Raw genomic sequence first — 115343 nt, 5'->3', positions numbered from 1 at the left:
ATCTGCTCCCAGATCATGATGGCCCAGTTTTGCCTGCGCCAGTGATAACGCGAGCATCTCAGCATGCGCAGCGGAACACCGGCTTGGTACAACCCGGTTGGCGCCGGCTGCAATCAGCAAACCACTGTCGCGCTCGAATACTGCTGCGGCAAAGGGCCCCCCTTCCGTCGCCATGTTGATGCGCATTAATTCCAGCACATAATCCATGCGTGCTTCCGGTTCAATCAGCGTGCGCGGTTCAGTATTGGCCTGTATGAGGAAAGCAGGTAATTTGATGTGCAATTCCATTTCTAATCAAAACTGGCTTTATCGGCTTTGCCTTGCCATATTATTTATACTGTCGGCGGCTCGCCTTCGTGTCATCTTTAATTTGGGAATGGAATAATAGGCGGGATTCATACGCGTGGATCGATTCTATTCTTATCCAGTCATCCTATAAAAAGATCGTCTGTATAAAAAAAGGGGCAGATAACTCTGCCCCTTTTTTCTGCAACTTTGATATCTGATCGTTACCGATTAGAAATCGTGACGTACCCCTACTGTGTAAACGTTGCGATCAGCATCTACACCAGCTGCAAGATTTCTGTCTTTCACCCAAACGCGCTGATAACCACCAAACAGGCTGGAACGGCGGCTCAGATTATGAACCACCCCGAGGGTGATATTTTCAACATTACGTTTTGCATATGCTCCAAATGGCTCAAGAGCACCACCAGTGCTATTAGCTTGCGCCATACCGCCTTGTGCAACCAGCATAGTGTTGCCAATGGTGTAATCGACCCCCGCAATCCACAAACTACCATTGCCATTCGGGTTCATCGCAGAGTTACACTGGCCGCGGCCACCATCCATGCTAACGCTTCCAGCAGCATCACCGAATGCAGCAGCATGGGTACAGCTTGCCGCTCCACCAAACGGATTGGCATCAATCACGTACTCATACTGACCACGCAGACGGAAATCAGCTACGCTGAAAATGGCACCACCACGCCAGATTTGTTCATCTTTAACCCCGAATGTTTTCTGAAATTTGCTGGCATTGTCTCTGGAATAGCCTCCGAACACATCTACACCAATAGCATCAAACTGGCCGCTGTACTTGGCGCCAACCTGGAAATCCCATTCACCGTTTTCACCACCTGCGTATCCATCCCCCAAAGCAAGAGCGCTCGCTACATTGGTACCGTTATAACGAGTAGCACCTGTTGGGTCGTTTTTATCCGCATCGCCCGGCATCAGCAAACCAGCTACAGAAAAACCTTCCACCACCGGTGAATCAAAGCGCACTGCACTGTTGACAAACCCATGATCACCTGAGCCATAACCATTGTTGGATGACACCATCAAGCCACCACTCCCGTTTGCGTGCAGACTGGTATAGGCAAATGGATCGATTTCATGACCTCCGACAAAATCCTTGAAAGGAGATTGAACACGACCAAATTTCAGTTCACCCCATTGATCACCACCTAATCCAACCCATTGTTCACGAGCAAGGTGTTTATCTTCACCACCACCCGGATTGAGTGAGTACTCGATACGGCCCAGAGCGCGTAACCCCATGCCCAGATCTTCAGCAATCTGCAGCCCCCAGCGGGATTGCAATGCATCATCCGAAACAGCGGTCTGTGCATTAAATCCGTCGATGTCAACGGTTGCGTACTCAGCCTGCAAGCGGCCGAAAATGGTGACATGTGTACCATCTGCAGAAGCAACCAGCGGGGCTGCCAACACGCCGGCAACTGCCAGTGCCATCAGTTTTTTATTCATTTGAAGCTCTCCTTAAGAAAAATACCTGGATCAAATCTGGATCTTGATGCCATACATCTACATTCTTTGCTACTTCTATTCCTGCCTGATCAAAGGTGTTGCATACCGCACACTTTTCCGATCAGAAGGGTTGGACGGATTGTGCCCAAGCAGAATCTGTTGTGCAACACCAATCCCGATTTTTATGCTTTTTTCGCCAAATTATGTTGTGTTATTGCAACACTCTTGACGCCATTTACAAAAATTCTTTCAATTTTCTTGTGTGTGCAGGGCATCAATCAGGACAGAACAAAGTTGAAATCAATGAAATCAACAGAACCGGCGCACTGCCCGCAGCCCCATCAAACCAGCAACAAACAGCCACAGACCGGCAGGCTCCGGAACAGGTTGCGGCTGTGTGGCCTGATTAGCCACGGCGCTGACAAAGATCCGGCTCTCGACCAGAGCGCGGTAATCACCGTTGAACAGATCCACCATCAGATCATTCTGGCCGGTCAAGCTTACCGTCTGGCCAGGGGCAAGTATAAAATCGAACAGGATACTATTCTCATCCAGTAACGCAGCACCGGCGGTTCCCAGGTCTGCGAGGATTATGTCGTACGAGGGATTACCAAAGGATAATCCACCGGCACCATCTCCAATAAGCGTGTCAGAAATCAGATTACTGAAGAAGATTTTCGTCCCCTCTTCTTCCAAAATGATTTCCCCCTCGCTTCCAACATCCTGGCCGCTGGCATCCACGCTATTGACGAATTCGAGGCCAAGGGTAATTTTAAAAGTATCCGTCACCGAAGTATTGGCCAGTGAGATGCGATAGTCTCCGAAAAGCTCGAAGGAATCAGTGGCGTCAGAGGAATTTCCGCTGCTCTGGAAGCGCATGCCCACACCGTCATCAATGTCGGTCAGTGTGCCGCCGAGAGGCAGTGTTCCGGTAATATTGAGCGTGTTATCCACGGTGGAAGCGATCATCGCCCCTCCGATCACCTGAGAAAAAGTCCCGGACTGGGTAAGTCCGGCCGGTGCCTCGCTACTGAAAACATTCAAATTAACCGATGCCGTGATGGACACGCTGGTATCAAAGGGAGTGGCCGATGCCTCCGCAGCGACCAGCAATATTGCAGAAAAAATCACCCCAGCCAATGCGGATGGCTTTGTCAGCCTGAACTGCGTACTGAAATTATTGAACATACCTCTGCCTCCATTTTTGGATATGCGTATGAAAACAAGGAAGCGCTGATTGAATCGTAAGTTGTTATTGCGAGAGAAGCGAAGTCATCATTTTTTAACGCCTTATGGACCGCCGTGTCACGTCTCTCCTCGCAATGACAGAATAAATCAGCGCTTCCCTGACGCAAATGGCAGTGCAGGTGGTCTTGCAGAGATCCCCTAAATTCCTGATCGAGTTTCACGTGAATCCGGCATGGACGATGCAGATAAATCAGTAGAAATCGGTTGATGTGAAATAGCATAATGGCAGGGCGACAAGCGCAGTTTTATACGGATTTCTCCGCGCAACACGCTCCTGGCCGCCGGTGCAAGCTGCAGGGTAAACCGCTCTTCGCCAGTGGTGAAATAGCCCAGTGCCAGCAGGTGTCTGAACACAATACGCCAGCCTTCAACGCTGAGTTCACGGCCGATACCAAAAGTGCTGACGTGATCATGCCCCCATTGCCTGATCCGATCGGTCCGTTTCCCAATTAGTACATCAATCAGATACTCCATGCCAAAATTCTGGCCTGTGCGGTAAACGCAGGACAAAGCTTTCTGGGCAGCAATCGTGGCATCCTGAACCGGTGTGGTTGTCAGGCAGGCATCGCAGTTGCCGCATGCCGATATAGCCGAGTCGGACGGTTCGTCAAAATATTCAAGTAACTGTATTCTGCGGCAGGCTGTTGTTTCACACAGCGCCAGCAAGGCATTCAGCCGGGCAGCTGCCGCCTGTCTGATTGGAATGGACACGGGTTCTGTGTCGGATTCAACCTGATAGCGCAACCGGATGATATCGCTCGGCCCGTACACCATCCATGCATCAGCTGGCAAGCCATCCCGTCCGGCACGGCCGGTTTCCTGATAATAGCTTTCAATACTTTTGGGCAAATCCAGATGAGCGACAAAACGAATATCAGGTTTATCAATACCAAGTCCGAATGCGGAGGTGGCCACCATTACGATGTCCTCTTGCTGCAGAAATTTTTTCTGGTGCCGGGTACGAACAACCGTTTCCATACCGGCATGGTAAGCAAGCGCCGGAACATGGTTAGCATTGAGCCACGTTGCTGTTTCTTCGACTTTTTTACGGGATTGGCAATAGATGATGCCCGCCTCTCCTGGATGCTGATTGCGAATGAAATCAAGCAACTGCATCCGGCCATTTGATCTGGCTGTAATACGATAGCAAAGATTGGGACGATCGAAACTGCTGGTAAATGTTCGTGCCCGATGCAAATCAAGGCATCGCAGGATATCCGCCCGGGTTTTCGCATCTGCGCTGGCAGTCAGAGCAATACGCGGTATTTGCGGGAATTTCCGCGGCAAAATCGAAAGCTTGCCATATTCCGGGCGGAAATCATGCCCCCACTGGGAAACACAATGTGCTTCATCAATAGCAAACAAGGCAATGGGAATACGCTGCAGTAATATATGAAACCGGGGGGTCAGTAATCTTTCCGGTGCCACATAAACCAGATCATAGTCTCCCGCCAGCATCCCCTGTTCAATCGCTGCGGTCGCCCCGGGTGTGAGCGTGGAATTGAGGTAGGCCGCCCGAACACTCCGTTCACGCAGCACAGCCACCTGATTTTCCATCAACGCAATCAGCGGCGAAACGACAATGCCCACGCCTTTTCGCAATAATGCCGGAATCTGATAACACAATGATTTGCCACCACCGGTGGGCATCAGCACCAGACAACTGTTTCCGTTCACTACATGAGAAATGATTTCGGCCTGCTGGCCACGAAATTCGTTGTAGCCGAAAATTTCCTTCAGCAACGTTTGTGCCTGCGCGGTCATTTCTCGCTCATGAAACGATCCAGATCACGCCGTGTACGTTTGGTGGGCCTGCCTTTACCGGCATAATGCGGAGCAGGTTGTGATTTGATATTTTCCGCCAATACCGCACGCGCCAGCCGGCTTTCTTCTGTTTCCTGGTAAAGCAGGCGGGCTTCCGTCGCAGGCCTACGCTGATTGGACAGCGCCAGCACTTTCACCAGATGATGATAAGGCCCGATACGAATTTCCAGCATGTCGCCCGCAGTCAAAATTCTGGAGGGTTTGGCGCGCATGCCGTTGATTTGCACCTGACCGCGTTCGACCGCATCTGCTGCCTGTGAACGTGTTTTGTAAAACCGTGCAGCAAACAGCCACTTATCGATGCGGAATTTCTCGCCTGTGGCCTGCATGCCCTTTTCAGTCATGGCAAATCAGTATTGTCAGGAAAAAACATCAGTAAAACGCATAAGCTGCCTTGATTAGCATTCCGAGTGCAATACACCCGGCCAGAATGGCAAAGCTGCGTTGCAATTTTGTTTCATCGAAACGGTGGGTATAACGTTTGCCGATCAATGTCCCGGCAATTGTTCCTGCAGTGAAAGGCAGCGCAAGCGCCCAGTTCATGAATCCCATGGAGGTTGCTGAAACAACACCTGCCAGGGAAATGAGTGCTGTGATGGAAAGCGAGGTGGCAATCAGGGTTTTCATGGGTAAATCAGATACTTTTCTCAATGCGGGGATGATGATGAATCCGCCGCCCACACCCAGCAAGCCAGATAAAAATCCGGTTATAGCGCCTGAAACCAATAATCCCCTGGCGCACGGAACAGTCCATATCAAACGACCGTTCTCCAGATCGAGCTGACAGGGTGGAGAAACAACCCTTTCCGACTGCGAGGTAAATTCATGACTCTTGCGATACATGTACAAAGCGACATAAATCAGTACCGCGGAGAACACGATTGTCAGCAACGCATCTGAAAGCTGCTGCGCCACCCATACGCCGACAGGTGTCATCAGCATACCGATCCCTGCGATGAGGCCGGCTGCCCGGTAACGAACTATTTTTTGCCTGAAGGATGAATAAGTGGCAACTGCCGCCGATACACCCACGGACAGCAAGGCAACCGGTGCAGCTTCTGCTACGGTGGCATGCAGACCAAAAATCAGTAAGGGAACAGCAATAATGGCGCCTCCCGAACCGGTCAATCCCAGTACAAATCCGGTAAAAACACCAGGAAAAATTCCCAACCACTGAATTTCCATGCAGAACCTATTTTGATTCAGTCGATCCGGCCAGCCATTCACGCCCTTTCAGCAGACAATCCCAGTATACCCACGGAAAAAGATTGACTTTCATCCACCAGTACAATTTTCTGGGAATAACCGGGCTGAGCGGGAAGGTTGGCAGCAATTTTCCACCATAACCAAACTCGGCCAGAACCACCTTGCCGTTTTCAACTGTCAATGGGCAGGCACCATAGCCATCATAAACGGCGCGCATCTCACGGCCCTCTTTCGCAGCCAGCAAATTCTCAGCTACGATAACTACCTGCTTTCTAACAGCTGCCGCCGTTTTGGAATTCGGTGCGGAACAGGCATCCCCCAGCGAGAAGACGTTGGAAAAGCAAGTGCTTTGTAGCGTTTTCGGGTCAACCTCACAAAATCCGGCAGCATTTGCCAGCGCACTGTTACGCAGAAAATCAGGCGCGACTTGTGGCGGTGTGATGTGCAACATATCAAATGATTTATCAACACGGGTAACTTCTCCCGCCTCATTCTTGACTTCAAAGGTAGCAACTTTTTCCGGGCCGTTAACCTTGACCAGATCGGAATTGAATACCAAGCTGGCGTGGTATTTATCAACATACTTCATCAGGGGTGGTACAAATTCGGGAACCCCGAACAATACCGCTCCCGCCAGATCAAACTCAACTTCAATTTTATCCAGCACCCCCTGACGCTGCCAGTAGTCACACGATAAATACATCGCCTTCTGTGGCGCCCCAGCGCATTTGATTGGCATGGGAGGTTGCGTAAACAGCGCCTTGCCACTCTTAAGCTGTTGTACCAGTGACCAGGTATAAGGGGCGAGATCAAACAGATAATTAGAGGTAACGCCGTTTTTACCCAGGGTTTCATGAGCACCTTCTATTTTTTCCCAGGCCAGACGAATACCCGGACATACCACTAACTGACGATAGCCAATGGAACGACCATCCGCCAGATGAACCAGATTTTTTTCAGGGGAAAATCCCGAAGCTGCTGCCTTGATCCATTCTGCACCCGGTGGTATGACATCAGCGGTATTACGAGCAGTCTGGTCAATCGCATACGCTCCTCCTCCGACCAAGGTCCAGGCGGGCTGGTAATAATGTTTTTCACTCGGTTCAATCACAGCAATGCGCAGAGATGAACGCCGGCGCAACAGACTTGCAGTCACCCCTAAGCCACCTGATCCGCCACCTACCACTACAACATCAAACATATTGTCCCAGTTGCAGGCAGCAACTGTTTCAGCCTCACGCTTATCCACTGGTTCACAATAAACTTCAGCAGAATTTTCTCCTTTCTCTTGCGTGCCAGTACCAGCAGATGCAGCAGCACCTGTATCATGGGTGTACAGTGCTTGAGCACGATTACCTGAGCCGCAAAAAGCCAGTACAGGGCCAGGTAATGTTTGCATCAACTGGTGAAAAGCAGAACATTTATCATCTGAAACCTGACCAATTTCAACCGGCATGTAAGCAAACTGCAATCCTGCCGCCTTTGCTGCGCTTTCTAATGCCGCGCTGGCCGGCTGACTTTCTCCGCCTTCTCCATCCGGTCGATTACAAATAATCGACTTGTAACCTGCAGCCGCAATGCCGGCAATATCGTCCACACTGATCTGGCCAGTGACCGCTATTTTTTTATCCAGTTCTTTCCATTTTGTTTCAGGGGCGACACTCATAGTGGTTTCTCCTTACTTTGGTTTTTTGTTGTTACCGGCTTGCCCGGTCATGTATCGATGTGCGTTAATCCTGCTGTTCCAAATGTCATCCATTAGCGTGATCGTTGCTGACGATGCCACACGGTTCATCAGAATCATTTGTGCTGTCCGAAGTCCGTTCATTTTCACTTGCACAGTATAAGTCAAACAATGTGCCAATGATTTGCACGGCTTCCCGGCTGGCCAAGCTGTAATAAATATACTTCCCCTTCCGTTCGGTGGAAACAAGTTTTTCTTCGCGCAGCACCGTAAGTTGTTGCGATAGGGTCGGCTGGCGAATACCCAGCAACTGCTCCAGCTCACCCACATTCCTTTTTCCCTGTATCAATTGACACAGAATCATCAATCGATCTTCATTGGCCAGAGTTTTCAGTATGGAGCAAGCTTTGATTGCAGCCGCCTTTTTTTCCACCATAGCTGACAGATCTGCTTGCACGTATGAATCTGTCATTGTCTGCCAATCTTTTCCTGATGTCGATCATCCGGCTTCGAATCAGCCCGACGATACCTTTCCAGCCCGTCGAAAACAGCCATGCCCAGCAACATGGCCGTCACGAAAACAATTCCCGCAGAATGACCCGATGCCGCCAGTACCAACCCTGGTCCCGGACAAAGGCCTGCCAATCCCCAGCCAGCTCCAAACAGCAGACTGCCCAAGATCAGCCGATGATCAATCACATGGGAAACTGGCAAACGCAGCGGCGCGGATAACAATGTCTGCCCACGTTGTTTTGCTGCCCGAAACGCAAAAAATCCAATACTGATCGCACCCAGCATAACCAGGGCCAGTGAAGGATCCCAATATCCGGTAACATCCAGAAACGCCAGTACTTTTGCAGGATCCGTCATACCAGACAAAATTAATCCCAAGCCAAAAATCAATCCGGAAAGCAATGCGGTAATTAAGATAAACATATGTTTTCCTTTAAAAATCAGTTTTAATCTATGTTGTGACGAATGAGATAAACCACGCTCATTCCCATGGCCATAAACAAAATTGTTGCTACTAATGAACGCGGTGAAAGGCGTGATAAACCGCAGACGCCGTGACCACTCGTACAACCAGAGCCGTAGCGCGTTCCGATCCCGACTGCCAGTCCGGCCAGCACCAGAACCGCATCGCTGGTTTCAACATGAACCGGGGGTAATTCACCCAACCAGCGCCACAGCCATGGAGCGAGCAATAATCCGGTAATGAATGCAACTCGCCAGGCAAGATCTCCCTTTCGCAATTCGATTAATCCGCCAACGATTCCCGATATACCTGCAATCCGGCCTGCAACGAGCAATAGCAGTGTCACTGCCAGCCCGATGATCATGCCGCCTGTAAATGCGCTGATCGGGGTAAATGCTTGCCAGTCAATCATAAATTTTCCTCCTTGACATACAAATTATGCTAGAACATTATACATTTTAATGATTTAATATTTAATATATTAATTTGTATGAATATAATTAACACAAGGAGATCGTAATGCAACCTGATATTCAAGCTTTCTTTGATCCTGTTACCTGGACAGTCAGCTATGTTGTGTTTGACCAACCGGGAGGGCATTGCGCCATTATCGATCCGGTATTGGATTACGATCCCAAATCCGGCAGAACCAAGCATCATTCCGCTGATGTGCTGATTAAATTTGTGCGTTCAAAGAGGTTGACGACGGATTGGATCCTTGAAACCCATGCGCATGCGGACCATCTTTCTTCTGCACACTATCTCAAGCAGGAGCTGGGTGGAAAAACAGCCATAGGCAGCCGGATTCCCGGTGTACAGCAGGTATTCAAAAAATTATTCAATATGGGTGCGGATTTCCAGCCTGATGGCTCGCAATTCGATCATCTGTTTGATGATGGTGATACTTTCCAGCTGGGTGAACTGGAAGGCAAGGCGATTTTAGTGCCTGGGCACACCCCGGCTGATCTGGCTTACCAGTTCGGCGATGCAATTTTTATCGGTGATACGATGTTTATGCCGGATGTGGGAACGGCCCGCGCTGATTTTCCTGGAGGAGATGCGCGGCAGCTCTACCATTCCATCCGCAAACTACTGGATAACTATCCGCCGGAAACACGATTGTTCATGTGTCACGATTATCCGCCCGGTGATCGCCCGGTACAGTGGGAAAGCACCGTTGCTGATCAGCGTGCCGACAATATTCACGTGCATGACGGCATCAGCGAAGACGCATTTGTTACAATGCGTACCGCGCGTGATGCCACACTGGATGTACCGATGCTGATTCTGCCGTCTGTTCAGGTTAATGTCCGTGCGGGCCAGATGCCGCCTGCCGAAGATAACGGAACCGTATATTTAAAAATACCGATCAATCAATTGTAAAGAAACCTCTGAAAAACGTCAGCGAGGCGGTTAGTTCAAGGAAAAAGTCGGCGAAAACAGAGTTTATACGCAATAAATGAGCGTTTTGAGTCGACTTTTAACGCAAAAATAACAATGCGGGTAGTTTTTCAGAGGCTCCTAAGAGAATTCAAGCTGGTCAGAAAACTAGCAGGGAAAAATCATCGTTATTGTAAAAATCCGCTGATTAATCAAAAACCCGATATTTACCAGTAACGAACATTACCGGTATCCACGTGAATGAAGTCCGATTCGGGATAATAACCAACCCCTCCGACACGCATGGATGTAGCTACACGTCTCAGTGTATTCAATGGTATCCCGGGCAGACGGATATCGATTGCCTTGCCTTGCATATGCAGGCTCTTTTTGGCGACACCGTGACTCCTTGCGGCAAGCGTGGCATTGGTAGCGGGTGATCGATATCCGGAGATCACCTGAAATTCTTTTGAGCTGCCCGTTTTATAGTGTAAATGCTGAATCAGATCAAGTAATCCCAGGTCGATTGGGTGACGTTCACCGGAGCGATGATCACGCAAAACCTTGGCTATCGCTTGCAATGCTTCTGGAATATATTTCCCTTTTTCCCAGTAAGCTGTCCGGATTCTTTCTCCGGTATGCAGATTCAGTAGAGACAGCCGTTTTTCATAAATGCGGGAATAAGCAGCATTGGCTGCCGGCATGGCAAACAATGCACACGCACCCAGACCAGCCTGTAACAGGCGGCGGCGAGTGTTGCCATGATCGGTAAGTATTCCCGGACTGTCTGTAATGATACGTTTGGACATATTGGTCTCCATGATCGTGCCGGATAAAAAGACTGTAACAGGCGCTTTTCCGGCGATTATTCCATTGCCAAATCAAGAATGACACGAAGGTGAGCCGCAGACAGTATAAATAATACGGCAAGGCAAACCGACAAAGTCAGTCTCGATTTAGAAATGGAATTACCAGCGGGCATAAGCCAGTGCCCGCCGATCGCGCCCGTAAACATCAGATGAAAAATAAACCTCGCCCTGCCCGTTACTCCAGGCTGTCAAATACAACAAGTAAACCGGTACGCGTTCGGATAAATTCACGGTTTGCGTTTTACCGCTGCGGATCCTTTCAGCAATGTCAGCTCGTTCAAATGATTTCCCCAAGACAAACTCCGCCAGCTGCAATGGTTTTTCCAGACGGATACAACCCGAACTGAAAGCACGAATATCTTTCTGGAACAAATATTTAGAGGGTGTATCGTGCAGATAGATACTGAAGGGATTGGGAAACATGAACTTGATGGTGCCAAGTGCATTCTTTCTGCCGGGATCCTGTCGCAGAACGTAAGGAAAATGGTTGACTGAATACCAGTCAATTGAATCGGGATCCAGCTCGGATTCATACTGATAATCGGAAAATACCCGGATGCCCTCGGAAGCGAAATAACCCGGGTTATTTCGCTGTTTTGGCAGTAAATCCTTACGTGCAATGCTGGTGGGTATATTCCAGTACGGGTTGAGTACCAGATGCGAAATACGACTGTTGAAACTTGGTGTTGATCGGTAATCACGGCCCACCACGATACGCATGCCGAATACGCGCGCGTTATCCTGAACTGCTACCAGATAGAATCCGGCAATATTGACCAGAATATACCGATTACCGAGCTTTCTCGGCAACCAGCGCAAGCGCTCAAGCGAGATACGCAGTTGCCGGATATGCTCGTCTGGAGTCATATCCAGTGCCTGCCGCGTATTTTTACCGATGATGCCATCTGCATTCAATCCATATTGACGCTGAAAGACCTTGACCGCGCCTTCCAGCTGATCATCATAAAACTCGCTGTCACTGTCAGCAACGTCATATTCCGGTCTTTCAAAAATACGGTATGCCTCCTGGATACGCTGACGAATCAACGGAATGAAGGCGTGGCTGGTACGTGGATGAATCGATGAAGCTCCTTCCGGTATCCGGGCCCATACTATACCTGTAGCCATTAGCGCTCGAAACTTGAGCAGCAGTTGCTTGAGCGAACGATACTGCGGGATACCGGGCGGTAAATCGGCAAAGGCTTCTTCCAGCTTTCCCGAAGTAACGGCTTGTTGCAGAAACATGACCGGATCGAATTGCTGTTGCGGGATATGCCAGTCAGGATCCGCCAGGGAAGCTACCAACCGGCCACTACGTAAATCATGGGCAAGTGCCAGTAATGATCGGGTCAGATCCAGTTCAAACGCAAGGGAAACCTGATCAGGTGTCTCGTCACGACGTTGTCGCAAGGACTCAATACGATAATCATTACTGGACAGTCCTTCTTCATCGGCCCGCTTGATAAGCATCAATGCAGTATCTTGCAAGGTAGCATGATCAGCCAGAGTCCAGACCGGTTGATAATTACGCTGTGCGTAAAATCGTCGCAAGTTTGTTTGTGCCACATTATCCTGGCTGCCCTGAACACTTTTTGCCAGCTGCTCCTGTATCGATTCTGCACTGACAACCCTATTTTCAGCAACAACCGGCAGAACCATGAATACCAACGCAAAAAAGGTTAAGTAGCATGCTGTTGCCAAAGAGCTGATCCAGAATTTTCTAGTATCCTGAATGAATAATAAGAAAATATTTCTGTATTCTTGATTTGCAAAAGTCATTGTCAGAAGGCTTTTCCTCTGTACTCAGAAAGTTTTTTAAAAATTTTTGTGGAGGTTGCTTTTTACCACACCTTTCCGAGTCGATAAAACAAAAGCAAGGGGATAAATCCGAGTGCTGTCGGCCAGCTCCTGGAACAACATACCTGGTCAGATGAAACCGGAATGGCTGTAACCAAGACCTGGCAAGGTTATGCGTAATAAAGCAACCTTTACGGGAAAATTTCATTATACTAACCCGTCGGCAGATCAACGGGATTTACGCATATTTACAACTCCCAGTTTGCTTTTATACCGCAGTTAACTGTTTGTTTTTCCTCTCTGGTTTTTTCAAGTTTTACCGGAACACTTTTCCAAATCCGGATTAATTTCTTCCATCTGTCATGCAGAAAATAGAGACTTTCTGGCATTCCTGTCTTAAACATTTCAAACAAGAATTAAATGGGCAGCAGTTTAATACCTGGATCAAGCCACTCAGGCTGGAAGTCTGTCCGGATGTGGAAAACACCCTGATTTTAATTGCGCCCAACCGTTTCGTACTGCAATGGATCAAGGACAACTTTGTCGATCGTATCGATAATATGGCACAAGATCATTTCAACGAAAAGATCCATTTCAAACTGGAGCTGAAAGACCCGACCGAAACTGAAACAGCAACCAGGGCACCCGAGGCAGAAAGCAGGGAAGATAAAAAACTGTCTGCAAATAAAACACACAGCGCTACCAGAAGAGCCAACTCCAGCCGAATCAACCCTGCCTTTACCTTTGATGCCTTTGTTACCGGAAAAGCCAATCAGCTGGCGCGTGCCGGTGCCATTCAAGTAGCGGAGCGACCTGGTATTGCTTATAACCCTTTATTCATATACGGAGGAGTAGGGCTGGGTAAGACGCACCTAATGCACGCGGTTGGCAATTATGTTATGGAGCTGGACGCCGAAGCCAAAATCCGTTACGTCCATGCTGAAAAATATGTATCGGATGTTGTCAGCGCTTATCAGCATAAATCATTCGACAAGTTCAAACTTTACTATCATTCGCTTGATCTGCTACTGGTAGACGATGTTCAGTTTTTCAGCGGTAAAAACCGGACACAGGAAGAGTTTTTCTACGCCTTCAACGCATTGATCGAGGCACACAAGCAGGTCATCATTACGTCCGACTGCTATCCGAAAGAAATTTCCGGGCTGGAAGAACGGCTGGTATCAAGGTTCGGCTGGGGATTAACCGTAGCAATCGAACCGCCCGAGCTTGAGATGCGCGTGGCTATTCTGCTGAAAAAAGCTTTCGCCGAGAAAATTGAACTGGATGAAAGTACGGCTTTTTTCATCGCCAAATATATCCGCTCCAATGTACGGGAACTGGAAGGAGCGCTGAAGCGGGTTCTGGCATATTCACGCTTCACCGGTCATCCGATTTCCCTTGATCTGGCCAAAGAAGCGCTGAAGGATCTGCTGGCAATACAGAATCGACAGATTTCAATTGAAAATATCCAGAAAACCGTCGCGGATTACTACAAGATAAAAGTGGCCGACATGTATTCAAAGAAACGCGTCCGGGCGATCGCTCGGCCCAGACAGGTTGCAATGGCCATCGCTAAAGAATTGACCCAGCTGAGTCTGCCTGATATTGGTGAGGCTTTCGGTGGAAGAGATCATACAACCGTACTGCACGCTCATCGCAAAATTGTGGAATTACGTGCTTCCGATCCTGGAATAAACCGGGATTACAGCACGTTGATACATATTCTGCGGGGATAACATCATACCCTGACAATCATTGTATATTTTGTGGATAACTTGAATAAAATTTCAATCGTAAAATTTCGTTCACAATTCATCCACAAGCTATACTTAAATCATACAGAATTTCTGATGTACGCAAGTATATAATATGTAAGTAATTTTATGAGTTTTACCAATTTCTTTCGCTGATTAATTATTATTATTTAGTTTTTAAATAAAATGAAACTAACACTTTCCGACCGGGATTTGCTATTCAAACCGCTGCAGATAGTGAGCGGTATTGTGGAACGCAGGCATACGCTTCCCATACTTCTAAACACCCTGATTGAAATCAGTGATGGAAAGCTGGTACTGGTTACGACAGATCTGGAAATAGAAATTGAGGCAACCTCTACTATTCCAGAACTGGAAAATCAAGATTCGCTGCAAACGACTGTTTCTGTCAGAAAACTGCAAGACATATTGCGCGCTTTGCCATCCGGTTCCCCGGTTGAGTTAATCCGGTCAGAAAGCCGTTTACAGATCACTTCCGGGAAAAGCCGCTTCAGCTTGCAACTGCTTCCAGCTAAAGATTTTCCGAGGATGGCCAAGGATGATGAGCCTTGCAGCGCTGCGTTCACACTGACACAACAGGTATTGAAAAAACATCTGCAGCGGGTAGCACATGCCATGGCACAACAGGATTTGCGTTATTACCTGAACGGGATGCTGCTGCTGATCGAAGCAGACAGACTCACTATGGTTGCCACTGACACCCACCGACTGGGAATTACTTCCGTTGGTTTGAATGAGCCGCTTGAAAAACTGGAGACGATTGTTCCTCGCAAAACCGTACTGGAATTAATCAGACAATTGGAAGACAGCGACAAACCGGTAACTATTGAGATCTATCCCAAAAAAATCTGTTTCCGTTTCTCGGAAGCCGTGCTGGTGTCGAAGGTTATTTCAGGAAAATTTATCGATTTCAGACGCGCAGTTCCGCAAGCCAGTGTTTTTCAATTTGATATCAACCGTCTTGATTTTTTCCATGCACTTCAGCGTACTGCGATTATTTCCAGCAGCAATGATTTGTTTCGCAACGTCCACCTGAATATTACAAATGGAAAATTAAACATATCAGCCAAAAACAAGGAACAGGAAGAAGCGCAGGAAGAAATCGAGATTGTTTACTCAAATGAAACTATCGATACCAGTTTCAATATTGTTTACCTGATGGAAGTACTGAACAATCTGGATAGCGAGCATGTCAAGTGCTCATTCGAGAGTATGCAAAGCGCTATATTGATCACATTACCGGACGACGACTGGTTCAAACATATCCTGATGCCAATGCGCGAATAGTACAAATCTGTCCATCCGATCAAAAACTAAAAAACAGATAACTCAAATATGAATACAAACCAGCCAGAATTCACCCCGAATACCAAGAGCAATCAACGTGACTATGACTCGGACAGCATCAAAATCCTGAAAGGACTGGATGCCGTTCGCAAGCGTCCCGGTATGTATATTGGTGATACCAGTGATGGCACCGGGCTGCATCACATGGTGTTTGAAGTTCTCGATAACGCCATCGACGAAGCTCTGGCAGGTCATTGCGATGAAATATCCGTCATTATCCATGCGGACAACTCCGTTAGCGTTCACGACAATGGCAGAGGAATTCCCACCAATATCAAGCAGGATGATGAACAGAAACGTTCTGCTGCGGAAATCGTCATGACGGAATTGCATGCCGGTGGTAAGTTTGATGACAATTCCTACAAGGTATCCGGCGGGTTGCACGGTGTCGGAGTGTCTGTAGTGAACGCGCTGTCGGAATGGTTACGATTGACGATCTATCGCAAGGGAAACATTCACCAGATAGAGTTCCGAGATGGTGTGGCGGTTGCTCCGCTGGCAATTACCGGTCAAACTGAAAAACAAGGGACAGAAGTTCATTTCCTCGCGAGCAAGTTGATATTTGGCGATATAACCTACCATTACGACATCTTCGCCAGACGATTACGCGAGCTTTCCTTTCTCAATTACGGAATCAAGATCAGACTGGCTGACCGGCGTGACAACCGCGAGGAGATCTTTGCATTTTCCGGCGGTATCCGAAATTTCGTCGAATACATCAACCGTACCAAAACTGTGCTGCATCCGAACATTTTTTATGCAAAGGGGATGAAAGACGATATTACCGTCGAAATTGCGATGCAATGGAATGACAGTTATGCTGAACAGGTACTGTGTTTCACCAATAACATTCCGCAGAAGGATGGCGGTACTCATCTGACCGGATTGCGGGCAGCCATGACACGCACGCTCAACAACTACATAGAAAAAAACGAACTGGCCAAAAAGGCCAAGGTGGATACCACCGGTGATGACATGCGCGAAGGAATGACCTGTGTGCTGTCGATCAAGCTGTTCGAACCCAAATTTTCCTCTCAGACCAAGGAGAAGCTGGTTTCATCCGAAGTGCGTCCGGTTGTAGAGGAAGTGGTTTCACACAAACTTTCCGATTTTTTGCTGGAAAATCCAAATGAAGCAAAGATAATCTGCAACAAAATCATTGAAGCAGCCAGGGCACGAGAAGCGGCCAGAAAAGCCCGCGAACTGACACGTAGAAAAGGTGTGCTGGACAGTATGGGTTTACCTGGAAAGCTGGCAGACTGCCAGGAAAAAGACCCGAAACTATGTGAGCTTTATCTGGTGGAAGGAGATTCTGCCGGTGGTTCTGCCAAACAAGGACGCGATCGCAAATTTCAGGCGATCATGCCGCTCAAAGGCAAAATTCTGAATGTCGAAAAATCCCGTTTTGACAAACTGATTTCTTCCCAGGAAATCGTGGCACTCATAACCGCCCTGGGAACGGGCATCGGCAAGGATGAATATAACCTGGACAAACTGCGTTACCACCGCATTATCATCATGACTGACGCGGATGTGGATGGATCGCATATCCGTACCTTGCTGCTGACCTTTTTCTACCGGCAGATGCCTGAACTGATCGAGCGTGGTCACATTTATATCGCACAACCGCCTTTGTATAAAATCAAACATGGCAAGCAGGAACGTTACCTTAAGGATGATTACGAGCTCAAGCGCTACATTCTCAGTTTGGCGCTGATTGATGCAGAACTGCATCCTGGAATGGATAATCCACCGATTATGGGTGAAGCACTGGCAAAGATTGCAGATGAATACCTGCTGGCTGAGGCGGTAATTGAGCGTATGAGTCAGTTGATCGACCGGGCAGTGATGTATGCGTTACTTAAACAACCGGATATCGATCTGAGTTCGGAAGTCAGCGCGCAGGACAGCGCCGCCAGACTGGCGCCGTTACTGGATGATGTGGAAATTACTGCAGAATACGATGAAGATTCAGAGAACTATCGTCTCAAAATCAGTCGTAAACAATACGGTAATCTTCGAATCAGCTATCTGGATGCTGATTTTTTGAAAAGCGGTGACTTTGCCAAGATCAGGCAAACTGCGCAGGTATTACAGGGTCTGATCAGTGAAGATGCAAAAGTTAAACGGGGTGAACAGGAAATTTCCATTCTGGAATTCAAGGAAGCCCTGGAATGGTTGCTGGAGGAAGCTAAAAAAGGCATTACTATCCAGCGTTACAAAGGACTGGGAGAAATGAATCCTGAGCAGCTATGGGAAACAACCATGGATCCGAGTAATCGTCGTCTGTTACGTGCACAGATTGAGGACAGCATTCTGACCGATGAAATTTTTACTACCTTAATGGGCGACGTGGTCGAACCTCGCCGGGCATTTATTGAAAATAATGCCCTTCGTGCAAGGAATATCGACATTTAGGTAAATTTATGGGGATGTTTTATGTCGACAGAACTGAATAAATCAATGGATCAGTCACAAGCGAATATTCACCTGCTTCAGCTGCATGATTCACCTGTCATACGTTGGCTATACCTGTGTATCGGCGTAACCGCCCTGTTTGTAGGCATACTTGGCATATTTCTACCCATATTGCCAACAACTCCCTTTATTTTACTGGCTGCAGGCTGTTTTGCACGCAGCTCCGAACGATTCCACAATTATCTGCTGGGTCATCGCATCGCCGGGCCAATTATCCGTGAATGGTGCGAATATCGCAGTGTGAAGCGTCAGGTCAAACGTTGGGCATATCTGGTGATGTTGTTGTCCTTCGGAAGCTCAATTCTGATTGTTTCCTCCTGGAAATTGAAAGGCATGCTGGTCTTGCTGGCCACAATCTTATTTACATTTATCTGGCGCTTGCCTGTGCGAGATGAAAACAAATAAATCATGCCTGTTCTTCGTTTCCTGACAGCAAAGCAACTTGTTCATTGATGGAAAAAGTTCGTTTGTCCAAGCTAATGTCCGCACAGGGAATGTGTTCGCGCAGAGAAGCAGATGTTTACATTGAACAAGGCTGGGTTTATGTGGACGGACAGCCAGTTCGCGAACTGGGAACCAAGATTTTTCCCTGCCAGGAAATCACGCTTGCTCAAACAGCGCAGATCAAACAGAACCAGCGGGTAACAATTTTACTGAACAAACCCGTCGGTTACGTATCCGGTCAACCGGAGCCCGGCTACAAACCGGCTGTCAGCCTTATCTGTCACGATTCCCGCTTTCTTCAGGATCGTTCTTCTCTTGGATTTATCTTGCAACACCTTAAAAATCTTGCTCCCGCCGGTCGGCTCGATATTGACTCACAGGGATTACTGGTATTTACCCAGGATGGACGTATTGCCAGGCAGTTGATTGGAGAATACTCGGAAGTTGAAAAGGAGTATCTGGTACGGGTAACCGGTAATCTGACGCGTGCGGGATTGGCGCTGCTTAACCATGGTTTGAAACTTGATGGTCAGGTATTGAAACCCGCCCAGGTGAGTCGTTTGAATCAGGATCAGCTTCGTTTTATCTTACAGGAAGGTAAAAAAAGACAGATCCGACGAATGTGTGAACTGGTTGGTTTAAACGTGGTTGGATTAAAACGTGTCCGGGTTGGCCGGATCAAATTAGCCGATCTGCCGGAAGGAAAATGGCGTTATCTTGGCAGGAATGAATCATTTTGAATGTACCGGAGCCAGAGTCTGCTTAAAACCATAATTCTTGACAAAATTGAAGGGGGCTCTATAATCACCCGTCTGTCGAGAGGCAAATTCTGGTTCATTTGTTTGAGCCCGGAGTAGTGTGCGGGAATAGCTCAGTTGGTAGAGCACGACCTTGCCAAGGTCGGGGTCGCGAGTTCGAGTCTCGTTTCCCGCTCCAGTTTATTGTTTTAGCTGTGTCCAGAATTCACCAGCAATTTTTTAGGTTACGTCAAATTTTCATGTTTTGATGTTGTAAAGCAGACGACATCATTAAAAACAGCTCACGGCGGGGTGGCAGAGTGGTTATGCAGCGGCCTGCAAAGCCGTCTACGCCGGTTCGATTCCGACCCCCGCCTCCATATATCAGAAGTTCTTCGTAATTGCCCGGGTGGTGAAATTGGTAGACACAAGGGACTTAAAATCCCTCGGACATAACCGTCCGTGCCGGTTCGATTCCGGCTCCGGGCACCATTCATCGCATCAAGATCACGTAAATAGCTGTTTCGTTTCTCTTTGTCCAGCATTCTGTGCAGTGCATCACGGATAACTTCACTTGCCAAGTCATGTCGCCCACGTAGTAAAATTTATTTTTCTGTATCAATAAGTTACAGTATGTCCTACCGATCATCGTAAAATACTTCGTGGAAATAGCGTATGCATCATGATCATTGGGATAATCGGTAATTTTGCTGTGTGTAGTGGAACTCATCCGTATTCTGATAAAATTACGGGTTTGTTATAGAAAGCGCCGCTCGAGGAATACCATCATGACTTATGTAGTGACTGAAAGTTGTATCAAATGCAAATATACCGATTGTGTTGACGTCTGCCCTGTGGATTGTTTCCGCGAGGGCCCTAATTTCCTGGTAATTGATCCGGATGAATGCATTGATTGTACGCTGTGTGTGGCAGAGTGCCCGGTAGAAGCGATTTATGCGGAAGACGATGTCGCTGAGGATCAGCGACAATTTATTGCACTCAATGCGGAGTTATCCAAAATCTGGGAACCGATTATCGAGAAAAAGGACGCATTGCCGGATGCAGATGAATGGGCGTCCGTTACAGATAAACTGGATAAACTGGAGCGCTGAATCAAGTCACTGTTGCGAAAATGGGATTAAGGAGATACCAATAATGAAAACTGTAATTATACGGGCTCTTTTTCTGATGGCGTTCTGTGTACTTCCGCAGACGGTCATCGCGCAACGTGGTGTAGCTCAAAGCTATCCCGCTGCAGCAAGTGAAAAGCTGGTCAACGGAATTGTCAATGTAGCAACCGGTTTTGTTGAACTTCCTAAAAATGTAATTCTTACTAGTCAACAGGATGGAGCTGGGTACGGGCTGACCATCGGCTTGGTGACCGGCATTATGCATACAATTGGGCGTACTGTGTTCGGTGCGTTGGATGCCATAACCTTTTTAATTCCGACTCAGCCGACAGTTCGTCCACCTTATATCTGGCAGGATTTCAACAAAGAAACCACGTACGGATAATTGGTGTGTCTCGTCCGTTTCAGTTTTTTAGCAATGCCAGCAACTCCCTGACTTTTTTTACTCGCTTGCTCACATCCGGTATCTGCAGCCGGATATTCAGGCGATCAGGTCCCGAGAGGCTGTATTCCTTGCCACTCTGGATAAGCTGAATGATCTTGACAGCTTCTACCGGGGGATCGGGTTCAAACTGCAGCTGAATGTTGTCCGGGCTTGCATCAAGACGCATAATACCCAATTTTCTGGCTTCAATACGTAGTCGGTGGCTGTCCAGTAATGCGCGGGCCGGATCAGGCAACAGACCAAAGCGATCGATCAGCTCTTGGTAAATCTCATCCAGTTCTGTCTCGTTACTGCAACCCGCCATGCGTTTGTACAGAACGAGCCGTTCGTGAATATTGCTGCAGTAATTTTCCGGCAGCAGCGCAGGGACGTGCAATCTAACTTCTGTTGAAATGCCGAGAGGTTGCTGCATATCCGGCTCATGACCTGCTTTTAATGATTTGATCGCTACGTCCAGTAGCGAATTGTAAAGGCTGAATCCTACTTCCTGCATCTCGCCACTTTGCGAATCACCCAGCACAGCACCTGCACCACGTATTTCCAGGTCATGCATAGCCAGATAAAATCCGGAGCCAAGCTCTTCCATTGCCTGAATCGCTTCCAGTCGTCTGACTGCCTGCGTTGTCAGGGCTGCTTTTTCCGGTGTCAGCAGATAAGCATACGCCTGATGGTGCGAACGTCCCACTCTGCCACGCAACTGGTGTAGCTGTGCCAGACCGAACTTATCGGCACGATGGATAATAATTGTGTTGGCAGTGGGAACATCGATTCCCGTTTCAATGATAGTGGTACATAACAGCAGATTGAAACGTTGCTGGTAGAAATCGCGCATCACCTGTTCCAGCTCGCTTTCCCGCATTTGCCCGTGGGCAATGTTTATTTTCGCTTCCGGCAGCAGTTTGCTCAGCCTGGTGTAGATGTTCTGAATGGTGCTGACTTCATTGTAGAGAAAATAGATCTGTCCACCACGTTTCAGTTCGCGTAAACAGGCTTCGCGGATAATTCCTTCTGTATAAGGATGTACGAATGTCCGGATTGCCAGTCTTCGCTGGGGTGCGGTGGCAATCACCGAAAAATCTCTGAGACCTTCGAGCGACATTGCCAGCGTACGTGGAATCGGCGTTGCAGTCAGCGTCAGTACATCTACTTCAGCACGAAGTTTTTTGAGCTGCTCCTTCTGGCGTACTCCGAAACGATGTTCTTCATCGATGATAACCAATCCCAGATTCTTGAATTTAACTTTGTCCTGAATCAGTTTGTGCGTGCCGATAATAATATCAGTTGTTCCCTGCGCCAGACCTTGCAGTGCTTCAGACTGTTCTTTAGCTGAACGGAAACGTGAAAGTTCGGCAATTTTTACCGGCCACTGATCGGCAATCAATCCAAAACGATCGGAGAAATTCTGATAATGCTGTTCTGCCAGCAGCGTGGTCGGAACCAGTACTGCCACTTGTTTCCCGTTGGCAATCGCAATAAAGGTAGCACGCAGGGCGACTTCCGTTTTGCCGAAGCCGACATCTCCACAAATCAGCCGATCCATTGGCTTGCCGGAAACCATATCCTGAATGACTGCATGAATGGCTGCAGCTTGATCCGGCGTTTCCTCAAAACCGAAACCATCTGCAAAGATGTTGTAATCATGCTGATCAAGCTGGAACGGATGGCCTGTGCGAGCAGCGCGTTGAGCATACAGATTTAGCAGTTCGGCAGCGGTATCACGTACCTGCTGCATGGCTTTGCGCTTGGCTTTTTCCCATTGACCGCTTCCCAGCTTGTGCAAGGGAGCTGCTTCTGGCGCTGCACCGCTGTAGCGACTGATGAGATGAAGCTGTGTAACCGGCACATAGAGTTTGTCTCCTCCCAGGTATTCCAGCGCGAGGAATTCACTGGACTGGCCTGAATCGTCCCCACTGGTATCCATGTTGACCAGGCCGAGATAACGTCCGATACCATGCTGTTCGTGTACCACTGGACTGCCGGGTTTGATTTCGGACAGATCGCGCAGAATAGAATCAGCCGAAGTGGTTTTGCGTGCATCCCGCGTGCGCTGTCCGCGTACGTATGTCGCATACAGTTCGTTTTCGGTGATCAGTGCCAGTTTTTCCGTGGCCAGGATAAAACCACTGTGCAACGGTGCCACACCGAGCATGCAAGACGCGCTATCGGATTGAAATGCAGCATAGTCTTCGCAGAGTTTCAGTTGCAGACCATACTCGCGCAGGTATTCTGCCATCAGCTCGCGTCGTCCCAGGCTTTCTGCCAGCAGTAAAATCCGGCCGCCGTCCTGGGTGAATGTGCTGACAAAAGCGGTCAGCTGCTCGATCGGATTGGAAGCACGACGATCCACCCGTACGGGTGGAAGAGGGTGAGAAAACGGCTTGTCAATCGCCTGTTGATCACCGGTTTGCATTTCTATCCGGCCGTATGATTTGAGGTAACCGTAAAACTGATCTTCTGGTAAAAACAGATCAACCGGAGAAAGTAAAGGACGATCGATGTCGTTGCGCATCAACTGAAAGCGCGACCGGGTATCTTGCCAGAAATTTTCAATAGCGGGAGCAATTTCCCCATGCAGACATAATGTGGAATTCTGCGGTAAATAATCGAATAGCGTAGCGGTCTGTTCGAAAAAAAGGGGCAAATAATACTCTATTCCAGCAGGAATATTCCCTTTGCTGATTTCCTGATACAGCCAGCTGCGAGTCGGATCTCCTTCAAATTTTTCCCGGAAACTGGTACGAAAACGACTGCGACCGGTATCGTCGAGTGGAAATTCTCGTGCCGGTAACAGCCGGATTTCATTGACTGGATAAATACTGCGCTGGGTATCCGCATCGAATGTACGGATTGATTCAATTTCATCATCGAACAGATCAATGCGATAAGGTAGTGGGCTGCCCATGGGAAACAGATCAATCAGTCCACCGCGAATACTGTATTCTCCTGGTGAAATAACTTGTGAAACATGAGAATAGCCGGCGAGCGACATCTGGCTGCGAAATGCCTGCAAATCCAGTGTACTGTCTTGTTTGATGAAGAATGAGTATGCAGCTAAAAACGCTTGCGGTGGCATTCTGTACAGCGCGGTTGTAACCGGTACGATCAATACATCGCAGGCATTGTTTGCAATCTGGTAAAAAGTGGCCAGACGCTCTGAAATCAGATCCTGGTGCGGGGAGAAAATATCGTAGGGCAAGGTTTCCCAGTCCGGCAGCAAACTCGCGCGCAGGCCGGGTGCAAAAAAGGAAATTTCTTCAAGCAATCTTCGTGCATCCTGCGCATTGGCAGTGACAATCGCCAATAGCTGATTATTCTGATCTTGCGCCAGCTGTGCCAAGGCATAGGCATCACTGGATCCTGTAAAACCGGAGTAACGTTGCAGCTGTCCCGGACGGATTTGGGTTGGTTTGAATGACATTGTTTTACCAACGGCGTTTGATTGTTCAGAAATATGCCAGATACGAAGCCAGGAAAAATGCGCCACCCATGCCTGCGATGATCGCTACCATCCCCGGGACACATCGCCTGGCCAGCGAAGCATTACCGATAAAAAACACCAGTCCCAGCTTGAAAATGAGACTGGCAATCACCGCCAGTGTTATCGCAGTGACTACCTCCACGACCTCCAGCTTGCCCAGTCCATACAAACGCAGACTGCTCAGCGTAATGGCATCAACGTCGGTAAACCCGGAAATGAGCGCCACAGCGTACAATCCGCTGCTGCCGGCAATGTCCGACAACCATGCACTGAGAAGCAATACAATTGTATAAAGCAGGCCAAAACTCATTGCCGTCTGAAGTTCTGCCGGGTTGCGAGTATCCGGCATGGGAACTGCTGTTTGTTGCTGGCTGAATTCGCGCCACCAGAATACCGAAGCAGCCAATCCCAGAACAAAACCACCCGCCAGGATGGGCAAGAGATAGGGGAAAATTTCCGGAGAAACCACAGCACTAATCAATGCCAGCCTGATCAGCAGAGTTAAGTTGGCCAGCAATATCACGATGACAGCAAAGCTGCTAAAGTCGGGGTTATTGTTACTACGGCGCGAAAATACTATGGTGGTAGCGGTACTCGAAACCAGTCCACCCAGCAGACCGAGCAGAACCGCACCATAGCGCTGTCCGGTAAAACGCAATGCAATATAGCCTGTCAGACTCACGCCCGATATCAACACCATCATCAACCATATCTGGTATGGATTGAGTGCATCGAAAGGGCCGTAATTTTTATTCGGCAGGATCGGCAGTATGATGAAACTGAGTACTGCAAATTGCAGTATCGAAATCAGATCCTTTCGGCTCAGATTTTGCGAGATTCCCCGAAGCTCGGTTTTAAAATAAAGCAGAATGGTTGTGATAATGGCCAGCATGACTGCCAAGATTGATTCTTCGTACCATACTAATGCGCCAATCCCGTAACAGATCAGTATTGCGGCAATTGTGGTAGTCCCCGGATCCTCCCGTTTATCCCGTTTGTCCCGGTAGGACGAGATCATCATGATGCCAGTCAGCAATAATCCGCTGATCAGCAGCCAGGGTGTTTGTGCCTTATGCGACAGCATAGCGGCCAGTGTACCGAACATGGCCATCAGAGCAAAGGTACGCAGCCCGGCCTTGGCTGCCGGATGGCGTTCGCGTTCCAGGCCGATAAGCAATCCAATCGCCATGCTGGTGGCAAATTTGGCCAGATAAATCTGCTCACGTTCGGGAAAAAACAGATCATCCATTTTGTGTACATCCGGATTCGAACCAGTGTTCCAGTAGTAATTGCATACGGGTATTGCCGTTATATTCGTTCAGCTGTACTCGGTAGACAGCGTCAATTTCGACGGGTAGTCGTTCAGTATGGAAAAACAAAATGCCGTCGTGTATTTGTCTGGCACCTGCTTTGCGCAGCTTCAGTTTCAAATGTCTTTCCCCGACAATGCGTTGATTTTCAACGCGGAAATGGTCATTGAAACTCGGCTCGGGAAAACCTTGTCCCCAGACTTGATCCGCTAAATATTGTGCCAGTGCCAAAGTTAGATCCGCTTCTTCCAGTTCGCCATCCGTTTCGATGACTTGTATCAGATCAGCAGGTGTCAGCAGTGACTGTGCAACCTCCTCGAATACCGTGCGAAACTGCTCAAAATACTGCTCGTGTACTGTCAGACCGGCTGCCATGGCATGGCCACCAAATCTGATGATTAATCCCGGGTGACGCTTGGTAACCAGATCCAGCGCATCACGCAGATGCAAGCCGGGAATGGATCTCCCGGAACCCTTGATTTCTCCATTCTTTCCCTGTGCGAACACAATAACTGGTCGATGCAGCTTATCCTTGACGCGCGATGCAATCAGGCCGATGACGCCCTGGTGCCAACCCGGATCATACAGGCACAGGCTGTTATAAACAGGATGTGTATTGCTATTGGTGGGCATGTCGATCTGGTTCAGAATATTGATCGTCCCTTCCAGCTTGTTCATTGCTTCATCCCGCATGCCTGATTCGATTTCACGACGCTGGCGATTCAGTTCATCCAACTCGCTGGCCAGATGCAGGGCATGGGCTGCTTCTTCAGCCAACAGGCATTCAATTCCCAGCGACATATCATCCAGCCGTCCGGCAGCATTTAATCTGGGAGCAAGAATAAATCCCAGTTCATACGTTGTGGCGCGTTCGAAATCACGCCCGGCTACCTTGAACAACGCGTGCATACCCGTGCAGAAATGGCCGTTGCGAATGCGCTGCAATCCCTGTTGTACCAGGATGCGGTTGGTTCCTTCCAGCCTGACGACATCGGCAACGGTGCCCAGTGCGACCAGATCAAGCAGACTGGCCAGGTTGGGTTCACTGCTTCCGGCAGTAAAAACGCCCCGTTCGCGCAATTCTGCCCGCAATGCCAGCATTACGTAAAAAATCACGCCGACTCCGGCAATATGCTTGTCGGGAAAATCACACCCTGGCTGATTGGGATTAACAATAACGGCTGCATCCGGGAGTTGATCTCCCGGTAAGTGATGATCAGTGATGAACACCTGCATACCCAGCCGGTTGGCTTCTGCAACGCCTTCCACGCTGGCAATACCGTTATCCACTGTGATCAGGATTTCAGGAGGAGGATTACAGTTTGCTGCCAGCCGTACGATTTCCGGCGTCAGCCCATAACCGTATTCAAAACGGTTGGGTACAAGATATTCCACCATTGCACCCAACCGGCGTAATGCGCGCAAGGCAACGGCACAGGACGTCGCACCGTCCGTGTCATAGTCTGCAATCACAAGTAAACGTTTTTTTGCTGCGATGGCATCCGCCAGTAAAACTGCAATCTGACCGATATTTTTCAGTTGCCGAAAGGGTGCCATGCGGGAAAATGTTGTATCGAGCTGGCTCGGATCTTCTATGCCACGTGCAGCAAAAATACGTGCGAGTACCGGCGGCAAGCCATGTGCAGCGAGTGCTGCGTATGCATGGGAAGAAAATTTGCGGGTAGTAATATTGGTCATAACCAATATTTTATCACCGGGTTGCAATCAGCCGGTTTGAAGAAACGGTCTGCAAGTTGAAGGTGACGGACTTTGTTACAACAGCGGACATCAAATGAAGAAGACAGGAGTATTTTATCCGCGACCCAAATACTCCTGTTTTTCTATGTCAGATTGGTATCAGATTATTTCGGTGCCACCACGCCGGATTCACCGGTTGCCTTGGCTGCGCGTAGTACGGGGTAAAATTGCGTGAAAACCATGTCTGTCTTGGCATTTTCCTTGTGACAGGCAGCGCACTCAGCTGTAGGCAGATTTTTAGCTGCGGTAACGAGTGGCATATCGGGTACATAGAAAATATAGAAAGCCCAGTTTCCCGGCTCATCTGCAAAACGTTTTGAATCCTTGACTGACGCTTCCAGGCCGATGTAGTCGCCCATGAAATAGCCGTTACCACTGCCCGGACCTTTGCGATCACCCACGCTGACCAGCTCTTTTACCGTCATGGTGCCATCCCTGAATTCTCCGGTTTTTTTCCAGTGAGCATAGCTTTCAGGATCGACGTACACTGTTCTGATTTCAGTAAAAGGTGCTTTGCCATCATTCAGTTCGTCGGGCGTCACCTGGGTGCCGACCATGACCCATTCACGATAATCCTTTGGTAACAGCAGCTCCCCCTTGTCATTAAACTCGGCCACACCTGCTGCCAACGCGCAGTTAGTCATCACAGCAGAAAGAATCAGACCACTCAAACTACCTATCAGTTGTTGCTTGAAGTTCATAAACATCTCCTTTTAATTGATGGACAGCAAAATTGTCATCCTCCGGCTTGTCCGGCGGCGGCGCGGCGTAGTTTACGCCAGGTTTGTTGTGAACAGGTCTGCCAGCGCAATGCCGGGATCCGGCGCACGCATGAAGGTTTCCCCGATCAGAAAAGTATGAATGTCGTGAGATCGCATCATCTCTACGTCAGCAGGTGTGCGGATGCCACTTTCTGTCACGGTAATTCGCCCGGACGGAATACGCCTGACCAGCTGCACACTGGTATCCAGTGTGGTTTCAAATGTTTTCAGATTACGGTTATTGATGCCGATCAACGGGGTAGACAACTGCGATGCAAGATCAAGTTCATCGGCATCATGTACTTCCACCAGCACCGCCATGCCCAGTGTTTGTGCAACATTTTCCAGTTTGTGCATGCGTTCGAGTGCACTGTCACCCTGATTGACCGCGGGATCATGCTGGAAAACCGGTGAAAAAAAGGCTGCGACGATCAGCAGGATACAGTCTGCTCCCATCGCACGTGCCTCGTAGATCTGATATTCGTCTAGCATGAAATCCTTGCGTAATACCGGTAAATCACAAACGGCGCGTGCCTGTTGCAAAAAATTGGCACTGCCTGAGAAGAACTGTTCATCCGTCAGCACGGATAGACAGGCCGCACCATTCCTGGCGTAACTGGCTGCAATATCTGCCGGGATGAAATCTTCCGGGATCGGATGCTGTGCGGCTAAATTTTTCATGTGCCCCGATCCGGAAATGTTTTGTGATTCTGCCCGGCCACGCAATAACCCTTTGCTTGGGCTGGCTCGTTTGATTTCTGCAATGACAGCGGCGTGGTTTTGATTAATACGGTTGCGTATGGCTTGCAGAAAATCACGTGGAGCGGGTGTTGCCTGCGCTTCACTGCGGATTTTATCCAGTGATTTTTGTGTTCGGGCGGTTGCGATCTCCTGCTTTTTTACAGCGAGAATACGATCAAGAATATCTGACATGCGAACTAATGGTTTATCTGGTTGGAGAATTCGATCAGTGCCTGCATTTTTTCTCTGGCAGAGCCACTGGCCAGCGTGTCGCGCGCGATTTCAACCCCCTGAGTCCAGGAGTCTGCTTTTCCGGCGACATAAATCGCTGCGCCTGCATTCAGCAGAACGATATCCCTGGCAGGCCCCGGTTGATTATCCAGTACAGACAGCAACATTACCCGCGCCTCTTCCGTGCCGCTTACCCGCAGAGCCTCTATTGAAGTGCGTTCCAATCCAAAATCTTCCGGTTGCACCGTATATTCCCGGGTTTCTCCCGCTTTGAGTTCTGCGATCCGGGTTGGGCCGGAAATGGTGATTTCATCCAGCCCATCGCTGCCGTGCACGATCATCGCGTGCCGGCTTCCCAGGCGATGCAAGGCCTGTGCCAGCAGACCGGTCAGATCTTCACTGAATACACCCAGCAGTTGATTCCTGGCACCTGCAGGATTGGTCAGCGGCCCCAGGATATTGAACAGCGTGCGTACACCCAGTTCCCGGCGAACGGGGGTTGCATGTTTCATGGCGTGATGAAAATTGGGGGCGAACATGAAGCCGATGCCTACTTCGGTGATGGATCGGGCGATCTGATCAGGGGTCTGATCGAGATTGATACCGATTGCCTCCAGTACATCCGCGCTGCCTGCCTTGCTCGAAACGGAACGTCCGCCGTGTTTGGCTACCTGCGCACCCGCAGCAGCTGCTACAAAAGCGGAAGCCGTTGAAATATTAAAGGTATTACACCCATCGCCGCCGGTACCGCAGGTATCGACCAGATTGGTTGAATCGGCCACTTCGATATGCAAAGCCAGTTCGCGCATGACTTGAGCTGCTGCCGTAATTTCGCCGATGCTCTCGCGTTTCATGCGTAATCCCATAACCAGAGCAGCAGTCATCGCTGGCGAAACGTTTCCTGACATGATTGCACGCATCAGCTCAACCATTTCCTCATAAGGTGTTTCGCGCTGCTCAAGGATACGAGCAAGAATGGCTTGTGGTTTCACACTTTGCACGGTTTGGATGATTAATTTTGAATATGATGAGCATGCAGAAAATTGCTGAGCAGCTGATGACCATGTTCACTTAAAACGGATTCCGGATGAAATTGCATGCCTTCCACTGGTAACGTGCGGTGCCGCACACCCATGATTTCACCTTCTTCGGTCCAGGCAGAGACAACAAGACAGTCAGGTATACTGGAGGGTTCGATAACCAGGGAATGGTAGCGGGTTGCCATGAACGGGCTGGCGATTCCCTGGAAAACACCCTGACCATCATGAAAAACCGGCGAGGTTTTACCATGCATGACTTTTCCGGCGCGCACAATTCGTCCGCCGAAAGCCTGGCCAATACTCTGGTGACCAAGACATACACCCAGTATAGGAATTTTTCCACTGAACCGGTTGATCAACTCCATGGAAATACCTGCTTCATCAGGCGTGCATGGACCAGGCGAAATGACAATACCGGCCGGCTTTAATTGCTGAACCACATCCAGCGTAATCTCATCGTTACGCACAACTGTGATTTCCTCGCCGAGCTCACCTAGGTATTGCACCAGGTTATAGGTAAAGGAATCGTAATTATCAATCATCAGCAACATGGCGAGTACAATCGTTATTCGATATCCGGGGAAAAATAGCTGTACAGAGAGTGAATGCGGGAAAATGGCCAGAATCTTTCTATCCGGGTATTTTCGCCCAGGTCGCACGAAAGGTAAACCTGATATATGAAATTTTCTACTGATGTTTCACCTTCAGAGCGAATGAGTCGGAAAAACAGATCCAGATACAAACCGAAATCGTTTCTGGCTTTAATCCTGATCGGATTTTCGATTGTTGGCCTGCCACTGATCAGCGCACTGATATACAGTGCCATACGCATTGATCAATTATCCGAACAAAGCCGTTACAACGTCTATCATGCTACCCAGATTACCAATGGTACCAGTGTTATCATTGGCGAAATCATGGCGATGGAGCGCAGTGTGCAACATGCACTGGTACTGGATGACGCAACTTTGCTGGAAGGTTATTTCATTGCGCATACCAAGTTTGAAAGCATTACGAATCATCTGTCCATTATTTCCACGTATCCGGAACAGCAGCTTTCGCTGGAAAAATTGCGGTTACTGGAAACCGGAATTTTTCGGGAAATACTGGATCTGAAAACACATCCGCAGGATTTACAATATCTGCTCGATCGTTTTGCTGCTCTGCTCAACCTTGCCCGTGAATTTTCAACTGACAGTTTCCGCATGATCGGACAAAGTGTCGGCAATGTAAGTGAAATTGCCACACAAACCCGTTCACTGGTCGAATGGGAGCTGTTGATTCTGGTTCCGCTGGTTATTTTTCTTGCGCTGATTTTCTCTGTATTTATCGCTCGTCCTGTCCGTCAGATTGATGAAGCGATTGCTCAAATGGGTCGTGGCAACCTTTCCCGGCCGATCCATGTTAACGGGCCACAAAACCTTACCTACATCGGGGAGCGTCTGGACTGGCTGAGGCTGCGTCTGCTCAGGCTGGAAAACCAGAAAATACAGTTTTTCCGTCATATTTCCCATGAACTAAAAACACCGCTGACAGCAATTCGGGAAGGTGCTGATCTTCTAGCCGAAGGCGTTACAGGCACGCTCAACCGGAAACAACAAGTTATTGCCGGGATTCTTCACACCAGCAGCATGCAGCTGCAAAAACGCATAGAAGATTTGCTTAATTTCAGCGCATTGCAGGCAGAGATCATCACGCTTGTCAAACAGCGTGTTAATCTGAAAAAACTGATAAATTCAGTCATCCGGGCGCAGAATCTTTCCATTTTGAGCAAAAGTCTTACAATCAACCTGAATTGTCCGGAGTTGTTTCTGGAATGTGACATCCAGAAACTGGATGTCATGCTTGATAATCTGCTTTCCAATGCAGTCAAATTTTCTCCGGAATATAGTCATATTGAAATTACTGTCTTATATGATGAAGACAAGGTGCAAATCGATATTATGGATTCAGGCCCGGGGGTTGCCAGTATTGATGAAGATCGGGTGTTCGAGCCGTTCTACCAGGGGCGCAATACACCTGAAAATCATGCCAAGGGTACAGGCCTGGGTCTGGCGATTGCGAAGGAATACGCTGTTGCACATGGTGGAAATATCGAACTTGTCCGGAACACCGGAAAATGTGGTGCACATTTTCGCTTGATGCTACCCATCAACCGTTCTGAATCTACATGATGAAAACAGTTTGTAAATTATTGACAGGGCTGGCTTTAATTACGCTGCTTCCCGGATGTATGCATACCTCCGTTCAGCCGGCACATTCGCCGCCCGATCCTGAGGAACCCTGGTTAGTCCGGGAAACAGATGATCTGGGTGAGCTGATGCATTACTACAGTTCGCTGCAGGACAAATCCGGATCAGAGCTCATCGAAGAGTATCAGTATGCCAACATTCATTATCGTGACAGCGCCGATTTACAACAACGACTCAAATTACTACTACTGCTGCTGTTGCCCAATACCGGTTTTCAAAGTACGCATGCTGCACTGGATCTCATGAAAAATACCCCCGAGCAGATCGAAACGACTCCCGCTACGACTGCTTTTAGAGACTTGCTGATATCATTACTCAAGCAGCAGCGGGCAGCAAATCTCAAAATACGGAACCTGACTGAAAAGGTCCGGACAACCGAGGCTGAAGTGAAAATACTGCAGAACAAGATCAACGCGATTAAAGATATTGAAAAAAATTTCATGCGCAAAAGTACATTTTGATCAAATGGCTGGCTAAATGATGCAAAGTAAAAAAATTCTTCTGGTGGATGATGATACGGATTTGCTTGAACTGCTTTCCATCCGCCTGACGGCAGCTGGATATGAAACGGTTCGTGCAGACAGTGCTGAGGCAGCCATTAATTATCTCGACATATCGCGCCCGCATCTCGTCATCAGTGATATGCAGATGAGCGGAATGGATGGTATGGCGCTGTTCGAGCATATCCATCGGCACATTCCAACGCTCCCGGTTATTATTCTGACAGCATTCGGTACCATACCGGATGCTGTGGCAGCGACACAGCGCGGGATTTTCGGCTATCTTACAAAACCATACAATCCTAAAATTCTGTTGAATCAGGTTGAGCGTGCAATGGATCTGGTTTCCGTTGCAGACACCCTTCCCAGCAAAGCACCCGTCTTGACGTGGCGTAAGGCGATCATTACCCGGAGTGCCCTCATGGAAGATCTGCTTGCCAAAGTGGATCGGGTTGCACAGGGAGATGCCAGCGTGCTGCTGTCCGGTGAAAGTGGCGTCGGCAAGGAATTGTTTGCCCGTGCCATTCATCAGGCATCCAGACGCTGTGACCAGCCGTTCGTTACCATTAATTGTGCCGCCATTCCTGAACAACTGCTGGAATCCGAACTGTTTGGCCATGCCAGAGGTGCGTTTACCGGAGCGGTACGGGAACACAAGGGACTGTTCCAGCTGGCTGAGGGAGGCAGTCTGTTTCTGGACGAGATTGGTGACATGCCTTTGCTGCTGCAGGCGAAATTGTTACATGCGTTGCAGGAGCGGGTTATCCGCCCGGTTGGATCTACGCAGAGCATCCCGATTGATGTACGTATCATCTCTGCCACGCATAAAGATCTGAAATCGGAGATCCAGGCCGGAAATTTCCGTGAAGATCTGTACTACCGGCTTTTTGTTGTGGGTCTGGTGATTCCTTCGCTTGCTCAGCGCAGTGAAGATGTTTTTCTGCTGGCCAATCATTTTCTGCGTGTATTTGCCGAGAAACATCACAAGGATATTAGCGGATTTTCCCCGGAAGCAATCAGCTTTCTGCAGGCATCTTCCTGGCCGGGAAATATTCGTCAGCTCATGAATGTTGTCGAACAAAGTGTCGTTATGAGTGCGGTTCCGCTCATTTCCAGCGAACTTGTCCGCGATACCATGCACAAGGATGAAGAGCAGATGATTTCATTTGAAGAGGCTCGCAGGCAATTTGAAAGGGATTATCTTGTCAAAGTACTGAAAATGACTGCTGGAAATGTCACTCAGGCGGCCAGGCTGGCCAAGCGCAACCGCACCGAGTTTTATAAACTGCTGCAACGCCATCAGCTTGATTTCACGCTGTATAAATCCTTGCAGGAAAAAGTCTGATTTTCTGTTTAGTTCATTAATGGCGGAAATTTCGCAATGATTTCAATGATCACACCTTCCCGCAGCACTTTCAGAGGCAACCAGGTGCCCGGCGCCTGACGTTTGACTGCAGCGATTACATCACTGCTTTCCCCAAGAGGGGTGCCAGCCATTGCAAGAATGACATCCCCGGGCTGCAAGCCTGCTGATTCAGCAATGCTTTTCGGTTCTACCTGCAACACGAGCGCACCTTTGGTTTTTTTGCCGAATTCAAAGCCAATGCCCAGGCGCTGCTGCAAAGGGGAGGCGGATGCCGTTGTAAACGGCGTCAGACCGAATACCGCGTCGGCATAGTCGGCCGTCAGCGATTTGCAGGATCGATTGGTGTCCCAGGGTAACAGTGAAGCCACTCTGTTTGTGCTTATTCCCAGATCTTTCAGCTGATGAGGTACACCAAATCCCTTCAGAATATGCCCGGATCCCATGACACCTACTACCAGCGGATTCTTGTGTTTGTCATAACTGCTCAGCACCGCATGAATTTCCTGCGCCATCGCCCGATCCCATAACTGCTGACTGACGACAAATCGCAGAAAATCAGGATCATAGAGGCTGGGTTTCTCCTGTCGGTTGGTATGCTTCTGTTTCGGACGATCATGCTGTGCGTAAATGGGCAGCAGAAATTCCAGATATTCCGGTGCAGGCGGAGCCGGCCGGGTGACGCCTTCCCGATCCTTTTCCGGCACGTGGTTAAACCCCTTTTGGGTGACAGCCCGTCTTAGGTGGATATCAATATTGAGTGCGCGCATTGGAATGCGGTTCATCCGTGCAAAGTGGAATAGAGGTAGATACAGATTGGCATCCGTGTTCCAGACGGACTGCCATTCGGATCGAGCCAGAAATTCGGATTCCGTCAGCTCACCTGCCACCCATTGATCCAGAATTTTCTGTACCCGGCGCGGAAACATTTCGAAGCCAATCACCATATCGGGACGGGCAGCATACAATGCCGCCAGCATTTGCAGTTGCCAGCGATGGTGCTCAGGATTAACGTGTGTCTCGCCGAGCAATACCACCGATTTGTCTTTTATCGACGCTATCACGCTGGGCAGTGTTGTTTCTCCCTTGCCGGGGATTACCCAGCGTGCAACCGGGACACAGGTGTCCGATGCAGCCTTCTTACTGGCAGAAATTGTTTTTTTCTCCGGTCCGGTTTGGGCGGAAAGATTGGAAACATTCACCATTCCGCCCAGCAACAGTAAACCGGCCAGGGTGAACCACCAGTCAGACTTGAAATCAATCATTATCTTGTTATGTATTTTTAAGTATTCATAAAATGTGTGGAAAACGCTAGCTTGAACAGATTTTTATCACCCCACCCACTTGCGGGCATTTCTGAACATTTTCATCCAGGGGGAATCTTCCGGCCAATCGTTCGGGTGCCATGAATGCTGTACCGTTCGGAATATTCTTTCCGGATGTGGCATCAGAATCGTTACCCGGCCATCGGTTGAAGTCATGCCGGTAACGCCCGCAGGTGAGCCATTGGGATTGAGTGGGTAGTTTTCTGTAAGTTCACCCCGGTTGTTGACAAACTGCAGTGCGATATAAGGCTGTGCTGCAAGCAACTGTCCGTTATCGCGGAATACCGCCAGACCTTCACCATGTGCAACGGTTATTGGCAAGAGGCTGCCAGCCATGCCGTCAAAAAACAGTGAAGGGCTACCGCCGATTCTGACCATGACAAAACGTGCTTCAAACTGTTCGGAACGGTTGCGCCCAAAATGCGGCCAATGGGTGGTTCCCGGGATGATCGCCTGCAGATGGCTCATCATCTGGCAGCCGTTGCACACGCCCAGCGCGAAAGTATCTGTACGGGCAAAGAAAGCGGTAAACGCATCCCGCGCCCGGGGGTTGAATAGAATGGACTGCGCCCATCCCCGGCCGGCGCCCAGCACATCGCCATAAGAAAACCCGCCTCCGGCGATCAACCCCTGGTACCCGGATAGTTCTGTCCGTCCGGAGAGGATGTCGCTCATGTGGACATCCACTGCATCGAATCCGGCGCGATCGAATGCGGCGGCCATTTCTACATGACCGTTTACACCCTGCTCGCGCAAAATGGCGACCGCAGGGCGGCTGGTCAGGATACCCGGTGCAAAAACCGGCTCTGTGATGGAAAACGTCAGCTGTGCATGCAGTCCCGGATCCTCTACATCCAGCAGCAGATCAAATTCCTGTTGTGCGCACTCGGGATGATCGCGCAATTTTTGCATCCAGAAACTCGTTTCCGACCAGATGCGTTGTAATGCGACCCGTTTTTCCTGAAATACCACTTTATCTCTGTACATCAGGCGGATGTCATTTTGCCGGTTCGGGCTGCCGATCGGATGGTTTGCCTGTCTCAGCCCTGCATCCGCCAGAATCGTCATCACTGCGTCATGATGCCGGGTTTCGATCTGGATGACAGCTCCTAGTTCTTCGCTGAACAAGGCTGACAGTATCTGTCCATCTCCATCATCATCCGTTTGAAAAATCAGCGAATCAAGCGCAATGTCGACACCACAGTGCCCGGCAAAGGCCATTTCACATACCGTGACGAACAGGCCACCATCGGAACGATCGTGATACGCCAACAGCAATTCTTGCTGATTGAGGGTTTGTATTGCGGCGAAAAAGGTTTTGAGCTGCTCCGGATTCTCCAGGTCAGGGACTGCATCGCCTGATTGTCCGTATACCTGTGCCAGTGCTGATCCGCCCAGACGATCTCTGCCGTTGCCCAGGTCAATCAGAATCAGCTCCGTTGCCCCTTTGTCCAGCCGGAGTTGGGGCGTGAGTGTTTTGCGTACATCGGAGACTTTGGCAAAGGCCGAAACAATCAGCGAAAGGGGCGCAACGACTTCTTTTTGTTGTAAATCATGCCAGCTGGTTTTCATCGACAATGAATCTTTGCCGACCGGAATGCTGATGCCCAGTGCCGGGCACAATTCCATGGCCACGGTATGTACGGCTTCATACAATGCGGCGTCCTCGCCCGGATGCCCGGCAGCAGCCATCCAGTTGGCAGATAACCGGATCATTCCGGAATCAGTAATTGCGGCAGCAGCCAGATTAGTGAGCGCTTCCCCTACCGCCATGCGTGCCGAGCTGGCGGCATCGATGACGGCCAGTGGCGTGCGTTCACCCAGTGCAAATGCTTCGCCCAGATATGTCTGAAAGCCCGAGGTGGTCACCGCGACATCGGCTACCGGCACTTGCCACGGGCCAACCATCTGATCCCGCGCCGTCTGGCCACCGACAGTACGGTCACCAATCGTGATCAGGAAGGATTTGTTCGCCACCGCCGGCAAGCGTAGAACGCGGCTGACCGTTTCCTGCAGACGGATACCGGTGTTATCCAGCGGCGCAGGGGCAGGGTGGATACGTTTGACATCGCGCACCATTTTAGGCGGTTTGCCCAGCAGGACGGATAAAGGAATATCTGCCGGATGGGTGGTCGAACATGCATCTGTCACGATCAGTTGAGGATCTGCCAGCGCCTCGCCTACCACCGCGAAGGGGCAGCGTTCGCGTTCACAAATCGCCTGGAACACGGGGAGGGATTGTGGATGGATGGCAAGAACATAGCGTTCCTGCGCTTCATTACACCAGATCTGCAGAGGCGACATGCCCGGTTCATCGGATGGCACTGCGCGCAGATCAAAACGACCGCCGCGCCCGGCGTCATGCACCAGTTCGGGCAGCGCATTGGAAAGCCCGCCCGCTCCCACGTCATGAATCGCCAGAATCGGATTGGGCTGTCCGCTGCGTGCCAGTTGCCAGCAGCGATCGATCACCTCCTGTGCCCGGCGCTGCATTTCAGGATTACCCCGTTGCACCGAGTTGAAATCAAGCGCTTCTTCATTGGTACCGGCATCCATGCTGGAGGCCGCACCGCCCCCCAGTCCAATGGCCATGCCCGGCCCGCCCAGATGAATCAGCAGCGTACCCGCGGGGAAAGATTCCTTGCCCGTGTGCACAGCGGAAATCTGGCCGATGCCACCGGCCAGCATGATGGGCTTATGGTAGCCACGCATCTTGCCGTTCACTTCCTGCTCGTAGGTACGGAAATACCCTGCCAGATTGGGACGGCCGAATTCATTGCTGAATGCCGCGCCACCAATCGGAGCAGTCAGCATGATGTCGAGCGCGGAGGCAATATGCCCCGGTTTGCCATAATCATTGATTTCCCACGGCCGGATCGCTTCAGGAATCCGCAGATTGGAGACGCTGAATCCGGTCAGCCCGGCCTTGGGCTTTGCACCGGAACCAGTGGCGCCTTCGTCCCGGATTTCACCCCCCACACCGGTGGCTGCGCCCGGAAAAGGTGAAATGGCCGTTGGATGATTGTGCGTCTCTACCTTGATCAACCAGTGGGTGAGTTCCGGTTCGTACCCGTATGCATTGCCCTTGCCAGGATAAAACCGCTCGATGGTTTCTCCCTCCAGAATCGCAGCATTATCCGAATAGGCAACAATTGTATGCTCAGGATGGCACTGATGGGTATGCCGGATCATGCCAAACAGCGAATGCGGTTGTTGTACGCCATTGATTATCCAGTCAGCATTGAAAATCTTGTGCCGGCAATGTTCCGAATTGGCCTGCGCAAACATCATCAGCTCGACATCGGTGGGGTTGCGCTGAACGCGGGTAAAATAATCCAGCAGATAATCGATTTCATCGGCAGACAGCGCCAGCCCCATTGCCCGATTTGCCTGCAACAGGGCATCCATTCCCCGGCCTGTCAGATCGATTTCGCTCAATGCACCCGGCGCCGCATGCTGAAACAGGATGGCCGCTTCAGAGGGTGAATGCAGCACGATTTCGGTCATGCGATCATGAATACATGCCTCGATTTGTAGCATGTGCTTAGGCAGCAGCATTGTCTGGCAGCGAAGCGCGAAGGCAATGCCGCGCTCCAGCCGCTCGATTTCATCCAGACCGCAACAATGCGCAATATCAGTAGCCTTGGAAGACCAGGGAGAAATCGTGCCGGGACGGGGTACAACCAGCAACATGTTGTCCGGAGCAGGCAGCACCGCTGTATCTTCTCCATCGAGCAGCTGCCGCAACCGATCGGTTTCTTGGGGCGTTAAATCACGCTGAACCTGGCAGAAATAGCGGTAATCGGCAGTGATGCCGGAAATTTGCGGGACGTTTGTTTGAATAGAATGAAGCAAGCGTTCCAGACGAAAGGGAGAAAGCGCATCGCGCCCGTAAAATTGCAGCATCGGGAATGTAACTGGTTAAATAAATGAAAAGATATGATTTTACACGAGTAACCCGTTGACAGATTGTTGGTGGATGAATGCTGCTTGCGTGAAGTCTGCCAAATCGGGGTGACATTGCCGCTTTATTCAGAAATAATTGATTATTATTTTTGAATAAAGCTTATGAAAAATATAATCGCTCAGTCAACGATTACCTGTCCGCATTGCAGGCATCAGGAAATTGAAGAAATGCCGGTTAATGCCTGCCAATGGTACTACGAATGCAAATCGTGCCATCTATTGCTCCATCCGCTGCCCGGTGATTGTTGTGTATTCTGCTCGTATGGCACTGTTCCATGCCCGCCCCGGCAACAGGATCAGTCGTGCTGTACTTGAATGCATAAAGTGTGTCTGCGATTAAGAACAATCAATCCGCGGGGGAGCAACAATTTTGGAGGGATCACGTGAGTAACATCCCTGTCTACACTACAGCTGAAATCCGCACAATAGAATCGCTTGCGCTGTCCGTCGCCCATCCGCCGCCGTTGATGGAAAGAGCCGGGCGAGCGGCTGCAGAGATTGTCAGAACCCGATTGCTGACGAGTAATCATGAGCGGATATTGATTCTGGCCGGGCCGGGCAATAACGGAGGGGATGCGCTGGTAGCTGCCCGCTATCTGCATGACTGGGGAAAACAGATTACATTGGTGTTCGCTGGTAAAGCAGAACGACTCTCACAGGATGCCAGGCAGGCGTTGGCGCAATGGCAAGCGGTTGGCGGAACGGTGATTCCAGAGATACCCGCCGGCAGGCAGTGGGATGCCGTGATCGACGGTCTGTTCGGGATCGGCCTGAACGAAACACGCCCGTTGGCGGAAAACTACCAGCAGCTCATTCGGCAGATCAACCAGCTCAATCTGCCAGTGCTTGCGCTCGATATTCCCAGCGGCCTGCTTAGTGATTCCGGCCGGGTCGCGGACGTGGCGATCAGGGCGGCGATCACAGCAACATTCATTGCGCTCAAACCGGGTTTGCTGACCAGTGATGGTTGTGATTACTGCGGCGAGATTATCGTATGCGACCTAGAACTGGATGCTGCCGCGCTGATTCCACCACACCACTGGCTGCTGGACAGGGCGAGCATTGCTACCAGACTGCCTTCCCCCCGGCGCGCCAACAGTCACAAAGGTACTTATGGCCGGCTGGGAATTTTAGGTGGTACCACCGGCATGATCGGCGCAGCTTTACTGGCGGGACGGGCTGCACTCAAACTGGGGGCAGGGCGGGTTTATCTGGGATTGCTGGCACAAGAGAACGCACCGGTGGTGGATCTGGTACAGCCTGAGCTGATGCTGCGTCCCCCCGCTGATTTTTTTGATCCAGATCATCTGAATGGGCTGGACGGTTTGGTAATCGGCCCCGGCTTTGGTACTGAAATTACGGCCTGTATTTATCTGGAGCAGGCGTTACAAACCCATCTGCCGCTGGTGCTGGATGCGGATGCACTCAACCTGATTGCGCAACATGAGGAACTGCACAGCGCGCTGCAGGCACGTTCGGCGTCATCCATCCTGACCCCACATCCCGCCGAAGCAGCACGTTTGCTGAACACAACCGTGGCTGAAATCCAGCGGAACCGGCTGGAGGCAGCCCAAAACCTTGCACGGCAGTTTAATTGCGCCATCGTACTGAAAGGCGCGGGCAGCATCTGTGCCTTTCCGGAAGGCGCCTGCCATTTCAATACCAGCGGCAATCCTGGCTTGAGCAGTGCCGGTACTGGCGACGTTTTATCCGGTTTTCTGGGGGCGCTGCTGGTACAGGGAGTATCTGCAGAAAATGCACTGCTGCTGGCGGTCTATCTGCACGGCGCAGCAGCAGATGTCTTACTGAAACAGCAACACGGGCCCGTCGGTATGACCGCATCGGAAATTATTCCTGTTGCCCGAGATTTATTGAACAGCTGGATTGGTTCAGAAATAGAAAGCCGATAATCATTCAACACGCCAGAATAGCTATTCTTCCTGTTGCCAATGTGGATGCAGACGAACGACACACCGAACTGCATTGTCGGCTTCATTGAGCATTTTCATGGAACAGGTTGTGGTTCAATAAAATTGACCAACCCGGTTCAGGGATGATTTATCTCGACTTGACGATCGAGAAATGACCACAAGAAAGTGACCTCGGCTCCGACCTGAAAACAAATTCATAACGGCCCAGCACCGCTTGCACCTCGTTATGCGTCAGCACTACCGGTAAGCGTGCCGGCCGCTTCGCCCGCACCACGTTATCCAACCAGGGTAAATCGATCTCCAGCACCTCCCGATACAAAAACAGCAAAGCTAATAACGCCTGGTTTTGGGTCGAGACCGATAGCTTACCAACCACTGCCAAATGCGTTAAAAATGCTTCTACTTCCGTCGCACCCATTTCCTGTGGATGACGTTTGCCGTGAAACAGAATAAAACACTGTACCCACTGTACCTACTGTACCCACTGTACCCACTGTACCCACTGGACATACTGTATCTCCGTCCTTATGCTGTAATGCTTCAAACGCAGCCGGTTACGAAGCTGATCAAGCAACCTGGGCGCAGTCGGTGCGAGGATGGTGGTATTTCATTCATAATATTCATTTGATTCAGCTATTTATAAAAAAATGAATTTTGTTATACACCTTTTTGAAAAGAAGGATATACCGCAAGCGGTGTATCCTGGGCGTTAGGCTCCATGAAATCGCTCGGTGATCTGACCGTATTGCTCGACGACTTCCGAAAGGTTGTTGCTCTTGCTGGCGTTTCTTTTCCTACTACCGCACTTTCCTTCGAGACGTTGCCCTTTCCTCACAAACCACCGTCCGCGCTCCCAAGCGGCAAGATGGCTGTTTACGTTTTTGTCTGGAACGGTCGCTGCCTCAAGGTTGGGAAAGTCGGCCAAAAGAGTCAGGCTCGCTTCACCAGCCAGCACTACAGCCCGGCCAGTTCAAACAGCAACCTGGCCAAGTCTCTTGTGGTCGGCCACGGCAAGCTCGGGTTATCCGGCATCACTGAGTCAAACGTCGGCGCTTGGATCAAAGCCAACGTTGATCGCGTGAACTTTCTTCTCAATTCGGAGTGTGGCATTCCCGTACTCACACTTCTTGAGTCGTTTCTACAGTGCCGTCTAAATCCCGTCTTTGAGGGCTTCGATAGTCAGCGATGAAAATATGTGGCCGACCCATCATTCCACCAGACCTGCGCGAAAAGCCGCACAGGCCGGTGAATTCAAACGTTATGCCTCTTCAATGACCACAAGGAGTTAATCATGTCGAAAATTGTAGTTGTCGCTGGTCTCACGCTGTCTTCGTTGGCTGGCTGTGCTTCTGTGCCAATGGAGAGTACGGAAAAAAGCGCGGAAGCGAAAAAGTTTATTGCACCAAACAATGGTAAATCTGGTGTGTATGTATATCGATCTGGAAGCTTTGGTGGAGCCTTAAAAAAAGATATCTGGATTGATGGCAAATGCATAGGAGAAACCGCCCCAAACATGTTTTTCTATGAAGAAGTAAAAGGGGATGCGGAACACAAGCTTTCGACGGAATCCGAATTTTCTCCAAACGATTTAATGCTAACCACATCTGCTGGAAAGAATTATTTTGTTCGTCAGTACATCAAGATGGGAGTATTTGTTGGCGGTGCCGGGCTTGAACTGGTGAACGATGATGAGGGGAAAAAAGAAGTTTCCCAGTTGAGCATGGCCCAAAAAGGGGTATGCAGTCAGTAGCATAACAATCGCTTCGAGAGGGACGCTCGGCCAGCAAGCTTCGCTTGCTGTCTCCGCGCCCCTCAAGCGAAACGTTGGGGGCTTGTATGAGTACCGTCGCAAAAGGTAACGCTTTCGAAGATCGAGTGTTTACCGCACTTACGGATGAACTAAATGGTGAACGCCTTGGCTTATCGCCAAAGTCGGCTTCTGCGTTTCAGAAGAAAGGTTACTACTCCCGCGATCGAGACTCAGACATCATTGTCGATATTTCGATAGAGGTATGGCTACCGAATGCAGATCAGTGGTCGCTACTGTGGGTTTGTGAGTGCAAAGACTATAGTGGTGCTATCCCTGTTGACGACGTCGAAGAATTCAAAGCAAAACTCGATCAAATTGCTGGTGCGAACAAGAAGGGCATCATGGCCATTACTGGAGCAGTGCAGCAGGGGGCTTTGAAATACGCAAGAGCAAATGGCATCGGAATAGTTCGATTGCTTCCCACCGACCAAGTTGAGAACCTTCTCTACTTGATGACATCGGCCACGATGGAAGAATCAGATCGTCTCAACGGCTCAGAGTTCTATAGGGCACTAACTATTCCGGGGTTCGTTGGAAAGAACCGCAGTTTCTACGCGGAAGGGGAAGGCTACATATTTGGTAGTTGGCGCCCAATGTTGAGAGAAATGCTCGGTGCGTAATCCGCCCCCAACCCGGCAGTCCACACGGACGCTGCGCGATAAAGCCGCGCAGTGCCGGTGACTTCTACGTTATACATTTCCAGAGAGGCACTGCCCATGATTACAGTATTCGAAAAACCAAACGTTTTATTAAAGCTCGAAGGCCTTGCGGTCTTTCTCTTGGCGCTTGCTATTTTTTGGCAACAGTCGTTTAGCTGGTCGTTCTTTTGGTCAACCGTATTACTTCCTGACCTGGCGCTGTTTGGCTACTTTATTAACACCAAGGTAGGCGCACGGTTGTATAACATTACGCACTCGAAGTTATTGCCTAGTGCCTTAGCAGTTGGGGCTATCGTAATGAGCAATGCCTTGTTCTTGGTCTTAGCTCTTATTTGGTTTGTACACATTGGCTTTGATCGGATGCTGGGTTACGGCCTAAAGTATCCGGAGGGATTTAAAATCACTCATCTTGGTGCCATTGGGAAAGTGGTCGGTGAGCCACGTAGAAGTTTTTTACCGTGTTGGAAATAATAATGTATAACCCTGCGCTCAAGCCGACCCGCTTCCGCTACGTTCCGACGGTCGGCTTAGCTTCGCGTTGGGCGACACAACACAGAGAGGGGGATTTATGGACTATCAAGCGCTTTGGATAGTCGCGGTCTTGGGTGCCGCGACACTCATTGGTGTTTTCTGGAAGATGCAGGGTGGCTTTGGCCCTCTAAACTTGAGAGCTGTTGGGTTGGTGCTAATCGCAATCCTGGCATCACTATTAGCGATTGCAAAGTCAGATAATTTAACAGCGGCGATGGGCATCCTTGGGGCTATTGCGGGATACCTGTTTGGCGCGAAGGCCGATTCAGGCAATGCAAACTCTAACGTCTCTCGTGTGGATGCTTCAGGAGCGAACTTTGGAGACAATGCGCGTGTGGTTGGCCGCGATCTAAACGAAACAGTGAATAATATAAATGCTCGTGTTCAGGAGCTGGGTGAGATCTTGTCGCAAGAAGGGGCAAAGATTGATCGGCTAGTTGCCTTACAGGAGACAGCGCGCGCCGACTCTATGAGCTATCTGGTCAATACCGTGTACGAGCGCGGTATGGAGCAAACAAAAGAAGCAATGGCGACAGTTGTTGCGCACTGGGAATCAGAAGGTTGGAAGCTGACGAGCATGTCGTCCGACTATCAAGGAATGGACGGAATTTTTCTGCTTTTCGAGCGCCCCAGCAATCCAAATGAGCCGAAGGTTCAGATCTATCACAGCTCAAGAATGAATAGGCAATAGAGGGCCGCCTAACAATTCATTCAAGCCGACGCCGCTTAATTCAGGCGTTAGACGCCAATACAGAACCAACGGTCAAAACATGGCATTCACTGAATTCGAAACAAAAAGAATCAACAAGGTCGTTGGCGCGTTCATAAATGCGCGTCGTCCTCCGGCACACATCAGGCCACAGCTGGATCTTGCATACCGTCTCAAGGGACAGAGCATCGAGATCTTCGAGATTCGGCCGCGTTGGAGAGGTGCGCCGGGCGAAACAATGGAGCAGGCTGTGGCAAAAGCTACGTACGTCAGGGCTCGCGATCTTTGGCGGGTCTATTGGCAACGGGCTGATCTAAAGTGGCACAGCTATGAGCCGACTCCGCAGGTCGGTAGCATCGAGAAGTTCTTGGCACTTGTAGGCGAGGACAAACACGCATGCTTCTTCGGGTAGCATTGGCGCCTAACATCCCGGTCAAGCGGACGCAAATCCCGCTGCGCGGTCTTTACGTCCGCTTACCTCTGGCGTTAGGTGCCACTCACTAATGGAGTTCGCCATGGATGCAGAGAAATACAATCGCTCAGTAACCCTTCTGTGCCCTACGTGCGGAGGCACGCAATTTTCGCCCGTATCGCCAGACAACATCGAGTCGGAACTTCAGAAATGTGCATCGTGCAGTAGAGAAATTACGCGCGATGAGCTAATCCGAGAAAACAGCGAGAACATTAATGAGCATGTGAATGAAATCAAAAAGGAAATGACTGAAGACGTCGCGAATGAACTCAAGAAACAACTTGCATCCGTGTTCAAAGGCAGCAAATTCATCAAGATCAAATGATGCCACTATCAATTTCAGCCAGTGACGTCATCGCCGGATTAGCGCTGTTAATTTCCGCATATGCAGCATGGAAGACAGTGCAGTTCAATGACAGACAGAAGTCACTTATCGAAAGCCAAGAAAAATTAAATCAACGCCTGCTTGAGAGAGAAGAATCCGAATCAATCTCCGACAAGAAAGCCGACCTTGGCGCAAATTTCATAAAGCTCGGTAGCAGTAAGTACAGGCTAAAGATATGGAACAAAGGAAAAACCACGGCCCGAAATGTATCAATCGAATTTCCAGAAGGAAACGACTGCATTGTCCAGTCTGATGTATCTGAAAAATTCCCTCTTGAGGCGCTGGATACACATCAGTCGGTCGAGCTTATTGCTGCAGTCCATATGGACACGAAAAGCAAGCACGCGATCAAATTGATTTGGTCTGACGAGTTCAGTCAACACAATGAAAAGACGGTCTACCCCACTCTATAAAACGGCATAACCCGGCAGTCGAGCGGGACAGCCAACAAGCTGCGTTTGTTGGTGCCCTCCGCGCTACGCGCTCCGGCTGCCCCTCACTTCCACGTTATCCCTTATAGGTCACCATGAGCATTAGCAACTACGCTTTGGACAAGTTTGTCGCGCAAGATATGTCGAAGCTGACACAGCTCTCGATCCAGTCGTTGGCTGAAGAATTCCCGAACGCAGACAAGTGGCTTGAGCAGTTTGTCCTTCGGAGAATTTTCCAAGCGCATGTGTCAGATGAGAAAGCTGCGCTGGCGTTTGCAATAATTCGTCGAACACACGCGTCGTTGCAGGAATGGGAACTCGCCAGCGCTGCTGCCCAAGACGATTTGCGGAGTATTGGCACCTTCTTCAGCGTACTTCGCCATCTGGAAAGCTGCATTAGCTCCGTCTGGCAAGGACTGGAGTTCGTTCGAAAGTCGTTAGGTGAAAATCTTTTCAAGAATGGAGACGGGAGCGTCTACGAGCGCATGAACTGGGTCTACAACGTTTCTCGTCACTTTGATCCAGAAGCTCTTCCGCAAGGCGACACCCACCCGGTCTGGCTAAGTGATCAGGCAATGCATACCCGAGAGCACGCAGTCAGCTTTGATGAACTTCGAGAGGCCATAAAGATGCTCGCGCATGTTTCCGAAGAGGTTGCGGGAACATGAGGGATAACCCCGCGTTCGAGCTGACCTGTGCGAAAAGCCGCGCAGGCAGCTCAACTCCACGTTGGGCGACTAAATCGGAGAGCTAAGCGCAATGGACGAGCAGATCCTCGCCAAAGAGATCGCTGAACAAGTCGTTCCAGATGAAACGACTCTGTGCCGCTTCCGTAACCGGCTGGTCGCTAACAACAAACTGGAGGGTCTGCTGGCAGCGATCAATGAACAGATTCAATCGCACGGATTGATGGTCAAGGGGGCCCGGGGCAGTAATAGATGCCACCTTGATTGAATCAGTCGTCCTGTTCCATTTCTTCGACCAGAAACCCACCTGCCTGCCGGCTCCAGAGTTGGGTGTAGGCACCGTTGGCGGCCAGTAGTTGCGCGTGGCTGCCATCTTCGATGATGCGACCCCGGCTGAATACCAGGATGCGATCCAGATGTGCGATGGTGGAAAGGCGGTGGGCGACCACGATCACGGTTTTGTTCTGCATAAGCGTAGCCAGGCTGTCCTGAATAGCTTGTTCGGTAACTGAATCGAGGCTGGAAGTGGCTTCGTCCATGATCAAGATCGGGGCATTTTTCACGATGACCCGGGCAATGGAGATCCGCTGCCGCTGGCCACCAGAAAGTTTCACGCCGCGTTCGCCCACCAGCGATTCGTACTGATTGGGCATGCGTTCGATGAATTCATGTGCATCCGCACTGCGTGCAGCCAGTTCGATTTCTTCCCGAGTGGCATCCGGGCGGCCGTAGCGAATGTTTTCCAGTAGCGTGCGATGAAACAGCCCCGGATCCTGCGGAATCAGGCTGATCAGCTGATGCAGGGATTGCTGGGTGACTTTCCGGATGTCCTGGCCGTCGATCAGGACGCTGCCTTGCTGGGGATCGTACAATCGCAGAATCAGGTTGAGCAAGGTCGATTTGCCCGAGCCGGAGTAGCCGACCAGCCCGACGCGCTGCCCACCTTCAATGCGCAGATTGAGATCTTCAAACACGGGAGCATCGGGAGAATAACCAAAATGAACCCCACGCAGTTCGATACAGCCTGCGGTTATCTGTAACGGTTTTGCGCCGGGCTGATCAACAATTTCGTGTTTGCGTACAATGGTATAGACGCCATTGGTAATGTTACCGATATACTCGAACAGTTCGATGAAGCGGCGACTGATGTTGCGCACCTCGCCGATGATCAGCAGTGAAAGGCTGACGCTCATCACGAAATCGGCGACCGTGATCTGGTTATGCTGCCACAACCATAACGCAAACAGCAGCGTGCCGATCTTGAGCAGCATCGCCAGCGTAAACTGCAGCCAGAGCACTTTTTCATTTGACCACAGCCAGCGCCGGGAAGCGGCAATTTCATTCCCCAGGTAATCTTTCAGATAATCGCGCTCGAAACCGAGTCGGGCGAACAGACGCACGCTGGCAAGGTTGGTGACAGCATCTACGATTTTACCGACAGTCACACTGCGCGCTTCAGCCGCTTTATGTGCCAGAGGCCGGCAGCGTCGTGCCAGAAAGTAGGAAAGGCTCAGGAACAACAGTGCCCAGATCAGGGTGAACAATGACAATGGCACGCTGGCCTGCCACAACATCACAACTGAAACAGATAACGCCACGGCAATCGGCAGAAAATCCAGCACCAGAGTCCACAATGTCATATTGACGGCGGTTGAGGTCTCCGAGATACGGCTGGCGAGCGCGCCGGCAAAATTGTTACTGAGAAAACGATGTGAATGCTGCTGCAGATAGCCGTACAGCTCATTTGTCACCTGCGCGCGTAAACGGGGTGCAACAATGATGCGGCAGGCTGTTCCGGCCCGGCTGAATATCACTTCGCCGAGGTTGAGCAGAATGTAGAGCCCAAGCGGGAAAGCAACCGCCTGGAAAATCTGTTCACGGTCTCCCAGTGCGTCCGAAACGCCGCCCACGATCTGGCCGATTGCATATGGCGTCAGAATACCGCTGGCAGTGGCGCCAATTTCCAGGAGGATAACCAGCACACACCAGCCGTAATAGTGCCGGAAAAAATGCAATAAAAAAGGAATCGGCTCATCCGGCAGCATCGGTGTGTGCGGCGTTTTGGAGAAATCCTGGCCTGACCTCACTAGACGTGCCCTCCCACGCCCTTAAACTTCTCAACAAAAGCGGCAATTTTCTGAAAAACGCTTTGCTTTTTGGTCGGGTATTGCGGGTTCAACGGGCTCATTCTGGGCAGCACGGCATTGAGCTCAGTGCCGCTGTCGCTGGCAAACTCCCGCTTGAGTGAGGTGGTGATGTATCGCCTGGCGGCCTCTGCGTTGAGGTTCTCGGTGGTAACCAGCTCCTGCGCTTCACGCAGTTGTTCTGCCTGGGCAAAGCTGAAGAAGGCGTCGATCACGCTGGCCTTGTCGCCAATCGTGTCCAGATCGGTCTGATTGATAAAGTCCACCACCAGACTCTCTTTCGCGCGATTGCCCAGACTGGCGCGAATCACGCGCCGCACCTCATCCACCAGATCCGATTTGCTTTTGGTCTTCTTGTTGTGCTCGAAGATCAGTTCCAGGATGTAATCCAGATTGATTTCCTGCGACTTGAGCAAGTCCACCTCAAACACCACGTCATCCCAGTCGATGGTGGATTTCTCTTTCTCGGCCCCCGCCTTCTCACGGCGCAGCCAGTCGCGCACATCGTTATAGGTCGAACGGTAATCCTGAATCTTGCGCTCGGCCGGCAACGTGATGGCTTGCAACGCGGTCAGATCATCGTTGCTCAGATAGTGTTTGGCCTTGAACACTTCAACCGCCACCGGGTCGGTCATATCGACGCTTTGCAGCGCCTTCAGGCTGGTGAACTCATCATAGTTTTGCAGCACGTTTTCGACGCGTAAATACTCGCCAAACAGCTTGGCGAAAGCCTTCTTGTCGGCCTCCTTCTCGATGGCTGCTGGGTCAGGGAAGCGTGCTTCCAGTTCCTGCACCACATCCATGAAGCCACGCCGCGCCTCACCAGTCACCACATCGGTAAAACCCGCCATGTACTCGGTGTAGCTTTTCTCCAGCACCACGTTCCTGGTGTTCTTGTCACCGAACAAGGTGATGGCATCAATGGTCGCCTGCTCCAGGTCGCGGAAGGTGACGATGTTGCCAAAGGCTTTTGTGGCGTTAAAAATGCGGTTGGTGCGCGAATAGGCCTGCATCAACCCATGGTAACGCAGGTTCTTGTCCACGAATAAAGTGTTCAGCGTGGGGGCATCAAAGCCGGTCAGGAACATGCCTACCATGATCAACAAGTCGATTTCCCTGGCTTTGACCTGCTTGGCCAGATCGCGGTAGTAGTTCTGGAAGCCCTTGCTGTCCACGCTGAAGTTGGTTTTGAACAACGCGTTGTAATCCGCAATGGCCGCGCCCAAAAACTCTTTGGCGCTGCTGTTCATGGCCGATATATCAAAACTCTCATCCTGGATGTCGCCAATCGCATCCTGTTCCTCGTTGGCGGCAAACGAGAAGATGGTGGCTACCCTTAGTGGTTTGTCGCTGTCTTTCTGCAAGGTCTTGAAGCATTCATAGTACAGCTTGGCGGCATCCACGCTGCTGACCGCGAACATGGCATTGAAACCCTTGTTGCCCGTATGCAGGCGGTGAGTTTTCTGCCGGTAGTTGTTCAGGATGTATTGGGTGATCTCGCGGATGCGATCCGGGTGCAGCAGGGCTTGCCTGTTCTCCGCCGCGCTCAGCTTCTTCTCATCCTGCTCGGTTTCGATCGCTTTGAACTGCGGGTGCACGTCGTTGTAGTCCACCTTGAACTTCAGTACCTTTTCATCGCGAATGGCATCGGTAATCACATACGAATGCAGTTCACGACCAAACACGCTGGCGGTGGTTTCGGCGCCCAAGGCGTTCTCCGGGAAGATCGGCGTACCAGTGAAGCCAAACTGATAGAACTTTTTGAATTTCTTCTTCAGATTCTTCTGTGCTTCGCCAAACTGGCTGCGGTGGCACTCATCAAAAATGAACACCACCTGCTTGCCGTAGATGGACAAGTCCGCCTCGCTCTTCATCAGGTTGTTGAGCTTCTGGATGGTGGTGACGACGATCTTGTTGTCGTCCTTGTCCAGATTGCGCTTCAGGCCCGCGGTGCTGTCCGAGCCGTTCACACTGTCCGGTGAAAAGCGCTGGTATTCCTTCATGGTCTGGTAGTCCAGATCCTTGCGGTCCACCACGAAAAACACCTTGTCGATGAAATCCAATTCGGTGGCGAGCCGCGCCGCCTTGAAACTGGTCAGCGTCTTGCCGCTGCCGGTGGTGTGCCAGATGAAGCCACCGCTTTCGGTGTTGCTCCAGTTCCTGGCCTGATGGCTGCTCTTGATCTTCCACAGAATGCGCTCCGTGGCGGCAATCTGGTACGGGCGCATCACCAGCAGCGTGTTGCTGTCATCAAACACCGAATAGTGCAGCAGCACATTGAGCAGGGTGTGCTTCTGGAAAAAAGTGGCGGTAAAATCCTTCAGATCCTTGATCAGGCTGTTGTCCGCCTTCGCCCAGTGCATGGTGAAGTCGAAGCTGTGCTTGTTGCGCTGGGTGGTGTTGGCGAAGTAGCGGCTGTCGGTGCCGTTGGAGATCACAAACAGCTGCAAATACTTGAACAGGGACTGTGTGCTGTTAAAGCTCTCCTTGCTGTAGCGGTGCACCTGATTGAAGGCTTCGCGAATCGCCACGCCGCGTTTTTTCAGTTCCACCTGCACCAGTGGCAAACCATTGACCAGAATGGTCACGTCGTAGCGGCTGGCGTGGCTGCCTGTCTGCTCGAACTGTTTGATCACCTGCACCTTGTTGCGGGCGATGTTCTTTTTATCCAGCAGGGTGATGTTCTGGAGACGGCCATCGTCAAACACAAAGTCGTGAATGTAATCGTTATGAATCTTGCAGGTTTTCTCGACAATGCCATCGCTGGGCTTGTCCAGAAAAACGTCCACGAAACGCAACCATTCGCCATCGGCAAACTGTACGTTATTGAGCGTTTGCAGTTGCACGCGCACATTGGTCAGCAAGGCTTCGGGCGTATTCAGGCCGGGCAGGTATTCATAACCCTGATTTTGCAAATCCTGAATGAACTCCCGCTCCAGGTCATATTCGCTTTGATAGCTTTCGTTCGCCTGCCATTTCTTGACGTACTTATCCAGGATAATGAAGCTGTTCGATTCGGCAATGGTTTTGTAGTCAGTCATTTGGCTTATCCTCATCGTCACGAATCAGCGCGGCCAGCTCGCTCTCAATCTCTTGTACGGTCGGCAACTGGGACTGTACCGCCAACGGATATTGCCGCCCGAGAAACGCAAAGCCCTTGCCCAGCTCCAGCAGAAACCGGGTGATCTGCGCGATCAGTTGATTTTCGATATCGCGTTCTACTGCCTGTGGTGCGAGGGTCAGAAAATCGAACACATACGGGTCTTTCAGACTTTTCTGTACCAGCTCGGACTGCGGCGCAGGCAGCGTCTGAGAAAAATTGCTCACCGCTTTGCCCGCACGCTCGTGAAAACGCTGCTCAATCTGCCACTCCAGCACCGTGCGGCTCCAGCCGTGCTCAATGCGAGCTTGCGCGTAAAAAAGTACCAAATCCACCGACTTCACCTTGGTCAACAAGGCGCGCACATGTCCCCAGGGCATTTGTCCCACAGCTTGTGGGACAACTTCAAACTGCGGGCTGAAGAAGGCATAGAACTGCCGCATGGCGAACAGGCTGGTACGCGAAAAGCCTTTCATGCCGGGGTAGGTGTTCTGCAAGTCCCGCGCCATCTGCTCCACCACAGCCGAACCCCAAGCACGTTCACGCTGCCAGGCGTCCAATTGGCGACCAATGTCCCAGTACAGGTTCAGCAGCTCAGTATTCACAGCGAGTATGGCACGGGTTCGCGATGCCTGAATCCGCTGTTTGATGGTTGCCAGCGCCTCGCGGTAGTCGGTGTGGTGGGTGATGTTGGTCATGCCTTAGATGCTCAAGAGGGAAAACCGCTGCCAGCCAAAATAATATGCTCATCAATCATTTTCTTGCTCCTGTTGCCAGTAGCCATAGGTGTTCAGGTTTCTAAGCAGTAGACCAACCATCTCTTTTTCGGGCGGTGTCGGCTCTGCAATTTCTTCGTTGGACAAAGTGTTGTGCGGATAGAAATTCATCACCCGAGCGGAATAAGCCTTTTTATCTTCCGGCAACAGCTCAGACCATCTTTGATAGCCCAGAAAGTTGGCGGTCTTTTCATACAGATTACGCAGTAGCGCAAAATGGTAGCGCTGCACGCTGTTGGTCGCGACCGCTTGTTCGATAAGCGATTTAATGTGCAGATGGTAAGAAAAGCTCTTGTTTGAGTCACCCTTCTTTTCCTCATGCACAAATGTGCCATCATCCAAGCAACTGAGAATATAGCCGTTCCTGGCACTCACCTCATTGTAAAGCACGTTGTAAAATAGCGCGCTGTGCGTAGATACGATGAATTTGACGCCCGACTCACTCGAATTGATCAACTGCCCCAGATTCACCGCCAACTGAATCAGGTGGTTCTCATCCAGAGAGCTGACCGGATCATCAATAAACACATATTCCAGCCGATCGAACTGGTCGGTCTCGCGATCAGCCGGCTCAGCGACATTGAGCACGCCAATAACCTGTTCAAGCAGCGTGTAGAAAATACTCCAGATAAAATTACTTTCTTCGCCCTTGGAGATTTTCAGATTCCCCGAGTGCGTCGAATCGCCACGCTCCATCGAGAACGTAACTTCCGAGAACGCCTTGATAGTTACCTCGTTACCATCCTTGTCTCGGTCTTTTCGCTCTGCATTGAACCGTGGCGTGAGTTTGTCGTTGGTGTAACGCTGAAAGGTGGCGATGATGTTCTGGTCTTGCCCCTGATCCATCAATACCCAATCCGTGAAGGTATTGGGTTGGATCTTCAGCTTGGGCTCGGCGTCACCGGCCAAGTCGTTGTCCCAGTAGAACAGGTCTTCGGTAAAGGCGTTGTAATAGAGGATTCTATTGCGCGACAACCCTGGTTGATCCGCCTCATCACCGTCTTCAGCGCCGTTAGCGTTCCGGGCAATAATCCGCTTGAACTCACGCGACAGGCGCGTCTTGCCTGTACCGTTGAAGGCGTAGATCAGCTGAATCTTCTTCGGAATGTTTCTCAGCTCTTCGGCAATTTCATTTAGCGTCTTGCCCATATCAGGCCTCTACTTCTTCCGTCTTGGGGAAGCTCAACAGCAAATCTCGGAAATAGGCGTATTGCTTCTGGCGCAGCTCGATTTCTCGGGGCAAGCCTTCGCTGATGGAGTTGGCTAAGGTATCGAATTTGTCGAGGATGGCGACGATGCGTGCTTGTTCTTCAAGTGATTTTTCAGGATCGTCAGCGTACGGAATGGGAAGTTTAAAGCCCTTGATGATGCTTGAATTTAGGTCGCCTCTGGCCCCCTGTCCTAGTGCCTTAATGTTTTCATAATTAAAACTCACCCAATGAAAAACATAGCGATATAACGCCTTGGCGCTGTCAATCTCCAAACAACCACAGTGCTGATTCGTTGTTAGCGGTATCTTGTTGATTGCAGACCTGCCTGCTGTCGCCCCCGATATCGCAATAATTACGCAATTCGCTGGAATCCACTTTGCCGCCGAATTCTTTACGGCAGCCTGAGTTATTTTTACTTCTGTGGACTCGATATCGGAAAACTTCACTTCTTGGGTTCTTAGCCAAGGAATATCGCCGCCCTCATAATATTCTGGTTCGCCAGCTGTTGGCGTTCCACCCGAGTACCATTTCTTTGTTACGTCCCCCAACGTCTTCCACTCCACCTCCCCCTCTTCAAAACTCAACAACTGGTCGCGATAGTAGTTGTATTGTTTTTTGCGGGCGGTCAGCTCGGTGAAGGCGTCCAGAATGCGGACGATTTCGGCCTGGATTTCAAGGGATTTTTTCGGGTTGTCTGGGCAGGGGATGGGGATTAATGTCTGCTTCGCAGCTGACCAATGTCTTTTGTAACTCATCTCCTTCGTATAAAAGTTCAGGAAAGCATAGTAGATATACTTTGCGTTAGCCGAGATAGGTTTAAGAATTTTTAGCCCATCAGCGCCTTGAATAAAGGGAAAGTCTACGTATTTTATATGCTCCGAATGATCGCCAAAAATCACGTATTCTCCAGCTTCAACGGGAGTTATATTCTCGTCAGTGTAGCCGGCGATGAATTCGATGCCCTGATCAACAATTGGAAGTTTCCCTGTTGCGCGATAGGCTTGGCTTTTGAGCTTTGAGGGTGCCGTTACAGTTTTAATCACCGTGTCGAGTGCCTTCCACTCGACCCCAACGCCATCCAGCAGCTTTTCCAAAAAACTCGTGCCGTTCATGCCTTATCTCCTGCCGGATCAGCCTGCCTATCATCAAGCCGTTTTGCGGTCTCCTGTTCCAGCATGGCGGCCAGCTCTTCTTCGGTAGGCAGCAAGGTCTGGTATTTCGAAGCGAACAATTGCTGGCTTTCGCTCACTACCGAGTAATGCACCAGGGTTTCGTCTTTATCAGCACACAGAATGATGCCCAGGGTGGGGTTGTCGTCCTCGCCACGCTTGAGGTCGTCAAACATGCGCACATACATGTCCATTTGGCCGATATCCTGATGGGTCAGTTTTTCGGCTTTAAGGTCAACCACCACAAAACATTTGAGCAGGTAGTTGTAGAACACCAGGTCCACATAAAAATGTGAGGTTTCGGTGCTGATGCGCATTTGTCGGGCCACGAAGGAAAACCCCTTGCCCAGCTCCAGCAGGAATGTTTGCAGATGGTTGATCAGGCTTTGTTCCAGCTGGCTTTCTTTGCCGGTTAAATCCTCGGGCAAACCCAGAAACTCCAGCACATAGGGGTCTTTGATGAAGGGGGCTACGCTGCTGCCGGGCAACACACCATTCAGTGGGCCCTGGTGCGCCAGAACACGGCGGTAGTAGCCACTTTTGATATGGCGCTCCAAAAGGCGTGTGCTCCAGTTCTGGCTGCTGGCTTCTTGCAGGTAGTAATTGCGCTCGGCAGCGCTTTCCAGCCGCATGATCAGGCGTACATGTGACCAGGAAAGATTCCCTACACAGTGCGTAGAGAATTCCTCAAGGCTGGGGAAGGTCACATAAAACTGCCGGAAATTCCATAGGTTTGCAGCGGAAAACCCCTTGCCAAAATTATCCCCCAGATAGCGTGACAAATTACTGATCAATGCTTTGCCGTATTCGGCGCGAACCTCGCCCCGCTGCTCCTCCTCTACAATCCGCTGGCCTAACTGCCAATAGGTGTTGATCATTGCCGAATTAACGGCCTGGTAAGCCTGGCTGCGCCCTGAGTGCAGTATTTTGGCAATGTCTTCAAAAAAACCTTGCTGACTGCTGAGTTTGTTGCCCATGGATCAAGCCTCTCCAATCTCGGTGATGATGGCATCAATCTCTTTGCGTAGCTGGTCGATCCTGGCGACGGTGGTTTTCAGCTCGGCATTGAGCTGGACAATATCGACCACTTCACGGGTATCTTCGGCTTCCACATAGCTGCTGACCGACAGGTTGTAGTCGTTGGCGGCTACCTGCTCCAGGGGCACGGACTGGGCAAAGTACTCGACATTGGCCTTGCTGTCGAACACCGCCATGATTTGCTCGATGTGGGAATCCAGCAGCACGTTGTTATTGGTTTCCTTCTTGAACAGCGCACTGGCGTCGATGAACTGGGTGGTGGTGTCGGTTTTGTGTTTGGACAGCACCAGAATGTTCACGGCAATGGTGGTGCCGTAGAACAGGTTGGGCGCAAGCGCAATCACGGTTTCGACGTAGCTGTTGTCCACCAGATATTGGCGGATTTTCTGCTCGGCGCCACCCCGGTAGAAGATGCCGGGGAAGCAGACGATAGCGGCGCGGCCCTTGCTGGAGAGGTAGCTGAGCGCGTGCAGCACAAAGGCAAAGTCGGCCTTGGATTTGGGGGCGAGCACGCCGGCCGGGGCAAAGCGGTCGTCGTTGATCAAGGTGGGGTCGTCGCTGCCGATCCACTTCACTGAATAGGGTGGGTTAGAGACGATGGCATCAAACGGTTTTTCATCGCCAAAGTGCGGATTGATCAGAGTGTTGCCAAGCTGGATGTTGAACTTGTCGTAGTTGATGTTGTGCAGGAACATGTTCATCCGCGCCAGGTTGTAGGTGGTGTGGTTGATTTCCTGCCCGAAGAAGCCCTCTTCGATGATGTGCGCGTCGAACTGCTTTTGGCTTGCAACAGCAGCGAACCTGAACCGCAGGCCGGGTCGTAGATCTTGTTGACGCTGGTTTGCTGGTGCATGGCGAGCTGGGCGATCAGCTTGGAGACATGCTGCGGGGTGAAGAACTCGCCGCCGGACTTGCCGGCGTTAGCCGCGTAGTTGGAGATCAGGAATTCGTAGGCATCGCCGAACAGATCAATGCGACTGGTGTCGAAGCCGCCAAAGTCAAGTTCGGCCACCCCCTTGAGCACGGCGGCCAGACGCGCATTCTTGTCTTTGACGGTATTGCCCAAGCGGTTGCTGGTGGTGTCGAAGTCAGCAAACAGGCCTTTGATGTCCTGCTCGGAGAGGTAACCGTTAGCAGATGCCTCAATAGCGGCAAAGATGGTAGCCAGGTCGGTATTCAGGCTGTCGTTGTTATTCGCGCCTTTGGCAATATTGGCGAACAGCTGGCTGGGGTAGATGAAATAGCCCTTGGACTTGATGGCGTCGTCCTTGATTTCCGGGGTGATGACGTCATCGGGCAGCTTTGCATAGTGGATGCTGTCGTCACCGCCTTCAATGTATACCGCAAAATTTTCGCTGATAAAGCGATAGAACAGGGTGCCGAGCACGTATTGCTTGAAATCCCAGCCATCGACGGCACCACGAACATCGTTGGCGATTTGCCAGATTCGGCGTTGCAGTTCGGCACGTTGCTGGGTGCTGGTCATGGTGAATTATTTTTTAAATGGTAAATAGGGGTCGGTAACGCGGAACAGATCAGTTACTAACTTTTCAATCAGTAAAGTCATCCCCAGGATATAGAAGCACTCTGGCTGTCGGGAGAATGATTTCACAAGCTCGGGGCGTTTCTGGATGCTGCGCAGCACACCGGGGGTGCAGCGTTTCATCTCGTTCTTGCTCTCCCGGTTGGTGCGAAACCTCGTGCTTTACAGCACCCGGACCGTTTCGTCCGGATTCAGGTGCGGCGAGTAGAGCGGTTTCTGGTTCTGAGCTGTGTCAGGACGAAGAGCGTGATTTCAGAGTCAGGAACTCTCGTATCGCCATCAATGAATACAGGGAGCCGTTCACCCAAGGAAAGAACAACAGTTTTGACGCGGTAGCCTGAAGACATTGTTTACGATTTATACAGGGATACGATCGTAGAAATTACAGGTGCATATCCCAAATAGTAAACAGCAAAAATCCCCAGTAAAAACAACGTTTATTGGGGATTTAAAGGTATATTCTAGAATGGAATATCGTCTTCCATACCGTCAAAACCGGTGCCGCTGCCCGTGGTGCCAGCCGCGGCAGGTGCGTTACTGGCGTATTCGCTTCCCTGGTCGGCGGAAGGACCATAGTTACCGCCGCCACTACCACCTGAGCGTCCCCCCAGCATTTGCATGCGGTCGGCGACGATTTCAGTGGTATAGCGCTCCACATTGGATTTATCCGTCCATTTACGTGTTTGCAGACGACCTTCGATATAAATCTGCGAACCTTTTTTCAGATATTCTCCGGTAATCTCGGCCAGTTTGCCGAACATAACCACCCGGTGCCATTCGGTGCGTTCCTGTTTCTCGCCCCCCTTGTCTTTCCAGGTATCAGTGGTGGCGATATTCAGATTTGCCATGGCATCACCACTGGGCATGTAACGAATTTCCGGATCGCGGCCAAGATTGCCAATCAGCATTACTTTGTTCAACGAAGCCATTTATATATTTCCTTCCAGTAACTGAATCACTTTTTCTTCATCAAAACCCTTCAGATCAACCTTCAGGTAAGCCACCTGTTCGTTAGCCAGTACCAACGCTTCATATACGCCCGGCAGCGCGGCCAGTTCGCGTGATAAATCATTAGCTTGATCGGCATTTATTTTTCCAACCTGGTACATTTTGGAGCGAACGGCCGCCGGTGCCCGCATGGTGATGGCCAATACCAGCCAGATAATCAGCAATCCGCTGCACATGATCGCCATGGCGTAAAAGCCGAAATGCTGGAGCAGATACCCGCCCAGAGCAGATCCGACGAATGCACCCAGAAACTGGGTGCTGCTGTAAACGCCGATGGCTGTTCCCTTGGCGCCCACCGGTGCAATTTTCGAGATGAGCGATGGCAAGGTGGCTTCCAGCAGATTGAATGCAGTGAAAAAGACCAGTAATGCGAAAACCAGGCCCCAGAAGGAAGCATTGAAGATTACCAGTAAAACCTGTGCCAGTAGTAATAATGCCACTGCAGCGATAAAAACCGGTTTCATCCGGGCTTTTTTCTCGGCATGGATAATGGCGGGCACCATCAGTATGACCGAACCTACCATGACCGGCAGATAAACCTGCCAGTGCTGGGCAGCGACCAGGCCGGTTTCCCGCAAGGATATCGGCACCACCAGCCAGAGCGCCATCAGCACCGCGTGCAATGCGAAAATACCGTAATTCAATCGCAGCAGTTGCGGGTCGCGCAGTACGTTACTAAAGCGGTTGGCGGTTACTTCGGTATCCGAATGAAAACGGCTGATGACCGGATTGGGCACCACCTTGTACATGACTCCCATTGCCAGTATGGCCAGACAGCCGGTAATGGCGAAAATACCCGGGACGCCGACCCATTGATTCAGTACGGGAGCGGATATCAGTGACAATGCGAACACGCCGCCGATGCTGATCCCGATCATCGCCATTGCCTTGGTGCGATGTTCTTCCCGTGTCAGATCGGCTGCCAGCGCCATGACCGCGGCTGAAATGGCACCGGCTCCCTGGATAATACGTCCGAAAATCACCCAGTAAATATCGGTTGCGGATGCTGCGACAAAACTGCCTGCGGCAAACAGGATCAGGCCGAAATAAATAACCGGCTTGCGCCCGATACGGTCAGACAGCCAGCCGAACGGGATCTGCAGGATCGCCTGTGTCAATCCATAAGCGCCCAGCGCAATACCGATCAGCGTGTAACTGTCCCCACCCGGCAGTTCCTGGGCGAAAAAAGTAAAGACCGGCAGAATAATAAACAGACCGAACATGCGAAGTGCGTAAACGCTCGCCAGGCTGATAGAGGCGCGCAACTCCACTCGGGACATTTTTTCAGGAAGTTTGGTGACTGTTCTGGGTGCGGATGTTGCGGACATGAAACGTAATCTTGAATTGTGATGAAAGCGGGAAGTTGGGTATATTAGCAGGTTGACTCTTTCTTAGGTAGCAGATGGAATTCATCAGGATCCGTGGCGCACGGACACATAACCTCAAAAACGTAGATCTTGATCTGCCGCGTAACCAGCTGATTGTCATCACGGGATTATCTGGCTCCGGCAAATCTTCTCTGGCTTTCGATACGCTGTATGCAGAAGGCCAGCGGCGCTATGTCGAATCCCTTTCCGCGTATGCGCGGCAGTTTCTGCAGTTGATGGAAAAGCCGGATGTGGATCTGATTGAAGGGCTGTCACCGGCCATTTCGATTGAGCAGAAGGCCACTTCGCATAACCCGCGTTCCACTGTTGGAACCGTTACTGAAATACATGATTATCTGCGCCTGCTGTTTGCCCGGACGGGGGAGCCGCATTGTCCGGAGCATGGTATTGCGCTGGCGGCACAAAGTGTTTCACAAATGGTGGATCAGGTACTGGCATTGCCGGCAGAGACCCGGCTGATGATCCTTGCGCCAGTAGTTACCGCACGCAAGGGTGAGCAGCTGGAGCTGTTTGATCAATTGCGATCCCAGGGATTCGTGCGCATCCGGCTGGATGGGGAAGTGCATGATATTGACGCTCTGCCGAAGCTGCAGAAGAACCGCAAGCATACGATCGAAGTGGTGATCGATCGGCTCAAAATCACTCCGGAGGTCAAGCAGCGCCTGGCAGAATCTTTTGAAACCGCACTGCACTATGCCGAAGGCAAGGCAGTGGCTGTGGAAATGGATACCGGCAAGGAATACCTGTTTTCAGCCAGATTCAGCTGTCCGCTATGCAGTTATGCTTTGTCCGAACTCGAACCCCGCCTGTTTTCCTTTAACAACCCTGCGGGCGCATGTCACCGCTGTGACGGACTGGGGCAGATCACGTTTTTCGATCCGGCACGGGTGGTGGCTTTTCCATATCTGTCGCTGGCTGCGGGCGCCATCAAGAGCTGGGATCGGCGCAATCAGTTCTATTTCCAGATGTTGCAGGCAGTGGCAACCCATTACCACTTCAATCTTGAGGTGCCGTTCGAACAATTGGGTGAAGCCGCGCAGCAGGCGGTGCTGTATGGCTCCGGCAAGGAAAAAATTACATTCACCTATCTCAATGAACAAGGCAAAGCACATCAGCAGACACATGCGTTTGAGGGCATTATTCCCAGTCTGGAACGCCGTTATCGGGAAACAGAATCGCAAACCGTACGTGAGGAGCTGGCCAAGTTTATTAATGCGCGCGTCTGTCCGGAATGCGAAGGCACACGGCTGCGTCGTGAAGCGCGGCATGTTACGGTCGGTGGCGAGACGATTTTTGCAATCAGCGCCTGGCCACTGCGGCAGGCCCGGCAGTTTTTTGATGAAATGAAGCTGGAAGGCTATAAACAAGCCATTGCAGAGCGTATTGTCAGGGAAATATCCAGTCGTTTGCAGTTTCTTAACAATGTCGGACTTGATTATCTTTCGCTCAATCGATCCGCAGATACACTTTCCGGCGGGGAGGCACAGCGTATCCGCCTGGCCAGCCAGATCGGTTCCGGATTGACGGGTGTCATGTATGTGCTGGATGAACCTTCCATAGGGCTGCATCAGCGCGATAACGAACGTTTGCTGGAAACCCTCAAGCATCTACGCGATCTCGGCAACAGCGTGATCGTGGTGGAGCATGATCAGGATGCCATTCTGCTGGCGGATCATGTGGTCGACATGGGCCCGGGTGCCGGTGAACATGGCGGGCGCGTGGTTGCAGAAGGATCACCCGCAGCTATTCAGGCAAATCCTGCCTCGCTGACCGGGCAGTATCTTTCCGGCCAGCGCTCCATCGCGATCCCGGTGACACGCACTCCTCCTGATCCGGAGCGGATGCTGACCATACGCGGAGCGACCGGGAACAATCTCAAGCAGATACAGCTTAATTTGCCGGTCGGGTTGCTGGTGTGCGTAACCGGGGTTTCCGGCTCGGGAAAATCCACGCTGATCAACGATACGCTATACCGTGCTGTGGCACGCCATCTCTATGGCAGCCTGGCTGATCCGGCCGCTTATCAGGAAATAGAGGGGCTGGGGTTTTTCGACAAGGTGATTGATATCAACCAAAGCCCAATTGGACGTACGCCCCGCTCCAACCCTGCCACGTACACCGGTCTGTTCACTCCGGTGCGGGAATTGTTCGCTGGTGTGCCACAGGCCAGGGAGCGTGGCTATTTGCCGGGCAGATTCTCGTTCAACGTCAAGGGCGGGCGGTGTGAAGCTTGTCAGGGGGATGGTGTCATCAAGGTGGAAATGCATTTTTTGCCCGATATCTATGTTGCCTGCGATGTTTGTCGTGGACAGCGTTACAACCGGGAGACACTGGAAGTTCAGTACAAGGGCAAAAACATTCACGAGATCCTGCAAATGACGGTTGAAAGTGCACATGCGTTTTTTGAAGCAGTGCCGGTGATTGCCCGCAAGCTGCAAACCTTGCTGGATGTGGGGCTGGGTTACATCACGCTTGGTCAGTCAGCGACAACCCTGTCCGGCGGCGAGGCGCAGCGCGTTAAACTGTCTCTGGAATTATCCAAACGTGATACCGGCCGCACGCTCTATATTCTGGATGAGCCGACTACCGGCCTGCATTTCCAGGATATTGACCTGTTGCTCAAAGTGCTGCATCGCTTGCGTGATAACGGGAATACCGTAGTGATTATCGAGCATAATCTGGATGTGATTAAAACGGCCGACTGGATCATTGATCTTGGCCCGGAAGGGGGTGCCGGGGGCGGCAGAATCATCGCCGAGGGCACGCCGGAAGCGGTGGCAGCGATTCCCGGCAGCTTTACCGGACAATTTCTCCAGTCTTTACTTTCCACCCGATAATCTTTCTTATGAATCCACGCGACTGTCTGCTTGACAGCTTTTGTGCCGCGGTTGATGCGGCCGATCCGCTGAAAATTGTACCTTGTCATCTGCCCGAGCCGCCGCAGGGGAACACGCTGGTGGTCGGTGCAGGCAAAGCGGCAGCTGCCATGGCATGTGCGGTGGAGGCCCACTGGCCGGCTGCTCATCCTCTGGAAGGGATTGTCGTGATACCGTATGGTCACGGGCGGGCGACGAACAGCATCATGGTGATTGAAGCCAGCCATCCAGTGCCTGATACGCAAGGTGAAATGGCTGCTCGCGCCATGCTGGAATCAGCACGCATGCTCAAGCCGGATGATTTGCTGCTGGGGTTGTTCAGCGGGGGTGGATCCAGCTTGCTGTCGGTGCCTATTCCCGGGATAACGCTGGATGAGCTGCAATGCATCACCCGTCAGCTGCTGCGTTGCGGTGCGCCGATCCAGGAAATCAATATCGTGCGCAAGCATTTATCCATGGTGCTGGGCGGGCGACTGGCAGCGGCCAGCCAGGCGCCGATTCACAGCCTGATTATCTCGGATGTGACGGATAACGACCCCTCTTCCATTGCTTCCGGGCCCTGTGCGCCAGATCCTTCCAGCTGGCAGGATGTGCTGACGCTGGTGGAACGTTATGCGATTACCGTTTCTCCGCACATCATGGCAATTTTGCAGAAAAACGTCAGCACAGGCAGTAACGAAACGCCCAAACCGGGCAACCCGGTGTTCAGGAATACGAAAAACCGGATCATTGCAACGTCACGTCAATCCCTCGCGGCAGCGGCACAATTTTTTCGTGCGCGGGGCATTACACCGCTTATTCTCGGTGATACCGTAACCGGCGAGGCCAGGGAAGTTGCCAAAGTACATGCGGCCATCGCGCGGGAGGTACGCCATTACAGCAACCCGTTTAAACCGCCCGTAGCCCTGATTTCCGGCGGAGAAACAACGGTGACGGTAACGGGTTCTGGCAAGGGTGGGCGTAATGCCGAATTTCTGTTATCGCTTGCCATCGCGCTCGATGGGTTGGAAGATGTTTACGCGCTGGCCTGTGATACGGACGGCATCGACGGCAGCGAAGCCAGCGCCGGAGCAGTGATCACGCCTGATACCCTCAGCCGGGCAGAACAGGCCGGTGTAGATCCGGTGGCATTGCTGAATGACAATAACGCCTGGACTTTTTTTGACATGCTGGATGATCTGATTGTCACCGGACCGACCTGTACTAATGTAAACGATTATCGGAGCATTCTTGTTTTGTAATGAGGCGTTACATGCATTTCTGAATTGCTGTATTGCTCGCCTTGCCCGTGGGCAAGGCGAGCAATACACAGGCGCTTATGCGGCGTATGCTTTTCTCAGTACATACTGCAAAATGCCACCGTGGCGGTAATAATCCACTTCAATCGCAGTATCGATGCGGCAGCGTAGTCGGACTTCCCGACGTGAACCATCCTGACCGTGAATGACCAATGTAACTTCTTGTTGTGGTTGAAGATCATCCAGTCCCAGAATGTCAAATCGTTCATCGCCCTGAATACCGAGGGAAGCGGTGCTGTCGCCTTCCTTGAACTGCAGCGGGAGCACACCCATGCCAATCAGGTTGCTGCGGTGGATACGTTCGTAACTCTCCGCGACCACCACCTTGACACCCAGCAGTTGCGTCCCTTTGGCGGCCCAGTCACGGCTTGAGCCGGTGCCATATTCCTTGCCGGCAAGTACGATGGTAGGCGTGCCATCTGCAATGTATTGCATGGCCGCATCGAAGATGCTCATCTGCTTTCCGTCAGGATCGCTATTGCTGCGATACAGCGTCACGCCTCCTTCGCTGCCGGGCACCATCAGATTCCGGATGCGTACATTGGCGAACGTGCCGCGCATCATGACATTGTGATTCCCCCGGCGCGAGCCATAACTGTTGAAATCCGCCCGGCTGACACCATGCGTCAGCAGATATTGTCCGGCCGGTGAAGATTCCTTGATAGCACCTGCGGGACTGATATGGTCAGTTGTCACCGAATCACCGAAAACCGCCAGTGCGCGCGCACCATAAATGGCATCCGGTATTTTGCTCTGGTCGATTTCCAGGGAAAAATTCTCGAAAAATGGCGGTTCGGCGATGTAAGTTGAATCCGGCCAGTCATACGATCTGCCGGTGGCCGAGGTGATATTGTTCCAGAGGGTGTGATCCCGGGTGAAATCGCTGTACAGACGGCGGAAAGTTTCCGCCCGGGTCGCAAATTGCATCATGGATTCGATTTCCGCACTGTTGGGCCAGATATCACGCAGCCACACTGGTTTGCCTTCCTGATTCTCCCCCAGCGGCTCGCGTGTCGGGTCTTTCAGCACCGTTCCGGCAATGGCGTAGGCGACTACCAATGGAGGAGAGGCAAGAAAATTGGCACGAATGTTGGGATGAATACGCGCCTCGAAATTGCGGTTTCCGGATAATACCGCTGCACACACCAGATCATCTTTGACAACGGTTTCCTCAACCACTTCCGGCAGTGGCCCTGAATTGCCGATACAGGTCGTGCAACCATAGCCCGCCAGACTGAACCCAAGCTGCTCCAGATAGGGCAGCAAACCGGCGGCGCGCAGATATTCTGTTACAACCCGGGATCCGGGCGCAAGTGAGGTCTTGATATGACGCTTGACCTTCAGCCCTTTTTCGACCGCTTTTTTAGCCAGCAGGCCGGCAGCGATCAGCACACTCGGATTGGAGGTGTTGGTACAGGAAGTGATGGCCGCAATCAGGATGTCACCATGGCGTAGCTTGATCGGCTGTGCCGGAGCGCCGTTGGTAGCAGTTTGCAGGGTCGGACGATTATTCGCCATCTCGGCTGCGTTACGTGCGCTGCCTGGCTCACCCGGGCTGCTGTCGGGCGTGATGCACAGATTTGATTCTGCAGAACCATCATCACGGGTGGCGTAAGTATTCTCCAGTACTTCTGCCGCCTTGCCATAGCCATTTTCCCTGACAGGTTTGCTGAACAATCCGGTAAAGGTGGATTTCAGATCCCTGAGTGCGATCCGGTCCTGCGGGCGCTTTGGCCCGGCCAGGGAAGACTCGATCGTAGCCAGATCCAGCATGAGTTCCTGGCTATAGTCAATCTCCCCCTGGCGAGGAATACCGAACAATCCCTGCTCCCGGAAATAATGCTCAAAGACATCGATTTCTTCTGCGGTACGGCCGGTGTAGCGGAAGTAGGCAAGCGTGACATCATCCACCGGGAAAAAACCCATGGTTGCGCCATATTCCGGCGCCATGTTGGCAATGGTGGCGCGATCCGGCAAGCTCAGTGAAGTGACGCCTTCACCAAAAAACTCGACGAACTTGCCGACCACATTGGCCTTGCGCAGCATTTCGGTCACGGTCAGTACCAGGTCAGTGGCCGTGACACCTTCCTGCAAGTGGCCGACCAGATTGACGCCCACCACATCCGGTGTCAGAAAGTAGACCGGCTGCCCCAGCATACCGGCTTCTGCTTCAATGCCTCCCACGCCCCATCCCACCACGCCGATGCTGTTGATCATGGTGGTATGTGAATCCGTGCCTACCAGCGTATCCGGATAAATCAACCCATCCTTCTGATGTACGCCACGCGCAAGGTATTCCAGATTGACCTGGTGCACGATTCCGATTCCCGGCGGAACCACGCCGAACGTATCAAATGCCTGCATTCCCCATTTGATGAACTGGTAGCGTTCGTGGTTACGCTGGAATTCAATTTCCATGTTGCGTGTCAGCGCCTGGCTGTTACCGTAATAATCCACCTGGATCGAATGATCCACCACCAGATCCACGGGCACCAGCGGTTCGATCAGTTCCGGATTTTTGCCCAACCGGCTGGCTGCACTGCGCATTGCGGCCAGATCAACCAGCAACGGTACACCGGTGAAATCCTGCAGCACGATGCGTGCGACTACAAACGGAATTTCCTGTGTGCGTTCGGCGTTAGGCCGCCAGCCGGCAAGCTGTTTGACATGGGTCTCGGTGATTTTCCTGTCATCATAATTGCGCAGAATCGATTCCAGCACGATCCGAATGGAAACCGGCAAACGCGAGATATTGCCTAATCCGGCAGCTTCCAGTGCGGGCAGGGAATAAAACCGGGCGGTTGCGCCGTTGGACAGGGGTAACGTAGTTAAACTATTGAATAAATTATGGGCCATGATGGTTCCTTGAATAAGAGACAACGGGCTTTTTGTATTTATGCGGTGACCGATTGAGTTTATCATTCGGCACTGGCTGCGGCCAAATACTTGACTTGACAGCAATGAATGCAGTTTTTGTATTTTTAAACGGGAGAATGATGAATATCGAACAACTAAATCAAAAATACGGAATTGGAGAGCAGGTGGTTTTTGCAGCAGGAGAAGGCGGCTTGCCTTTTATGCATATCCGGAATGAAAAGGCCAGTGCGCTAATCTCGATTTACGGTGGACAGGTGCTTGCATTCCGGCCGGTACACGCGCAGGACGATCTGCTGTTTTTAAGTAAGCGCGCCTATTATCAGCAGGGTAAGGCAATCAAGGGGGGTGTGCCGATTTGCTGGCCGTGGTTCGGCCCGGATCCGGAAGGCAAGGGGCGTTCAGCACACGGCTTTATGCGTAACCGTATGTGGGATGTCATCAGCACATCCGCTACTCCGGAAGGTGGCACCCGGATTGTGCTGGGATCAGCGGATACGGAAGAAACGCAAGCAATCTGGCCCCGGTCATTCATTTTAAGGCTGGAAATCACCATCGGCGAGACGCTCAATCTGGAGTTGATTACCCGTAACCCCGGTTCACAGTCATGTACCATCACACAGGCTTTTCATACCTACTTCAGCGTGGGAGATATTCGACAGACCCATCTATCCAGCCTGGAAAATACCCGTTATATCGATAAAGTAAATGATAATCTGGAAAAAAACCAGATCGGTGCTGTTACTATTGATACGGAAGTGGATCGGATTTACCAGTCCGTTGGCAGCGATCTCGTCATTCATGATACTGCCCGTAAACGCCGCATCCGTATTACTTCCAAGGGCAACAGGACAGCTGTCGTGTGGAATCCCTGGGCAAAGATTTCGACAGAAATGGCAGATCTGGAAGATGACGATTATCTGCGTTTTATTTGCGTGGAGACGACCAATGCTGCTACCGACCGGGTTCATATTCAGCCCGGCAGCGAATTCCGGCTGGTTGCCAATTACCGGATTGAACAGGACTGACAGAAAATTTCCGGAATTTTATGTATGAAAACAAGGAAAAACAATGACTCTGAAACTTCACATCATTACTTGCAGCACCCGCCCCGGGCGTATCGGGCCATATATCGCAACATGGTTCTGCGAAGCCGTCGTACAGCACGGCAAATTTGAATGTGTGCCGGTTGATCTGGCGGAGTTTGATCTGCCAATATACAACGAACCAGAACACCCTGTGCAGCAGCGCTATCAGCACGCGCATACCAAAAACTGGTCGGCCAGTGTCCACGCGGCAGATGCTTATGTATTTGTGACACCGGAATATAATTTCGGCCCGCCGCCCTCACTGCTCAACGCGCTTAATTATGTGTACAAGGAATGGAATTACAAACCTGCCGGTATTGTAAGTTACGGAGGAATATCTGGCGGGTTGCGTGCGGCACAGTTTCTGAAACAAACCCTCACCACTCTGAAAATCATGCCGATAGTAGAAGCCGTCACCATCCAGAATGCTCCTGCCCTCATTGATGAAAACAAACATTTCACCCCGATCGATTCTCATGTCCGCTCTGCAGAAACCATGCTGGATGAGCTGTACAAATGGGCGCAAGCGCTTAAAACATTGCGCCAGTAGTTTCAGCGGGATGCGGTGAAGTAGAACCGCATCCTGCCGCACCGACCTTGAGTTCGCGTTTGTACTCAACACAGTTGGATTCAGTCATTTTTCCACTGGTTATCACTCCAGTGACAGCACCAGTTATTTTGCTTTCCGGACGCTCCCAAGCCGCCTGAAATCCTTATGAAATTTCTGTCTGGCTTCACGCCTGGCATCTTTATTTTTCTCCAACAGCAGCTCTCGTTTTGTTTGTTGCCTGAATAATAAGCAGCCCGATTAATTGTTACAGACCGGTGACTTGCTTCAGTTATCCACAGAATCATCCAAGGCTTCTTGGGATAAGTATGCAATTGCATACGATTTGACGTAACCCTTTAATCAAATTGGCCTTAATTTGGATAAAAATTGTTTTTACCGTTCAAACCGCAAAAATTAACGCTCACATCGCGGCAACCCGATAGCGCATCCTGCTTTCATTTGAAAGATGCTCCAGCCGCACATGTGTTGAGCCGACACGGACAAGATGTTGTATTTGATAAGTGAGAACACACTCAACGCCTCACGTTGTGAGCCTTGGTGTGTGCTGGTGGATTACCTTTATTCTTTAGCCAGGCTGGTATGTGGACAGCTTGGCGAATTTATGCAATTTATGGGGTACCTGCCGACACCCGCCGCCGTATTTTTTCCTGTAGGCGACAAGGTGCTTTTACCCACCAGACACGGCCCGGTAAGCGGCTTGGGGTATTGGTAAAACATACAGAAACAAGAAACCCCGCACTTGGCGGGGCTTCAGGGTTATTCAGACGTATGTGGCAGCATCTGAATTTTAGTGGCTGGTGGAGGGGCAGCACCCGGCACCAAACGACTATTGAAGTACGCAATAGAAGCGCTGCGGGCTGCTGCGAACCATTGCGAGCTCGATCGTAAAGCCTGCCCGATTGTAGACCTGCAAGCAGGTTTCTCAGCCATGCTGGTCGCCGGAAACGGGCATCAAACTCGTCTGCGATGGGATGTCGGCTCAATTCCCAAACCCGGAATCGAACCCGTGTCCGCACGGTAGCCCAAACGGTGGGCTCGGCGGCTGCGTCATTGTTGGCGGCGGGGTCGGTGAGCCGCCGAATCGTCAGGGCACAGCGTTGCTCAATCAAGGTATTGATTTGCTCAACCACGACATTGCCAGCAAAACTTTGTCCGGGGTCAAACTGGAGCTTGCGCGCCGTGGCGGGCAGTAGTTTTGTCAGTTTGTCCAAATGCGCCGTTTGGCCTGCGTCAGTTTCCTGGCAGTCTCCAGCCGTACATACGCCAAACGCCTCTGGTCATCCACCGCGTCGCAACTCCCTGACACCCCGGCCCAGCTTGCGGCGCAACAGGGCCCGCAGGGTCACCCCATCCGAGTACCCGACCTGTGCGGCGACCTGGTCGACGCTGGTGCTCCCGGTGCGCAAGAGATGGACGGCATGCTCCACGCGCAAGTCCTGGAAATACGACAGGGGTGTCTTGCCCAAAACGCTTTGCAGCCGCCGCGCCAAGGTGCGCTCGCTTGTGCCCGCGGCGCTGGCCGCCTCGGCCAGCGAGAAACCTTGCGCGAGCCGACGTCTGGCCCAGCACTCGAAGCGCTCCACCATCGGGTCGGCATGCGCAAGGTGGTCGGGAATCACGAACTCGGCTTGCGAATGCTTGCCCCGTTCCAATGAGAGGCAAAGCTTTCTGGCGATTCACAGACGCTCTCAAGGCATTGCGCTGGCCAGTTCGACCTAAAAGGTTCAAGCTGAACAGCGCCCCAGACTCTCAACGACTTGCCTGCTTACTCCGAGTCGACGGCAAGGTTCGAACCACAGTGTCTTCCAGTTCCGCCTTGATGCAATGCGGCTGCTTCCAGTCGCCTTGGTACGCGATCTGGTCAACACCACCCGGGCCCACGCCGCTGGGCACGTAGTCCAGCTTGAGATTGTTGCGGGTGCGCCAAGCGATAGCGTGGTCGGCACACGAACTGTCGCCAGACACGCCCACAGCACCCAACAATGCACCCTGCTCGTTGTACAGGGCCAAACCGCCACCGAACACATTGATGCCGCCCATGCGCTGACCCACAAGTGGGTCGTTGGGCTGGCCCCAGGCCGCCACAGGGCCTTGCAGCGCTACGGCGGGGTTGACTGGGTTGCTCTCCTGCAAGCCAAACAGGCTACCGCCGGGCTGGACGGCGCTGTACAGGTTGGCCGTGGCCAGGGCCAATCCAGGCAGGCTGAAGGCATTGGCGGTATAGGCCTTCTGCGCCGAGATTGCCCGGCTGCCCGGCCATTGGTCACCCACGCTCTTGCCGGTGAATGCCACTGCGCACACGGTGCCGCTTCGTGCCACCACAGCGCCCCACATATCCAGGTTGAAGCCGGCGTTATCGGCCTTTCGCGCGGCAACCAGTGCGTCACGCAGTTGGGTGTGGGAGGGCAAGGCGGTGCATTCTGTGGTTGCAACAAGCTTGGCGGCATGCGCCGACAGGCTGGTTGCCATCACCAACGTGGTGAGGCCGACAGCTTCCGCGACGCCGCAGCTCGTTTGGGAATGTCGCCCCAGGGGGTGACCCGCGCTATTCAGGATCTCGAGGCCCACTACGGTGAGTTGCTGTTTCACCGCACCACCCGCAGCGTCAACATCACGGACTTCGGCGCCAACTTGGCGCCACGGGTTCGGGCTTGTCTGGATCAGATGGATGCTGTGCTTGCGCCTTCATCGCCCCAATCTGCAACAGAGTTGGTGGGCCGGGTTCGCGTCACGGCCCCGCGCAGTTTGGGCCGGTTGCGGGTGCTTCCCGCACTCAACGAAGTGGCACGACTTCATCCAGGTATCTTGATCGACATCCGGCTGTCCGATGAACTTGCCGATGTGGTCGATGGGCAGATTGATGTCGGCGTGCGCATAGGGCTGTTCAAGGACAACCGGTTTGTGGTGCGCAAGGTCGGTGCGGTGGGCTTCGGGGTCTATGGCAGTCGAGCACTCATCAAGCGCCACGGTGAGCCTCAACGGATCACCGATTTGTCAGGGTTGCCTACAACCGGTCTGATCGACCACAGCACGGGTCGGCCATGGCATTGGTTCTTCAGTAAAGAACGTCGCGTTTTGCCGGAACCGTTTGCTTTTGTGACCGACGATCCGGAGGCCGAATGCGATGCGGTTCTGTCAGGCGTGGCTTTTGGGCAGTTGCCAGACTACCTTGCGCTGGCCCATGTCCAAGCCCGACGTTTGATACAGGTTCTGGAAACCGACTCTCCGCCACCGTGGGATGTCTATGTGTACCGCCCCCAGAGAGGGCCTGTTCCCAAGCGGGTACGTCTTGTATTCGATGCCATTGCCAACGCTTTCAAACAGGGCGAGGCAACGCCTGACTAGGCGAGAGTCGGCTGGTGGATAAAGCGGTTCTTCAGCCAGGTAATTTCGCCGCCAGCAAGTCGACATTCTCAATGACCGGTGGCGAACTGAGCAACGTAGCGGCGTTGGCCATCAAGGCTGCCGCAATCTGGCCATTAAGATGTGCCTGACGACCCGCTTCGTCGGCAAATGCATCGAACACACCGAAAGTTGACGGGCCGAATTTCAGTGCGAACCATGCGGTTGTGCCTGATTCGGCGTTGGCGAGCGGCAGCGCAGAAGACAAAAAGTTAGCAACGGCCGCCTCTTGACCTGGTTTGGCTTCGAGACGGACGAACAGAGCGAATTTAGTCATTGAAAAATTCTTTGGTTCGGAGGGGAGTGCAAAAGCGCATATGGAGCTTAAGTCCTGGCAGTACGTGGCCTTTGTCATTGATGTGTACGCCCGGCGCATCGTCGGTTGGCGGGTCAGCAGTTCGATGCGCACTGACTTCGTTTTGGATGCGCTGGAGCAGGCGCTGTACGCCCGCTGACCCGAGCGTGATGGGTCGTTGACCCACCACTCCGACAGAGGGTCTCAATACGTCGGAATTCGCTACACCGAGAGGCTGGCAGAGGCCAAAATTGCACCCTCGGTGGGCAGTCGCGGTGACAGCTACGACAACGCCTTGGCCGAGACCATCAACGGTTTGTACAAAGCCGAGTTGATTCACCGCCGGGCACCGTGGAAAACGAAAGAAACTCTGGAACTGGCCACCCTCGAATGGGTGTCCTGGTTTAACCACCACAGGCTCCTTGAGCCCATGGGGCACATTCCGCCCGCAGAAGCTGAGGCAAACTACTACCGGCAACTCGCCAGTCAGGCCACCTCGGTGGCGACCTGACTTAAACCAAACTGCCTCCACGAAACCCGGTGCGGTTCACTCGGTAGATGCCATCGATTCACAGCTTCGCAAGATCGAAGGGCAGAGCCTTGGGTATAAAGTGGCTCGTTTCTTCGGTCTTCTGGGGCGGTGATTTACGCGACCTGCAGTGTCGGATAGTCTGTATAGCCCTTGGCGCCACCTGCGTAGAACGTGTTGGAGTCAGGCGCGTTCAGCGGTGCCTTGGCCCTGATGCGTGCGGGCAGGTCCGGGTTAGCCAGGAAGGCGGTGCCAAAGGCCACAGCGTCAAGCTTACCTTCGGCAATAGCTGCCTCTGCCTCATCAGCGCTGTAACCCATATTGCCCACCAACACACCCTTGTACTTTTCACGCGCTACGGGCATGACATCGGCCTTCTGCACGCCGAAGAAATCGGCACGCATCACGTGCAGGTAGGCCAGCTTGAAGGCATTGAGCCTATCGGCCAGGAAGCCGATGAGGGCCAGCGGGTCGCTGTCCTTCATGCTGTTGAAGCTGTTGAGGGGCGATAGGCGCAGACCCACACGTTCGGAACCGATCGCCTGGGTCACGGCAGTGAGTACCTCGAACAGCAAACGTGCACGGTTTTCCAGCGATCCGCCGTAAGCATCGGTGCGCTGGTTGGGCGTGTCGCGCAGAAACTGGTCAATCAGGTAGCCGTTGGCGCCGTGTACTTCCACACCATCAAAGCCGGCGGCAATGGCGTTGCGTGCGCCTTGAGCAAACGCAGCTACGATGCCGGGAATCTCTTGGGCGGTCAGGGGGCGGGGCACCGCGTGCGGCACCTTGCCTTGGGGCGTGTGGATCTCACCCTCAATAGCGGTAGCGCTGCTGGAGACAATGGGGGCGCCATCGGCAGCGCCAGGGTAGGCTGCGCGGCCAGCGTGCCAGATCTGCATGAAGATGCGTCCGCCCTTGGCGTGCACCGCGTCGGTCACCTGCCTCCAGGCTGCAATCTGCGCGTCGTTGTAGATGCCAGGCTCATTGACGAAGGCCGATGTACCGGGCGCCACCATGGTGCATTCGGAAATCAGCAGGCCGCCGGTGGCTCGCTGGCTGTAGTACTGGGCCATCAGCGCGTTGGGCATGTGGCCAGCGTCGGCACGGGCGCGTGTCAGTGGTGCCAGAAGGATGCGGTTGGGCAGGGTGAGAGAACCTACTTGAAGTGGATTGAATAGCATGTGGATGAAAACCCAGATTAGTGAACAGAAAACAATGGTAAAGCTAACAGTATACCCAATACTCAGACCTTTGAAAGGTCACTGAACTTTGAAAGGTCACTGAAGACGGCTTTGGCACGGCTGGTGCTTTTGCACCCAACGCACGATGTAGTGGACACGGGTTGGGAAGGCTTTGCTACCGACAGTTTCGCGGCGGTCTACGGCCGTGCTGGCACCAAACGCCTTTGGTCATCCACCGCGTCGCAACTCCCTGACACCCCGGCCCAGCTTGCGGCGCAACAGGGCCCGCAGGGTCACCCCATCCGAGTACCCGACCTGTGCGGCGACTTGGTCGACGCTCGCGTTTCCGGTGCGCAAGAGATGGACGGCATGCTCCACGCGCAGGTCCTGGAAATACGACAACGGTGTCTTGCCCAAAACGCTTTGCAGCCGCCGCGCCAAGGTGCGCTCGCTTGTGCCCGCGGCGCTGGCCGCCTCGGCCAGCGAGAACCCCTTCGCGAGCTGACTTCTGGCCCAGCACTCGAAGCGCTCCACCATCGGGTCGGCATGCGCAAGGTGGTCGGGAATCACGAACTCGGCTTGCGAACTGCGTGCCTCGACCAGCAGATAGCGTGCTACTAGGGCCGCCAGCGCCGGACTGCGCCCCCGGATGATGCGCAAGGCCAGGTCGACGTGGGCCAAAGCGGCACCCGCGGTAGTGAAGCGTGTCGAGTTCACGATCATGCGTGACTCGTCCAGCGTGACGTTCGGATAGCGCTGCCGAAACATCGGCCCCAGCCACCATGACGTCGTCGCACGATGCCCATCAAGCAGGCCACTCTCTGCAAGCAAGAAACTACCGGAGCAGGCGGCACCAAGGTGCGCGCCAGCGGTGGACCACTGCTGTAGCGCGGCGACCGCATCGGGCACGTCGGGGCGTGTGAGCCGAGCCGAGAGCGTGTCGGGCATCTTGTCACCAAACGCGGGCACGAGCACGACGTCTGGTTCCGGCACACTACGCGCAGGGACCACGGGGACCGTCAAGCCTTGCGCAGTTCGGATGCGACGCCGAACGCCCACCAGCGTGAGCTCTATGTGCGCGGGAGCCTGTGGCAGCGAGCCCGCCATCGCATTGGCCAAGCCCACTGTGTCGGTGAGCGCCGCAAGCCCCAGATCAAACGCGCCATCACAAACAAGGATGTGGAGTTTCATGGCAACAATGATATCAATGTTGTCATTATTGTCTATAGAGATGACTGTCATGAAGACTTAGACTGCAGGCTCGTCGATCCATTCACCTAACCCATTTACCCAAAGGATTACAGTATGACCAAGCTCGCCCTGTTTGTTCGCCTCGAAGCCAAACCCGGCCAGGAGGCTGCGCTTGCCGACTTCCTGGCCAGCGCACTGCCGCTCGCCAACGCCGAGTCCGGCACCACTGCCTGGTTCGCATTGAAGTTTGGCCCTTCGACGTTCGGTGTGTTCGATGCCTTTGCCGATGAGGCAGGTCGCCAAGCACATCTGAACGGCCAGATCGCCGCGGCCTTGATGGCCAACGCCGCGACCTTGCTCAGTTCTCCGCCCAATATCGAGAAGGTCGAACTGCTTGCAGCCAAACTGCCTGCATGACAACCCAGCCTTGACCCCATCAGGTCACGCTGCAGGATGGGGGTCACACGACCCTACGCAGCGCCCCCTCTCGATTGCACTTGGCCAGGGAGCTACCTTCCACAGCGATTGGGAGGGGGCAATATTGCAGCCAGAACTTCCAAGCTGCGTCAGCAAACAGGGGCAACATCAGGGCTGGCTGTGATGTTCCGATTCGTCGGGTAGTTATCGAGAAGTACCGACTGTTTGCAACGTGTCGGTACCGAGAGCCGTCTGGGCGAGCCAGATTTCCGGCCCATTGGAAGTCCGCAGTCCGCAAGCGCGGATCGATCGAGCGACTTGTTGAAAATCAACGACCTAGCATCGGGCCGTGCAGGCTAGTGAGGGTTTCTGGTTGGATAACAGAACCTTCGATCTTCCCTAATCGTCAGCTGTATCTAGCCCAGTACCGTCGTGTGGATGTCGATCGGGCTTGTCCCCAAAACATCAACCTTAGGAGTACTGATTCATGGATATCCCGATCATTGTGGTCGCATCAATTACCCTACAACCCGGCAGCCGTGAATCGGCCGAAGCGGCGCTTCGCAAAGCTGTTGCACGAAGCCGCAAGGAACCAGGCTGCGACCAGTATCAGCTGCATGAAGACACTGAGCGGCCGGATAGGTTGGTCATGATCGAGCGCTGGCGAGACGAGGCGGCGCTACGAGACCATCTCGAAGGGCCGGTCTTTCGAGAATTGGCCGAAACGCTTGAAGGGCATATCACGCTCGACGTGATGAAGCTGTCGCTGCTGGCTTGAGCACCCAGCTTAGGGCTGCCAGAACCGTGGGATCCGCTGCTGGTTCTGGCAGGCGCTATTTGGCGTTGCCGTTCAATCGATCAAACCAGGATCAGGCGCGAGCGGCGGCAGCTCCTGCTTCAGCGGATCAAGACGACTGCGCAACAGTGCATGTAATTGCTGAACGGCCGGCGAATATTGCTTGCGATGCGGGCACACCAGGTTCAACGGTGTGGGCTCGCCTTGGTAGTGGGCCAGCACTATCTCCAGCCGTCCCGAATCAATGTCATCGTGTACGTCCAGCCAGGATTTGTAGGCCAGTCCCTCCCCCGCTACCGCCAAGCGTCGCACGATGTCGGCATCGTTGCTGAAAAGTGGACCGGTGACTTGCACTGTCTGATCACCTACCTGCCAGCGGTCATGCGCACGCCCATTGAGCGAATACAGCAGACAGTGATGCTGGGCTAGATCGGTGGGCTTTTGAGGTCTGCCGTTACGTTCTAGATAATCGGGAGCGCCCACCAGAACACGGCGGTTCCAGGGAGCTAGCGGCAGTGCCACCCAGCTCGCATCGTCAAACACGCCGTAGCGCAGGGCAACGTCGACCGGATCTCGAAAAACATCCGCCACTTGATCGGAAATTAGTAGACGAAGACTGAGCGCTGGATGCTGACGGCGAAACTCGGAAAGCCATAACAACAGCAGGTTGCGCCCTAGATCTGATGGAGCCGAAACCTGCAGCAAACCCTGCAGCCGGGTACTTTCCCGGCGTATCCGGTCTTGACCTTCGTGCAACGTATCTAGCGCCTCGCGGGCAAACGGCAAGTACTGCTCTCCTTCGGCAGTCAGCCGCAGGCTGCGCGTAGAACGAGCGAATAGACGGATATCCAGCTCTCGCTCGAGGCGTTTGATCGCCGCAGCCACCTGGCCTGGATGCAGGCCGACCTCGCGAGCGACGTTGGAGAAGCTACCCAGCGCGGCTGTGCGTACAAACAACTGCAGGTCTTCGATCCGAACCATTTTCACTCCTGCGATGAAAGTGCTGGTGGATTTTGAGCTTTTTCCCAGAGGTATTGGTAGACGAAAATCACCAAACTTTTACTTGTTCCTGACCTTCAAGGATTGCCCCACATGAAAGCTATCGTCTTCACCGAATACGGCCTGCCAATCGACGACCCTCGTGCATTGTTCGACAGCGAGCTTCCAGAACCTACCCCTGGCCCGCATGACCTGCTGGTGCAGGTCAGGGCCATCGCGGTGAATCCAGTCGATACCAAGGTGCGTTCCGGCAAGGGCGCCACCCCCCAGCCCAAAGTGCTCGGCTGGGACACGGTCGGTGTAGTGCGCGCCGTGGGTTCCGACGTAACGCTGTTCCAGCCCGGCGATGAAGTGTTTTATGCCGGCGCCATCGACCGTCCTGGCAGCTACAGCGAGTTGCATCTGGTCGACGAACGCATCGTCGGGCGCAAGCCGCGTAGCCTGGACGATGCCAGTGCGGCGGCTTTGCCATTGACGTCGATTACCGCCTGGGAACTGCTGTTCGACCGCCTGGGCATCGGCGAGCACGGTGGAGCAGGGCAGAGTCTGCTGATCCTGGGTGCCGGGGGCGGTGTGGGTTCGATCCTGACGCAACTGGCCCGCCAGTTGACCGGCCTGAAGGTGATCGGTACTGCGTCTCGCCCGGAAACCCGGGAATGGGTCAGCGCCCTGGGTGCGCATCATGTGATCGACCACAGCCGACCGCTGGCCGAGCAGCTGAAGCACATCGGTATCGAGGTGGTGGATTATGTGATCAGCCTCACCCACACCGACAGCTACCTTCCTCAACTGATTGAGGTGTTGCGGCCCCAGGGTCATCTGGCACTGATCGACGATCCGGCTGTGCTCGATGTAGTACCACTCAAACGCAAGTCGCTGGCGCTGCACTGGGAGCTGATGTTCACCCGCTCGCTGTACGGGACGGACGACATGATTAAGCAGCACCAGTTGCTCAACCGCGTGGCGGAGCTGATCGACGCTGGTGTGCTGAAGACGACTGTAGGGGAGCATTTCGGGCGCATCGAGGCGGCCAACCTGCGGCGTGCCCATGCACTGATCGAAAGCGGCAAGGCCATGGGCAAGATCGTCTTGGAAGGCTTCTGATTTATCCATGCATTAGCGCCCGCCACGCGGGCAGGAGACCCAACATGCGCATCGAAAAGCGGTTCCGCCACACTCTGTTGGCCTTGGCGCTAGCCAGTCCAGTCACCTTCGCCGCGCAACTCCAGCCGCTGCCGGCAAGCGCTCCGTCGGCTCGGCCGATTGGTGTGATTAACGAGGTATTTGCCTTCCATGACGCGATGCCTACCGGCGTAACCGTCAGCGAGACCGGACGTATCGGATCGTGACAACGCTGAAAGCCCCGTATTTACTGGATTTCAGGCACCCGCGTCAGCATCCACTCATCCGACGTTCGATCAGGCGGTGACGAACCGCTCCCGAAATGCTCGCCGGACCTGGTCGTAAGGCACAGGGCTGGTGGCGTGCGGGACCAGCGCGCCTCTGTCGCCGATGAGGTAGTTGATCCGGTAGGTGCAGTTTCCGGAGGGGGGGCAGCATGCCGCCAATCACCCGGTCGGGATTCAGAACCCGCTCCTGGATCAGGCGGTCCAGCACGCTCTGGACCTGCGGCCCCAGGCCAACGAACACGGCATCCTTCAGTTCTTCGACTTCCGCCGCGAAGTGCTCCAGCAGGTACTTCCTCAGCAAGGGGTGCTTGGTCATATCCGGTGAGCCACGGTAAACGTCGTCCTTTTCGATTACCGGATAGCGCAGACATTGATTTTCGTGCGTTAGAGAGGGCCTCGCTGCCCAAAAGCCTCACGCGCAAACTCCAAGAAGCTGCGCAGCTTTGGAGTCATTCTTCGGTCAGGGGCATAGAGGATGTGCATTGCGGTATTCGGCACCGGGTACTGCGGCAACAGACGCACCAGTGTCCCATCGCGCAGTGCATCGCTAACCAACTCTATCGGCTGTAGAACCACACCTAGGCCAGCTACAGCCGCTGCCAGCAGTGGATCACCTTGATTGATCGTTAATTTGCTTGTAATAGGAACATCTATACGCCCCTCCGGGCTGTCGAAGCTCCAGTGTGAGCGGCCATCAGAATAGGTAAACCCCAGACACTCCTGCTGCTGTAGATCCCACGGATTGATGATGGGAGGGCGACGTGCAAGATAGGACGGCGCAGCGCATAAAACCATCTGATAGGGCTCCAGTGGCACTGCCTTCAACCCACTGCTCACCAGCTCGCCGATGCGAAATACCACGTCGTAACCATCATCAACGATATCGACCAGCTCGTTCGATAACGTTAGGTCAACAGACACCTGAGGATACCGAACCATGTATTCCAGCAGGCGTGGCGAAAGCGTGCGAACTCCGAACGTGACCGGCGCGTTGATGCGAAGGCGGCCGCTTGGTGTGCCCCGAGTGAGGGCGGCCAGGTTCTCGGCAGACTGCATGTCTGCAAGGATCAGTTTTGCTCGCGGGTAGAACGCCCTGCCGAAGTCGGTGAGGCTTTGCCTGCGCGTAGTCCGGTGCAGCAGGGAAACACCCAGATGTTGTTCGAGCATTTTCACCTGTTTCCCTACCAATTGAGGGGACAGATTCAGGTCGTCCGCAGCGGCGCTGAATGAGCCCAGCTCAACTGCTTTGGCGAACGTGGCCATCTGGGTCAGGCGATCCATTATAAACACTCTGTTTCTAGTAATGCGCCATCATAGGCCTTTATCTAGCGCCAAGCAATGACTAAATTTGTGTCACCTTTCGAGTGCCCGGATACCTTCCGGATGTACGTCGAGGCCCATTGATAAACGAGGTATTTATGATGGCACGCATTGTCAGAATTCATGAATACGGTGACGCCAGCGTTCTGAAGCTGGAAGATCTGGAAGTATCGGCACCAGCAGCAAACGAGGTGCAAATTAGTGTTAAAGCTATTGGCTTGAACCGAGCCGAAGTGATGTTTCGCAATCACGCATACCTGCAAGAAGCGGAGTTCCCCAGCCGCTTAGGCTACGAGGCCGCAGGCATCGTAACGGCAGTCGGGAGCGACGTAACCGAGATCACGGTTGGTGACTCGGTCGCTCTGATCCCACCTCTGGATATTGCTCGCTGGGGCACCTACGGCGAGTTGGCCAATGTACCGGCCCACCTGGTGGTAAAGAGCCCTGAGAACTTGTCCTTTGAAGAGGCTGCGGCGTCTTGGATGCAGTACGTCACCGCCTGGGGGGCATTGATTGAACAGGCGAAGCTACGGCAGGGCGATTTTGTCATCGTTACCGCCGCGTCAAGCAGTGTTGGCTTGGCCGCCTTCCAAATGGCTCGTATGGTCGGCGCCACATCGATTGCGATCACTCGAACTCACGCGAAGAAGCAGGCCCTGCTTGATGCAGGCGCTGCGCATGTCATCGTCAGCGATGAAGAGGATATCGTCGAGCGTGTTATGACGATAACTGCCGGTCAAGGCGCTCGCGTTGTATTCGATCCTGTAGGCGGGCCGTCCTTTGAACCTCTCACGCAGAGCATGGCGCGGGGCGGAATTTTGCTGGTGTACGGCGCACTCAGCTCTGAACCGACACCATTCCCACTGTTTACCGTGCTGGGCAAAAGCCTGACTTTGAAGGGTTATCTCTACGCAGAGATTGTGGCCGACCCTGAAGCCCTGGAGAGAGCGAAGGCTTTTATTCTGCAAGGGTTGAAGTCCGGTGCGTTGCGCCCGATCATCGCAAAGACATTCGCACTTAGCGACATCCAGGATGCCCATCGTTTCCTTGAAGCCAATCAGCAGATCGGCAAGATCGTGGTAACTGTCCGACCAGCAATTATGGGGCTGAGAGCGTAATCCTTCGGCCCCGATTCAAGCCAGCCCTGATGACCGCTTTTGGCCGATTCTGTGTATCCGTCCGGCCAACACACCTTCCTGGCCCCGACGCCAAAGGCGATGGTGTCCACCTGATTTAAGTGGACACCATTTCTAGCTTTTTAAGCCGCTGGGCATGGGGGTTTCTTCGAACCGAGGAGGCATCAAGATTTTTGGGACGTCATAAGCCCTGGAAGACTCGATCTGCGCCGCTGCAGTTTCGGTATTCAGGCCGCGCGTTACTTTGCCTACCGTATCGATGTCGGCCAGGGACTTTCGCCACGACTCCTCCGGCAACATTGCTGCACGCAGTGCGGCTTGGATTGAGTCTGTGCCTGCCAAGGTTCTGCGAATATCCGCAATGCCTGCCATTTGCTCCTGCAGCTTTTGGAGCGTTCCCTTTCCTAAAAAAGAATAGCTGGATTCGATAGACTTTCGCATGTCTCCGAGCATTTTCTCGTGACGCTCAGTCATTAGCTGCTTCTCTTTCTTAATGACAGCGCCAAGCTCTGCGAGCCCAGATCCATCAGGCAAATTTCGCCACCCGCCTTGCTTCGCAATTGCTGGTACGAGTGCTTGATAGTCAGTATCCGTCAGCCTATTCAGATCGTCATCAAGAAGGGAGCTGCTGTCTCGTTTGTCTTCTACTCGGCTACAAAGTCGTTGGACGGAAACGCGCGCTAATTCGATGGGGTCATTCAGATCCAGATATTTCCAGTCGCTAGTGTGGGGGTAGCGTACAAAAAGCGTCCCAACCGAAGTCGCAATTGGTGTCTTTGCTGGTAGTAACGCGTCCAGATTTAACGTCTTCGGCTTCTCTTCGCCGCTGTCCACAGATCGATCCTCATCGCTCATGTTGTCGCCCCCTTGCGAATCTGAAGCTCATGACGCATGATATCATCAGTTTGATGATATAAGCAGCCTAGCAATGAACACACATAAAACCAAACGCAGTCTTTCGGTCGTCCGTCTTGGATGAGGAGCCGCCGGTGACACTACCCCAGCACGTCGAAAATCTGAGCCACGCCCAGCGCGAGCGGCTGGCCTACATCGACTTCCGGCTCTACTTCTTCGGTGAGATCGGTCGCCCCGATCTGATCGACCGCTTTGGCGTGGCACCGGCGGGGGCGACGCGCGACTTGGCGCTGTACCGGGAAATCGCGCCGCAGAACATCACCTTCGACGGCAGCAACAAGATCTACCGCATCGGGCAGGTGTTCTCCCCGCTGTTCGACCACGCCGCCCAACGCGTGCTATCGGCACTGGCCTTGGGCTTCGGCGATGGCGTGAACGGCGCAACGCAGCCGCTGCTGACGTGCGAGTCGCCCACCGCCCTGAGCAACCCGAAGATGGATGTGCTGGCCCCGGTCTGCCGCGCGATCCACGCCAAGCGGCCCGTCGCCATCCGCTACCACTCGATGAGCAGCGGCGAGTCCGAACGGGTCATCGTGCCCTTCGCCTTGGTGGACACCGGCCTGCGCTGGCACGTCCGGGCCTTTGATCGCAAGAGCAGAGAGTTTCGGGACTTCGTGGTCACCCGTATCGAAGCGCCGACCCTGCTCGATGAGGAGCCTCAGGCCAACGAGCGTCCAGACAACGACATCCAGTGGACGCGCATCGTCGAGTTGGACTTCGTGCCGCACCCACGTCTGGCCCGGCCCGAGATCATCAAGATGGACTACGGGATGACCGACGGCTCGATCCGGATGCGCGTTCGCGCCGCCGTCGCGGGCTACATGCTGCTGCGCTGGAGCGTGGACTGCTCGCCCGACCATCGGCTCAAGGAAGAACAGTACCGCCTATGGCTCAGCGATCCGCTGGCCCTGTACGGCGTTGAGAACGCCAAGCTGGCTCCGGGCTATCAAGCCCCGAGCAGCCCCAAGAAACGATAGGAAAGAACAAACGCAATGGCCAAGACACTTGAAGCCCACGACAAGCTGATCCGCGAGATTTTCGAGGGCAGCTACCAGTTCGAGATTCCGGACTACCAGCGCCCCTACGCTTGGACGACCGAGCAGGCGGGTGAATTGTTCGACGATCTGATCTCGGCGATGCAGGACGCCCGTGTCTCCGGCGCGACCAGTCAATACTTCCTCGGCAGCATCGTTCTGATCAAGAACGACCGGGAGCCGAAATCGTCGGTGGTCGACGGCCAGCAGCGCCTGTCCACGCTGACGATGCTGTTCGCGGTGCTGCGCGAGGCCATGCCGCACGCCGCCGACGACATCACCGATTTCCTTTACAAGAAGGGCAAGGTCAGCCTCGGCGAGAAAAACGAATACCGTCTGACCGCCCGCGAGGAGGATGCCGACTACTTCCGCGCCAACATTCAGGAGCCGGGTGGCATCGCGCAGTTGGTCACCAGTACCGACAAGCTGGAGGACAGCCGCCTGCGCTACCGCGAAAACGCCACGCTGCTGCTTGCCAAGGCCAAGGCGCTGCCGCCCGCCGACCTGATCGCGCTGTGGCAGTTCCTCGCCAACGACTGCTCGCTGGTCGTCATCTCCACGCCCGATCTCGAAGCCGCGTACCGCATCTTCTCCGTGCTCAACAACCGGGGGCTCGACCTCGCGCCTATCGACATCATCAAGGCACAGGTGCTGGGCCTGATCCGCACCACGGCAGGCGACGTCAAGAGCCGCGCCTACGCCAAGGAGTGGAGCCGCATCGAAAGCGCATTGGGCCGCGACGCCTTTGGCGATCTGTTCGGCCACATTCGAACCATCTACGCCAAACAGAAGCAGCGGGCCACGCTGGTCAAGGAATTCCAGGAGCACGTCACCGAGTACAAGGCTCCCATCGACCTCGTCGACAAGGTCATCAAGCCCTACGCCGAAGTGTGGGACTTCGTGCGCGACGCCGACTTCGAGGCCACCGAACACGCCGAGATAATCAACGAACACCTGTCCTGGCTCAACCGCGTGGACTTCAAGGACTGGGTGCCCTCGGCACTGGTGTATTTCAAGCGCTTCCGGCAGCAACCCAAGCGACTTGCCGAATTTTTCCAGGCACTGGAGCGCCTGACCTATTCCCTGCTGGTCACCAAAGTGGGCATCAACGAGCGCATCGAAACCTACGCTGCGCTCACGAAGGAAATCGAACCGGAGACCTTCAAAGGGGATTTGGCAGCGCTCACCACGCTGGCCCTGACGGACGCGCAGAAGCGTGAGTTTCTCGCCGCGCTCGATGGCGACATCTACCGCAAGCTGCCCAAAGCACGCATGGCGTTGATGCTTCGTCTCGAAGCCCTGGTCAGCGACGGCAGCAAGAAGCAGGCGTTCGACCACCTGTCGCTGGAGCATGTCCTGCCGCAGACGCCGTCTGCCGCCTCGGACTGGATCAAGTGGTTCCCGGACGAAAACGAGCGTGACGCCTGGACACATCGGCTGGCCAATCTGGTGCCACTGCACGTTCGCAAGAATCCGGCCGCCAGCAACTACGACTTCGCCACCAAGAAGAACGTGTACTTCAAGGGCAAGGGCACCGCGTCACCCTTCATCTTGACGCAGGAAGTCCGCTCGGAAAACACGTGGACACCGGCGATGCTGATTGATCGCCAAGAGCGCCTTGTCGGCGTGCTCAAGAAGCACTGGGCTCTTGAAGTGTCGCCAACCGAATCGGTCAGCAAAGCGCCCGACACAACAACAGCTACGCAAGGGCAGGTTTGATGAAACCCGTAAAACACCAAGACCAAAGCCAGATCAAGTGGATTTCCGACTTCATCTGGAACATTGCCGACGACCGCCTGCGCGACGTCTACGTGCGCGGCAAGTACCGCGACGTGATCCTGCCTTTCACCGTGCTACGGCGGCTCGACGCCGTACTGGAAGCCACCAAGGGCGCGGTGCTGGAGCGCAAGAAGTTCCTCGACACCCACAAGGTGGCCGAGCAGGACGGCGCGCTGCGCATGGCGGCAGGCCAGGCCTTCTACAACGTCTCGGAATTCACCCTGGCCAAGCTGAAGGCCAGCGCGGCGGGGCAGCGCCTGCGCGATGACTTCATTGCGTACCTGGACGGCTTCTCGCCCAACGTGCAGGAAATCCTCATCAAGTTCAATTTCCGCAACCAGATTCAGAAGCTGGTGGATTCCCACGTCCTCGGCTACCTGATCGACGATTTCCTCGACCCCGAGGTCAATCTCGCGCCGCTTCCTGTCAAGGATGCTGACGGCCGCATCAAGCTGCCCGCGCTGGACAACCACGGCATGGGCACGGTATTCGAGGAGCTGATCCGCCGCTTCAACGAAGACAACAACGAAGAGGCGGGCGAGCACTTCACTCCGCGCGACGTGGTGCAGCTCATGGCCAAGCTGCTGTTCCTTCCGGTGGCCGACCGGATCGAGTCCAGCACCTATTCGCTATACGACGGCTCCTGCGGCACCGGCGGCATGCTCACCGTGGCCGAGGAGGCGCTACACGAACTGGCCGAGCAGCACGACAAGGAAGTGTCGATCCACCTGTTCGGGCAGGAGATCAGCGACGAAACCTACGCTATCTGCAAGGCCGACCTGCTCTTGAAGGGCGAAGGAGCGGAAGCCGAGAACATCGTCGGTGGTGCGGACAAATCCACCCTGTCCGCCGACCAGTTCCGCAGCCGCGAATTCGACTTCATGATCTCCAACCCGCCCTACGGCAAGAGTTGGAAGACCGATCTGGAGCGCATGGGCGGCAAGAAGGAATTCAACGACCCGCGTTTCATTGTCAGCCACGCGGGCAACAACGAGTTCAAGCTCCTCACCCGCTCCAGCGACGGGCAGCTCATGTTCCAGGTGAACAAGCTGCAAAAGATGAAGCACAACACGCCGCTGGGCAGCCGCATCGCGCTGGTGCATAACGGCTCGGCACTCTTCACCGGCGACGCAGGCCAGGGCGAGAGCAACATTCGCCGCTGGGTGCTGGAGAACGACTGGCTCGAAGCCATCATCGCCCTGCCGCTCAACATCTTCTACAACACCGGCATCGCCACCTACATCTGGGTGCTGGCCAACAAGAAGGCCGAAGCACGGCGTGGCAAGGTGCAGTTGATCGACGCATCGCAGTGGTTCCAGCCGCTGCGCCGCAACCTCGGCAAGAAGAACTGCGAACTCTCGAATGGAGACATCCAGCGAATCCTCGACCTGTATCTGGGCGAGGCGCAGGAAACTGCCCAGTCCAAATGGTTCGACACCCAAAACTTCGGCTACTGGAAGATCACCGTCGAGCGCCCGCTGCGCCTGAAAAGCCAGCTCTCAGACGAACGCATCGAGCCCCTGCGGTTTGCCACCGGCGACGAGGCGCTGCGCGCCGAGATCTACGCCACCCACGGTGAGGCGCTCTACAGCGAGTTCGCCAAGCGCAAGCCAGCCATCGAGGCGTGGCTGAAGGGCGAGGACGAGAACGAAGACGACGACAGCGAAGACAGCGACAGCAGTGATGACGGCGAAGCCACCACCACCCGCAAGGCCGTGCCCGCCAAGCGCCGCAAGAAGCTGCTCGATGCTTCGACTTGGCAGCGTGACAAGGGGCTGATGGAGGTGGCGAAGCGGGCGCAGCAGGCATTGGGCAGCGCCGTGTTCGACGACCACAATGAGTTCCGCACCCGCTTCGATGCTGCCCTCAAGGTGCAGGGCGACAAGCTCGGCGCGCCGGAGAAAAAGGCCATCTACAAGGCGGTGAGCTGGCGCGACGAAACCGCACCACCGGTCATTGCCAAGCGCAGCAAGCTCAAGGCGGGCGAGCATTTCGAGCCCGGCTTCGATGGTGCGTACTTGGAGACCGTGGGCAAGGATCGCTTCATGGTCGAGTACGAGCCCGACAGCGAGCTGCGCGACACCGAGCAGGTGCCATTGAAGGAACCGGGCGGCATCGACGCCTTCTTTGCCCGCGAAGTATTGCCGCACGCGCCGGACGCCTGGATCGCCACGGACAAGACCCAGATCGGCTACGAGATTTCGTTTGCCCGCTATTTCTACAAGCCCGCGCCGCTGCGCACGCTGGCAGAAATCCGCGCGGACATCCTCGCGCTGGAGCAGCAGAGCGAAGGTTTGCTGCATCGGATCGTGGGGGGCGCGTGATGGCGACGGCGAGCGCGTACCCGACTTATCGCCCATCTGGATTGCCCTGGGTTCCTCGGCTTCCGGAGGACTGGCAGGTGCTTCGTAATGGTCGCCTCTTCGGCCATCGCGTCGAAACAGGCTTTCCCGATCTGCCCATTCTGGAAGTGTCGCTGCGCACCGGCGTGCGCGTGCGTGACATGGAAAACCTGAAGCGCAAGCAGGTTATGAGCCAGAAGGAGAAGTACAAACGCGCGGCCAAGGGCGACATTGCCTACAACATGATGCGGATGTGGCAAGGCGCGGTCGGCCCCGCGCCAGTTGACGGGCTGGTCAGCCCGGCCTATGTCGTGGTGAAACCCTACGACGAGGCCAACAGCAGCTACTACAGCTACCTGTTCCGCACGGCGGCGTACATGCAGGAGGTCAACAAGTTCTCGCGCGGCATCGTGGCGGATCGCAACCGGCTGTATTGGGAGTCCTTTAAGCAGATGCCCTCGCTCGTGCCCCCGCGCCCCGAGCAAGACCAGATCGTCGCCTACCTACGAGCGCAGGACGCGCACATTGCCCGCTTCATCAAGACCAAGCGGGACCTGATCAAGCTGCTCACCGAGCAGAAGCTGCGCATCATCGATCACGCCGTCACACGCGGCCTCGATACATCGGTGGCGCTGAAGCCGTCGGGTATCGATTGGCTGGGCGAAGTGCCGGAGCATTGGGAAGTGGCCCTCATTAAGCACATCGCGGACGTGCGCTTCAGCGGCGTGGACAAGCACTCGCACGACGATGAAACGCCGGTGCGCCTGTGCAACTACACCGACGTCTACAAGAATGACCGTATCACCGACGATATGGACTTGATGCGCGCCACAGCTACGGCGGCGGAGATCGCCCGCCTGACGCTAAAAGCGGGTGATGTCATTCTGACCAAGGATTCCGAAACGCCGGACGACATCGGGGTACCCGCCTGGGTGCCGGAGGATTTGCCCGGCGTGGTTTGCGCATATCACCTCGGCCTGCTGCGCCCAGTATCGAATCGGGTGTTGGGCGAGTTCCTGTTTCGCGCCATCGGCTCGGCGCGCACGGCGCAACAGTTCCACGTTCTCGCCACCGGCGTCACACGCTTTGCACTTGGCAAGCACGACGTGAAAAACGCGGTAGTTGGGTTGCCGCCGGTCGAAGAACAGCAATCCATCTGCCGCTGGATCACCACTGAGTGCCAACCGCTGGACGACGCTATCGCCCGCACGGAAGAGGAAATCAAGCTGATCCGCGAATACCGCGACCGCCTGATTGCCGATGTGGTCACGGGCCAAGTGGATGTACGCGGCTGGCAGCCCGGCCCGGACGACGTGGTGGACGACGTGGCGCTGGCCGCGCTGGTCGATGACCAAGAGGATGTGACCGAAGAGGAGGATGGCGATGGCGAAGACTGACACCAGCGAGCGCTGGTTTGAGGCGCGCGTGGTACGCGGCTTGACCGGTGTGCCCCAGCCCGAGTACAGCCATGCGCTGGCTCCCACGGACTTTGCCGCCACCCACAACGGCTACGTGCAGGGCAAGCCTACCGACTACAACAGCGACGTGGCGCTGGATGTGGCTCAGTTGTTGGCCTTCTTGCAGGCCACCCAGCCCAAGGCGGTGGAGACACTGAAGCTGGCGGTGGACGGCATCAAACGCACCCAGTTTCTGCACCGCCTGCAGGGAGAGATCACCAAGCGCGGTGTGGTGGACGTGTTGCGCAAGGGCGTGAGCCACGGGCCGGTACACGTCGATCTCTACAAGCTGCTGCCCACGCCCGGCAACGCTACGGCAGCGGACGCCTTCGGCAAGAACATCTTTAGCGTCACCCGGCAGGTGCGCTACTGCAATGATTCCGGCAACGAGCTGGACTTGGCCATTTTCATCAATGGCCTGCCGGTGCTGACCTTCGAGTTGAAGAACTCGCTGACCAAGCAGACCCTGGCCGACGCCATCGTCCAGTACCAAACCACGCGCAGCCCGCAGGAGCTGCTGTTCCAGTTGGGTCGTTGCGTTGCGCACGTCGCGGTCGATGACGCGGAGGCTGCGTTCTGCACCGAGCTGAAGGGCAAGGCATCGTGGTTCCTGCCATTCAACCAGGGCTGGAACAGCGGCGCAGGCAACCCGCCCAACCCGGATGGCCTGAAGACCGACTACCTGTGGAAGCAGGTGCTGACCCGCGAGTCGCTGGCCAACATCATCGAGAGTTATGCGCAGGTGGTGGAGGAGGAAGAAGCAGACGCCAGCGGCAAGAAGCGTAAGCAGATCTTCCCGCGCTTCCATCAGTTGCGCACGGTGCGCGCCCTGCTGCGCCGCGCCCATACCGATGGGGTGGGCAAGCGCTATCTGATCCAGCATTCGGCAGGCAGCGGCAAGAGCAACACCATCGCTTGGCTGGCGCACCAGTTGGTGGAGCTGCGCCGCAAGGATGATCCGATGACGGCGCAGTTCGATTCCATCATCGTCATCACCGACCGGCGCGCGCTGGACACGCAGATTGCCCGCACCATCAAGGGGTACGACCACGTGGCGGCGATCTTCGGCCACTCCGACAACGCGCAGGAGCTGCGCGAGTACCTGCGCCGGGGCAAGAAGATCATCGTCACCACGGTGCAGAAATTCCCGTTCATCCTCGATGAGCTGGGTGACTTGAGCGACCGAAAGTTTGCGCTGTTGATCGACGAGGCGCATTCCAGCCAGGGCGGCAAGACCACGGCGCGGATGCACGAAGCCCTCGGCGGCAAGGTTGCGGAAGAGGAATTCGAGGAGGACAGCACGCAGGATGCGGTCAACGCGGAAATCGAGAAACGCATCGCCTCGCGCAAGCTGCTGGTCAACGCCAGCTACTTCGCCTTCACTGCCACGCCCAAGAACAAGACGCTGGAGTTGTTCGGCGAGAAAACCCTCGTAGGCGACAAGGTGCAGTTCCGCTCGCCCGAAGAACTGACCTACACCACCAAGCAGGCGATCCAGGAGAAGTTCATCCTCGACGTCGTGGAGAACTACACCACCTACGACAGCTTCTACCAAGTGGCCAAGACGGTGGCGGACGACCCGGAATTCGACAAGGTGAAGGCGCTGAAGAAAATCCGCCACTACGTCGAATCGCACGACAAGGCCATCCGCCGCAAGGCCGAGATCATGGTCGATCACTTCATCGCACAGGTGGCGGGCAAGCAGAAGATCGGCGGCAAGGCGCGGGCGATGATCGTGTGCAACGGCATCGCGCGCGCCATCGACTACTGGCGCGAGGTGTCGGACTACCTCACGCAGATCAAGAGCCCGTACAAGGCCATCGTGGCGTACTCGGGCGACTTCGAGATCGGTGGTCAGAAGAAGACCGAGGCCGATCTGAACGGGTTTCCGAGCAAGGACATTCCGGCCAACCTCAAGCAAGACCCGTATCGCTTCCTGATCGTCGCCAACAAGTTCGTCACCGGCTTCGATGAGCCCTTGCTGCACACGATGTACGTGGACAAGCCGTTGGCGGGCGTGCTGGCAGTGCAGACCCTGTCACGCCTGAACCGCGCGCATCCGCAGAAGCACGACACCTTTGTGCTCGACTTCGCCGACAACGCCGAGGCGGTGAAGGCGGCGTTCCAGGACTACTACCGCGCGACCATCCAGACCGGCGAAACCGACGCCAACAAACTGCACGACCTGAAGGCCGAACTCGACGGGCAGCAGGTGTACAGCTGGCAACAGGTGGAAGACTTGGTGGCGCTGTACTTGAGCGGCGCAGACCGGGACAAACTCGACCCCATCCTCGATGCTTGCGTGGTCGAATACACCGACAAGCTCGGCGAGGACGATCAGGTCAAGTTCAAGGGGAAGGCGAAGGCCTTTGTGCGCAGCTACGGCTTTCTTGCCGCGATCCTGAGCTACGGCCACCCGACGTGGGAGAAGCTGTCGATCTTCCTGAACTTCCTCATCCCGAAGCTGCCCGCGCCCAAGGAGGAAGACCTCTCCAAGGGTGTCCTGGAGACCATCGACATGGACAGCTACCGGGTGGAGGCCAAGGCGGCGTTGAAGATGGCTATGGCCGACGCCGACGCCACGGTCGATCCAGTGCCGCCGGGGGGCGGTGGTGGCAAGGGCGAGGCAGACATCGACAAACTCTCCGCGATCATCAAGACCTTCAACGACCTGTTCGGCAACATCGAGTGGAAGGACGAGGACAAGATCCGCAAGGTCATAGCCGAGGAGATCCCGGCGCGGGTGGCGCAGGACAAGGCGTACCAGAACGCGCAGGCGAACTCTGACAAGCAAAACGCCAAGTTGGAGCACGACAAGGCACTCAACCGCGTGGTGCTGGAGCTGCTGTCCGACCACACTGAACTGTTCAAGCAGTTCAGCGACAACCCTAACTTCAAGCGCTGGCTGACGGACACGGTGTTTGATGCGACCTATCAGCAGGGCACGGTGCCGCCGAAGGCACCGCCGCAAGCTGGGGCGTCGGCGTGAGGACCGGGGCGTTAGAAGGATGGGTATGGAATTGAATCTGGCGAAAACCGTCGTCGGGTACCTCAAGGCGCACCCGGATGAGAAGTTCACTGCGCGTCAGATCGCCGAGTGGGTGTTTGCCACCTATCCCGAGCAGTGTCAGGCCAAGAAGCAGAGCAGCCAACGCCTCGAAACGGACGCCGAACTGTTGCAGCAGATCGTGCGCGAGATCAGTTCCCAGTTGCCGCGCCTGCAAAGGAAGCATCTGGAGCTGAAGACGACCGAGGGGCGGCCGCGCAAGCATTACTACTCGGATCGGACAGACAGCGCCGAGGTGGCGGCGGTCGAGAGCGACGGGGTGGCGCCAATGACGGATGCGAGTACCTTGAAGATCAATGAGCACGCCCTGTACTCGATGTTATCGCAGTACCTGTGGGAGGAGTTCGAGGTGTTCTCCAAACGCATCGACGACAAACGCTCCTCAAACAAGCGCGGGCCCAACGGCAACCGCTGGCTGTACCCGGATGTGGTCGGCATGGAGGATTTGAGCAAGGAGTGGCACCGCGAGGTGCGCGATTGTGTCACGCAATATTCCGACAAACGCACCAAGCTGTGGTCGTTCGAGGCCAAGTTGCTGATCAACCGCTCGAACGTGCGCGAGTGTTTTTTTCAGGCGGTATCGAATTCGTCGTGGGCCAATTTCAGCTATCTGGTCGCGGCGGAAATCGGCGGCACCGATACGCTGAAGGAACTGCGGATGCTGTTCGCCGCCCACGGCATCGGCTTCATCAAGCTGGATGTGGACAACCCTGCGGACAGTCAAGTGCTGATTCCAGCCCGCGAGCGCGACGAGATCGATTGGGACATGGCCAATCGTCTGGCCACGGAGAACCGGGATTTTCTGGAGTATGTGAAGCTGGTGAAGCAGTTCTACCAGACCGGCGAGGCACGCCCGGCAGACTGGGACATTCCCGATCTGGACGATTGACCCGCCTATTCCAGGTGGCCGATGACCTCGACACGTTCGTCGCCACGCTGAAACGCACCGAACCAGCCGATGGTCTTGCAGGCTGGCGTTGATGTTGCGCGAGATCACGTCGTCGATGACGGCACGCTTGAATCTGTTGCTCATGGGTAATGCTCCGTATTGGCGTTGCTGACGGCGAAGACCAACAGCACGAATGCTTCGCGCGGCAGTGCTTCCCCGAACAGCGGCACCACCACTTCCGCCGCCGTGAAGGTCGCCGCCAGTCGTCGAGCAGGCAGATTTTCGGCGGCGCGGTCGAGCAACTCGTCGAAGTCCTCCTTGCGGAGAAGAAGCATGTTCTCCACGAGGACGGCGGGCATTTGTTGTTCGGGTTCAGTCATTGTAGGTCTCCAGAAATGCAAAACCCGCCCGATACACGTGGCACCAAGGCGGGTTCAGGGGTAAGCAGAAAAGATCGGGAGTTAGATATCGATGATTTCCATCGGCAGCGCCAGATCATCCAGTCCTTCGAGTAGGAGACGCGACATGGCGAAGAAAGACATCGACAAGTTCACCGGCGAGGTGCGGGTTGCAACCCAAGATAGCGCTGGAACACCTGATCCGCAACGGCGGCCTGCCGCTGGGCTGGCAACAGCAGCGCAGGATGATCCAGGCCAGAAACTGATGGCCAGCGCCTCCACCTCGCGCCGCCCGAGGGCGGCTTTTTTGCACCCGCTGCCTGCTCGGTCACGCCGCCTCCAGCAGACGGAAAACGCAACCCGACGCGCGCAAGCCCACGTTTTTGCTGGGTGTGGGGCGTTTTCAGGTAAAGAGCCGGACAGAGAACAGAGAGAGAAAATGGGGTGAGAAGGCCCGGAAACCGACACCGACAGAGGAGTGGTGCTAAAGAGGCCAAGGCTCGGAACCGCGCCAACACTGGCGCTCCAGGTAGAAAAAACCCAACCGATAAGGGTTGGGTTTTTAAGTATTGGTGGAGGCGGCGGGAATTGAACCCGCGTCCGCAAGTCCTCTACAGACAGTTCTACATACTTAGCCATGTTGTTTAATTTAACCTGGCATCCGCCAACCGGCAAGCTGATGACAGGCGAGTTACCTATTTTTTAGCGTCTTACAAAGTAACCCTGCAAAACGCGATCCTCGTTAGTGACTCCACTCTCTGTTGCCAGACCCGACGTTGAGGCCCATCGGCGTGGAGTTTAGCCGGATTAAGCGGCTAAAGCGTAGTTTTCGTCGTTTGCGACTATTTTTTTTCAGCTGTTTTACGAGGGTACTGAACCTCGGTATGCCCTGCACTGCTTTGCAACCCACGTCGAAACCGGATCGCCCCCTGCTATAAATAAATTCTTGTCATCTAAGATGATGGTATTAACGGTAAAGTTCAATCAGGACCGAATTGTAACAGATTAAATATAGTGTAAGAGATCACCCGGATGACTGATTAGTTCAAATGCTCCCCATGTTTCCGGTGGATCACTGTCGCCAAGATAGCCGTAAAGCGCTACGATGGGCTTCATTCCGGCTGCAAGACTGGCTTGTACATCACGAATATCATCTCCCAGATAAATACAATGATCGGGAGCTGCATCTATCTGACGACAGGCAGTAAGCAGTGGTTCCGGATGAGGTTTGGTGTAGGCAGTATCATCCCCACTGATAACACAGGCTGCACGGTGATGTAATCCAAGCAGATGCATGAGCGGGCGAGTGAACCTTGCCGGCTTATTGGTGACAATTCCCCATAGGATGGCTTGTTCATCCAGTTGTTCCAGCAGCTCAGGGATGCCTGGAAACAGGCGCGTATCCTGACACAGCTGTTCGGCATAAAAGGAGAGGAATTCTTCTCGCATAGCCTGGTAATCAGGATTATCCGGTGTCAGGCCAAAACCAAGGTTTAACAATCCACGCGCGCCGGCGGAAGCAACGGTACGAACCAGCTCAATCGGCAAAAGTGGCTGATTGCGTGCAATGCGCTGCCGGTTGAGCGCGCGAGCAAGATCTGGTGCGGTATCCGCAATGGTGCCGTCGAAATCGAACAGAATTGCTTTTCTGGTCATCAGTATCAGTAATACTCTCGTGTGTCCTGTATTGAATCAGAATTGAAATGCCATGATGTAGTTGACGCTGGTATCGGCTTCCAGAGTGTAGATTTTTGTGATTGGATTATAGGTCATGCCGATGATCCCGGATTCCATCAATCCGGCAGTACGCGCCATGTGTGCCAGTTCAGAAGGTTTAATAAATTTTGCGTACTCATGCGTTCCCCGTGGCAGCAATCGAAGAACGTATTCAGCGCCAATGATGGCATAGAGATAAGCTTTCGGATTACGGTTCAGGGTTGAGAAAAATACCCATCCCCCTCTTTTTACAAGGAGGGAACACGCTTGAATTACGCTGGCGGGATCCGGCACATGCTCCAGCATTTCCATACAGGTAACGATGTCATAATGTCGAGGAAGCTCCGCTGCTAGCGCTTCTGTGGTTATTTTACGATAATCAACCTGATGACCACTTTCCAGAAGGTGTAATTTTGCTACTTTCAGCGCTTTGTCACTCAGATCAATACCCGTCACGCTGGCACCGCGTGCTGCCATGGATTCTGACAATATTCCGCCGCCACAACCGACATCAACCACTGTTTTCCCATTCAATCCTGCGATTTCGTCAATATAATCCAGTCGAAGTGGATTAATTTCATGTAACGGTTTGAATTCGCTGTTTGGATCCCACCAGCGATGTGCCAGTTGACTGAATTTCTCCAGCTCCATTGGATCTGCGTTGATGCCGTCATTTTTCATACATTATTTACCTGCGAATTTAACTGGAAAGATACTTTTGTCGATCACTACATTGCTGAATAGTTCGGTTTTGCCCGGGATAACAAGTTCGATTGCCTGGCAATATCCGCTTTCCCGTTCGTCAGATCAGCGCTTTACCTTCGGCTTCCTTCGGGTTCGCAGTTAAAACCTGCGATACCTTTGCCACTCGACTGATTCTTCCCTTTCTCTGGTGAGTAGGGGCTTGCACCTTCAGGCAGATTGCCCTGCCTGGTGCACCATAACAAAAGCCCTGCACACCGGCAGGGCTTTTGTTGATCAGGATTGGTATGAAATGAATTTTAGTTAATCGTTTCTCTCGTACCAGCCACTTCAATTTCTACACGACGATCCGGTGCCAGGCAATTGATCAACGCTCTGGTGGCTCTGGTGCCCTCGCAGGAATCACCGGTAACCGGATTGGCTTTACCTTTACCATCGGTAAAGATACGATCTGCACCGATTCCCTTGGAAGTCAGATAATTTTTGACAGCTTCTGCACGTCTTACAGAAAGTTTCTTGTTATAAGCTTCTGAACCAATGCGATCGGTGTAGCCTACAGCAATGATCAAATCGTAGTTTACACCCTCCAGGTTCCCGGCAAAATCATCGAGTGCCTGCATACCAGCTGGTTTCAGAACAGCCTTGTCAAAATCAAACAATGCATCTGCTGAGAAAGCTACTTTCTCAGGTTCAGTTACAACGGGAGGTGGTGGAGGTGCCTCAACAATCTGCTCCGGTTGTTTTACCAGGTCAGGATCGCACTCATAAATGGCTTTGGCAGGTGTCCAATAGCCGGTACGCCAGCATAGACCCGTAGAGTTTCTGGCGACCACTCCGTTATCATCCACGGCATAAGCTTCAGCTTTTTCTGCCGCACTGAACCCCTGTCTTTGTTCTTCATGTAAATCAGCCATTACAACTCCCGATGCCAGCAATCCGGGTAAAATAACGGCTCCCATCAGATATTTCCTGGCTAATATCATTTTTCTCATGCTATTGTCCTTGTCCTTAAGTGTAAAAACCTGTGTCACAACCACCACGATCATTTTTTATACGATCATTCATACTGTTACGACTCTTTTGTCCACCGTAACCAGATCAGCATGGCTCGCATACTACCGGCAGCGATTATGAGTTGATCCATTTATCTTTGTCAAACTGAAGTGTATCTTCTGCACAACACTGTATCAAACTACATCGCTCGCTATCGTCATCTATTCAGATACTCTTAAATTTATTCAAGATATTGGTCAAAGAAAGCCGTATAAGGGAACTAACCTAGTTTAATTAAACCAAGTTAGTTGACATGGTCAAATAACATAATATGCGAATCTGATAATAAATATTGCCGTGACCTTAAATAATACATATCCGATTATTGAAGCAGTGGGTTTAAGACGCTGCTTTGGTCACCGTGTTGTTGTGCATGATGTAAATCTGAAATTGAATTGTGGCGATATCCTCGGATTTCTGGGTCCGAATGGCGCTGGTAAAAGCACCACCATGCGGATGTTGACTGGCAATCTTGCGCCGAGCAGCGGAAGCGTCCGGATTTGTGGAGTGGATTTGCTGGAAAATCCCCTCGAGGCAAAACGGCATATTGGCTATCTGCCGGAAATACCTCCCCTCTATAAAGAGCTGACAGTGGATGAATATTTACGGTTTGCTGCTCGGTTGCATGGCCTTGCTAAAATATCACTGCAGACTGCGCTGGATGAAGTAAAACACCAGTGTGATCTGGATAATGTGGGAAAGCGGCTGATTGGCATCCTGTCAAAAGGCTATCAACAGCGTATTGCAATTGCACAGGCGATCATCCACCGACCGCAACTGATCATTCTGGACGAGCCGACTGCCGGTCTTGATCCCAACCAGATCCAGAAAATACGTGCGCTGATTCGCGAGCTCGGCAAAAACCACGCCATTATTTTTTCTTCCCACATCCTTCCGGAAGTGGAGAGTGTCTGTAACCGCATACAAATCATGCATCAAGGCAAGCTGGTGCTGGATGATAATCTGGATAACCTGAAACAGCGAAACATGAATCTGGAAAGTATATTTGTGCGCCTCACGACAGAGAATGTTCCTGATCAGGAGTGGACATAATGATGATACTTACTATTATCAGCAAGGAACTCAAACTATTGCTTGCATCATCGCTGGCCTGGGTTTTTCTGGCGGTTATGCAATTAGTACTGGCCTGGGTATTCCTGGGGCGGTTAAATACTTTTCTTGAAATACAACCCCAACTGGTGCAGCTCACCAACTCTCCGGGTATAACCGAAGTAATCGTAGCACCGGTATTTTCCGTAGCTTCCATCGTGCTGCTGGCAATCACCCCCGTCCTGAGTATGCGTCTGTTCGCAGAGGAACGTCGTAACAATACACTGGCCATGTTGATTTCAGCACCGGTTTCCCTATCAGCCATCGTGCTGGGTAAGTTTCTGGCACTGATGATTTTTTTCTGTTTGATACCACTGCTGATAGTCATGTTGTCTGCTTCATTACTGACGGGAGGTACACTGGATTTCGGGCTGCTGGGCAGTAATGTAATCGGATTGATTCTGCTGGCGGGTTGTTTCGGTGCACTGGGGTTGTATGTTTCCAGTCTTACATCCCACCCTGCCATTGCTGCGCTGGGCAGTCTGGGCGCGTTACTGTGCCTGTGGGTAATGGATATTATGACAATCGAATCAGGAAGCGCCATGCACTATTTTTCCCTGTTCAGGCATTTTGAAAATTTCAATGTGGGTCTGATCGACACGTTCAGCATGGCTTTTCTTCTTCTGTTTGCCATGACCTTTCTGGGGTTGACCATATATCACCTGAATGGAGAACGGCTGAATGGCTAGATTTCTGCTCCAATCCGGGTTCTTATGAGCATTTTCAACAAAAAACCAGGGGGACGAATCCACTGGAGAAACGGCCTGTTCATTGCCTTGTTTCTGGTACTAATGGGCGTATTGGGATACCTGGCACTGGAATTCCACACACAGTGGGATTTCAGCCAGAACAATCGCAACAGCTTGAGCCGGGCGAGTATTGATGTCCTGCAAAAGTTCGATGGCCCGGTACATGTTACGGTTTATGCAACACAACAAGATCTGCAACTGGGAGATATTCGCGGAATCATCAGCAACTTCATCGGCGTGTACCAGCGCATCAAATCTGATCTGACTCTGGATTTCATTGATCCGGTGGAACAACCTCAGCAAGCGCAAAATGCTGGTATTAGGCTTAATGGCGAAATCGTCATCCGTTTCAAAGATCGCACGGAGCGCCTTGCAGCCATTAACGAACAGGCATTTTCAAACGCGCTGGTGCGATTGGCGCGAACCGAAAAAAAACAGTTGCTGGGATTGTCAGGTCATGGTGAACGGAAAATGGATGGTATCACCCAGCGGGATCTGGGAAATTTCAGTAAAAAACTGCGGGAAACCGGCTTCGAAAGCATATCCTTCAGCTTTATCGATCAACCTGAGATACCGGATACCGGCGTACTGGTTATTGCCTCTCCGCAAATCGAATTGCTGGAAGGAGAAGTGAAAAAAATTCTGGATTACCTTGCCCGCGGTGGAAATCTGCTGTGGCTGGTAGATATCGGCTCATTGAACGGATTACTGCCCCTGGCCGAAAAGTTGGGGATTGTATTTACTCCCGGCGTCATTGTCGATCCTCAGGCAAACCGGCTGAGAGTACCTACCGCTTTCGCACTGGCAACACTCTACGGCACACATGCTGTAACAGAGAATTTTGATTATATTACGGTATTTCCTTTTGCGCGCCAGCTTATTCCTGGGGAAAACGCGGATTGGCGCAGCGTTATCCTGGCAGAAGTGGCTCCGCAGGGTTGGGTAGAAACCAGTCCGCTGGAAGGAGAGATCAGCTTTGATGCGGAAAACGATGTTAGCGGCCCGGTGAGTGTCGCCGTGGCATTGAGTCGGCTGGTGGAAGATCGCGAACAGCGGGTTATCGTCGTTGGCAGCGGGCATTTTCTGGCCAATGGTTATCTCGGGAACGGTGGCAATCTGGATCTGGGCATGAACATGATCAACTGGCTTGCCGGGGATGAAGCGTTTATCCCGATCCAACCGCGTGTCACCCTTGACAACCGACTGGAGCTCAGTGAGCTGCAATTAACCCTGATTGCCACCAGTTTTCTTATCACGCTGCCTTTGATATTTCTTGCAAGCGGAATCTTCATCCGCTGGTACCGCAGGCGCAGATGATGAAGATTCCGCTTGACTGCGTTCGCCTTGGATCCGGGCCTGATCATGCCTGAACTACCTGAAGTCGAAGTTACCCGGCGTGGTATTCATACTCATCTGATCGGCGCATCCATTACACAGGCGCAAATTCGTCATTCCGTTTTGCGTTGGCCGGTTCCTGACGATCTCACCATGCTGTTGCCCGGGCAGCAGATCAATGCAGTTAACCGACGGGCAAAGTATCTCCTGTTTGCCTGCAGCAAAGGCACGCTCATCGTGCATCTGGGCATGTCCGGCAGTTTGCGCGTGCTGCCTGCATCCACCCCCCCTTTGCGGCACGATCATTTCGATCTGCAAATGGATAATGGAGCAATATTGCGTTTTCGCGACCCGCGACGGTTTGGCGCCATCCTGTGGTGGGATGGCGATATTCGTCAGCATCCGCTCTTACAGAAACTGGGCCCCGAACCTCTGAGTACCGATTTTGACGGGCAATTTCTGCATACAAAAATACATGGCCGTAACACCAGCATCAAGGAAGTGCTCATGAATCAGCATATCGTGGTGGGTGTAGGCAATATCTACGCTAGTGAAGCCTTGTTTCATGCTGGCATTTCTCCTTTGGCTGCCGCCGGCAGTCTGAGCAGAGCGCAGTGCGAACGACTGGCTGAAGCAGTCAAAGTAACTTTGTTGCGTGCCATTGAAGCGGGAGGAAGCAGTCTGCGTGATTTCACCGACTGCGAAGGTAATCCGGGTTATTTTCAGCAGCAGTATTGGGTATACGGGCGGACTGGCCAACCATGCCGGCAATGTGGAGCACCCATAAACAAAACCCGCCAGGGGCAACGATCTACTTTTTTCTGCGCGCAGTGCCAGCAATAGAAACCAGCCGAATCAGCCTGAATCAATCAGTGTCTGTATTGATGCAGCCAGCTATCCAGAGAATGGCGCAAGGCTGCAAACGGGCGATAACCGGAAGTAATCTGATGACGGTGGGTACCATCTTCCAGCACCAGCGTTGGAAATCCACTGACGCCCCACTGTGCTGCCTGCCGGAAACCAGCCTGCGTTTGCTGTTTCGTTTCATCTGACTGGAATATCGCGGTAAATGATGATTCCGGGATAGCGAGATTGACAGCAAGTTTTTGCAGGACAGCACTTTGCGTTACATCTTCCTGCCCGACATAAAAGGCATGCTGGATTGCAGCAAAGAAGGGAAATTCTTTTTCAGGCTCGATTAATGAAACACTGACAACCCCGCGACAAGCAGGCTCGGTATCGTAAATGAAACCTTCCGGCAAGGCATTTTCAAAGGTGAACGGCTGGCCAGTGGCGCTATGCACCGCATGCCAGTGATGCAGGATTTGGGCTTTCTTTTCAGGCTGTAGCGGCGTATCCGTTCCCGGCCGCAACCCGCCCGGCAGCACCTTCACGGTAAATGCCGCTGCATATTCCTGCCAGATTTTTTCGATAACCGGTGCAAACCCCCAGCACCATGAGCACATGGGATCGGCTATGTACCACAAAACCGGTTTTTCCATTTCTGCCAACCAGCCTCATCAGGCGGAGGCACGGGAGGCGCGCTTGCGCTCATGTTCCAGCAGGAAACGTTTACGGACACGGATACTTTTCGGGGTGATTTCAACCAGCTCGTCATCTGTGATGAATTCAACCGCCGATTCCAGTGTCAGCTGAATCGGTGGCGTCAGCACAACCGCCTCATCGTGACCGGATGCCCGGATATTGGTCAGCTGTTTGCCCTTGATTGGATTGACGACCAGATCATTCTCACGGCTGTGTATGCCGATCACCATGCCTTCATAAACCGGCTCACCAGGACTGACGAACATGCGTCCACGCTCTTGCAGTTTCCAAAGTGCGTAAGCTACAACTTCACCGTATTCTGCCGAGATCAGCACACCATTTTTACGTGAAGCAATATCTGGCCGTATCGGCGCGTATTCGTCAAAAACATGGCTGATGATGCCGGTGCCCCGTGTCAGCGTCATGAATTCAGACTGGAATCCAATCAGACCACGCGCAGGAATACGATAATCCAGCCTGACCCGGCCACGCCCGTCGGTCACCATATCCAGCAGATCGCCACGACGCGTTCCCAATGTCTCCATCACCGCTCCCTGATTGGCTTCATCGATATCGATCGTCAATATCTCAAACGGTTCGCACTTGACACCATCTATTTCCCGGATAACCACCTTGGGGCGAGACACTGCCAGCTCATAGCCTTCCCGGCGCATGTTTTCAAGTAAAATCGTCAAATGCAGCTCACCACGTCCGGAAACCAGAAATGAATCGGTTTCCCCCGTTTCTTCCAGCTTCAACGCAACATTGGTCAGTAACTCTTTCTCAAGGCGCTCACGCAACTGACGGCTGGTGATAAATTTACCTTCCTTGCCGGCAAAGGGTGAAGTATTGACCTGGAAATTCATTGAAAGCGTGGGTTCATCCACCTTCGGCATCGGCAAGGCTTCCGGGCGATCAACGTCTGCCAGCGTCGTGCCAATACTGAGTTCATCAATGCCACTGATCAGCACAATTTCGCCTGCAGCCGCTTCGTTTAACTGAACCCGATCCAGTCCGCTAAAACCGGATACCTGATTGACACGTGCTTTTTTCGATGTTTGTCCGCCCGTCATCACCATGACTTCCTGCCCTGATTTCAGGCGGCCGCGATTGATTTTGCCGATGCCAAGACGCCCGACAAAACTGGAATAATCGAGCGCGCTGATTTGCAGTTGCAGCGGCTGATCCGGATCACCTACCGGCGCTGGCACATGCTGAAGTATCAGGTCAAATAACGGACGCATATCGCTGCCGGGCAGTTTGGGGTCCAGTGTGGCATAGCCGTTGAGCCCGGAAGCATAGATGACCGGAAAATCCAGTTGCTCTTCGGTAGCATTCAATTTATCGAATAAATCAAAGGTTTGATTCACTACCCAGTCCGGACGGGCGCCGGGACGATCGATCTTGTTAACCACCACAATCGGACGCAAACCAACAGCCAGCGCTTTGCGAGTGACAAAACGGGTTTGCGGCATAGGACCCTCAACTGCGTCCACCAGCAACAACACGCCATCCACCATTGATAATACACGCTCGACCTCGCCACCGAAATCGGCGTGACCCGGGGTATCTACAATATTAATATGCACGCCAGCATAGTCGATTGCACAATTCTTGGAAAAAATGGTAATTCCGCGTTCGCGCTCGATATCATCAGAATCCATCACCCGTTCAGCAATAGTCTGGTGGGCGGCAAAAGTACCGGCCTGATGCAGCAGCTTATCCACCATCGTGGTCTTGCCATGATCCACATGAGCGATAATGGCGATATTACGGAGCAGGCGTGTCATAATTAAAGGTTCCTCGGAAATCAGCCCGGGCAATCCCGGATAAACTGTTGATTATAACAGTGTTCGAACTGTCAGATTGATCGGGGTATTATCTGTTTGCAGTTAAATTTATTTCAATAATCCGGGGAAAACATGTTTACTGGAATCATTCAGGCAGTTGGCAGTATCAGGCACGTCTCTTCCGAAGAGGATGCGGTTCGTATTCACATTGATCCTGGCAAGCTGGATCTGACGGATGTCGCTATCGGAGATAGTATTGCTGTTGATGGTGCTTGCCTGACAGTGACTGCGTTCGAGGAAGGATGTTTCACCGTCGACGTCTCCGGCGAAACTCTGGATTGCACACACGGACTGGATATTCCCGGCAACCGGGTTAATCTGGAAAAAGCGCTGCGGTTTTCTGATCGGCTGGACGGCCATCTGGTCAACGGCCATGTGGAAGGAATCGGTGAAGTCGTACAATTCGTGCAGACAGGTGATCGCTGCCTGCTGGCAATCAAGCCTCCATCACAATTATTTAAATATATTATCCCCAAGGGGTCTATCACGGTCGATGGCGTCAGTCTTACAGTGAATCGGGTAACATCCGGGCAGGTTGAAATTAATCTTATTCCCCATACACTGGCCAATACAACTTTCAAACAATTTAAGCCGGGCAAAAAAGTGAATCTCGAAACCGACATGATAGCGAAATATGTGGCACATTTACTCGATCAGGCACAAGGCAGGCAAGTATGACAATCTCATCGATTGAAGCGATTTTGACAGACTTCAAAAATGGAAAAATGGTTATCCTCATCGACGAGGAAGATCGCGAAAATGAAGGTGATCTGGTATTGGCAGCTGATTTCATTACGCCTGAAGCAATCAACTTCATGGCTAAATACGGTAGGGGGTTGATCTGCCTGACATTGACAGAAGAGCGCTGTCAACAGCTCAAGTTGCCCATGATGGTGGCAGATAACCATTCGCCGCTCGGTACCAATTTTACTGCCTCTATTGAGGCAGCCAGTGGCGTGACAACCGGTATTTCCGCAGCTGATCGTGCCCGTACTGTTCAAGCAGCAGTCAGAGCGGATGCCAGACCAGAAGATCTGGTTCAACCCGGGCATATTTTTCCACTCAAGGCACAGCAAGGTGGTGTGCTGGCACGCGCCGGCCATACCGAAGCAGGCTGCGACCTGGGACGGTTGGCAGGATTAACCGAGGCCGCGGTCATTTGTGAAATTCTGAAAGAAAATGGTGAAATGGCACGGTTGCCAGACCTGATCGAATTCTCCAGTAAACACCATCTCAAGATCGGGACGATTGCGGATCTCATTCATTATCGTCGTCTTACAGAAAGTCTGATCACACGGATTACCGAACGGCCACTGCAAACTGTGCACGGAGAATTCAGGCTGATTGCCTACCATGATAAAATTGCCAGCGTTACTCATCTCGCGTTGGTAAAAGGAACATGGAATGCCGGTGAAGAAGTGCTGGTACGGGTACATGAGCCTCTATCAGTGATTGATTTGCTGGAAATTGATGATTACACCCATTCCTGGAGTATCCATGACGCAATGGCAGTTATCACGCAGGCTGGAAAAGGTGTAGTTGTACTGTTGCATCGCAAGAATGATGCTGATGTGTTAACAGAACGAATTCTGCAGACCATACCGCTTCCATCAGACAAACCTGTACCAGAATTGCGTCAGCATGGTATCGGTGCGCAAATCCTCAAAGATCTGGGTGTCAGCAAAATGCGTCTGCTGGCAACACCTCGCAGAATGCCAAGCATGACTGGTTTTGGTCTGGAAATCACCGGCTATCTGGAGCCGGAAGATCATCATTGCACATAAGAACTTATTCAATATTTTGATCAGAGAAGACAGTTTTCAGGGCAAAAGTCGGTGCCGCAAGCAAAACGCAGCAAACAGCGGCAAGGCTGGCCCGGAGGGCGAGGCGCTCGCACCGAGGGGGTTATCGTAATAAATGAGTGTTTTAATACCAGCTGTTAACGCAGATGGTTTTTTTTGCAGAAATTCCTAAAAAACAAACAGCAGGAGGTGTATCTTTCATGTCCTACTATGACAATATTCTAGAAATAGATTCAGATCTCAAGGGGAGCGGACTGTGCATTGGTATTGTCATGAGCCGTTTCAATATCGATATAAGCGAGGGACTCTTGGGCGCTTGTACAGCGGAACTTGCTGAACTGGGCGTACAGGAAACAGATATCGTTCTGATAACTGTCCCTGGTGCGCTGGAAATTCCGCTTGCACTGCAGAAACTGGCTGCATCTGACCGATATGATGCTTTGATCGCCTTGGGAGCCGTAATACACGGTGAAACGTATCATTTTGATGTGGTTGCCAACGAATCTGCACGCGGCCTGATAACAGTCGGACTGGAATATGATATTCCCATTGCAAATGGCGTTCTTACAACGGACGATGAAGAGCAGGCGTCTGTCCGGATGACCGAGAAAGGAGCCGAGACGGCACGTGTCGCGGTGGAAATGGCCAATTTGGCATTAATGCTTGGCAAAATGGATCAATTCACACCTTCATGATAGCAACAGATGCTGTTTCACCCCCCGCGCGGCACAAAGGCTATAAAAACCGTCGACGTCTATCGCGGGAGCTGGCCTTGCAGGGTATTTACCAATGGCGTCTTGCCGGAGGGAATGCCCGGGATATTGATTTGCAACTACAGCAGGTCAATTTCTACAGCAGAGCAGATGGTTCCTATTTCTCTGATTTGCTGCAAGGCGTGCTGGAGCATATTCATACTTTGGAAGCACAGATTCAGCCTCATCTTGACCGACAGCTGTCTGAACTGAGTCCAGTGGAATGTTCAATTCTACTGATTGGCACCTATGAAATGGTGCATCATCTTGAAATACCCTGCCGAGCCATCATCAATGAAGCAATAGAATTGGCCAAGAGTTATGGTGGGACAGATGGACATAAATACGTCAACGGCGTACTGGATAAACTAGCCATTCAATTACGAGCTACTGAGCTTCAATACGTACCCACCCGGAATAGAGGCACACGCAAAACCTGAAACGGGTGCGGTCGATGCATTTTCCATATGAAAAAGCCAAAAAATGGCCAGCAACCATTGTTCAGGCGCAGGTGACCCGTCAGAAGATTAATGCGATCACCGATAGTCCCTTCAGGTAATTCTTACCATGTGATCCCGCTTTCAAATGACTGATGATGAGCTCAATTGTAGCGCGTCTTTTGCATTGTTTCCGTTCTTTGTTCTGTTGGTAACGATTATCCTGTTTGAGTGCCTTCTAGCGTTGCCGCAAAAAGCCTGGCAATACGGATCGCGTTTCTATTGCCATTGCAGGATCAGCGCCTTATCGCTCAAATTTTCCATTCGTTTAAGAACCAGCAATCTAACCATTAGCTGAATCGGTTTGCCGGGAACGCATTCTCTGCATGCAATGAATCAAAAGCGCTTCTGCAAACTCGTGCCAGGGTACATCCTGCAGCGGATTAGCCGGACAGGTTGCCATAAAAGATGTTTTTCAAACAAATCGGGTTGATGAAAAATTCAGTTTACTAAGGATGAAGCTGATCAGATTGGCAGAGCGAAATAAAGGTGATAATCACAAGATGTTTCACGTGAAACATCTTTATAACAAGCGCCATATCAAATGAACGAACAAGGTAAAATAATATTACACGACATATCAGTTCACCCAAAATCAATTTCAAAAGACATCCCGGGAAAACAGATGTTAAGCTATTCGGTCTCTGGGAGCATAAAAGGTGATATGTTTGGCTGCGTTATACAGGACATTCAATCCCTGTCGCGTATAGTGCAGCCAGGTGAAAGTAATATGTATTCGCTTGATTGAACTGTTGGGTAGGATGAACAAGATTGAATGATTCTTTTCAGGCAAGAGTGACATGAATGATTGGCTGCAATCCAGGCGTTCACTCCTTGTGTGTCCTTGGGCAGCCCCATCGCAACCAGAAATTGATCGGCTGTGAATCTAATCGTGCGATCCGATTCACAATCCGATCCTTGTCTGCAACCAGCGAAGCTGGATTATCCACACTTCCTGTGGCGAGCTTCGTTTACGCTCGAGAAGATCAAGAAACAAACGGGTATTTTCCAGCTAGGAACCCTGGAATATACTGCAGTGTATTTCTCTTTGGAGAAACTATCCGGTGTTGCTATTATTTCAGATGGATCGTTTGTGTTGAATCAATTCTTTAACGGTTTCCAGCAGGCGATCTGCAATCACATCAGAATTCACCTTAAAGTGGCCTTCACTGATTGCCTGTTTGATCTCAGCAACCTTTGCGGTATTAATAACATTGTTATCGGCGTCTGATATCAGAACATCCGCTGAAGATGTCTTTTTTGTATGGGCATTATCGCTTTTAATAACAGCATCTGTTTTTGCATTGTCTATTTTGCTTACTTTTTTCTGGTCTCTCCCTACAGCAAATTCTGTGCGTCCTGAGGATATCTGGTTTATTTTCACGACGGAGTTCCTTCTAAAATAAATATTCGCATATAGTACGCTCGTTTAACGACTGTCCTTTTCGGAACTTTAGTGAAACCAGGATATTTTTTTGTCATTTTTTGTAACAATACACTATCCTTGTACATTGCAACAAAAACGACGGGAACATCCTTGCAGGGCAGATTATATCTATCGTCGCAGTAGAAGTGCTGCTGGTCTGATCCCTGAAAAAATCAGGAACAGCGTATTCTATTTTTCTTCGATGTTACTGTCTGCTACCACTACGCTACAATACTGCATTATTGCAGTCTGAATTTCATCCTTGTCATAATGTCTTTCTATCCCGTCATACTCTGGACAGATGCGCTGATTTACCTGCTGGTGGCAGCAGGTATCATGCTTGGTATGTATGCCAGACGCCATGAACATATGCTGGCTTCCTGGCGTAAGGTTGTGCGTAGTGCCAGTGGAATGTCTGCACTGACCATTCTGTTATGCTTCACTCTGATCGGTTTGCTCGATACGATCCATTTTCGCCCGGTTCTGGAACAATCCCATACCGAAAAAAATATCTACAGCGCAGAAGTTCTCAGTCTGCTTGATCTGCTGGCCGCACCATTGCGATCACAGGTGGAAAAAACCTACTCCGCTCCCTTGTCCGCTTATCTTTACGCCAAACAAATGGTGATCACCGCCGAAGGAGAGCAGATATGGGACTTTGCCCGACTTACCTTTGGGGGTGCGCACCTGAACGATCCGGAAACAGAGCTGACCAGTGATGTTTTATGGCGATCTGTTTCAGGTGCAGGTGCAGGATTGTTGATCTGGGTGGGGTTGGTTTTTAGCTTGGGTCGTATACAGGCGAGACATTACCACATCTCATTTTTCCGTATGCAAACCGCCATATGGCACGCCACAACCGAAATTCCCTGGCGTGCCATCCTGATGACACTGGCCATCATTCTGGTCATTGGCGGCGCAACTGTGGCGCTCACCACGCACTATCATGTGCTGGGAACAGATAAGGTGGGTCAGGATGTATTGTATTTATCCCTCAAAAGCATCCGGACGGGGCTTGTCATCGGAACGCTGACAACCTTGATCATGCTGCCGTTTGCCCTGCTGCTGGGTATTGCCGCAGGGTACTTTCGCGGCTGGATCGATGATGTTATCCAGTACGTTTACACCACACTCAGCTCCATTCCCAGCGTGTTGCTGATTGCGGCTGCCGTACTGATGCTGCAGGTCTATATCGAAACCCACGCCGATATGCTTGATACAACCGCTGCGCGCGCTGATTTGCGCCTGCTGTTTCTTTGTATCATTCTGGGCATTACCAGCTGGACAGGCCTATGCAGATTGTTGCGTGGCGAGACATTGAAGCTGCGTGAAATGGAATACATCCAGGCAGCACACGCCTTTGGTGTATCTCATTGGCGCATCATCTCTCGTCATATACTGCCCAATGTCATTCACATTGTACTGATTACCACCGTGATGGATTTCAGCAGTCTGGTGCTGGCCGAGGCGGTTCTTTCCTATGTCGGTGTAGGTGTGGATCCATCCACCATCAGTTTTGGAACAATGATCAATGCTTCCAGGCTGGAAATGGCGCGCGAACCCATGGTCTGGTGGATATTATTCGCGGCTTTTACCTTCATGCTTGCGCTGGTGCTGAGCGCGAATCTTTTTTCGGATGCGATACAAAACGCATTCAATCCACATAGCCAAGTCTTCACCGGTAATTCAGACAGATTCCTCAAGAATCAGAACCAAACAGAGGAAAAAACACCCTCAGACAGAAGCGCATCGCGTACATGACCGCATTACTTGAAATCAATGCGCTCAGGGTACAACTGCGCACCGATCGGCAACCGATACGCGCTGTAGACGGATTATCACTTGTCATTCATCCGGGTGAAACGTTTGCACTACTGGGAGAATCAGGCTGCGGAAAATCCATGACCGCGCTATCTGTGATGCGCCTGTTGCCGGAAGCCGGAGAAATCACGCATGGCAGCATCCGTCTGAATGGGGATGAACTGCTGATTCTGCCGGAATCCACCATGCGCAAGGTGCGCGGTAACCGCATTGGTATGATTTTCCAGGAACCGATGTTGAGTCTGAATCCGGTCATGACCACCGGTGCACAAATTGAAGAAGTGCTGTTACAACATTTCAGTCTGCGTGGCGCAGCGATCCAGGCACGCATTCTGGAGCTCATGCGTCAAGTCGGTATTCCAGACCCGGCGCGTCGTATAAAGGAATATCCGTTTCAGTTCTCGGGCGGCATGAAACAGCGCGTCATGATTGCGATGGCACTGGCAAGCAAGCCAGAGCTGCTGATTGCGGATGAACCGACAACTGCACTGGATGTTACTATCCAGGCGCAGGTACTGGATCTCATGCGCAATCTGCAACAGCAGGAAAACATGGCCATTCTTCTGATCACGCATGATCTGGGTGTAGTGGCAGAAATGGCACAGCGTATCGCTGTAATGTATGCTGGAGAAATCATTGAAACTACGGATCGGGAACGTTTCTTTCAATCACCGGCACATCCTTACGCTCACAAACTGTTTGCTGCGCTGCCAACCAGGAGAAAACGCAATCAGGAGCTGGTTGTCATTCAGGGAAGTGTGCCAGCGCTTTCACATGTTTTTACCGGTTGTCGTTTTGCCGATCGCTGTGATTATGCATGGGAAAAATGCCATCAGATCATTCCACCCTGGGTGGAAATTTCGCCACAGCATCATGTCCGATGCCATCTTTATCCAGAGCATTCCATAGAATCATTGTTCAGTCGCACGTACGTAACAGCCGATAATCTTTCAGTCAGTGCTCAAATTGCTGAGCGAAATACAGATACCCCTCTGCTGCAGGTGAAGCATCTGAAAATACACTTCCCGGTATACAAGGGGGTGTTCAAGCGGATAGCAGGACATGTCAAAGCAGTCGATGGCATATCACTACAAATTGGCAGCGGCAGAACGCTGGCACTGGTAGGAGAATCCGGTTGCGGTAAAACCACGGCAGGGAAAGGCATCATGCAACTCATTCCGGTAACATCAGGCAGTATCCGCGTGCGGGATGAAGTGTTGTCCAAACTGAACCGTAAGCAGCTACTGAAAAAACGCGCTGAATTCCAGATTATTTTTCAGGACCCTTATTCGTCGCTTAATCCGCGCATGCGCATCGTCGATATAATCAAAGAAGGCATGCAGGCACTCGGCCGGAATCCGGATAAAATCACCACCAGTGAAAACAATCAGCATGATGTCGATACCCTGCTGAGGCAGGTAGGGTTGCCAACGGAAGCCAAATGGCGCTATCCGCATGAATTTTCTGGTGGTCAACGTCAACGGATTGCCATCGCACGTGCGCTGGCAGTCAACCCGCAATTACTGATTTGTGATGAACCAACCAGCGCGCTGGATGTTTCCGTACAGGCACAGATACTCAATTTGCTGAAAACACTGCAACAGGAGCGCAAGCTTGCCTATCTGCTGATCACGCATAACATCGCTGTCGTGGATTATCTCGCGGATGACGTCGCCATTATGTATCTGGGCAGAATCGTGGAAAATGGGCGCACTGAAGAAGTGCTGGATAATCCGAAACATCCCTATACTCAGGCATTACTATCCGCTGTGCCCATGTATGAACCGGGTACCCGGCGTGAAGTCATACGTTTACAGGGGGAACCGCCTTCACCAGCCAATGTACCGCGGGGCTGCTACTTTCATCCACGCTGTCCGCATGTCATGCCGATCTGCCGGGAAGTTTATCCGCCGGTCAGCCGCTTCAGCGCAACCCACACCACACATTGCCATCTCTATCACCCAGTTTCTCAGGAGCCACAGGATCTTCAATGACGATCGACCATGAAGTGAAGCGTCGTCGGACGTTTGCTATTATTTCCCACCCGGATGCCGGTAAAACTACCCTCACGGAAAAATTACTGCTGTTTGCCGGTGCCATTCATATCGCAGGAAGCGTCAAGGCACGCAAAGCCAGCCGCCATGCTACTTCTGACTGGATGGAAATCGAAAAACAGCGCGGTATTTCCGTTGCCAGCTCTGTCATGCAGATGGAGTACCGCGATTGCGTGATCAATCTGCTGGATACCCCTGGTCACCAGGATTTTTCCGAAGACACTTATCGGGTGCTGACTGCTGTCGATGCTGCACTCATGGTCATTGATGCGGCTAACGGTGTGGAATCACAAACCTTGCGTCTGCTGCAGGTATGCCGCGCCCGTAATACGCCGATCATTACTTTCGTTAACAAACTGGATCGTGAGGTACGCGAGCCACTCGATCTGATCGATGAAATCGAGCGTACACTCGGCATGGATGTGACCCCGTTCACCTGGCCGGTGGGTTCGGGCAAACGCTTTCACGGTGTATATGATCTGCGCCATAAATTGATGCGTGTTTTTCAGCCTGGCATGGATCATGCCGAACAGACAGATACGACCATCATCACTGACCTGAGCGATCCAACGGTTATAAAACGCTTCGGAACAAATCTGGAACAAGCGCAACAGGAAATTGACCTGATCAATGGTGCTGCACCGGAATTTGATCAGGCAGTATTTCTCGCCGGACAACAGACACCGGTATTTTTCGGTTCCGCCATTAATAATTTTGGCGTACAGGAAGTGCTCGATACGCTGGTTGAACTGGCACCTTCACCAGGACCGCGCCAAGCCATTCAGCGCGAAATTCAACCCACCGAAAAGAAATTTTCCGGCGTGGTTTTCAAAATTCAGGCTAACATGAATCCCGCTCACCGGGATCGCATCGCCTTCGTGCGGATCTGTTCGGGTGAATTCAGGCGTGGCATGAATCTCAAGGTGGTGCGCAGTGGAAAAGATGTGCGCACCAGTACGGTCGTTTCTTTTCTTTCACAACGGCGCGAGTTACTGGAAACTGCCTATGCGGGCGATATCATCGGCATCCCCAACCATGGAACGCTGCAGTTAGCCGATACCCTGACCGAAGGAGATCAACTGCAATTTACCGGGTTGCCTTTTTTTGCACCGGAGATTTTTCAGACCGTTGAAATCGCCGATCCATTACGCAGCAAGCAGCTCAAACTGGGATTGACTCAGCTGGGAGAAGAAGGGGCTATCCAGGTATTCCGCCCCCACATTGGCAGCATGCTGCTGCTGGGTGCAGTGGGTACGTTACAGTTTGAAGTCGTCACCCATCGCCTTAAACATGAATACGGTGTCGAAGCGCGTATTGCCCCGGCCAAATATCAATTGGCACGATGGGTCACTGCGGAAACACCCCGGGAGTTGCAGCGTTTCATCGACGCTAATGCGCACCGTATCGCCTACGATGCGGTGGATGCTCCCACCTTTCTGGCTTCTTTTTCTGCCGAAATCAGTGTGGCTGAAGAAAACTGGCCCGACATCCGCTTCCATAAAATGCGGGAACATGCCGGCCTGATGTTTCAAACAGCATGATGACTAAGGAATTTTCAAAAAACGTTGTTGAGGTAGTCAATTCAAGGCAGAGATTGGTAAAAAAGCATTTATACGGGATAAATGTGCATTTTGAACCAACCTTTAATGCGGAGATGGCTTTAAGAAACCTCTGATTAAATCCCACACGGCCACATACTGTGTTTTGCAGATGGAATGCAGGACAAGTCGAGCAGTGAATGGTTGGCCTTTCACAACGAACTCAACACCGCAGTTCATCTGCAAAACCAGTCTCCAAAGGGCTGCGAAAAAATCATGCGCTCGCTGTGTCACACTCCTTGGCATCGTAGGATAGTTACGGCCTTCGTTGTGCTGCTTGTAATCATCATGATTTTCCTGCCGATTAGAATTAGATGTAGTAATTCAGATTTCTTCTGACAATTCTTTCCTGATCATCTTCTCTGTCGTAATTTCGGGGAACTTTTCCAGGTCTTTTAAATGAATCATTTCTCTCCATGCAGTTCAGCTCCGCCCAGCTGATTGAATGTTATTCACGCTGTCACAAAACAGTCACATAAAGGTAAAGGAACTGTCATTTCATTTCAGTATGCTGCTGCTTTTTGATCATAACCCAACAAGGAGCATGCCTTGAACTTCGCAAAACTTATATTACCGGCGGCGATTGCACTGGTCTCAACAGCCTACAGCAGCGCTGCTTTTACGATCGATCTTTATGTGGATGAAAAAACCAAGCAGATCTTTGCCGAGCCTGGGCCAGAGCGCATGCCCTTGGGGACGTATGAAAAAATTGACCCCGTGAAGGAACCCGTCAAGGAAGCAGAAAATCAATTCACATTGGATAAAAACGGGCTGCAATTTGAATCAGCAGACAAGAATTTTAAGTTCAAGCTTGGTGGTCGAATACATTTGGATTATACCCATAGCAGCGATGATGACTTTTTTGACTCAAAAGGGACTCCCGTTCAGGCTAACGACGGAACAGAGTTGCGCAGGGGGCGGATGGAATTTTCAGGGACTATGTTCAAGGACTGGAAATTTAAAACCCAAGTTGATTTCGCCGATAATAAAGTAGGTGTCAAAGATATGTTTGTTTCGTACACGGGACTGAGTCTGGCACATATCACCCTGGGCCACCAGAAACAGGCTTTCAGCCGAGAGCTGCTGGAAAGTTCCAACGATCTCATGTTTATGGAAAGGTCTCTGATGAACGTGCTGAACGCACCCGTCGTGGATCGTGCCATTGGATTGAATGTGGCACGGCAGGAAAAAAACTGGACTGCGCAGATTGGGCTGTATGGCGAGTCGATCGACGCCAACAAACA

At 52.5% G+C, this 115343-nt stretch carries 97 protein-coding genes, 3 tRNA genes, 1 other RNA gene and 5 pseudogenes (2 of these 106 cut by a window edge); 55 read left to right on the top strand and 51 right to left on the bottom strand.

Annotation, left to right across the window (positions count from 1 at the left end; translation table 11 throughout):
* The 10 genes from ABO04_RS10700 to ABO04_RS10655 all read right to left on the bottom strand — a co-directional run.
* Positions 1–288: the 5' end (the start) of a nucleoside deaminase gene (locus tag ABO04_RS10700; protein WP_160810641.1), read on the bottom strand. The gene continues 288 nt to the left of window position 1, outside the view; 288 of the gene's 576 nt are visible here — the first part of the coding sequence; the start codon lies at positions 286–288; its stop codon lies beyond the left edge, outside the window.
* Between the two features lie 228 nt (positions 289–516).
* On the bottom strand, positions 517–1770 hold the full coding sequence (locus ABO04_RS10695; protein ID WP_160810640.1) for a porin: 1254 nt from the start codon (positions 1768–1770) through the stop codon (positions 517–519).
* A gap of 309 nt (positions 1771–2079) precedes the next feature.
* Positions 2080–2958: a VPLPA-CTERM sorting domain-containing protein gene (locus ABO04_RS10690; RefSeq protein ID WP_160810639.1), complete on the bottom strand. Its 879-nt coding sequence runs from the start codon at positions 2956–2958 to the stop codon at positions 2080–2082.
* A gap of 198 nt (positions 2959–3156) precedes the next feature.
* Complete coding sequence (recQ, locus tag ABO04_RS10685; protein WP_160810638.1) at positions 3157–4782, bottom strand: DNA helicase RecQ; 1626 nt, start codon at positions 4780–4782, stop codon at positions 3157–3159.
* Positions 4779–5186, bottom strand: a complete 408-nt coding sequence (locus ABO04_RS10680) for an RNA-binding S4 domain-containing protein (protein WP_160810637.1) — start codon at positions 5184–5186, stop codon at positions 4779–4781. The genes recQ and ABO04_RS10680 overlap by 4 nt, the downstream gene beginning before the upstream one ends.
* A gap of 28 nt (positions 5187–5214) precedes the next feature.
* Positions 5215–6027: a sulfite exporter TauE/SafE family protein gene (locus tag ABO04_RS10675; RefSeq protein ID WP_160810636.1), complete on the bottom strand. Its 813-nt coding sequence runs from the start codon at positions 6025–6027 to the stop codon at positions 5215–5217.
* A gap of 7 nt (positions 6028–6034) precedes the next feature.
* Positions 6035–7714 carry a bifunctional protein tyrosine phosphatase family protein/NAD(P)/FAD-dependent oxidoreductase gene (locus tag ABO04_RS10670; RefSeq protein ID WP_160810635.1) on the bottom strand — a complete coding sequence of 560 codons (1680 nt, stop codon included), beginning with the start codon at positions 7712–7714 and terminating at the stop codon, positions 6035–6037.
* Between the two features lie 85 nt (positions 7715–7799).
* On the bottom strand, positions 7800–8189 hold the full coding sequence (locus ABO04_RS10665; protein ID WP_345853519.1) for a metalloregulator ArsR/SmtB family transcription factor: 390 nt from the start codon (positions 8187–8189) through the stop codon (positions 7800–7802).
* An 11-nt stretch (positions 8190–8200) separates the two neighbouring features.
* Positions 8201–8668: a YeeE/YedE family protein gene (locus tag ABO04_RS10660; protein ID WP_160810633.1), complete on the bottom strand. Its 468-nt coding sequence runs from the start codon at positions 8666–8668 to the stop codon at positions 8201–8203.
* A 23-nt stretch (positions 8669–8691) separates the two neighbouring features.
* Complete coding sequence (locus ABO04_RS10655; RefSeq protein WP_160810632.1) at positions 8692–9120, bottom strand: YeeE/YedE family protein; 429 nt, start codon at positions 9118–9120, stop codon at positions 8692–8694.
* Between the two features lie 107 nt (positions 9121–9227).
* On the opposite strand from ABO04_RS10655, the gene ABO04_RS10650 reads away from it, so the two are divergent.
* A complete protein-coding gene (locus ABO04_RS10650; RefSeq protein WP_160810631.1) occupies positions 9228–10091 on the top strand; it encodes an MBL fold metallo-hydrolase in 864 nt (287 codons plus the stop codon).
* A 224-nt stretch (positions 10092–10315) separates the two neighbouring features.
* Here ABO04_RS10650 and ABO04_RS10645 read toward each other — a convergent pair whose 3' ends face one another.
* A complete protein-coding gene (locus ABO04_RS10645; protein WP_160810630.1) occupies positions 10316–10897 on the bottom strand; it encodes a DUF882 domain-containing protein in 582 nt (193 codons plus the stop codon).
* 159 nt (positions 10898–11056) lie between these two features.
* Positions 11057–12658 carry a L,D-transpeptidase family protein gene (locus ABO04_RS10640; RefSeq protein WP_240141527.1) on the bottom strand — a complete coding sequence of 534 codons (1602 nt, stop codon included), beginning with the start codon at positions 12656–12658 and terminating at the stop codon, positions 11057–11059.
* 458 nt (positions 12659–13116) lie between these two features.
* Here ABO04_RS10640 and dnaA point away from each other — a divergent pair, with 458 nt between their 5' ends.
* The 10 genes from dnaA to ABO04_RS10590 all read left to right on the top strand — a co-directional run bounded on the left by dnaA (position 13117) and on the right by ABO04_RS10590 (position 21050).
* The gene (gene dnaA / locus ABO04_RS10635) at positions 13117–14490 is read left to right on the top strand and encodes a chromosomal replication initiator protein DnaA (protein WP_160810628.1); all 1374 of its coding nucleotides are present in this window, start codon (positions 13117–13119) and stop codon (positions 14488–14490) included.
* Positions 14491–14694: 204 nt separating this feature from the next.
* Positions 14695–15816 carry a DNA polymerase III subunit beta gene (gene dnaN, locus ABO04_RS10630; RefSeq protein ID WP_160810627.1) on the top strand — a complete coding sequence of 374 codons (1122 nt, stop codon included), beginning with the start codon at positions 14695–14697 and terminating at the stop codon, positions 15814–15816.
* A gap of 48 nt (positions 15817–15864) precedes the next feature.
* The gene (gyrB, locus tag ABO04_RS10625) at positions 15865–18294 is read left to right on the top strand and encodes a DNA topoisomerase (ATP-hydrolyzing) subunit B (RefSeq protein WP_160810626.1); all 2430 of its coding nucleotides are present in this window, start codon (positions 15865–15867) and stop codon (positions 18292–18294) included.
* A gap of 21 nt (positions 18295–18315) precedes the next feature.
* Positions 18316–18759, top strand: a complete 444-nt coding sequence (locus ABO04_RS10620; RefSeq protein ID WP_160810625.1) for a YbaN family protein — start codon at positions 18316–18318, stop codon at positions 18757–18759.
* A 47-nt stretch (positions 18760–18806) separates the two neighbouring features.
* Positions 18807–19538 (top strand): pseudouridine synthase, encoded by a 732-nt coding sequence (locus ABO04_RS10615; RefSeq protein WP_160810624.1) that lies wholly within the window; start codon positions 18807–18809, stop codon positions 19536–19538.
* A gap of 120 nt (positions 19539–19658) precedes the next feature.
* Positions 19659–19734 (top strand) — tRNA-Gly (locus tag ABO04_RS10610).
* A gap of 107 nt (positions 19735–19841) precedes the next feature.
* A tRNA-Cys gene (locus ABO04_RS10605) sits at positions 19842–19915 on the top strand.
* A 23-nt stretch (positions 19916–19938) separates the two neighbouring features.
* Positions 19939–20027, top strand: a tRNA-Leu gene (locus ABO04_RS10600).
* 296 nt (positions 20028–20323) lie between these two features.
* The gene (gene fdxA, locus ABO04_RS10595; protein ID WP_160810623.1) at positions 20324–20647 is read left to right on the top strand and encodes a ferredoxin FdxA; all 324 of its coding nucleotides are present in this window, start codon (positions 20324–20326) and stop codon (positions 20645–20647) included.
* Between the two features lie 43 nt (positions 20648–20690).
* On the top strand, positions 20691–21050 hold the full coding sequence (locus ABO04_RS10590; protein ID WP_160810622.1) for an exosortase system-associated protein, TIGR04073 family: 360 nt from the start codon (positions 20691–20693) through the stop codon (positions 21048–21050).
* 19 nt (positions 21051–21069) lie between these two features.
* Here the strand turns inward: ABO04_RS10590 and mfd are convergent, their stop codons facing one another.
* The 7 genes from mfd to ABO04_RS10555 all read right to left on the bottom strand — a co-directional run bounded on the left by mfd (position 21070) and on the right by ABO04_RS10555 (position 30980).
* On the bottom strand, positions 21070–24528 hold the full coding sequence (mfd, locus tag ABO04_RS10585) for a transcription-repair coupling factor (RefSeq protein WP_160810621.1): 3459 nt from the start codon (positions 24526–24528) through the stop codon (positions 21070–21072).
* A gap of 25 nt (positions 24529–24553) precedes the next feature.
* Positions 24554–25837 carry an MgtC/SapB family protein gene (locus tag ABO04_RS10580; RefSeq protein ID WP_160810620.1) on the bottom strand — a complete coding sequence of 428 codons (1284 nt, stop codon included), beginning with the start codon at positions 25835–25837 and terminating at the stop codon, positions 24554–24556.
* Positions 25830–27596 carry a single-stranded-DNA-specific exonuclease RecJ gene (gene recJ / locus ABO04_RS10575; RefSeq protein ID WP_160810619.1) on the bottom strand — a complete coding sequence of 589 codons (1767 nt, stop codon included), beginning with the start codon at positions 27594–27596 and terminating at the stop codon, positions 25830–25832. Before recJ ends, ABO04_RS10580 begins: the two co-directional genes overlap by 8 nt.
* 164 nt (positions 27597–27760) lie before the next feature.
* Positions 27761–28357 (bottom strand): cytochrome P460 family protein, encoded by a 597-nt coding sequence (locus ABO04_RS10570; protein ID WP_160810618.1) that lies wholly within the window; start codon positions 28355–28357, stop codon positions 27761–27763.
* A 72-nt stretch (positions 28358–28429) separates the two neighbouring features.
* Complete coding sequence (locus tag ABO04_RS10565; protein WP_160810617.1) at positions 28430–29350, bottom strand: indole-3-glycerol phosphate synthase TrpC; 921 nt, start codon at positions 29348–29350, stop codon at positions 28430–28432.
* A gap of 5 nt (positions 29351–29355) precedes the next feature.
* Complete coding sequence (trpD, locus tag ABO04_RS10560) at positions 29356–30381, bottom strand: anthranilate phosphoribosyltransferase (protein ID WP_160810680.1); 1026 nt, start codon at positions 30379–30381, stop codon at positions 29356–29358.
* Between the two features lie 20 nt (positions 30382–30401).
* Positions 30402–30980, bottom strand: a complete 579-nt coding sequence (locus ABO04_RS10555) for an aminodeoxychorismate/anthranilate synthase component II (RefSeq protein WP_160810679.1) — start codon at positions 30978–30980, stop codon at positions 30402–30404.
* Positions 30981–31106: 126 nt separating this feature from the next.
* Here ABO04_RS10555 and ABO04_RS10550 point away from each other — a divergent pair, with 126 nt between their 5' ends.
* From ABO04_RS10550 to ABO04_RS10540, 3 genes are read left to right on the top strand one after another with little or no spacing between them, the layout of a single operon-like run.
* Positions 31107–32603 carry a HAMP domain-containing sensor histidine kinase gene (locus ABO04_RS10550; protein ID WP_160810616.1) on the top strand — a complete coding sequence of 499 codons (1497 nt, stop codon included), beginning with the start codon at positions 31107–31109 and terminating at the stop codon, positions 32601–32603.
* A gap of 59 nt (positions 32604–32662) precedes the next feature.
* Positions 32663–33142, top strand: a complete 480-nt coding sequence (locus ABO04_RS10545; RefSeq protein ID WP_240141526.1) for a hypothetical protein — start codon at positions 32663–32665, stop codon at positions 33140–33142.
* 16 nt (positions 33143–33158) lie between these two features.
* Complete coding sequence (locus ABO04_RS10540; RefSeq protein WP_160810615.1) at positions 33159–34526, top strand: sigma 54-interacting transcriptional regulator; 1368 nt, start codon at positions 33159–33161, stop codon at positions 34524–34526.
* Positions 34527–34534: 8 nt separating this feature from the next.
* Here the strand turns inward: ABO04_RS10540 and ABO04_RS10535 are convergent, their stop codons facing one another.
* Both ABO04_RS10535 and purL read right to left on the bottom strand, forming a co-directional pair.
* A complete protein-coding gene (locus ABO04_RS10535) occupies positions 34535–35809 on the bottom strand; it encodes a ChaN family lipoprotein (RefSeq protein WP_160810614.1) in 1275 nt (424 codons plus the stop codon).
* A gap of 66 nt (positions 35810–35875) precedes the next feature.
* Positions 35876–39775: a phosphoribosylformylglycinamidine synthase gene (gene purL / locus ABO04_RS10530; RefSeq protein WP_160810613.1), complete on the bottom strand. Its 3900-nt coding sequence runs from the start codon at positions 39773–39775 to the stop codon at positions 35876–35878.
* A gap of 162 nt (positions 39776–39937) precedes the next feature.
* Between purL and ABO04_RS12155 the strand changes: the two genes are divergently transcribed.
* Entirely contained in the window at positions 39938–40150 is a 213-nt protein-coding gene (locus ABO04_RS12155) for a GDCCVxC domain-containing (seleno)protein (protein ID WP_240141525.1), read from the top strand.
* Positions 40151–40218: 68 nt separating this feature from the next.
* The gene (locus ABO04_RS10525) at positions 40219–41745 is read left to right on the top strand and encodes an NAD(P)H-hydrate dehydratase (RefSeq protein WP_160810612.1); all 1527 of its coding nucleotides are present in this window, start codon (positions 40219–40221) and stop codon (positions 41743–41745) included.
* A 226-nt stretch (positions 41746–41971) separates the two neighbouring features.
* Here the strand turns inward: ABO04_RS10525 and ABO04_RS10520 are convergent.
* Positions 41972–42364: pseudogene (locus ABO04_RS10520) on the bottom strand (phage integrase N-terminal SAM-like domain-containing protein); the annotation flags it as partial.
* A gap of 120 nt (positions 42365–42484) precedes the next feature.
* On the opposite strand from ABO04_RS10520, the gene ABO04_RS10515 reads away from it, so the two are divergent.
* The 9 genes from ABO04_RS10515 (at position 42485) to ABO04_RS10470 (ending at position 47717) form a co-directional block, all read left to right on the top strand.
* Positions 42485–42955, top strand: coding sequence for a hypothetical protein (locus ABO04_RS10515; protein WP_160810611.1), 471 nt, complete (start codon positions 42485–42487; stop codon positions 42953–42955).
* A gap of 102 nt (positions 42956–43057) precedes the next feature.
* Positions 43058–43516 carry a DUF2846 domain-containing protein gene (locus tag ABO04_RS10510; protein ID WP_205012788.1) on the top strand — a complete coding sequence of 153 codons (459 nt, stop codon included), beginning with the start codon at positions 43058–43060 and terminating at the stop codon, positions 43514–43516.
* 86 nt (positions 43517–43602) lie between these two features.
* Positions 43603–44196: a restriction endonuclease gene (locus tag ABO04_RS10505; RefSeq protein ID WP_160810610.1), complete on the top strand. Its 594-nt coding sequence runs from the start codon at positions 43603–43605 to the stop codon at positions 44194–44196.
* Between the two features lie 96 nt (positions 44197–44292).
* Positions 44293–44706, top strand: coding sequence for a DUF4260 domain-containing protein (locus tag ABO04_RS10500; RefSeq protein WP_160810609.1), 414 nt, complete (start codon positions 44293–44295; stop codon positions 44704–44706).
* Positions 44707–44803: 97 nt separating this feature from the next.
* Complete coding sequence (locus ABO04_RS10495; protein ID WP_160810608.1) at positions 44804–45457, top strand: hypothetical protein; 654 nt, start codon at positions 44804–44806, stop codon at positions 45455–45457.
* Between the two features lie 533 nt (positions 45458–45990).
* Entirely contained in the window at positions 45991–46272 is a 282-nt protein-coding gene (locus ABO04_RS10485; RefSeq protein ID WP_160810606.1) for a hypothetical protein, read from the top strand.
* On the top strand, positions 46269–46745 hold the full coding sequence (locus ABO04_RS10480) for a hypothetical protein (protein WP_205012787.1): 477 nt from the start codon (positions 46269–46271) through the stop codon (positions 46743–46745). The genes ABO04_RS10485 and ABO04_RS10480 overlap by 4 nt, the downstream gene beginning before the upstream one ends.
* A 113-nt stretch (positions 46746–46858) precedes the next feature.
* Positions 46859–47431, top strand: coding sequence for a hypothetical protein (locus ABO04_RS10475; RefSeq protein ID WP_160810605.1), 573 nt, complete (start codon positions 46859–46861; stop codon positions 47429–47431).
* Positions 47432–47522: 91 nt separating this feature from the next.
* Complete coding sequence (locus ABO04_RS10470) at positions 47523–47717, top strand: hypothetical protein (protein WP_240141524.1); 195 nt, start codon at positions 47523–47525, stop codon at positions 47715–47717.
* 1 nt (position 47718) lies between these two features.
* Here ABO04_RS10470 and ABO04_RS10465 read toward each other — a convergent pair whose 3' ends face one another.
* From ABO04_RS10465 to ABO04_RS10420, 10 genes and pseudogenes are all read right to left on the bottom strand, one after another.
* The gene (locus ABO04_RS10465) at positions 47719–49536 is read right to left on the bottom strand and encodes an ABC transporter ATP-binding protein (protein ID WP_345853489.1); all 1818 of its coding nucleotides are present in this window, start codon (positions 49534–49536) and stop codon (positions 47719–47721) included.
* Positions 49536–52634, bottom strand: a complete 3099-nt coding sequence (locus tag ABO04_RS10460) for a type I restriction endonuclease subunit R (protein ID WP_160810604.1) — start codon at positions 52632–52634, stop codon at positions 49536–49538. Before ABO04_RS10460 ends, ABO04_RS10465 begins: the two co-directional genes overlap by 1 nt.
* Positions 52627–53391, bottom strand: coding sequence for a PDDEXK nuclease domain-containing protein (locus tag ABO04_RS10455; protein ID WP_160810603.1), 765 nt, complete (start codon positions 53389–53391; stop codon positions 52627–52629). The genes ABO04_RS10460 and ABO04_RS10455 overlap by 8 nt, the downstream gene beginning before the upstream one ends.
* 51 nt (positions 53392–53442) lie before the next feature.
* Positions 53443–54618: an anticodon nuclease gene (locus ABO04_RS10450; RefSeq protein WP_160810602.1), complete on the bottom strand. Its 1176-nt coding sequence runs from the start codon at positions 54616–54618 to the stop codon at positions 53443–53445.
* A gap of 1 nt (position 54619) precedes the next feature.
* Positions 54620–55792: a restriction endonuclease subunit S gene (locus ABO04_RS10445; RefSeq protein ID WP_160810601.1), complete on the bottom strand. Its 1173-nt coding sequence runs from the start codon at positions 55790–55792 to the stop codon at positions 54620–54622.
* Positions 55789–56826, bottom strand: coding sequence for a PDDEXK nuclease domain-containing protein (locus ABO04_RS10440; RefSeq protein ID WP_160810600.1), 1038 nt, complete (start codon positions 56824–56826; stop codon positions 55789–55791). The genes ABO04_RS10445 and ABO04_RS10440 overlap by 4 nt, the downstream gene beginning before the upstream one ends.
* A gap of 6 nt (positions 56827–56832) precedes the next feature.
* Positions 56833–58332, bottom strand: a pseudogene (locus ABO04_RS10435) (type I restriction-modification system subunit M); the annotation flags it as partial.
* 125 nt (positions 58333–58457) lie between these two features.
* Positions 58458–58643 (bottom strand): annotated as a pseudogene (locus ABO04_RS12150) (IS630 family transposase); the annotation flags it as partial.
* 248 nt (positions 58644–58891) lie between these two features.
* Positions 58892–59359: a single-stranded DNA-binding protein gene (locus ABO04_RS10425; RefSeq protein WP_160810598.1), complete on the bottom strand. Its 468-nt coding sequence runs from the start codon at positions 59357–59359 to the stop codon at positions 58892–58894.
* Positions 59360–60766, bottom strand: a complete 1407-nt coding sequence (locus tag ABO04_RS10420) for an MFS transporter (protein ID WP_240141523.1) — start codon at positions 60764–60766, stop codon at positions 59360–59362. It abuts the gene before it with no gap.
* Positions 60767–60840: 74 nt separating this feature from the next.
* Between ABO04_RS10420 and uvrA the strand changes: the two genes are divergently transcribed.
* Positions 60841–63663: an excinuclease ABC subunit UvrA gene (gene uvrA / locus ABO04_RS10415; RefSeq protein WP_160810597.1), complete on the top strand. Its 2823-nt coding sequence runs from the start codon at positions 60841–60843 to the stop codon at positions 63661–63663.
* A gap of 8 nt (positions 63664–63671) precedes the next feature.
* Positions 63672–64943: a glycerate kinase gene (locus ABO04_RS10410; RefSeq protein WP_160810596.1), complete on the top strand. Its 1272-nt coding sequence runs from the start codon at positions 63672–63674 to the stop codon at positions 64941–64943.
* Positions 64944–65018: 75 nt separating this feature from the next.
* Here the strand turns inward: ABO04_RS10410 and ABO04_RS10405 are convergent, their stop codons facing one another.
* Positions 65019–67856 carry an aconitate hydratase gene (locus ABO04_RS10405; protein WP_160810595.1) on the bottom strand — a complete coding sequence of 946 codons (2838 nt, stop codon included), beginning with the start codon at positions 67854–67856 and terminating at the stop codon, positions 65019–65021.
* Positions 67857–67993: 137 nt separating this feature from the next.
* Between ABO04_RS10405 and ABO04_RS10400 the strand changes: the two genes are divergently transcribed.
* From ABO04_RS10400 to ABO04_RS10390, 3 genes are all read left to right on the top strand, one after another.
* Entirely contained in the window at positions 67994–68902 is a 909-nt protein-coding gene (locus ABO04_RS10400; RefSeq protein WP_240141522.1) for a D-hexose-6-phosphate mutarotase, read from the top strand.
* A gap of 43 nt (positions 68903–68945) precedes the next feature.
* On the top strand, positions 68946–69512 hold the full coding sequence (locus ABO04_RS10395) for an NAD(P)H-dependent oxidoreductase (protein ID WP_160810594.1): 567 nt from the start codon (positions 68946–68948) through the stop codon (positions 69510–69512).
* 811 nt (positions 69513–70323) lie between these two features.
* On the top strand, positions 70324–70554 hold the full coding sequence (locus tag ABO04_RS10390; RefSeq protein ID WP_160810593.1) for a hypothetical protein: 231 nt from the start codon (positions 70324–70326) through the stop codon (positions 70552–70554).
* Between the two features lie 256 nt (positions 70555–70810).
* On the opposite strand, the pseudogene ABO04_RS10385 reads toward ABO04_RS10390, so the two are convergent.
* Together ABO04_RS10385 and ABO04_RS10380 are read right to left on the bottom strand one after the other, a co-directional pair.
* Positions 70811–71167, bottom strand: a pseudogene (locus ABO04_RS10385) (AraC family transcriptional regulator); the annotation flags it as partial.
* Between the two features lie 115 nt (positions 71168–71282).
* On the bottom strand, positions 71283–72002 hold the full coding sequence (locus tag ABO04_RS10380; RefSeq protein WP_160810592.1) for a heme-binding protein: 720 nt from the start codon (positions 72000–72002) through the stop codon (positions 71283–71285).
* On the opposite strand from ABO04_RS10380, the gene ABO04_RS10375 reads away from it, so the two are divergent.
* A complete protein-coding gene (locus tag ABO04_RS10375) occupies positions 71979–72878 on the top strand; it encodes a LysR family transcriptional regulator (protein ID WP_160810591.1) in 900 nt (299 codons plus the stop codon). The two genes, ABO04_RS10380 and ABO04_RS10375, sit on opposite strands and share 24 nt — an antisense overlap.
* A gap of 31 nt (positions 72879–72909) precedes the next feature.
* Here the strand turns inward: ABO04_RS10375 and ABO04_RS10370 are convergent, their stop codons facing one another.
* Positions 72910–73212 carry an antibiotic biosynthesis monooxygenase gene (locus ABO04_RS10370; protein WP_160810590.1) on the bottom strand — a complete coding sequence of 101 codons (303 nt, stop codon included), beginning with the start codon at positions 73210–73212 and terminating at the stop codon, positions 72910–72912.
* 49 nt (positions 73213–73261) lie between these two features.
* Here ABO04_RS10370 and ABO04_RS10365 point away from each other — a divergent pair.
* A pseudogene (locus tag ABO04_RS10365) lies at positions 73262–73741 on the top strand (DDE-type integrase/transposase/recombinase); the annotation flags it as partial.
* Between the two features lie 134 nt (positions 73742–73875).
* Here the strand turns inward: ABO04_RS10365 and ABO04_RS10360 are convergent.
* Both ABO04_RS10360 and ABO04_RS10355 read right to left on the bottom strand, forming a co-directional pair.
* Complete coding sequence (locus tag ABO04_RS10360; protein ID WP_160810589.1) at positions 73876–74940, bottom strand: alkene reductase; 1065 nt, start codon at positions 74938–74940, stop codon at positions 73876–73878.
* 228 nt (positions 74941–75168) lie between these two features.
* Complete coding sequence (locus ABO04_RS10355; RefSeq protein WP_160810588.1) at positions 75169–76182, bottom strand: helix-turn-helix domain-containing protein; 1014 nt, start codon at positions 76180–76182, stop codon at positions 75169–75171.
* 63 nt (positions 76183–76245) lie between these two features.
* Here ABO04_RS10355 and ABO04_RS10350 point away from each other — a divergent pair, with 63 nt between their 5' ends.
* On the top strand, positions 76246–76548 hold the full coding sequence (locus tag ABO04_RS10350) for an antibiotic biosynthesis monooxygenase (protein WP_007182542.1): 303 nt from the start codon (positions 76246–76248) through the stop codon (positions 76546–76548).
* A 487-nt stretch (positions 76549–77035) separates the two neighbouring features.
* Positions 77036–77326, top strand: a complete 291-nt coding sequence (locus ABO04_RS10345; RefSeq protein ID WP_160810587.1) for a putative quinol monooxygenase — start codon at positions 77036–77038, stop codon at positions 77324–77326.
* A 72-nt stretch (positions 77327–77398) separates the two neighbouring features.
* Here ABO04_RS10345 and ABO04_RS10340 read toward each other — a convergent pair whose 3' ends face one another.
* Complete coding sequence (locus tag ABO04_RS10340; RefSeq protein WP_160810586.1) at positions 77399–78325, bottom strand: LysR family transcriptional regulator; 927 nt, start codon at positions 78323–78325, stop codon at positions 77399–77401.
* A 111-nt stretch (positions 78326–78436) separates the two neighbouring features.
* On the opposite strand from ABO04_RS10340, the gene ABO04_RS10335 reads away from it, so the two are divergent.
* Both ABO04_RS10335 and ABO04_RS10330 read left to right on the top strand, forming a co-directional pair.
* Entirely contained in the window at positions 78437–79447 is a 1011-nt protein-coding gene (locus ABO04_RS10335) for a zinc-binding alcohol dehydrogenase family protein (RefSeq protein WP_160810585.1), read from the top strand.
* Between the two features lie 44 nt (positions 79448–79491).
* Positions 79492–79692: a hypothetical protein gene (locus ABO04_RS10330; protein WP_205012786.1), complete on the top strand. Its 201-nt coding sequence runs from the start codon at positions 79492–79494 to the stop codon at positions 79690–79692.
* A gap of 43 nt (positions 79693–79735) precedes the next feature.
* Here ABO04_RS10330 and ABO04_RS11815 read toward each other — a convergent pair whose 3' ends face one another.
* Together ABO04_RS11815 and ABO04_RS10320 are read right to left on the bottom strand one after the other, a co-directional pair.
* Entirely contained in the window at positions 79736–80068 is a 333-nt protein-coding gene (locus ABO04_RS11815; RefSeq protein WP_164504338.1) for a hypothetical protein, read from the bottom strand.
* A gap of 68 nt (positions 80069–80136) precedes the next feature.
* Positions 80137–81033, bottom strand: coding sequence for a LysR family transcriptional regulator (locus tag ABO04_RS10320; RefSeq protein ID WP_160810584.1), 897 nt, complete (start codon positions 81031–81033; stop codon positions 80137–80139).
* Positions 81034–81173: 140 nt separating this feature from the next.
* Between ABO04_RS10320 and ABO04_RS10315 the strand changes: the two genes are divergently transcribed.
* On the top strand, positions 81174–82190 hold the full coding sequence (locus ABO04_RS10315; RefSeq protein WP_160810671.1) for a zinc-dependent alcohol dehydrogenase family protein: 1017 nt from the start codon (positions 81174–81176) through the stop codon (positions 82188–82190).
* A 132-nt stretch (positions 82191–82322) separates the two neighbouring features.
* Here ABO04_RS10315 and ABO04_RS10310 read toward each other — a convergent pair whose 3' ends face one another.
* Complete coding sequence (locus tag ABO04_RS10310) at positions 82323–83063, bottom strand: hypothetical protein (RefSeq protein ID WP_160810583.1); 741 nt, start codon at positions 83061–83063, stop codon at positions 82323–82325.
* Between the two features lie 134 nt (positions 83064–83197).
* Between ABO04_RS10310 and ABO04_RS10305 the strand changes: the two genes are divergently transcribed.
* The 6 genes from ABO04_RS10305 to ABO04_RS12145 all read left to right on the top strand — a co-directional run bounded on the left by ABO04_RS10305 (position 83198) and on the right by ABO04_RS12145 (position 93691).
* Positions 83198–84100: a WYL domain-containing protein gene (locus tag ABO04_RS10305; protein ID WP_345853406.1), complete on the top strand. Its 903-nt coding sequence runs from the start codon at positions 83198–83200 to the stop codon at positions 84098–84100.
* Between the two features lie 15 nt (positions 84101–84115).
* Positions 84116–85876 (top strand): DUF262 domain-containing protein, encoded by a 1761-nt coding sequence (locus ABO04_RS10300; RefSeq protein WP_160810582.1) that lies wholly within the window; start codon positions 84116–84118, stop codon positions 85874–85876.
* Complete coding sequence (locus tag ABO04_RS10295) at positions 85876–88260, top strand: class I SAM-dependent DNA methyltransferase (protein WP_160810581.1); 2385 nt, start codon at positions 85876–85878, stop codon at positions 88258–88260. Before ABO04_RS10300 ends, ABO04_RS10295 begins: the two co-directional genes overlap by 1 nt.
* Positions 88261–88337: 77 nt before the next feature.
* Positions 88338–89675: a restriction endonuclease subunit S gene (locus ABO04_RS10290; RefSeq protein WP_205012784.1), complete on the top strand. Its 1338-nt coding sequence runs from the start codon at positions 88338–88340 to the stop codon at positions 89673–89675.
* Positions 89662–92724 (top strand): type I restriction endonuclease subunit R, encoded by a 3063-nt coding sequence (locus ABO04_RS10285; protein ID WP_160810579.1) that lies wholly within the window; start codon positions 89662–89664, stop codon positions 92722–92724. The genes ABO04_RS10290 and ABO04_RS10285 overlap by 14 nt, the downstream gene beginning before the upstream one ends.
* Positions 92725–92749: 25 nt before the next feature.
* A complete protein-coding gene (locus tag ABO04_RS12145; protein ID WP_160810578.1) occupies positions 92750–93691 on the top strand; it encodes a COG2958 family protein in 942 nt (313 codons plus the stop codon).
* A gap of 140 nt (positions 93692–93831) precedes the next feature.
* Here the strand turns inward: ABO04_RS12145 and ABO04_RS10275 are convergent, their stop codons facing one another.
* The 6 genes from ABO04_RS10275 to ABO04_RS10250 all read right to left on the bottom strand — a co-directional run bounded on the left by ABO04_RS10275 (position 93832) and on the right by ABO04_RS10250 (position 97499).
* Positions 93832–94071, bottom strand: coding sequence for a hypothetical protein (locus ABO04_RS10275; RefSeq protein WP_193565794.1), 240 nt, complete (start codon positions 94069–94071; stop codon positions 93832–93834).
* A 170-nt stretch (positions 94072–94241) separates the two neighbouring features.
* Positions 94242–94586, bottom strand: a complete 345-nt coding sequence (locus ABO04_RS10270; RefSeq protein WP_160810577.1) for a hypothetical protein — start codon at positions 94584–94586, stop codon at positions 94242–94244.
* Positions 94587–94659: 73 nt separating this feature from the next.
* Positions 94660–95019: a transfer-messenger RNA gene (ssrA, locus tag ABO04_RS10265) on the bottom strand.
* A 75-nt stretch (positions 95020–95094) separates the two neighbouring features.
* Entirely contained in the window at positions 95095–95745 is a 651-nt protein-coding gene (locus ABO04_RS10260; protein WP_160810576.1) for an HAD-IA family hydrolase, read from the bottom strand.
* A 36-nt stretch (positions 95746–95781) separates the two neighbouring features.
* Positions 95782–96486 carry a bifunctional 2-polyprenyl-6-hydroxyphenol methylase/3-demethylubiquinol 3-O-methyltransferase UbiG gene (ubiG, locus tag ABO04_RS10255; RefSeq protein WP_160810575.1) on the bottom strand — a complete coding sequence of 235 codons (705 nt, stop codon included), beginning with the start codon at positions 96484–96486 and terminating at the stop codon, positions 95782–95784.
* A gap of 320 nt (positions 96487–96806) precedes the next feature.
* Positions 96807–97499 (bottom strand): OmpA family protein, encoded by a 693-nt coding sequence (locus ABO04_RS10250; protein WP_160810574.1) that lies wholly within the window; start codon positions 97497–97499, stop codon positions 96807–96809.
* Between the two features lie 358 nt (positions 97500–97857).
* Between ABO04_RS10250 and ABO04_RS10245 the strand changes: the two genes are divergently transcribed.
* Genes ABO04_RS10245 through mutM form a run of 4 tightly spaced genes read left to right on the top strand, consistent with a single transcriptional unit; the run spans position 97858 to position 101597 of the window.
* Positions 97858–98613, top strand: a complete 756-nt coding sequence (locus ABO04_RS10245) for an ABC transporter ATP-binding protein (RefSeq protein ID WP_160810573.1) — start codon at positions 97858–97860, stop codon at positions 98611–98613.
* The gene (locus tag ABO04_RS10240) at positions 98613–99359 is read left to right on the top strand and encodes an ABC transporter permease subunit (RefSeq protein ID WP_160810572.1); all 747 of its coding nucleotides are present in this window, start codon (positions 98613–98615) and stop codon (positions 99357–99359) included. Before ABO04_RS10245 ends, ABO04_RS10240 begins: the two co-directional genes overlap by 1 nt.
* A 24-nt stretch (positions 99360–99383) precedes the next feature.
* On the top strand, positions 99384–100736 hold the full coding sequence (locus ABO04_RS10235; protein WP_160810571.1) for a GldG family protein: 1353 nt from the start codon (positions 99384–99386) through the stop codon (positions 100734–100736).
* A 45-nt stretch (positions 100737–100781) separates the two neighbouring features.
* On the top strand, positions 100782–101597 hold the full coding sequence (gene mutM / locus ABO04_RS10230) for a bifunctional DNA-formamidopyrimidine glycosylase/DNA-(apurinic or apyrimidinic site) lyase (RefSeq protein ID WP_160810570.1): 816 nt from the start codon (positions 100782–100784) through the stop codon (positions 101595–101597).
* Between the two features lie 26 nt (positions 101598–101623).
* Here the strand turns inward: mutM and ABO04_RS10225 are convergent, their stop codons facing one another.
* Together ABO04_RS10225 and typA are read right to left on the bottom strand one after the other, a co-directional pair.
* Positions 101624–102256 carry a DsbA family protein gene (locus tag ABO04_RS10225; protein WP_160810569.1) on the bottom strand — a complete coding sequence of 211 codons (633 nt, stop codon included), beginning with the start codon at positions 102254–102256 and terminating at the stop codon, positions 101624–101626.
* An 18-nt stretch (positions 102257–102274) separates the two neighbouring features.
* A complete protein-coding gene (typA, locus tag ABO04_RS10220) occupies positions 102275–104089 on the bottom strand; it encodes a translational GTPase TypA (protein ID WP_160810568.1) in 1815 nt (604 codons plus the stop codon).
* A gap of 132 nt (positions 104090–104221) precedes the next feature.
* Here typA and ABO04_RS10215 point away from each other — a divergent pair, with 132 nt between their 5' ends.
* From ABO04_RS10215 to nusB, 4 genes are all read left to right on the top strand, one after another.
* Positions 104222–104827 carry a riboflavin synthase gene (locus tag ABO04_RS10215; protein WP_160810567.1) on the top strand — a complete coding sequence of 202 codons (606 nt, stop codon included), beginning with the start codon at positions 104222–104224 and terminating at the stop codon, positions 104825–104827.
* Positions 104824–105933 carry a bifunctional 3,4-dihydroxy-2-butanone-4-phosphate synthase/GTP cyclohydrolase II gene (ribBA, locus tag ABO04_RS10210; RefSeq protein WP_160810566.1) on the top strand — a complete coding sequence of 370 codons (1110 nt, stop codon included), beginning with the start codon at positions 104824–104826 and terminating at the stop codon, positions 105931–105933. The genes ABO04_RS10215 and ribBA overlap by 4 nt, the downstream gene beginning before the upstream one ends.
* Before the next feature lie 218 nt (positions 105934–106151).
* A complete protein-coding gene (gene ribH, locus ABO04_RS10205) occupies positions 106152–106646 on the top strand; it encodes a 6,7-dimethyl-8-ribityllumazine synthase (protein WP_160810565.1) in 495 nt (164 codons plus the stop codon).
* The gene (gene nusB, locus ABO04_RS10200; RefSeq protein WP_160810564.1) at positions 106643–107143 is read left to right on the top strand and encodes a transcription antitermination factor NusB; all 501 of its coding nucleotides are present in this window, start codon (positions 106643–106645) and stop codon (positions 107141–107143) included. Before ribH ends, nusB begins: the two co-directional genes overlap by 4 nt.
* A gap of 1135 nt (positions 107144–108278) precedes the next feature.
* Here the strand turns inward: nusB and flgM are convergent.
* The gene (gene flgM / locus ABO04_RS10190) at positions 108279–108584 is read right to left on the bottom strand and encodes a flagellar biosynthesis anti-sigma factor FlgM (protein WP_160810563.1); all 306 of its coding nucleotides are present in this window, start codon (positions 108582–108584) and stop codon (positions 108279–108281) included.
* 312 nt (positions 108585–108896) lie between these two features.
* Here flgM and ABO04_RS10185 point away from each other — a divergent pair, with 312 nt between their 5' ends.
* The 4 genes from ABO04_RS10185 to ABO04_RS10170 form a co-directional block, all read left to right on the top strand.
* Entirely contained in the window at positions 108897–110387 is a 1491-nt protein-coding gene (locus ABO04_RS10185) for an ABC transporter permease (RefSeq protein WP_160810562.1), read from the top strand.
* Positions 110384–112441: an ABC transporter ATP-binding protein gene (locus ABO04_RS10180; RefSeq protein ID WP_160810561.1), complete on the top strand. Its 2058-nt coding sequence runs from the start codon at positions 110384–110386 to the stop codon at positions 112439–112441. Before ABO04_RS10185 ends, ABO04_RS10180 begins: the two co-directional genes overlap by 4 nt.
* Positions 112438–114042, top strand: a complete 1605-nt coding sequence (locus ABO04_RS10175) for a peptide chain release factor 3 (protein WP_160810560.1) — start codon at positions 112438–112440, stop codon at positions 114040–114042. The genes ABO04_RS10180 and ABO04_RS10175 overlap by 4 nt, the downstream gene beginning before the upstream one ends.
* A 606-nt stretch (positions 114043–114648) precedes the next feature.
* Positions 114649–115343, top strand: partial view of a porin gene (locus ABO04_RS10170; protein WP_160810559.1) — the 5' portion only. The gene runs 682 nt beyond the window's last position; 695 of the gene's 1377 nt are visible here — the first part of the coding sequence; its start codon is at positions 114649–114651; the stop codon falls past the right edge of the window.

This window comes from Nitrosomonas sp. HPC101 (assembly GCF_009833125.1).
GTDB lineage: Bacteria > Pseudomonadota > Gammaproteobacteria > Burkholderiales > Nitrosomonadaceae > Nitrosomonas.
Note: the sequence above shows the minus strand (reverse complement) of the source record. Positions and strands in the feature narration are given on the sequence as shown.

Coding starts and splice junctions, on each gene's coding strand:
- ABO04_RS10695 (WP_160810640.1), bottom strand. CDS start 1,770: ATGAATAAAAAACTGATGGCACTGGCAGTTGCCGGCGTGTTGGCAGCC.
- ABO04_RS10690 (WP_160810639.1), bottom strand. CDS start 2,958: ATGTTCAATAATTTCAGTACGCAGTTCAGGCTGACAAAGCCATCCGCA.
- recQ (WP_160810638.1), bottom strand. CDS start 4,782: ATGACCGCGCAGGCACAAACGTTGCTGAAGGAAATTTTCGGCTACAAC.
- ABO04_RS10680 (WP_160810637.1), bottom strand. CDS start 5,186: ATGACTGAAAAGGGCATGCAGGCCACAGGCGAGAAATTCCGCATCGAT.
- ABO04_RS10675 (WP_160810636.1), bottom strand. CDS start 6,027: ATGGAAATTCAGTGGTTGGGAATTTTTCCTGGTGTTTTTACCGGATTT.
- ABO04_RS10670 (WP_160810635.1), bottom strand. CDS start 7,714: ATGAGTGTCGCCCCTGAAACAAAATGGAAAGAACTGGATAAAAAAATA.
- ABO04_RS10660 (WP_160810633.1), bottom strand. CDS start 8,668: ATGTTTATCTTAATTACCGCATTGCTTTCCGGATTGATTTTTGGCTTG.
- ABO04_RS10655 (WP_160810632.1), bottom strand. CDS start 9,120: ATGATTGACTGGCAAGCATTTACCCCGATCAGCGCATTTACAGGCGGC.
- ABO04_RS10650 (WP_160810631.1), top strand. CDS start 9,228: ATGCAACCTGATATTCAAGCTTTCTTTGATCCTGTTACCTGGACAGTC.
- ABO04_RS10645 (WP_160810630.1), bottom strand. CDS start 10,897: ATGTCCAAACGTATCATTACAGACAGTCCGGGAATACTTACCGATCAT.
- dnaA (WP_160810628.1), top strand. CDS start 13,117: ATGCAGAAAATAGAGACTTTCTGGCATTCCTGTCTTAAACATTTCAAA.
- dnaN (WP_160810627.1), top strand. CDS start 14,695: ATGAAACTAACACTTTCCGACCGGGATTTGCTATTCAAACCGCTGCAG.
- gyrB (WP_160810626.1), top strand. CDS start 15,865: ATGAATACAAACCAGCCAGAATTCACCCCGAATACCAAGAGCAATCAA.
- ABO04_RS10620 (WP_160810625.1), top strand. CDS start 18,316: ATGTCGACAGAACTGAATAAATCAATGGATCAGTCACAAGCGAATATT.
- ABO04_RS10615 (WP_160810624.1), top strand. CDS start 18,807: ATGGAAAAAGTTCGTTTGTCCAAGCTAATGTCCGCACAGGGAATGTGT.
- fdxA (WP_160810623.1), top strand. CDS start 20,324: ATGACTTATGTAGTGACTGAAAGTTGTATCAAATGCAAATATACCGAT.
- ABO04_RS10590 (WP_160810622.1), top strand. CDS start 20,691: ATGAAAACTGTAATTATACGGGCTCTTTTTCTGATGGCGTTCTGTGTA.
- mfd (WP_160810621.1), bottom strand. CDS start 24,528: ATGTCATTCAAACCAACCCAAATCCGTCCGGGACAGCTGCAACGTTAC.
- ABO04_RS10580 (WP_160810620.1), bottom strand. CDS start 25,837: ATGGATGATCTGTTTTTTCCCGAACGTGAGCAGATTTATCTGGCCAAA.
- recJ (WP_160810619.1), bottom strand. CDS start 27,596: ATGACCAATATTACTACCCGCAAATTTTCTTCCCATGCATACGCAGCA.
- ABO04_RS10570 (WP_160810618.1), bottom strand. CDS start 28,357: ATGAACTTCAAGCAACAACTGATAGGTAGTTTGAGTGGTCTGATTCTT.
- ABO04_RS10565 (WP_160810617.1), bottom strand. CDS start 29,350: ATGTCAGATATTCTTGATCGTATTCTCGCTGTAAAAAAGCAGGAGATC.
- ABO04_RS10555 (WP_160810679.1), bottom strand. CDS start 30,980: ATGTTGCTGATGATTGATAATTACGATTCCTTTACCTATAACCTGGTG.
- ABO04_RS10550 (WP_160810616.1), top strand. CDS start 31,107: ATGAAATTTTCTACTGATGTTTCACCTTCAGAGCGAATGAGTCGGAAA.
- ABO04_RS10545 (WP_240141526.1), top strand. CDS start 32,663: ATGCATACCTCCGTTCAGCCGGCACATTCGCCGCCCGATCCTGAGGAA.
- ABO04_RS10540 (WP_160810615.1), top strand. CDS start 33,159: ATGATGCAAAGTAAAAAAATTCTTCTGGTGGATGATGATACGGATTTG.
- ABO04_RS10535 (WP_160810614.1), bottom strand. CDS start 35,809: ATGATTGATTTCAAGTCTGACTGGTGGTTCACCCTGGCCGGTTTACTG.
- purL (WP_160810613.1), bottom strand. CDS start 39,775: ATGCTGCAATTTTACGGGCGCGATGCGCTTTCTCCCTTTCGTCTGGAA.
- ABO04_RS12155 (WP_240141525.1), top strand. CDS start 39,938: ATGAAAAATATAATCGCTCAGTCAACGATTACCTGTCCGCATTGCAGG.
- ABO04_RS10515 (WP_160810611.1), top strand. CDS start 42,485: ATGAAATCGCTCGGTGATCTGACCGTATTGCTCGACGACTTCCGAAAG.
- ABO04_RS10510 (WP_205012788.1), top strand. CDS start 43,058: ATGTCGAAAATTGTAGTTGTCGCTGGTCTCACGCTGTCTTCGTTGGCT.
- ABO04_RS10505 (WP_160810610.1), top strand. CDS start 43,603: ATGAGTACCGTCGCAAAAGGTAACGCTTTCGAAGATCGAGTGTTTACC.
- ABO04_RS10500 (WP_160810609.1), top strand. CDS start 44,293: ATGATTACAGTATTCGAAAAACCAAACGTTTTATTAAAGCTCGAAGGC.
- ABO04_RS10495 (WP_160810608.1), top strand. CDS start 44,804: ATGGACTATCAAGCGCTTTGGATAGTCGCGGTCTTGGGTGCCGCGACA.
- ABO04_RS10485 (WP_160810606.1), top strand. CDS start 45,991: ATGGATGCAGAGAAATACAATCGCTCAGTAACCCTTCTGTGCCCTACG.
- ABO04_RS10480 (WP_205012787.1), top strand. CDS start 46,269: ATGATGCCACTATCAATTTCAGCCAGTGACGTCATCGCCGGATTAGCG.
- ABO04_RS10475 (WP_160810605.1), top strand. CDS start 46,859: ATGAGCATTAGCAACTACGCTTTGGACAAGTTTGTCGCGCAAGATATG.
- ABO04_RS10470 (WP_240141524.1), top strand. CDS start 47,523: ATGGACGAGCAGATCCTCGCCAAAGAGATCGCTGAACAAGTCGTTCCA.
- ABO04_RS10460 (WP_160810604.1), bottom strand. CDS start 52,634: ATGACTGACTACAAAACCATTGCCGAATCGAACAGCTTCATTATCCTG.
- ABO04_RS10455 (WP_160810603.1), bottom strand. CDS start 53,391: ATGACCAACATCACCCACCACACCGACTACCGCGAGGCGCTGGCAACC.
- ABO04_RS10450 (WP_160810602.1), bottom strand. CDS start 54,618: ATGGGCAAGACGCTAAATGAAATTGCCGAAGAGCTGAGAAACATTCCG.
- ABO04_RS10445 (WP_160810601.1), bottom strand. CDS start 55,792: ATGAACGGCACGAGTTTTTTGGAAAAGCTGCTGGATGGCGTTGGGGTC.
- ABO04_RS10440 (WP_160810600.1), bottom strand. CDS start 56,826: ATGGGCAACAAACTCAGCAGTCAGCAAGGTTTTTTTGAAGACATTGCC.
- ABO04_RS10425 (WP_160810598.1), bottom strand. CDS start 59,359: ATGGCTTCGTTGAACAAAGTAATGCTGATTGGCAATCTTGGCCGCGAT.
- ABO04_RS10420 (WP_240141523.1), bottom strand. CDS start 60,766: ATGTCCGCAACATCCGCACCCAGAACAGTCACCAAACTTCCTGAAAAA.
- uvrA (WP_160810597.1), top strand. CDS start 60,841: ATGGAATTCATCAGGATCCGTGGCGCACGGACACATAACCTCAAAAAC.
- ABO04_RS10410 (WP_160810596.1), top strand. CDS start 63,672: ATGAATCCACGCGACTGTCTGCTTGACAGCTTTTGTGCCGCGGTTGAT.
- ABO04_RS10405 (WP_160810595.1), bottom strand. CDS start 67,856: ATGGCCCATAATTTATTCAATAGTTTAACTACGTTACCCCTGTCCAAC.
- ABO04_RS10400 (WP_240141522.1), top strand. CDS start 67,994: ATGATGAATATCGAACAACTAAATCAAAAATACGGAATTGGAGAGCAG.
- ABO04_RS10395 (WP_160810594.1), top strand. CDS start 68,946: ATGACTCTGAAACTTCACATCATTACTTGCAGCACCCGCCCCGGGCGT.
- ABO04_RS10375 (WP_160810591.1), top strand. CDS start 71,979: ATGCGCCGACAGGCTGGTTGCCATCACCAACGTGGTGAGGCCGACAGC.
- ABO04_RS10380 (WP_160810592.1), bottom strand. CDS start 72,002: ATGGCAACCAGCCTGTCGGCGCATGCCGCCAAGCTTGTTGCAACCACA.
- ABO04_RS10370 (WP_160810590.1), bottom strand. CDS start 73,212: ATGACTAAATTCGCTCTGTTCGTCCGTCTCGAAGCCAAACCAGGTCAA.
- ABO04_RS10360 (WP_160810589.1), bottom strand. CDS start 74,940: ATGCTATTCAATCCACTTCAAGTAGGTTCTCTCACCCTGCCCAACCGC.
- ABO04_RS10355 (WP_160810588.1), bottom strand. CDS start 76,182: ATGACAGTCATCTCTATAGACAATAATGACAACATTGATATCATTGTT.
- ABO04_RS10350 (WP_007182542.1), top strand. CDS start 76,246: ATGACCAAGCTCGCCCTGTTTGTTCGCCTCGAAGCCAAACCCGGCCAG.
- ABO04_RS10345 (WP_160810587.1), top strand. CDS start 77,036: ATGGATATCCCGATCATTGTGGTCGCATCAATTACCCTACAACCCGGC.
- ABO04_RS10340 (WP_160810586.1), bottom strand. CDS start 78,325: ATGGTTCGGATCGAAGACCTGCAGTTGTTTGTACGCACAGCCGCGCTG.
- ABO04_RS10335 (WP_160810585.1), top strand. CDS start 78,437: ATGAAAGCTATCGTCTTCACCGAATACGGCCTGCCAATCGACGACCCT.
- ABO04_RS10330 (WP_205012786.1), top strand. CDS start 79,492: ATGCGCATCGAAAAGCGGTTCCGCCACACTCTGTTGGCCTTGGCGCTA.
- ABO04_RS11815 (WP_164504338.1), bottom strand. CDS start 80,068: ATGACCAAGCACCCCTTGCTGAGGAAGTACCTGCTGGAGCACTTCGCG.
- ABO04_RS10320 (WP_160810584.1), bottom strand. CDS start 81,033: ATGGATCGCCTGACCCAGATGGCCACGTTCGCCAAAGCAGTTGAGCTG.
- ABO04_RS10315 (WP_160810671.1), top strand. CDS start 81,174: ATGGCACGCATTGTCAGAATTCATGAATACGGTGACGCCAGCGTTCTG.
- ABO04_RS10310 (WP_160810583.1), bottom strand. CDS start 83,063: ATGAGCGATGAGGATCGATCTGTGGACAGCGGCGAAGAGAAGCCGAAG.
- ABO04_RS10300 (WP_160810582.1), top strand. CDS start 84,116: ATGGCCAAGACACTTGAAGCCCACGACAAGCTGATCCGCGAGATTTTC.
- ABO04_RS10295 (WP_160810581.1), top strand. CDS start 85,876: ATGAAACCCGTAAAACACCAAGACCAAAGCCAGATCAAGTGGATTTCC.
- ABO04_RS10285 (WP_160810579.1), top strand. CDS start 89,662: ATGGCGAAGACTGACACCAGCGAGCGCTGGTTTGAGGCGCGCGTGGTA.
- ABO04_RS12145 (WP_160810578.1), top strand. CDS start 92,750: ATGGAATTGAATCTGGCGAAAACCGTCGTCGGGTACCTCAAGGCGCAC.
- ABO04_RS10275 (WP_193565794.1), bottom strand. CDS start 94,071: ATGACTGAACCCGAACAACAAATGCCCGCCGTCCTCGTGGAGAACATG.
- ABO04_RS10260 (WP_160810576.1), bottom strand. CDS start 95,745: ATGACCAGAAAAGCAATTCTGTTCGATTTCGACGGCACCATTGCGGAT.
- ubiG (WP_160810575.1), bottom strand. CDS start 96,486: ATGAAAAATGACGGCATCAACGCAGATCCAATGGAGCTGGAGAAATTC.
- ABO04_RS10250 (WP_160810574.1), bottom strand. CDS start 97,499: ATGAGAAAAATGATATTAGCCAGGAAATATCTGATGGGAGCCGTTATT.
- ABO04_RS10240 (WP_160810572.1), top strand. CDS start 98,613: ATGATGATACTTACTATTATCAGCAAGGAACTCAAACTATTGCTTGCA.
- ABO04_RS10235 (WP_160810571.1), top strand. CDS start 99,384: ATGAGCATTTTCAACAAAAAACCAGGGGGACGAATCCACTGGAGAAAC.
- mutM (WP_160810570.1), top strand. CDS start 100,782: ATGCCTGAACTACCTGAAGTCGAAGTTACCCGGCGTGGTATTCATACT.
- ABO04_RS10225 (WP_160810569.1), bottom strand. CDS start 102,256: ATGGAAAAACCGGTTTTGTGGTACATAGCCGATCCCATGTGCTCATGG.
- typA (WP_160810568.1), bottom strand. CDS start 104,089: ATGACACGCCTGCTCCGTAATATCGCCATTATCGCTCATGTGGATCAT.
- ABO04_RS10215 (WP_160810567.1), top strand. CDS start 104,222: ATGTTTACTGGAATCATTCAGGCAGTTGGCAGTATCAGGCACGTCTCT.
- ribBA (WP_160810566.1), top strand. CDS start 104,824: ATGACAATCTCATCGATTGAAGCGATTTTGACAGACTTCAAAAATGGA.
- ribH (WP_160810565.1), top strand. CDS start 106,152: ATGTCCTACTATGACAATATTCTAGAAATAGATTCAGATCTCAAGGGG.
- nusB (WP_160810564.1), top strand. CDS start 106,643: ATGATAGCAACAGATGCTGTTTCACCCCCCGCGCGGCACAAAGGCTAT.
- ABO04_RS10185 (WP_160810562.1), top strand. CDS start 108,897: ATGTCTTTCTATCCCGTCATACTCTGGACAGATGCGCTGATTTACCTG.
- ABO04_RS10180 (WP_160810561.1), top strand. CDS start 110,384: ATGACCGCATTACTTGAAATCAATGCGCTCAGGGTACAACTGCGCACC.
- ABO04_RS10175 (WP_160810560.1), top strand. CDS start 112,438: ATGACGATCGACCATGAAGTGAAGCGTCGTCGGACGTTTGCTATTATT.